Genomic DNA, 111,268 nt, shown 5'->3' on the forward strand with positions numbered 1-111,268 from the left:
CAGGATGCGCGCCTTGTTGTGGGCGCTGTCGGTGAGGATGCGGACCTGGTTGCCGGTGTAGGAGACGGCCGGCACACCGCGCTTGATCAGCGCCATCGCCAGCAGGGCGATGGTCACCTGCTCACCGGTGGACACCATCACGTCCAGCTCACGCGGAACCGGCTTGTTGTCGCTGATCTGCTTGGCCAGATCGATGAGGCGGTTGGTTTCGCCGCTCATGGCGGAAACCACCACGACGATGTCGTCACCGCGCTCGCGGAATTTCTTGACCTTCTCGGCCACCTGCTCGATGCGCTCGATGGTGCCGACCGAGGTCCCCCCAAACTTCTGTACGATCAAAGCCATTTCAAAGCCGCCTAATCCCGTGAAGGGCGCCCATTAAACAATCAACGCAGGACACTGCCAAGGGCCCGCCGGGCGTGGCGCGGAGCTCCTGGCGAAGGGTTCCGGCGGGCGCCCGGTGCGGGTGGCAACCGGGCGCCAACGGCATCAGAGCCCCTGCTCGACGAACGGAACGGCAAGTGCCAGGGCCTGATCCAGGGCTGCGGCGTCGGTACCACCGCCACGCGCCATGTCCGGACGGCCACCGCCCTTGCCACCGACCGCTGCTGCGGCCTGCTTCATCAGATCGCCGGCTTTGAGTTGGCCGGTCAGGTCCTGGGTGACGCCGGCGACCAGTGTCACCTTGCCCTCCAGCGCACCGCCGAGCAGGATCACTGCGCGGCCGAGCTTGTTCTTCAATTGGTCGACCAGCGCCAGCAGCGCGTCGCCGTCCACGTCCAGGCGCGCGGCCAGGACCTTGACACCCTTGACCTCCACTGCCGATGCCGCCAGGTCGTCGCCGGCCGCGCTGGCCGCCTTGGCCTTGAGCTGGTCGACTTCTTTTTCCAGCTGGCGGTTGCGCTCCAGCAGGGCTGCGAGCTTGTCCAGGACGTTGTCACGGCTGCCCTTGACCAGCACGGCCGCTTCCTTCAGTTGCTCCTCGGCACCGTTCAGGTAGGCCAGGGCCGCAGCACCGGTGACTGCCTCGATACGGCGCACGCCGGAGGCAACACCGCCTTCGCTGGTGATCTTGAACAGGCCGATGTCGCCGGTGCGGGAGACGTGGGTACCGCCGCAGAGCTCGACGGAGAAATCACCGCCCATGCTCAGCACACGCACCTGGTCGCCGTACTTCTCGCCAAACAGCGCCATGGCGCCCTTGGCCTTGGCGGTTTCGATGTCGGTCTCTTCGGTCTCGACTGCGGTGTTGCGGCGGATCTCGGTGTTGACGATGTCTTCCAGCGCTTTCAGCTGCTCGGGCTTGATGGCCTCGAAGTGGCTGAAGTCGAAGCGCAGGCGCTGGCTGTCCACCAGGGAGCCTTTCTGCTGCACGTGCTCACCGAGCACGCGGCGCAGGGCTGCGTGCAGCAGGTGGGTCGCGGAGTGGTTCAGCGCCGTGGCACTGCGAACGGTGGAGTCGGCTTCGGCCATGACGCTGGCACCGACCGAGAGGCCGCCCTTGGCCACGATGCCGTGGTGCAGGAAGGCACCGCCGGCCTTGGTGGTGTCGCGGACGTCGAAGCGCACACCGGCGCCTTCCAGGTAACCGCAGTCACCCACCTGGCCGCCGGACTCGGCGTAGAACGGGGTCTGGTCCAGCACCACCACGCCCTCCTCGCCTTCGGCGAGGCTGTCCACGGCAGCACCCGCCTTGAACAGCGCGACGACCTTGCCACTGCCGCTGGTACCGGCGTAGCCGAGGAAGCGGGTGTCACCGTCGACCTTGACCAGGCTGTTGTAGTCCATGCCGAAGGCGCTGGAGGCGCGGGCGCGCTCGCGCTGGGCCTCCATCTCGCGCTCGAAGCCTTCCTCGTCGACGGTCAGCTCGCGTTCGCGGGCGATGTCGGCGGTCAGGTCCACCGGGAATCCGTAGGTGTCGTAGAGCTTGAAAACGATATCGCCCGGGATGACCTGGCCCTGCAGGGATGCGAGGTCCTGCTCGAGGATCTTCAGGCCATGCTCCAGGGTCTTGGCGAACTGCTCTTCCTCGGTCTTCAACACACGCTCGATGTGCGCCTGCTGCTGCTTGAGCTCGGGGAAGGCCTCGCCCATCTCGGCCACCAGGGCAGCGACGATCTTGTGGAAGAAGGTGCCCTTGGCGCCCAGCTTGTTGCCGTGGCGGCAGGCGCGGCGAATGATGCGGCGCAGCACGTAGCCACGGCCTTCGTTGGACGGCAGCACACCGTCCGCCACCAGGAAGGAGCAGGAGCGGATGTGGTCGGCCACGACCTTCAGGGACGGGGCGTCGTCGTTGGCGCAGCCGATGGCCTCGGCGGCGGCCTTGAGCAGGTTCTGGAACAGGTCGATCTCGTAGTTCGAGTGCACGTGCTGCAGCACGGCGCTGATGCGCTCCAGGCCCATGCCGGTGTCCACGCTCGGCGCGGGGAGCGGGTGCATAACGCCATCGGCGGTGCGGTTGAACTGCATGAAGACGTTGTTCCAGATCTCGATGTAGCGATCGCCGTCTTCTTCCGGGGAGCCGGGCGGGCCGCCCCAGATGTCCGGGCCGTGGTCGTAGAAAATCTCGGTACACGGGCCGCACGGGCCGGTATCGCCCATTGCCCAGAAGTTGTCGGACGCATAGGGCGCGCCCTTGTTGTCACCGATGCGGACCATGCGCTCGGCGGGGATGCCGACTTCCTGGGTCCAGATGTCGTAGGCCTCGTCGTCGCTGGCGTAGACGGTGACCCAGAGCTTTTCCTTGGGCAGTTTCAGCCACTTGTCACCGGTGAGGAATTCCCAGGCGTAGTGGATGGCATCGCGCTTGAAGTAATCGCCGAAGCTGAAGTTGCCCAGCATTTCGAAGAAGGTGTGGTGGCGCGCGGTGTAGCCGACGTTGTCCAGATCGTTGTGCTTGCCGCCGGCACGGACGCACTTCTGGCTGGTGGTGGCACGGGTGTAAGCGCGCTTTTCCAGGCCCAGGAAGCAGTCCTTGAACTGGTTCATGCCCGCGTTGGTGAACAGCAGGGTCGGGTCGTTGCCCGGGATCAGGGAGCTGGAGGCGACGCGGGTGTGCCCTTTCTCTTCGAAGAAGCTCAGGAAGGCTTCACGGATTTCTGCGCTTTTCATAGGTTCGTCCACGGAATCTGCGGTCAAGAATCGCCGGCAAAGGGCCGCATTATATCGGCCCTTTGCCGCGCGGATAGTGCCTTGTGCGATAGAAAGGGGCTATCGGGGGGATTTCATCTCGCATGATCGAGAAACGCGGCAAAACCCTCGATCACCCGCTCGATTCCGCCGGCATCGACATCCAGATGGGTGACCATGCGCAGGCGTGCCGCCGCGCTCAATACCACGCCGCGCTCGGCCATGAAGGCCTTGAGGGCCGCGGCCCGCTCGCCGATGTCGACGTAGACCATGTTGGTCTGCACTGGCTCGACGCTGAAGCCCAGTACCGCAAGCCCTTCGCCCAGGCGCGCGGCATTGGCGTGGTCGTCAGCCAGGCGCGCCACCTGGTGTTCCAGGGCGTAGTGCCCGGCGGCGGCCAGCAGGCCGGCCTGGCGCATGCCGCCACCGACCATCTTGCGCAGCCGGCGGGCACGCTGGATGAACTCGGCCCCGCCGCACAGCACCGACCCGACCGGAGCGCCCAGCCCCTTGGACAAGCACACGGAGACGGAGTCGAAATGGCGGGTGATCTCGGCGGCGTCCACCCCCAGCTTCACGGCGGCGTTGTACAGCCGCGCGCCGTCCAGGTGCAGCGCCAGGCCACGGCGGCGGGTCAGTTCGCGGGCCGCCGCCAGGTACGCCAGGGGCAGGACCTTGCCCTGCATGGTGTTCTCCAGCGCCAGCAGGCGGGTGCGGGCGAAGTGGAAGTCGTCCTGCTTGATGGCGGCCTCCACCTTCGCCAGGTCCAGGCTGCCGTCGGCCTCGCCCTCGATGGGCTGTGGCTGGATCGAGCCCAGCACTGCCGCGCCGCCGCCTTCGTACTTATAGGTATGGGCCTGCTGGCCGACGATGTACTCGTCGCCCCGTTGGCAGTGCGCCATCAGGCCCAGCAGGTTGCTCATGGTGCCGGTGGGGACGAAGAGCGCCGCCTCGAACCCCAGGCGCTCGGCCAGCCAGGCCTCAAGGCGGTTGACGGTGGGGTCTTCGCCATAGACGTCATCACCCAGCGGGGCGCGGTTCATCGCCTCGCGCATCCCCGGGGTGGGTTGGGTGACGGTGTCGCTGCGCAGGTCGATGACGGACATCTCGGGCTCCTTGGCTGGGTAAGGGGGTGACCCTAAAGGAGCGCGGCGAGTGGGGCAAGGGGCGCCAGGCGCCCCACGGCGCGGGCTTCAGCCCACGAGGGATAGGCCCACTGGATCAGTCGACGTTGGCGGGCACGATGAGGATGCCGGCGCGCAGGCCGTTCTTCACCTTGGGGTTGGGGAAGATGATGCGCGCGCCCTGCTCTGCCACCACCCAGCGGGTCCCGGCGATGTCCTCGGCCAACAGGTAGCCGGTGGGCAGCTCGCTGAAATTCTCCACGTCATCGGGCAGGTGCAGGCGGAAGGCATCGCTGTGCTTGATCACTTCGCGGGACACGGCGAACAGCTTGAGATCGCCCAGCGCGTCCGCTTCAGGCTCGGAACCCTCAATCAACTGGCGCAGGCGGGTTTCCAGCCGATCGAGGTTCACGCCCTCGTTCTGCCCAAACGGCCGGGCCTTGCCGAGTTCGAGGGTGAAGGCCTCGGCCTCCAGCCGCGCGTAGGTGTAGGAGCTGAAGGTGATGCCGGTCTTGTTCTGCAGCAGCACCGCTTCGATGCCGGCGGCGCCCAGACGGGCCAGTTCGCGACGGGAATGCTCACGCCCTTCTTTGTAGGGGTAGAGGGCGAACTGCTCGACCTTCGAGCCACGGATGGCGGTGTGCAAATCGTAATGCAGGCGGGTGCGGCCCTCACGGGCGAAGAATGCGGCGGCCAGGTGTTCCAGCTCGTTGGCGCGCATGGCCTCGGTGCCGCTGGTCTGCTCGTGGCGGCCGTTGAACAGGCGGTTGATGTCCTGCTCCACATAGCGCTCGCCCCGGCGCATGGCCTCGGGGTTGCCGAGCAGGAAGAGAATGCGTGCGCGGGGCTTCAGTTCACCCCGGGCCACGCCCTGGAGCAGCCGGTCGAGCAGTTCGATCGGTGCCGTCTCGTTGCCGTGGATGCCGGCGGAGAGCAGCAGGTCCAGGCCGTCATCGGCGCCGGCGGGCGGGGTCACCTCCAGGGCACCCTCCGCCAGCCAGTGCAGGCGCGTGCCCTCGGCGGTCAGTTGAATCTTCTCGGTCGGCTCACGGCCGGCCAGGGTCAGTTCAAGCAGCTTGCCAAGGGCCAGCATCCGCGCGTCCTCAGTGGTCGTGGTTGCAGTCCGGCCCGTGTACGTGGCCGTCTTCGTCGTCGGCGTCGGCCGGTTCCATTTCCAGTTGCAGGCTCACCAGGTTGGTGGCCAGCGGGCGCAGCAGCAGGTTGGCGTACTCGGTATCACCCTCCTCCACGTCCACGCCGATCAGCAGTTGGCCGTTGCCAGCGGTCTGGATCCAGACCTCCTTGCCCTGCCAGACCACGGCAAACCGGGTGCAGGACGTTTCCAGCTGGGTGCCGTCGGTGTCTTCGAGGATGAGTTGCAGGGCGTCGGACATGTGTAGAACTCCAGGATCGTAAGGCAGAGAGCGGCGGGCGGGGCGGAGGGTTCCGAGGAACGCCTCACCGCCGGCCGCACACCGCTCAGTTCAGTTGGAACGGATAAACGGCGCCCAGTTTAAGGATCTGGGTGAGTTCATCCAATGCCGTGCGGCATTCGGTGAGCAATTGTGGATCAGCCAGGTCGCTTTCGCTCAGGCGATCGCGGTAATGCTTATCCACCCAGGCGGTCAGGGTGTCGTAGAGCGAGGGGGTGAGGATCACGCCCGGGTTGACCGCCGCCAGCTCGTTGTCCTTCAGGGCCACGCGCAGGCGCAGGCACGCCGGGCCGCCGCCATTCTGCATGCTCTGCTTGAGGTCGAAGACCTTCACCTCGCGGATCGGGCCGTCCTCGGCGGTCAGAGTCTGCAGGTAGTGCCACACCCGCGCGTTGTTGCGGCATTCCTCGGGGACGATCAGCAGCATGCTGCCGTCGGCGCGGCTGAGCAGCTGGCTGTTGAACAGGTAGGAACGCACCGCGTCCTCCACCGTCACCGCTTCGCGGGGCACGCACACGGCCTGTAAGCGGCCACCGACGCGGCCCAGCTTGTCGTGCAGCTCGGCCAGTACCTTGTCGGTCTCCAGGAAGGCGTCCTGGTGATGGAACAGCACCTCGCCATTGCCCACCGCGATCACGTCGTTATGGAACACGCCCTGGTCGATCACCGCCGGGTTCTGCTGGGCGTAGACCACGCCGGCCTCGCTCAGCCCGTGCAGGCGCGCGACGGCCTGGCTGGCCTCCAGGGTCTGCCGCGCCGGGTAGCGCGAGGGCGCCGGGAAGCGGCTGTCGAAGGCGCTGCGACCGAACACGAAGAACTCCACGCCGGCCTCGCCGTAGCCCTTGCAGAAACGGGTGTGGTTGGCCGCGCCTTCGTCACCGAACTGCGCCACCGCCGGCAGCGCGGCGTGGTGGGCGAAGTGGCGCTCGTCGGCGAACATCGCCGCCAGCACGCGGCTGGTGGTGGGGTGCTCGATGCTGCGGTGGAACTTGCAGTTGAGATTGGCAGCGGTGAAGTGCACACGGCCATCGGCGGTGTCGGCGCTGGGGCTGACGGTGCAGGCGTTGGCGGTCCACATGCTGGAGGCCGAGCTGCAGGCGGCCAGCAGCGGCATGGCGTCCTTGGCGACCTTCTCGATCACCTGGGCGTCGGTGCCGGCGAAGCCGAGGCTGCGCAGCGCGGCGACGTTGGGGCGCTCCTGCGGGGCCAGTACGCCCTGCTGGAAGCCCATGTCCATCAGCGCCTTCATCTTCGCCAGGCCCTGCAGAGCGGCTTCCTTGGGGCTGGAGACGGCCTGGCTGTTGCTCTGCGACGCCACGTTGCCGTAGGACAGGCCACCGTAGTTGTGGGTCGGGCCGACCAGACCGTCGAAGTTCACTTCATGGGCGCTCATAGGCTGACTCCAGGCGTCAGGGTTGCAGGCAGGGCGAGGGTTTCGCTTTCCAGCGAGGCGACCGGGTAGGCGCAGTAGTCAGCGGCGTAGTAGGCGCTGGCGCGGTGGTTGCCCGACGCGCCGACGCCCCCGAAGGGCGCACTGCTCGCGGCCCCGGTCAGTTGTTTGTTCCAGTTGACGATGCCGGCTCGGCTCTCGATGAAGAAGCGCTGGTACAGCTCGCGGGAGTCCGAAAGCAGGCCGGCGGCCAGGCCGTACTGGGTGGCGTTGGCCTCGGCCATGGCGGCCTCGAAACCGTCGTAGCGGATCACCTGCAGCAGCGGGCCGAAGAACTCTTCGTCCGGGCGCTCGGCCAAGGCGGTGACGTCGAGGATGCCGGGGGTCAGCAGCGCGGCAGTCTCCAGCGGCTGGGACATGGCCAGCAGCGGCGTGGCGCCCTGGGCGATCAGGTGCTCCTGGGCCTTGAGCAGATGGCGCGCCGCGTCCAGGGAGATCACCGAGCCCATGAAAGGTGCCGGCTGGGCGTCGAAGGCGCCGACCTGAATGCTCGCCGCCACCGCCACCAGGCGTGCCAGCAGCGTGTCGCCCCAGGCGCCGACCGGCACCAGCAGGCGGCGGGCGCAGGTGCAGCGCTGGCCAGCGGAGATGAAGGCGGACTGGATGATGGTGTAGACAGCCGCGTCGACATCGGCCACCTCGTCCACCACCAGCGGGTTGTTGCCGCCCATCTCCAGCGCCAGGATCTTGTCCGGGCGGCCGGCGAACTGCTGGTGCAGCAGGTTGCCGGTGCGGCTGGAGCCGGTGAAGAACAGGCCGTCGATGCCCGGGTTGCCAGCCAGGGCGACGCCGGTTTCGCGGCCGCCCTGCACCAGGTTGAGCACGCCGGCGGGCAGGCCCGCCTCGATCCAGCACTGGACCGTCAGCTCGGCCACCTTGGGGGTCAGCTCGCTGGGCTTGAACACCACGGCATTGCCGGCCAGCAGCGCGGGCACGATGTGGCCGTTGGGCAGGTGGCCGGGGAAGTTATAGGGGCCGAACACGGCGACCACGCCGTGGGGCTTGTGGCGCAGCACGGCGGTGGCGTCGGCCAGCGGGCCGCTCTTCTCGCCGGTACGTTCGCGGTAGCTCTGGATGGAGATGGCGACCTTGTTGACCATGCTGGTCACTTCGGTGGCGGACTCCCACAGCGGCTTGCCGGTCTCCTCGCCGATGCAGCGGGCCAGTTCGTCGGCGCGGGTCTTGAGGGTGGCGGCGAAGCGTTCGAGAACGGCGATGCGCGCCTCCAGGCTCAGGCGGGCCCAGGCCGGGAAGGCCGCACGGGCGGCAGCTACGGCCGCTTCGACCTGTTCGGCGCTGGCGCCCTGCCCGCTCCAGACGGATTCCTGGGTGACCGGGTTCAGCGAGTCGAAGGCCTCGCCCTGCCCGGCCTGCCAGGCGCCTGCGATGTAATGGGTGCTCATTTCACGGACTCCTTGGCCGACAGGGGCACGGCGCGAACCGAGGCGCCCGCCGAGAGTTTCAGGCGCTTGGCGGTGTCGGCATCCACCACCAGGGTGCCGGCGGCCAGGCGCGCCGGGGCGGCGGTGACGCGGCAATCCTCGCGCTTGCGGTTGTGGATCAGGTACGGCGTGGCATCGTCGCCCGGCGTACCGACGGCCAGCACCAGCGCCTGGCTGTCCTGCACGGCGCGGATCTTCGCGGTCTGGCATTCGATGGCCGGGCCGGCGTCGAAGATGTCGACGTAGCCCTGGAAGCTGAAGCCCTCGCTCTTGAGCATCGCCAAGGCCGGCTCGGTGTCGGTGTGCACGCGCCCGATCACGTCCCGCGCCGCCTCGGAGAGGAAGCAGGTGTAGAGCGGGAACTTGGGCATCAGCTCGGCGATGAAGGCCTTGTTGCCGACGCCGGTGAGGTAGTCCGCGCGGGAGAACTCCATCTTGAAGAAGTGCCGGCCCAGGCTCTCCCAGAACGGCGAGACACCGTGCTCGTCGGACATGCCGCGCATCTCGGCGATCACCTTGTCGCCGAACAGCTCGGGGAACTCGGCGATGAACAGGAAGCGCGCCTTGGACAGCAGGCGGCCGTTGAGGCCGGTGCGGTAGCCGGCGTGCAGGAACAGCGAGCACAGCTCGGAGTTGCCGGTCAGGTCGTTGGCCAGGAACAGCGTGGGGATCTGCCGGTGGATGTTCAGCTCCTGGGAGGCGCTGACGGTGAGCCCGACGCGGTAGTTGTACCAGGGCTCGCGCAAGCCCACGGCGCCGGCCACGGCGGAGATGCCGACGACCTTGCCGTCGTCGTCCTCGAGCACGAACAGGTAGTCGGCATCGGCCCGCTCGGCCTCGCCACGGAATGCCTTTTCGGCCCAGCCCACACGGTGGGTCAGGCGCTCCTCGTTGGCGGGCAGCGTGGTCAGGCCGGCGCCGGTGCTGCGCGCCAGGTCGATCAGGGCCGGCAAGTCGGCGCTGCGTACGGGACGAACGATCATAGTCACTCCGTTAGAGCTTCGTGCTGCGAGCGGCAGGTCGGGCGGCACGCCGCCCAGGGCTGGCACTCGGGGTTAAATCGCCACCAGGCGCACGCTGGCGCCCTCACCGACGCCCAGGGCTTCGGCGGCTTCGGCGGTGAGTTCCACCGGTTTGCCCGGGGCCCAGTCCAGCTCGGCCACCACGGCGCGGAAGTCCTGCAACTGGCCGTTGCTCACCAGGTACTGGCGGCCCACCTTGGGCGCGGCACCGATGCGCACCGGCACCACGCGGCTCTGGGCGATGGAGCGGATGCCGGACGTGCGGGCGTGCAGGGTCGGGCCACCGTCGAAGATGTCGATGTAGTTGTCGGTCTCGAAGCCTTCGCGCATGAGGATGTCGAAGGTGATCTGCGCGCGCGGGTGCACCTGCCCCATGGACTCCTGGGCCGCGTCGGGCAGCAGCGGCACGTAGATGGGGTAGTTCGGCATCAGCTCGGCGAGGAAGGTGCGGCTCTTCAGCCCCGACAGGCGCTCGGCCTCGACGTAGTTGAGGTCGAAGAAGTTGCGCCCGACGGCGTTCCAGAACGGCGATTCACCCTGGTCGTCGCTGTAGCCGACGATCTCCACCACCACCGCGTCGGCGAAGCGCTCGGGGTGGCTGGCCATGAACAGCAGGCGGCCACGGGAGTTGAGCTCGGCGAAGGCGGTGTTCACCAGGTCGCGCTCGACGTAGAAGCTGGTCAGCAGGCTGTTGCCGGTGAGGTCGTGACACAGCGAGAGAACGTGAATCTTGTTGTGGATCTTCAACTCCCGGGACGCATGCACGAAGGTCTCGTTGCGGAAGCTGTAGAAGGGCTCGGAGAAACCGGCGGAGGCGACGATGGCGGAACAGCCCACCAGGCAGCCGCGCTCGGTGTCTTCCAGCACGAAGAAGTAGCTTTCCTCGCCGTTGAAGCTCACTTCGGCAGCGAAGGACGCTTCGGAGGCGGTGATCTTCTCGCCCAGGCGACCGGCGTCGTCCGGGAGGGACGTGACACCCACGGGGCTGTCCGCGGCCAGTCGCTGAACATCGGCGAGGTCGGCCATTTGCGCGGGGCGCATCACCAGCATGGGGTCACTCCTTCAGTAAAGGCTCCGGCAGCGCCGTTGGCCGACCGGAGAAAACGGCGGCCAATGGGCCGCCGATCACGCATGAAAAACCTTCATCCCTGGTTGTGCGGCGCGGCACCTCCTGTGCCGCGCCTTCCGGGCCCTCAGGCCTGGGTCAGCTTGGCCACGGCGCGCTCGAAACGGTCCAGGCCTTCGTCGATGTCGGCATCCGGGATCACCAGGCTGGGCGCGAAGCGCACCACGTCCGGACTGGCCTGCAGCACCATCACGGCCTCCTTCTCGGCGGCGTTGAGCACGTCCTTGGCCTTGCCTTTCCAGGCATCGGCCAGCACCGCGCCGATCAGCAGGCCCAGACCGCGCACTTCACTGAACAGGCCGTACTTCTGGCCGATGGCCTCGAGGCGTGCCTTGAAGCGCTCGTGCTTGGCGGTGATGCCGCTGAGCACTTCGGGGGTGTTGATCACGTCCAGCACCGCTTCGGCCACGGCGCAGGCCAGCGGGTTGCCACCGTAGGTGGTGCCGTGGGTGCCCACGGAGAGGTGCTTGGCGATCTCGGTGGTGGTCAGCATGGCGCCGATGGGGAAACCGCCGCCCAGGCTCTTGGCACTGGAGAGGATGTCCGGGGTCACACCGTAGTGCTGGTAGGCGAACAGATGGCCGCTGCGGCCCATGCCGCTCTGCACTTCGTCGAACACCAGCAGGGCGTTGTGCTCGTCGCACAGCTTGCGGGCGCCTTCCAGGTAGGCCTGGTCGGCCGGCAGCACGCCGCCCTCCCCTTGCACGGGCTCGAGGACCACGGCGCAGGTCTTGTCGGAGATGGCGGCCTTCAGGGCTTCCAGGTCGTTGAACGGCACATGGGTGATGCCTTCCATCTTCGGACCGAAGCCGTCGGAGTACTTCGGCTGGCCGCCCACCGTCACGGTGAACAGGGTGCGCCCGTGGAAGCTGTTGGTGGCGGCGATGATCTCGTGCTTCTGCGGGCCATAAACGTCGTGGGCGTAGCGACGGGCCAGCTTGAACGCGGCCTCGTTGGCCTCGGCGCCGGAGTTGGCGAGGAACACGCGCTCGGCGAAGGTGGCGTCCACCAGCTTCCGGGCCAGGCGCAGGGCCGGCTCGTTGGTGAAGACGTTGGAAACGTGCCAGATCTTGTTGGCCTGGTCGGTCAGTGCCTTGACCAGTGCCGGGTGAGCATGCCCCAGGGAGTTCACGGCGATGCCGCCGGCGAAGTCGATCAGTTCACGGCCGCTCTGGTCCCAGACGCGGGAACCCTGGCCTCGCACCGGGATGAACGCGGCGGGGGCATAGTTGGGGACCATCAGCTGATCGAAATCGGCGCGCTCGACCTGCGCATGCTCAACGGACATCAGTTTCTCCTGCCTGAAGCGGCTAGTGGTGAAAGGATTGTAGGGAGTGATCCGGGGTTGGCATTGCCGCCAAGCGACAACTTCTTACAGCGCAAACCCGCGAAAATCCGAGGCTTTCGGAAATGCGACAGAAAGCGTCGGGAAGGCGCAGTTTAAACGCGGATCGCCACAGGACGCACGGGGCACAGCGTATTCGCCACGGGATGACCGGCGGGTATCCGTCATGCACAAGGACACGGGGCAAGACGGCGCATCGAGACGCCATACACCGGCACGCCGCACCCGCGACCGGGGCTGCCAGCACAAGGAAGACAGGAACGAGGCGCCGGGCGCTGCGAGCCGCCCGCCCGGCACCGGTGATCAACCGCGCTCGGACAGTGCCGGCTGGTTGTCGAAGGGGCCGCCGCTGCGCCGCTGGTTGCGGTCTTCGCGGGGGGTGACGCCGAAGAAGTTGCGGTAGGCGCTGGAGAAGTGCGGGCCGGAGGAGAAGCCGCAGGAGAGGCCGATCTGGATGATCGACTTGCTGGTCTGCATCAGCATCTGCCGGGCCTTGTTCAGGCGCAGTTCCAGGTAGTACTGGCTGGGCACGCGGTTGAGGTACTGCTTGAAGATGCGCTCCAGCTGGCGACGCGACACGCACACGTGCTGGGCGATCTCGTCGGTGGTCAGCGGCTCCTCAATGTTGGCCTCCATCAGCAGCACCGCCTGGGTGAGCTTCGGGTGGCTGGAGCCGAGGCGGTTCTGCAGCGGGATGCGCTGGCGCTCGCCGCCTTCGCGGATGCGCTCCACCACCAGCTCCTCGGACACCGCGCCGGCCAGCTCGGCGCCGTGGTCACGGGCCAGCACCGCCAGCAGCAGGTCGAGCACCGCCAGGCCGCCGCAGGCGGTGAGGCGGTCGCGGTCCCAGTCGAACAGGTGGCTGGTGGCGATGACCTTGGGGAAGCGCTCGCTGAAATCGTCCTGCCAGCGCCAGTGCACCGCTGCGCGGTAACCGTCCAGCAGGCCCAGTTGCGCCAGCGGGTAGACCCCAGCGGAGAGCCCGCCCACCACGCAGCCGGTGCGGGCCACCTGCTTCAGTGCCGTGGCCAGCCCGACGGACACCGCCGCCGGTGGTTCGTCGGCCAGCAGGAACAGGCGCGTCAGCCCTTCCAGCCTGCCGGTCCAGGGCTCGCCCGGCAGGCGCCAGCCGCCTTCGGCCGGTGCTTCGGCCTGGAGGAAGTGCAGGTCGTAGACCACTTCCGGGTGCAGGCGCTGGGCGACGCGCAGGGCCTCCTCGGCCAGCGCCAGGGTCATGGCCTTGGTGCCGGGCCAGAGCAGGAAACCGATTCGTTGGGCAGTCATGGCAGGCAGCTTAGCCTCAGTCGGCACGATTTACTTGAGGCTTCCGGAGAGGAACTGCTTGAGCCGCTCGGATTGTGGATTGGCCAACACATCCTTCGGGCAGCCGGTCTCTTCGACCACGCCCTTGTGCAGGAAAATCAACTGGTTGGACACCTCACGGGCGAAGCCCATCTCGTGGGTGACCACCACCATGGTGCGGCCTTCCAGGGCCAGGTCCTTCATCACCTTGAGCACCTCGCCCACCAGTTCGGGGTCGAGGGCGGAAGTGGGCTCGTCGAACAGCATCACCTCCGGCTCCACCGCCAGGGCGCGGGCGATGGCGACGCGCTGCTGCTCACCGCCGGACATGTGCGCCGGGTAGGCGTCCTTGCGGTGGGCCACGCCGACCTTGGCCAGGTAGTGCTCGGCCTTCTCGATGGCTTCCTTCTTCGACACGCCGAGCACGTGCACCGGCGCTTCGATGACGTTCTCCAGGGCGCTCATGTGCGACCACAGGTTGAAGTGCTGGAACACCATGGCCAGGCGCGAGCGCATGCGCTGCAGCTGCTTGGGGTCGGCCGCCTTGAGGCCGCCGTCCTTGTTGGCCACCAGCTTGAGCTCCTCGCCATTGAGCAGGATCTTGCCGCCGTGGGGCTGCTCCAGCAGGTTGATGCAGCGCAGGAAGGTACTTTTGCCCGATCCGCTCGAGCCGATGATGCTGATCACATCGCCCGCCTTGGCGGCCAGGGAGACGCCCTTGAGGACTTCATGGCTGCCGTAGCGCTTGTGCAGGTCTTGGACTTCCAGTTTGTACATGGTCTCGGTCTCGATGCGATTGGATCAGTCGCTCAGCAAGCGTCCCTGACGAATGGGTTCACGGCCGGCCACCTTGGCCAGCCACAGTCCGGGTTGGGCGAAGCGGGTGCGCTCACGGGCGAACAGCACGCCGTCCACCGTGGCGCACACCGTTGAATGGCGGTCGCTCAAGGGGTCGATCACTTCGAACAGCGGCTCGCCCGCCCTGACCCGCGCACCGGCAGGCTGCAGGAAGCTGACCACGCCGGAGTGGGGCGGATAGAGCAGTTCGGTGCCCTCGAAGGGGGTCGGCTCGCACAGTGCCGGCGGCGCGGCCGGCCAGTCACCGTCGATCAGCCCGTGCTCGGCGAGCACCGCAAGGATGGCCTCGGCGCGAGCCTCGGACAGCGGGCGGTCGGTATCGGCCACGCCGCCCAGCTCGACCGTGCTGGCCACGCAGGCCAGCGAAATCGACGCCTGCGGGAAGCGCCGCGCCAGGCGCAGCCAGGGCAGCGAACAGGCCTCGTCGAAGGAGCTGCCGCCGGACTCTTCAGCAGTGAGCACGGCCGCAGCCCCCAGGCGGGCCGAGAGCCCGGCCAGCGACGCGGCGTGCTGCGGCAGGCAGTACAGGTGCACGGCCGCCTCCAGGTCGCAATGCAGGTCCAGCACCAGGTCGGCGTCGCAGGCGTGGGTCAGCAGCAGGCGCTGCAGGCCCTCCAGCTCCGAAGCGGCCGGCGGCAACTGGTGCAAGGCGGCCTGCATGGCCTCGCGGATGGTGGTGCGGTTGGCATCGGCGTCATCACCCAGGCGCCCTTCCAGGCCGGCCTCGACCTGGGTCGCCAGGTCGACGAAGCCACGGTTGAAGTTACGCCCGCTGGTGAACTCGAAGCGGCCCAGGTGAGTGGCCTGCAGCACCTGGCCGAGGCCGATGGGGTTGGCCACCGGCACCAGCTCGATGCAGCCGGTCAGGCGGCCTTCGGCCTCCAGTTCGGCGAGGCGCCGCTTGAGCTCCACCGCCACGCGCATGCCCGGCAGCTCGTCGGCATGCAGGGATGCCTGCAGGTACGCCTTGCGCGTGCCGGTGCCGAAGCGGAAGACGCTCAACTGGCGGCGGGTACCGGGCAGGCCCCAGGGCAGTTCGTGGTCGATGCGCTCCATGGCATCAGGCCTTGCGCGGGGCCAGGTAGGCCAGCCAGCGGCGCTCGGCCAGCTTGAACAGGCGCACCAGGATGAAGGTCAGGCACAGGTAGAACAGGCCGGCGGTGATGAACGCCTCGAACGGCAGGTAGTACTGCGAGTTCACGGTGCGCGCGGCGCCGGTGATGTCCACCAGGGTGACGATGGAGGCCAGGCTGGTGGTGTGCAGCATCATGATCACTTCGTTGCTGTACTGCGGCAGCGCACGGCGCAGGGCCGAGGGCAGCAGGATGCGGCGGTACAGCTTGGCGCGGGACATGCCGATGGCCTTGGCCGCTTCGATCTCGCCATGGGGCGTGGCCTTGAGGCTGCCGGCGAGGATCTCGGCGGTGTAGGCGCTGGTGTTGATGGCGAACGCCAGGCAGGCGCAGAAGGTGGCGTTGGACAGGTAGGGCCAGAGCCAGCTTGCACGCACGGCCTCGAACTGGGCCAGCCCGTAGTAGATGAGGAACAGCTGCACCAGCATCGGGGTGCCGCGGATGACGTAGGTGTAGAGCCAGGCCGGGAAGTTGACCATGGGCTGCTTGGAGACCCGCATCAGCGCCAGGGGCACGGCCACCAGCAGGCCGACAGCCAGGGAAATGGCCAGCAGCTTGAGGGTCACCAGCACGCCGCTGAAGTAGAGCGGCAGGTTCTCGTAGATGACGGTGTAGTCGAAGATCACGGATGCGCCCTCTCGCTCACAGATCGGCGGCCTTGATGCCGACGGAGTAACGTTTTTCCAGGAAGCGCAACGCCAGCAGCGACACGCTGGTCAGCACCAGGTACAGACCCGCCACGGCCAGGAAGAAGGTGAAGGGCTCGCGGGTGGCGTCTGCCGCACTCTTGGCCTTGAACATCATGTCCTGCAGGCCCACCACGGACACCAGCGCGGTGGCCTTGGTCAGCACCAGCCAGTTGTTGGTGAAGCCGGGGATGGCGAAGCGGATCATCTGCGGCACCAGGATGCGGAAGAACACCTGGCGGCCGTTCATGCCGTAGGCGAAGCCGGCCTCGCCCTGCCCTTTCGGAATGGCCATGAAGGCGCCCCGGAAGGTCTCGGACAGGTAGGCACCGAAGATGAAGCCGAGGGTAAAGACCCCGGACCAGAACGGGTCGAGGTCGATGTAATCGTCATAACCGACCATCGGCCCCACCAGGTTCACCACCTGCTGGCCGCCGTAGAAGATCAACAGGATCAGCACCAGGTCGGGAATGCCGCGGACCACGGTGGCGTAGGCATCGCCCATGATGGCCAGCCAGCGCACCGGCGACAGGCGAAAGGCCGCGCCGACCAGGCCGAGCAGGATGGCCATGGACATGGAGGACAACGCCAACTGCAGGGTGAGCCAGGCACCCTCGAGAATGGTCGAGCCGTAGCCGTTGAGCATGTTTCAGGTCCTCTTGCAGCGCCCCAGGTGAAACCGGACAGCACCGCTGCAATGAAAAAGTGGCACAACCTGCAGGTTAACCGCCGACCGTGACGCCCGGTCGCGCGGTGCCGTAGGGCGCCTCTAAAAACGTGGACGAGGCAGTCAGCGCAAGGCAAAAACAGACGAAAAAGCGCAGTTTACGTAGGGTAAATGAGCATTTTGAGGCTGTTTTTAACGCCGCGATGACAACGCAGGTAGTTTTTAGAGGTGCCCCGTGGTCGCGGGGCGGCCTCAACGTCCTGGTTGTGCCACTTCCGGGGAAGGGCGGAGGGGATTACTCGCCGTAGATGTTGAACTGGAAGTACTTGTCCTGGACTTCCTTGTACTTGCCGTTGGCACGAATGGCGGCGATGGCGGCGTTGATCTTGTCCACCAGGGCCTTGTCGCCCTTGCGAACGGCGATGCCGGCGCCTTCACCGAAGTACTTCGGATCGGTGTAGTCCGGGCCTACCAGGGCGAAGCCCTTGCCGGCTTCGGTCTTGAGGAAGCCGTCGTCGATGTTCACGGCATCGGCCAGGGTCGCGTCGAGGCGGCCGGCGGTCATGTCGAGGAACACTTCGTTCTGCGAGCTGTAGCGCACCACTTCGATACCGGCCGGGGCGTAGACCTCGGTGGCGAAGCGGTCGTAGGTGCTGGCGCGCTGAACGCCGACCTTCTTGCCCTTCAGGTCCACCAGCGGGTCGTTGATCACGGTGCCGGCCTTCATCGCCAGCTTGATCGGGGTCAGGTAGTAGCGGTTGGTGAAGTCGACGGACTTCTTGCGGTCTTCGGTGATGGTCATCGAGGACAGCACGGCGTCGAACTTGCGCACCTTGAGGGCGGGGATCAGGCCGTCGAACTCCTGCTCGATCCACTGGCACTTGACCTTCATCTCTTCGCAGAGGGCGTTGCCGATGTCGTAGTCGAAGCCGGTGATCTTGCCGTCCGGGGTCTTGAAGGCGAAGGGCGGGTATGCGGCCTCGATGCCGATACGCAGGGGCTTGGAATCATCGGCAGTGGCTGCCAGCGGCGACAGCAGGGTCAGCGCCAGAGCGCCGAGAAGGGCAATCTTCTTCATGTTTGACTCCTTGGAATAGGGAAGCATCTGCTGGCAGGAGAGATCGTGCCCAGACCATTCAGCGAATTGTAGAAATAGGCGCGGGAATTACCTTGATTGAACTCAGGGAATTGGCCTTGGCCGGGTGAGCGGCATTCTAGCGACAGCCCTAAAGTCGATATTTCTTCAATGCGACAACAAATTACAAAAGGCCAGGACGACCGAGAGGGAGAGGTTGACAGAAACCTTCTTTTATGGCTAGGCAGTTCAATTCAGAACCTTCTGAAAAAGCAATTACCAGACCACTTTCCAACAACCCCAGAAAAAACAGGCCCTCCAGCCGATCACCGGGTTGTCAGACTCACCTCGCGCAGCACCAGCCCGGGGCAATCTGCTCCCTGGCGCCCCAGAATGGCGCGCAAGGTTACACCCCGACTGTTACCGCTCGCTATCCCCCATTGCGGACTGTCATCCGCAGGCACCATCCGATATCAATCGACCAGAAGCAGAACGCCCCGCCGGGCTTGTGGCCGGGCGGGGCGTTCGCTGGAGCGGGAAGTCGCCGGGTCAGGCGGCCTGCATGGTGCGGTGGGTATCGATGAGGTGCTGCACCACGCCAGGATCAGCCAGCGTGGAGATGTCGCCGAGGGTGTCGTACTCGGCCACGGCGATCTTGCGCAGGATGCGCCGCATGATCTTGCCGGAGCGGGTCTTGGGCAGGCCGGGTGCCCACTGGATCACGTCCGGCGTGGCGATGGGGCCGATCTCGCGGCGCACCCACTGCTTCAGCTCCTGACGCAGCGCTTCGGAGGATTCCACGCCCGCGTTGAGGGTGACGTAGACGTAGATGCCCTGCCCCTTGATGTCGTGGGGGATGCCCACCACGGCAGCCTCGGCGACCTTCGGGTGGGCCACCATGGCGCTCTCGATCTCGGCGGTGCCCATGCGGTGGCCGGAGACGTTGAGCACGTCGTCGACGCGGCCGGTGATCCAGTAGTAGCCGTCTTCATCGCGACGGGCACCGTCACCGGTGAAGTACATGCCCTTGAAGGTCTTGAAGTAGGTGTCGACGTAGCGGTCGTGGTCGCCGTACAGGGTACGGGCCTGGCCCGGCCAGGAGTCGATGATCACCAGGTTGCCTTCCGCGGCACCCTCGATCAGGTTGCCCAGGTTGTCCACCAGCGCCGGTTGCACGCCGAAGAAGGGCCGTGCGGCAGAACCCGGCTTGAGGGCGTGAGCCCCCGGCAGCGGGGTCATCAGGCAGGCGCCGGTCTCGGTCTGCCACCAGGTGTCGACGATCGGGCAGCGGGACTTGCCGACGTTTTCGTAGTACCAGTGCCAGGCTTCCGGATTGATCGGCTCGCCCACCGAACCCAGCAGGCGCAAGCTGGAGCCGTCGGCACCGGCCACGGCGGCCTTGCCCTCGGCCATCATCGCGCGGATGGCGGTGGGGGCGGTGTAGAGGATGTTGACCTTGTGCTTGTCGATGATCTTGGCGACGCGGGTGACGTCCGGGTAGTTCGGCACGCCTTCGAACATCAGGGTGGTGGCGCCATTGGAAAGCGGCCCGTAGACCAGGTAGGTGTGGCCGGTGACCCAGCCTATGTCAGCGGTGCACCAGAAGACTTCGCCCGGGCGGTAGTCGAACACGCGCTCATGGGTCAGCGAGGCGTAGACCAGGTAGCCGCCGGTGGTGTGCAGCACGCCCTTGGGCTTACCGGTGGAGCCGGAAGTGTAGAGGATGAACAGCGGGTCCTCGGCGCCCATTTCCTTCGGCAGGCACTGGCTGGAGGCGACCTTCATCAGGTCCTCGTACCAGACGTCGCGGTGCGGGTTCCACTTGATGTCCGAACCGGTGCGCTTGACCACGATCAGCTTCTGCACACTGCTGGTCTCGGGGTTGGTCAGGGCGTCGTCGACATTGGCTTTCAGCGGGGTCTTCTTGCCGCCGCGCAAGCCTTCGTCGGCGGTGATCACCACCTTGGACTTGCAGTCGATGATGCGGCCGGCCAGGGCCTCGGGAGAGAAGCCGCCGAAGACCACGGAGTGAATGGCGCCGATGCGGGTGCAGGCCAGCATGGCCACCACTGCCTCGGGAATCATCGGCATGTAGAGGGTGACCACGTCACCGCGGTGCACATCCTGGCCGCGCAGGGCGTTGGCGAACTTGCACACTTCTTCGTGCAGTTCGCGGTAGGTGATGTTGCGGTGCTCGGACGGGTCGTCGCCTTCCCAGATGATCGCCAGTTGGTCGCCGCGCTCGGCGAGGTGACGGTCCAGGCAGTTGGCGGAGAGGTTGAGGGTGCCGTCGGCGAACCACTTGATGTCGACGTGGTGGTCGTCGAAGGAGGTCTGCTTGACCTTGGTGAAGGGTTTGATCCAGTCGATGCGCTGAGCCTGCTCGCGCCAGAAACCATCGGGGTTGATCACCGACTGCTGGTACATGGCCTTGTAGGTCGCCTCGTTGGTCAGCGACTTTTCAGCCACCTCGGGACGCACCGGATACAGTGAAGCAGCACTCATGTCTCATACCTCGACGGGTAGTTGTTTTTGTATGCCGTCTTTTGTATCCCCCGCCTGTCAGTGGGGCCATTCGACCATGGTCTTACCGGACTTGGACCATGGTCTAAGCCCCGTGGAACGGGCCATCCAGCGCGTTTTCCAGGTGCCTCTGGCAGCGCCTGCCGCTCCAGGGCGCCGAAGCCCCATAACGATCAATAAAGCGAACAGTTTTTTGCCAGCTCCGAAAGCAAGTGCGCTCCAGCCCTTAACAATTGCGGAAATATTTAGCCAAAACCTATCGATTGATACGCATGGATACCTAAAGTTAATATTCCGTTCATTATGTTGAACAGTCACTCCCCTTCCCTGTCCTTCTCCCGTCTGGTGTCCCGCGAGGGCCACTGGACCGGCGACCTGTAGCGCCCCTCCCATTCGGGCCGGACGACTTCGGCCACCTGCGCCCTGCGCACACCCGAATCCGAAACACGGGCCATTCGCCACTGACGGCGAGCCCGCAATGCCCATGGGAGGGCACCATGCGTTCCTGGATCTATCTTCTGACGGCGATCTTCTTCGAGGTCGTCGGCACCACCTCCATGTCCTTTGCCAACGAAAACAACCCAGTGCTGGGGCACCTGCTGATGTACGGCCTGATCGGCCTGTCGTATTTCTTCCTGGCACTGGCCGTCAAGCGCGTCCCGGTCGGGGTTGCCTACGCCCTCTGGGAGGGCATCGGCATTGTGTTGATCACCGCCGTCAGCGTCGCCTGGCTCGGGGAAAGCCTCGGCCTGGCCAAGGCGCTGGGCATCGGCGTGATGATCGCCGGCATCCTGCTGATCAAGTTCGGCACCCACAGCTCGACCGAGCCGACTCGCCAGGAGGTAGCAGCATGAGCACCGTGACCTGGATTCACTTCGCCTGGCTGGGCGTGGCCATCGTCCTGGAAGTCCTGGCCAACGTCCTGCTCAAGTACTCCGACGGCTTCCGCCGGCGCCTGCTCGGCGGCCTGTCCATCCTCTGCATCCTCGCGGCCTTCACCGCGCTGGCCCAGGCGGTGCAGGGCATGGAGCTGTCGATGGCCTACGCCATCTGGGGCGGCTTCGGCATCATCGCCACCGTTGCCCTCGGTTGGGCCCTGTTCGGCCAGCGGTTGGCCTGGCGCGGCTGGCTCGGCCTGAGCTTGCTGGTAGGGGGCATGACCCTGCTGAAACTCGCCTGACATGAAAAAGGCCCCGCAAGGGGCCTTTTTCATTCGTGCCGGCGGTCAGACCAGAGTCAGGGTGACGTCGATGTTGCCGCGGGTGGCGTTGGAGTACGGGCAGACGATGTGGGCCTTGTCCACCAGTTCGCGGGCGTGAGCCTTGTCCATCCCCGGCAGGCTGATCTGCAGCTCCACCTCGATGCCGAAGCCGTTGGGGATGGCGCCGATGCCGACGATCCCTTCGATGGAAGCGTCCGCCGGCATCGGGTACTTGTCCCGTGCCGCGACGAACTTCATCGCGCCGATGAAGCACGCCGAGTAACCGGCCGCGAAGAGTTGCTCAGGGTTGGTGCCCGAGCCGCCGGCACCGCCCAGTTCGCGCGGGGTGGTCAGGGCGACGTCCAGCACGCCATCGGAGGAAACTGCACGGCCATCACGGCCACCGGTGGCTTCTGCGTAGGCGCGGTATACGACGTTTTCGATGCTCATGGTGCGGTCCTCATGATCAGGTTGCGTTGGGGTAGATCCGATTTGATTTGCGCGATTTTATTTAGTGCACAAATTTTCATGGCGATAAATTTATCGCTCGCTTATTTTGTGCGCAAGTTATTTCATTGGATCGTTTCGCTATGACCTCATTCCAGCGAGGCATAAGCCCAGCGCAACGCCTGCTCGCCTAGCGATGAAAGCCCGCTCGGCTGAGCGCCTGGGTCAGTGCGAGGGCGTATTGCCCCTGGCAGTGCAGCCGCCCCTGCCCGTCCGGCAGGCCGAGCCCGAAGCCCTCGTCACCCTCGCCGAAATAGAGGATGCCATTGGGCAGCTCGGCCACCACCAGCACATCTTCCGGCTCGCCGAAGCGCAAGCGGGTGCAGGCATAGAAAGGCACGCGGCAGGCGGCGAACACCACCTGCTGGGCAGGCGAGCAGTCGCACAGGTGCTGGAACACCAGATTCTTGATTTCGACGGTCGAAAACGATTGGCAGGTATCCATGGCGGGGTCCGTCCTGCTTGTTATGGTTGAGCGGGCCTGACGTAGGGATCTTCGAACACCGAGTGCGAAAATCTAGCAGTCGCAGGGCGGCTTTCCACCCCAACCGGTAACAGGATCAGACAAACGCGACAGAGGGGCTCAGGACGAGGAAACGCGAGGCCCGAGCAGGATGATGACAGCACCGATGACGCAGAGCGCCGCCCCCAGCCAGTCGCTGGCCAGTGGGCGAGTGCGCTCGACGAAGGCCAGCCAACAGAGCGAGGCGACGATATAGACCCCGCCGTAGGCCGCGTAGGCCCGCCCGGCGTAGGCCGCCTCGATCCGGGTGAGCAGGAGGGCGAACAGGGTCAGGCTCAACAGCCCCGGGACGATCCACAGAGCACTGCGTCCAAGCCGCAGCCACATCCAGAAGGCGTAGCAGCCGGCGATCTCGAACAGAGCCGCGAGGAAGAACCACAGGTAATTGAGCATGGATGCCTCCAGGGCAAGTGCGACCGTGCCGGCCGCATGGCGTCAGCCGCGCAACGCGCCTTCCCGTTCCCAGGCGCAGCGCACGCGCAGGCCGGCTTCCTGCGGACTGTGGAAGCCCTGCTCGCTTTCCCAGCGGAAGGTGTGGGTGCCGTTGAGCTCCGTCTCCAGGTGCACCACGGCGCTGCCCCAGTAGAGCTGTTCCAGCAACGCTTCGAACTGCTTCACCCAGAGGTTCCACTCGTACTCGATGGCCGGGTAGCTGGCGCCGAAGTGGATCACCTGGGTCTGGTAGAGGCCGAGCCCGGGGCGGCGACTGAAGGAAAACATCTCGCGGCCGAGGAAGGGCCAGATATCGCCGGCAGGCAGGCGCTCGATCACCGCGCGATTGGTCTCGCGGCGATGATCCAGCACCTCGGGATCATCGGACGGCCAATCGCGGATGCAGCCATAGACGATGGATTCAGAGTCCACACAAGCACTCCAGGAAAACTGAGGCAGCCTTCTAACACAGGGCCGGCAGCCAGGAAAGGAACTGCGCGCTATTTCCGCGCTTCAGCCCTGCGTCGCCCCAGGAGCCACGCCAGCACACAGAGCAGCGAAGCCAGCCCGGTGATGACCATGAACGGCACCTGATAGTTGCCCGCCAGGTCACGCCCCAGGCCGGCAAGCACCGGCGTCAGGCTGCCCAGGCTGTAGCCGGCGAACAGCATCATCGCCGTCCATCGGCTCACCGCGAGGGAGCTGTTCACCTCGTAGAGCGGCAGCACCATGGCCAGGGAGAAGGAACCGGAGAGCCCCAGGCCCAGCAACAGCGCCCAGAGCCCGGGCACCTGGGTCGGTGCAAAGGTGATCATGGCCAGGCACAGCGTGGTAATGAAGCCACACCCCAGCAGCAGGTGATAACGGTTGCCGAAACGCTGGGCCAGCCAGGGCAGGATGAACGAGCTGGGCAGCCCCATCAGCATGAACAGGCTGAACAGGCTGTTGCTGCGCAAGCTGCTGAAACCAGCTTCGGTATAGCGAGCCACCAGCCAGGTAGCCAAGGCATAGAACAGCCCGGCCTGGATGGCGAAGAGCGCTGTGATCAGCCAGGCTCTGGGCTCTCGCCAGGGCAGGCCGGCAGCCCCGCCCTCCTCCGCCTTCTCGGCCCGATTGGGCAGGTACAGCCAGAGCAGCATCGCCACGCCAGCCGGAATGGCCCAGGCCGCCAGGCCCAGGTGCCAACCGCCCTGGGCAAGCATCACCACCGGGTCGGTGAGCACGGCACCCGCTGCGCCGCCCACGGTCATGCTCAGGGCATACCAGGCGACGACCCGGCCGACGTGGTCATGGAAATGGCGCTTGATGAAGCCCGACATCAGCGGGCCGGCGATGGCGATGCCAGCGCCCAGCGCGGCAGCACTGCCGATCAGCACCGCGCTGTGGTGGGAACCGAGGCGGGCCGCCAGGGCCAGCCCGATCAATCCCAGGCAGCCGGCAATGACCCGCTCCAGGCCGAAACGCACGGCCAGGCGCGGGGCGAGAGGCGCCAGCAGCCCCATGCACAGGACCGGCAATGCAGTGGTCAGGCTGACCAGCCCCCGGCTCAGGGAAAGCTCGGCAGCAATGCGCTCGATGAGGGGAGCGAGGGAGGTGATGCCGGGGCGAAGGTTGATCGCCCCCAGCACCAGGGCGAGCATCAGGAGGGCTCGGGATACAGGCTTCACGGGGTTTCCAGGTTGATCGGCAGGCAGGCCGGGGAGCGGAACCCTACTACTCCACTCCCCGGCCAGGCAAGGCTGAAAGCCCCATAAACTGACCGGTCGATCAGGACGCCTGGCGGTTCTTGGCGCGCATTTTCTCGGCCATGGTGGCCATTTCGTCGTAGAGGGCCTGAGGGTTCTTCTGCTTGATGGTCCAGGCCATCCGGCCCTGCTCGTGAGGCAGGATCATGAAGGTGCCGGCAGCCACTTCGTCGTAGATATGGCTGGCGATGTCGGCGGCGCTGATCGGCGAACTTTCCAGCAGCTTGCCCACCTGCTGCTTCATGGCCGGGGTCGGGCCACGGAAGGAATCCAGCAGGTTGGTCTGGAAGAAGGATGGGCACACCACATGGACGCCGATGCCCTCCTGGCGCAACTCGATCAGCAGGCTTTCCGACAGGGCCACCACGCCGGCCTTGGCCACGTTGTAGTTGCTCATGGCCGGCCCCTGCATCAGCGCCGCCATGGAGGCGATGTTGACGATGCGGCCACGGCTCTTCTGCAGCAGCGGCAGGAAGGCCTTGCAGCCCTTGACCACGCCCATGAGGTTGATCGCGATCTGCCAGTCCCAATCCTCCAGGGACAGCTCCTCGAAGAAGCCGCCGGAGGCCACGCCGGCGTTGTTGACGATGATGTCGATGCCGCCGAGCTTCTGCTCGCAGGCCTGGGCGAATGCGGTGAGCTGGCTGTAGTCACGCACGTCGCAACGCTGGGTGAAGCCATCGCCGCCGGCTTCGCGAACCAGGGCGAGGGTTTCCGCCAGGCCGGCCTCGTTGACGTCGGACAGGGCGAGCTTGCTGCCTTCGCGGGCCCAGCGCAGGGCGATCTCGCGGCCCAGGCCCGAGCCGGCGCCAGTGATCATGATGCGGTTGTGCATGGTGAGGGTGCCTTCTGCTGTGCTAGATGCCCGCAGTGTAGCGAGGCCCCTGGCGCCGAAGCGCGAAATCAGGACGCTGAATGACCGGTGCAAAACGTTGCTTCACGAGCTTGCACAGCGCCCCGCGAGCGGCATCCCCGACAGCGCCTCAGAATGCTACGCGGCGCCTCAGCACACGCCACAGCACCAGTCCGTAGACCAGCAGGTTGAGGCAGATGACCACGGCGCCCAGCCAGAGTTGGATGGCATCGGTCAGCCCGGCCGGGTAGATCACCGGCAGGATATAGCGCTCGACGAAGCCACCGGGGTAGCCCGACTCACCCGCCGCGTGCCGCAAGCTGTTTTCCAGGTCCGTCAGCGGACAGCGCAGGTGCAGCAGCTCCACGCAGGCGCCCCAGGCCACGGCGGGCAGATGCAGCATCGCCATCCAGTTGCGCACCAGCACAGCCAACCCACCCAGCAGCACGAAAACAATGAAGGCCAGGTGCACCAGCACCACGGCATCCGCCGCTATCCGTTCGATCATCCGCTCGCCATCGGCGCGTCCCACGCCGCCCCTCGATAAAAGTTGGATTGAAAACACCCTGAACACACTGTGCACCGCTGAAGTCGGAGCACATGGGCATGGGTAGAAAAGGCCGCACAGCCTCACCGCCCTGCGCCAGGAAGTCCAGAACCAATCAGAACCAAGGAGTCCACCATGGGCCTGAGCACCATCCTGCTGCTGATCCTGATCCTCCTGCTGGTCGGCGGACTGCCGGTCTTCCCCCACTCCCGCTCCTGGGGCTATGGCCCGTCGGGCATCGTCGGTGCGCTGCTGGTGATCGTCATCGTGCTGATGCTGCTGGGCCGCATCTAGCGCGGCGAACGACCGGCTCGAAAAAGAAGAAGGGCAGCCAGTGGCTGCCCTTCTTCTTGTTGGCCGAGCGATCAGTGGGCGACGGCGCCACTGGCACCCAGGCCGGTCTGGGAGCGGACGAACTGCGGGAAGAAGCGTGCACGCTCTTCATCAGCCGCGGTGGATTTGTCGGTGATGGAGAAGAACCAGATACCGACGAAGGCCACCAGGATGGAGAACAGGGCCGGGTACTCGTAGGGGTAGATGGCTTCGGCGTGGCCGAGAATCTGAACCCAGATGGTCGGGCCGAGGATCATCAACGTGACGGCCGTTACCAGACCCAGCCAGCCGCCGATCATGGCACCACGGGTGGTCAGCTTCTTCCAGTACATGGAAAGGATCAGCACCGGGAAGTTGCAACTGGCGGCGATGGAGAAGGCCAGGCCCACCATGAAGGCGATGTTCTGCTTCTCGAACAGGATGCCCAGGCCGATGGCCAGGACGCCCAGTGCGAGGGTGGTGATCTTCGAGACGCGCAGCTCATCCTTCTCGTTGGCTTTGCCTTTCTTGAACACCGAGGCGTACAGGTCGTGGGACACGGCCGAGGCGCCGGCCAGGGTCAGACCTGCCACGACCGCGAGGATGGTGGCGAAGGCAACCGCGGAGATGAAGCCGAGGAACAGGCTGCCACCCACGGCGTTGGCCAGATGCACCGCAGCCATGTTGTTGCCGCCGACGAGGGCGCCGGTGGCGTCCTTGAAGGCCGGGTTGGTGCTGACCAGCAGGATGGCGCCGAAGCCGATGATGAAGGTCAGGATGTAGAAGTAGCCGATGAAGCCTGTGGCGAAGAACACCGATTTACGGGCTTCCTTGGCATCGCTCACGGTGAAGAAGCGCATCAGGATGTGCGGCAGGCCAGCGGTGCCGAACATCAGCGCCAGGCCCAGGGAGATGGCCGAGATCGGGTCCTTCACCAGACCGCCGGGGCTCATGATGGCCTCGCCTTTCGGGTGGACCTTGATGGCCTCGCTGAACAGGGCTGCGAAGTCGAAGTTGACATGCTTGAGCACCATGATCGCCATGAACGAGGCGCCGGACAGCAGCATCACGGCCTTGATGATCTGCACCCAGGTGGTGGCCAGCATGCCGCCGAACAACACGTAGCAGACCATCAGGATACCCACCAGGACCACGGCGACGTGGTAGTTCAGGCCGAACAACAGCTCGATCAGCTTGCCGGCACCGACCATCTGCGCGATCAGGTAGAAGGCCACCACCACCAGCGAACCGCAGGCGGACAGGGTGCGGATTTCCTTCTGCTTCAGGCGGTAGGAGGCGACGTCGGCGAAGGTGTACTTGCCGAGGTTGCGCAGGCGTTCGGCGATCAGGAACAGGATCACCGGCCAGCCGACGAGGAAGCCGATGGAGTAGATCAGGCCGTCATAGCCCGAGGTGAATACCAGCGCGGAAATGCCCAAGAAGGACGCGGCGGACATGTAGTCGCCGGCAATCGCCAGGCCGTTCTGGAAGCCGGTGATGCTGCCGCCGGCGGTGTAGAAGTCGGCAGTCGACTTGCTGCGCTTGGAGGCCCAGTAGGTGATGCAGAGGGTGAAGCCGACGAAGGCCACGAACATGACGATCGCGGACACGTTCACCGGCTGACGCTGCACATCGCCTTCGATGGCACCGGCTGCCCAGAGTGCCGGCGCGGCGACCATCAGGCCCGCAGCGGCAAGAAGCGAGAGAATACGCGCGCTCATTGCTGCGCCTCCTTGAGAATTTCCTGGTTCAGCCGGTCGAACTCGCCATTGGCGCGGCGTACGTAGATGCCGGTCAGGACGAAGGCGGTGAGGATGATCCCGACGCCGATCGGGATGCCGAGGGTGATGGGCGAGTCAGCACTGAGGCGCGTGCCCAGGACTTGCGGCTCGAAGGCGATCAGCAGGATGAAGGCCAGGTAGAGGCCGAGCATGATGGCAGAGAGCAACCAGGCGAAACGTTCACGCTTGGTCACCAGTTCTTGGAAGCGCGGATTCTCGTGAATCCGTTGGTAAATGCTGTCGTTCATTTTGTTGTTGTCCTCCACAGCACATGGGTGGTGAAAGCAACTCTAGATCGACCATGCACGGGTGACAGACGACCTTAGTCGTAGCGCCGCCGCTTTCTAGACGAAGGTCGTACGCCCTTGATTGATCCGGGCTATCGCCACCATTCCTGCGTTGAATTTCCTTTCGTATCGCAGGGTCACTAGCCTAGCGAACATGAATCATTCGCAACCGGGAGCGCCATCATGCTCAAGACCATGACCTTCACCCTCATGCACTTCGGCATTGCCTTCACCGTGGCTTACCTGCTCACTGGCAGCGTGACGGTCGGCGGCCTGGTGGCCCTGGTGGAACCCCTGGTGAACTCGGTGGGTTTTTACCTGCACGAGAAAGTCTGGAAGCGCTTGGAAGCCCGTGGCATCGGTGGCGAGAACGGCATTGCGAGCTGGGCCCATCGCCACGCCTGACACTGACGGTAACGGCTGGACACCGGCCCGGGCGGACCGCGAGGAAAGGCACATTCCTACGCGGGGTGTGAATCCGCTAAGATTCGGCGCTTTGCCGCCAGTCGCGACACATCCAATGAGCCCAACCAGCCGATTCCCCCTGTTTCCCTACCTGTTCGCATCGCTGATCGCCCTGCTGTCGCTTGCCGGCCTCTGGTACAGCCAGGGCAAGCCGGTAATCCTGCCGGACGCCGCCACGCCAACCCACAAGCTGCAGTGCGCGTCCTACAGCCCCTTCGACAAGGACCAGTCGCCGTTCGACCAGCCGTTCGTCCTGCGGCCCGAACGCATGGATGCCGACCTGGCGCTGCTGGCGACACGCTTCCACTGCGTGCGCACCTATTCGATGACCGGCCTCGAGGCCATACCGGAGCTGGCCCGCAAGCACGGACTGAAGCTGATGCTCGGCGCTTGGGTCAACGGCAACGCGCTGGACACCGGCAAGGAAATCGATGCCCTGGTGAAAGCCGCCAACGCCAACCCGGACGTGGTCGAGTCGGTGATCGTCGGTAACGAGACCCTGCTGCGCAAGGAAGTGACCGGCACCCAGTTGGCCAAGCTGATCACCGAAGTGAAAGCCCGGGTAAAGCAACCGGTGACCTACGCCGATGTGTGGGAGTTCTGGCTGCGCCATCCCGAGGTGGCGCCGACGGTGGACTTCCTCACCATCCACTTGCTGCCCTACTGGGAAGATGATCCGGCGGGCATCGACGAGGCTCTTGCCCATGTCGGCGAGATCCGCGAGGACTTCGGCAAGCGCTTTGCGCCGAAGGACATCCTGATCGGCGAGACCGGCTGGCCCAGCGAGGGACGCCAGCGCGAAACCGCCCTGCCCAGCCGCGTGAACGAGGCCAAGTTCATCCGTGGCTTCGTCCACATGGCCGAGGAGAACGGCTGGCGCTACAACCTGATCGAAGCCTTCGACCAGCCCTGGAAGCGCGTCAGCGAAGGCGCGGTGGGCGGCTACTGGGGCCTGTTCAGCGCTGACCGCACCGAGAAGGGCGTCCTGGCCGGGCCGGTCTCCAACCTCCCCCACTGGCCGAACTGGCTGGGCGCCAGCGCCCTGTTGTTCCTGGTTGCCATGGCCCTGGGTGGCCGCCCTGCCTCGGTACGCGCTGCCTGGCTGATGCCGCTGCTGGCCGCCCTGGGTGCCGGCAGCATCGGCATGTGGGCCGAGCTGACCCGCGTGACCGCACGCTATGCCGGCGAGTGGGCCTGGGCCGCCGCCATCGTGGTGCTAAACCTGGTGGTGCTGGCCCACGGCGTGCTGAGCCTGTCCGCCCGGGGTGCAGCGCGTGAACGCCTGTTCGCCTGGCTGGAAGCCCGTGGCGGCTGGTGGCTGCTCGGTGCCGGCTTCGTCGGCGCGGTACTGATGCTGGGCCTGGTGTTCGATGCGCGCTACCGCAGCTTCCCCAGCGCAGCACTGCTGCTGCCGGCGCTGTTCTATCTCGCTCGCCCGGTCAGCGCCTCGCGCCGCGAGACACTGCTGCTGGCCCTGATGATCGGCCTGGGTATCATTCCCCAGCTCGTCGAGGAAACCCTGGGCAATATCCAGGCCATCGGCTGGGCTGCCACCGCCCTGCTGATGACCCTGGCGATGGTTCGCAGCCTGAAGCTGACACGCTGACACCGGCTGGACCGCTCGAAGAGCCCGCCTTATGGCGGGCTTTTTGTTATCCGGCCGACAGCCCTCGGGACTACAGTGGACCGCAGCTCGAAGCAGGCAAGGACATGCAGACTTCAGGAGACAGGTCGGGATGGTTGCCGCCAGGAATCATGCAGGCATGAAAAAGCCCGCCAGGAGGCGGGCTTTTTCACGACTGGGGCAGCGGGATCAGACCAGCTTTTCCAGCTCGGGTACGGCTTCGAACAGGTCAGCCACCAGGCCGTAGTCAGCCACCTGGAAGATCGGGGCTTCTTCGTCCTTGTTGATGGCGACGATGACCTTGGAGTCCTTCATGCCGGCCAGGTGCTGAATGGCACCGGAGATGCCCACGGCGATGTACAGCTGCGGGGCAACGATCTTGCCGGTCTGGCCGACCTGCATGTCGTTCGGCACGAAGCCGGCGTCGACGGCGGCGCGGGAAGCACCAACGGCAGCGCCCAGCTTGTCGGCCAGGGCGTACAGGTGCTTGAAGTTGTCACCGTTGCCCATGCCACGGCCACCGGATACCACGATCTTGGCTGCGGTCAGTTCGGGACGGTCGGACTTGGCCAGCTCTTCGCCCACGAAGGCGGACTTGCCAGCGTCGTTGGCAGCACCTACGGCTTCGATGGCGGCGGAGCCACCTTCGGCAGCAGCGGCATCGAAACCGGTGGTACGAACGGTGATCACCTTGATGGCAGCAGTGGACTGCACGGTGGCGATGGCGTTACCGGCGTAGATCGGACGCTTGAAGGTATCGGCACTTTCAACGGCGATGATCTCGGAGATCTGGTCGACGTCCAGCAGCGCAGCAGCGCGCGGCAGGAAGTTCTTGCCGTTGGTGGTGGCAGCAGCCAGGACGTGGCTGTAGCCCTTGCCCAGTTCGGCGATCAGAGGCGCGACGTTTTCCGGCAGCTGATGGGCGAAAGCCGCGTTGTCAGCAACCAGTACCTTGGAAACGCCAGCAACCTTGGCAGCCGCTTCGGCAGCACCGCCAACGCCGGAACCGGCAACCAGGACGTGAATGTCGCCGCCGATCTTCTGGGCAGCGGTCACTACGTTCAGGGTAGCGGCGGCTAGGGCGGAGTTAGTGTGTTCAGCGATAACCAGGATAGCCATTTAGATTACCTTCGCCTCGTTCTTCAGTTTCTCGACCAGTTCAGCCACGGACTTGACCTTGATGCCGGCGCTGCGGGCAGCAGGCGCTTCTACTTTCAGGGTCTTGACGGTGGAGGCGGTGGAAACGCCCAGGGCGTCGGGGGTAACCACGTCCAGCGGCTTCTTCTTGGCCTTCATGATGTTCGGCAGCGAAGCGTAGCGCGGCTCGTTCAGGCGCAGGTCGGTGGTGACGATGGCCGGGAGGTTCAGGGCCACGGTCTGCAGGCCGCCGTCGATCTCACGGGTGACGTTGACCTTGTCGCCGGCGACTTCGACCTTGGAGGCGAAAGTGCCCTGAGCGAAACCGGTGAGGGCGCCCAGCATCTGGCCAGTCTGGTTGTTGTCGCTGTCGATGGACTGCTTGCCGAGAATCACGAGCTGGGGTTGCTCCTTGTCCACGACGGCTTTCAGCAGCTTGGCGACGGCCAGGGAGTTCAGTTCATCGGCCGACTCGACCAGAATGGCGCGGTCAGCACCGAGGGCCAGGGCAGTACGCAGCTGCTCTTGAGCGGTGTTCGGGCCAATGGTGACGACGACGATTTCGGTCGCGACGCCTTTTTCCTTCAGACGCACGGCCTCTTCGACAGCGATCTCGCAGAAGGGGTTCATCGACATCTTGACGTTGGCGAGGTCGACGCCGGAGTTGTCCGCCTTGACGCGGACCTTGACGTTGTAGTCGACCACTCGTTTGACAGCTACAAGAACCTTCATGGATTCCTCGTTACTCTCCGGTGAAATAAGAATGTCGCCAAGGCGAACCTGGCGGGTGATGCTCATCGGCCGGAACCGACGGTCAGCCCATACGGCGAGCGCAAAACCGCCCGTATCTTGACCGTAACACCCAAACCGGTCAATACGGAAAAACACCCAGTCATAAGCCGCAGAGCCTTATCCTATCAGGCTTTGACAAAATTCAAACAAACGTTTGTATTGGACCCGCCAAAGGGTGTGGATATAATGCGCCAGCTCTGGTCAGGGATCGAGCCTAGCCCTCCCACATAAAACATCGAAGAGAGCCTTGAGGAGATAGACAGTGGAACGCGAATACATGGAATTCGACGTCGTCATCGTCGGCGCCGGCCCATCTGGCCTGTCCGCAGCATGCCGACTGAAGCAGAAGGCCGCCGAAGCTGGTCAGGAGATCAGCGTGTGCGTGGTCGAGAAAGGTTCCGAAGTCGGCGCCCACATCCTCTCGGGTGCAGTCTTCGAACCCCGCGCGCTCAATGAGCTGTTCCCTGACTGGAAGGAGCTGGGCGCTCCGCTGAACACGCCGGTCAAGCGCGACGACATCTATATGCTCAAGGATGCCGAAGGCGCGATCAAGATCCCCGACCTCTTCGTGCCCAAGACCATGCACAACGAGGGCAACTACATCATCTCCCTGGGCAACCTGTGCCGCTGGCTGGCCCAGCAGGCCGAAGGTCTGGGCGTCGAGATCTACCCGGGCTTCGCCGCCCAGGAAGCGCTGATCGATGAGAACGGCGTGGTTCGCGGCATCGTCACCGGCGACCTCGGCGTCGACCGTGAAGGCAACCCGAAGGAAGGCTACTACACCCCTGGCATGGAACTGCGTGCCAAGTACACCCTGTTCGCCGAAGGCTGCCGTGGCCACATCGGCAAGCAACTGATCAAGAAGTACAACCTCGACTCCGAAGCAGACGCCCAGCACTACGGCATCGGCATCAAGGAAATCTGGGACATCGACCCGTCCAAGCATGAGCAGGGCCTGGTGGTGCACACCGCCGGCTGGCCGATGGAGATCATGGGCACCGAGAACACGGGCGGCTCCTTCCTCTATCACCTGGAGAACAACCAGGTGGTCGTGGGCCTGATCATCGACCTGTCCTACGCCAACCCCTACCTCTCGCCGTTCGACGAGTTCCAGCGCTACAAGCACCACCCGGTGATCAAGCAATACCTGGAAGGCGGCAAGCGCGTCGCCTACGGTGCCCGCGCCATCTGCAAGGGCGGCCTGAATTCCCTGCCGAAGATGGTCTTCCCGGGCGGCGCGCTGATCGGCTGCGATCTGGGCACCCTGAACTTCGCCAAGATCAAGGGCAGCCACACCGCCATGAAGTCCGGCATGCTCGCTGCGGAGGCCATCGCTGCCGCCCTGGCCGCCGGCAAGGAAGGTGGCGACGAGCTGACCGGCTACGTCGATGCCTTCAAGTCCAGCTGGTTGTACGACGAGCTGTTCTGCAGCCGCAACTTCGGCGCTGCCATCCACAAGTACGGCGCCCTGGTCGGCGGTGCATTCAACTACATCGACCAGAACTGGTTCGGCGGCAAGATTCCCTTCACCCTGCGTGACAACAAGCCGGACTACGCCTGCCTGAAGCCCGCCGCCCAGTCCCAGCGCATCGACTATCCGAAGCCGGACGGCAAGATCAGCTTCGACAAGCTGTCCTCGGTATTCCTCTCCAACACCAACCATGAAGAGGAACAACCCTGCCACCTGAAGCTCACCGACCCGAGCATCCCGCTCGAGAAGAACCTGCCGCTGTACGACGAGCCTGCCCAACGCTACTGCCCGGCCGGCGTATACGAGGTGGTGACCCAGGAAGACGGCAACAAGCGCTTCCAGATCAACGCCCAGAACTGCGTCCACTGCAAGACCTGCGACATCAAGGACCCGGCGCAGAACATCACCTGGGTTGCCCCGGAAGGCACAGGCGGCCCGAACTACCCCAACATGTAATCGCCACAAACAAAAAAGGCCCCAAGGGGCCTTTTTTGTTGCTTGCGGGAAGGCCGATCAAGGCTCTTCGCCGATCGGGAAGAACTCCCCGCCCGACCACACGCCCAGCCAGCGACGCCCATCGATCTCGCGCACCACCGCCAACTCGACCAGTTGGTAGAAGACATTGCGGTGTATCAACGCCTCCAGGTTGGCCCGCACATGCACATAGGGCGAAGGCTCCTGGGTGAGCGGATCGATCACCACGCGAATGGGATGCTCGGCGCCGGCCTCCACCTCGTCCTCGACATGCGTGACGAAGCGCAGCACCTGCCGCTCGCCCTCCCCGCCCACCTCGACACTTACTGCAACGAAGGGCGCGTCCTCGACGGTGATGCCCACCTTTTCCACCGGTGTCACCAGGAAGTAGTCGTCACCGTCGCGGCGGATGATGGACGAGAACAGCCGCACCATCGGCCTCCGCCCGATGGGCGAACCGAGGTAGTACCAGGTCCCGTCCCGGGCGATGCGCATGTCGATGTCGCCGCAGAAATCGGGGTTCCACAGGTGCACAGGCGGCAACCCCTTTCCCTTGGGCAGCTGTGCCAGCAGATCACCTGCCTTGCCTGTGTCGCTCATGAAATCCTCCTCAGCGGCTCAGCCCCAACAGGCTGCGCGCATACTCTCTCAGGGGCGGACCGATCAGGTCCTCGGGCTTCTGGTCATAGAAGGTGAACAACCCACCGCGGTTGGTGATCCGTGCGGTATCCACCAGGTAACGGGTGTTGGTCTCGATCAGCATCAGCTGGATCACACCGTTGTCGACGCCGAGTCGGTCTACCGCTTCCTGGTCCTCCCACTCTTCCAGCGTGCCGATCCGGTCATCCGCATCGGCGAAGCGCGTATACAGCAGGTAGTTCGCCCCAACCGCCCGCGCCTCGCTCATCGCCTGCTCCAGGCTCACTGGCTGGCGTGCGCGACGAACCATGGGGAAATACTCGACGAAGCCCCGGAACGTCTCCTCCGCCACCACGTTCGGCCGAGTATGGGTGCCGTTCTCCGGCACGAAGGCGCTCTGGGCGATATAGATGAGGGAGTCCGCCTGCAGGCGCCACGTATTGGCACGGCGAGTCTCGCTGTGGTCCAGCAGGCCCGCATCGCTCATGTGGTCCCGGGCGCCCAGGGCCAGGTCGCTCACCTTCATGCAGCCACCCAACGCCACGATCACCAGCAACACCATCAGCCTATGCATAACGTTCCTCCGTCCAACGACGTAAATCCGGCACTGGCGGTATGAAATGCAGGTTCCGCGCCATCACAACCCGCGCTGCCATTCCTGGCGAAGATTGGCGCGCTCTGGCGCAGCGATGGCCTGGCGCACCTGCTCCAGCAGGCGCGGCTTTTCCGCTCCCAACTGCCCCTTGAGGACCAGGTAGTTGGACGCATGGTCACTGCGAAAGACCGTGTCGTGCAGCTCCAACCCCTCCAGCATCCGCTCGACTTCGCGGAACAGGCCGATCTGATCAAGGGGACGGAAATCCTCGAAACGCGACCGTAGGCGGTCATCCCCCATGGGAAAGCTGACTACCAGCGTGGAGAGAAATTCGGGCTGGGTCTCGTTCATCAACTGCGCTGAATGATCAGCATGCTGGCCACTGAGCACCGTTCCGCCCAGCCCGTTGAGGATCATCACCGAACGGTTGATGCCAGCCTCGCCGAGCTTCAGCAAGGCATCGCGGGTCGAGGCCGCAGTTTCACCCTTGTTGACCCGGGCCAGCACCTCGTCGTCCCCCGACTCGGCACCGACATACACCATCCCCAAGCCTGCATCGGCCAACTCCTTCAGCTCCTCGACCGACTTGCGACGCAAGTTCCTCGGCAGGCAGTAGCTGGAGACGCGCGTCACCTCCGGCAGGTGTTCGGCAATCGCGCGGAGGATCGTCAGCAGGCGGTGAGTCGGCAGCACCAGCGCATCGCCATCGGCCAGGAATACCCGCTGGACGATCAGCTGCTCGCCGCAGCGGCGGATTTCCTCCAGCACTTGCGTTTCGTCACGCGCCCGGAATTTCTTCTGGGGCTGTGTGTACATCTCGCAAAAAGTGCACTGGTTCCACGAACAGCCGTTGGTCACCGGCAGGATCAGGGAGTTCGCCTCGCTGGGCGGTCGGAACACGGGTTCGATATAGGAAACGGGAAAGCTCATGGGCTGTTTCTCGCCGAGGCGGCCATCAGCCGCCAATGATCTTCATGACCGTCACACCACCGGAGAAGGCGACATCCTGCTTGTCTGCCAACGCGCTGACGAGCAGCCGCTGCAGTGCAGGGAGTGCCTGGTGACGGGGTTTGTGCAGCAAGTCCCCCACATAGTGGCGATTGCTGGAGGACAGGCAGCCATGCAGCCAGCCCGTGGATGACAGGCGCAGGCGCGAACAGGTTCGGCAGAAGGGCACGCTCTCATTGGCGATCACCCCGAAGTGGCCGCGTCCCGGGATCTCATAGCGCAACGCCGTCGCGTCCACCGGCGCATCGGCCTGAACATAGGCGTACCGCTCACCAATGGCGGCCAGCAACTCATCCAGGCCGACGAACTGACGCTGGAAGCCGGCGGCGTCGCGGGCCAGATGCCCCATGCGCATCAGCTCGATGAAGCGCAGCTCGAAACCGCGCGCCAGGCAGTACTCCAGCAGGGGCAGCACCTGGTCGAGGTTCTGACCCCGCAGCGGCACCATGTTGACCTTGATCCTGACCCGGGCAGCGGCCGCTTCATCCATTCCACGAAGCACGGACGCCAGGTCCCCTCCCCTGGCGATCCGGCGGAAGGCATCGGCGTCAAGGGTATCCAGGGAGACATTGAGGCGGCGGATGCCACTGGCAAGCAGCGCGGGCAACTTGCGGGAGAGCAACTGGCCGTTGGTGGTCAGGCTGACGTCATCGAGGCCGAGCTGGTCGATGCCATCCAGAAAGGCTTCGAGCTTGGGGCTGACCAGGGGCTCGCCGCCGGTGATGCGTAATCGCTCGATGCCCGCTGCTTCGATCAGGTAAGCCACACCGCGCACCAGCGCATCGGCAGACAACTCGTCATGGGCGGCGACCAAGCGCTTGCCGTCAGGTACGCAGTAGGTGCAGGCGTAGTTGCAAGCGGCAGTGAGGCTGATGCGCAGGTTGCGAAACCGCCTGCCTTGTCGATCGACGATCACGGGACGCTCCAAGGAGGGGGTAGCGCAGTATATCGCCGGGCCCCGAGCTCGTCCCATGGCTCGGCGCCCAGCAGGCGTCCATCACTCAGCCGGACAGCGACTCATTGTCACGCTTGCGCTTGTTGCCCATGCGCACGCCAATGTCCATCAGGAACTGGAAGAAGCCTTCCTGGTCTTCCAGAACGTTGCTCCAGAAGGGCGAGTGGTAGAGCGCAACGGCGCCATGCACTAGCGCCCAAGCCGCGCAATAGTGGAAGTACGGCGGAACATCCTCCAGCTTGCCTTCGGCGATACGTCCCTTGATCAACTGGGTCAGGCGCTCGAAGTTGGACGCACGGATCTTGTGCAACTGCTCCACCATCTCGGGCACCTGGCTGTTCTTCACCACTTTTTCTTCCAAGCGGTCGAACAACCGGTAGCGCTGCGGGTCCCGCATGCGGAACTCGAAATAGGCGCGGGACAGCGCTTCCTTGTCGCGGTCAACGTCCGCCGAGTGGAGCAGCTCGTTCAGGTCGCGCTCGTAGTCCAGCATCAGGCGAAGGTAGATCTCCGCCTTGGACTTGAAGTGCTTGTAGATCGTGCCTTTGCCGATACCCACTGCGTCGGCAATCATCTCGACGGTGACGCTGTCCTCGCCCTGCTCAAGGAACAGTTTGAGCGCGGTATCGAGGATTTCCTGCTCGCGGCGGCGAAACTCACGGACTTTACGGGGTTCTTTCTGCATAAAGGGACTATAGGGTCAAAAATCAAGCCGCGTATTATGCCTAAATGCCGACAAAATGCACGGAACATCCGACTATGAGCGTATTGCCGACACCCAGCCGAGCATATTAGGCGGTAGCCGTCACGCAGCCAGATGGCTGTAAAGCACGACCCAGAAGGCTTCCGCCCCTTCCGAACGAAACGCCATCAAGCCATCCAGACATCAAATCGACCAGATACGATCAGCAATCTATAAGGCGACGCCAGGCAATTAAACGCCCATAGCAAGTCCGATAAAAGGGAAAAAGTCACATTACCCTCACCCTTTCGGGGCTGCGACATGCAAGACGGTAGGCAGGAACAGGGGGGACTCAGCGGGGACGGGGGTATTCCAAATCTGTTTAAAAAACGACCGATCTTCTCTGGACGCTCGGGGATATTGGCCAATACTTCCCTTTACCGGCGTGCGGCATCTCCCCCAAGTGCCCCACCGGCCAAAGTACTGAGGATCGCGTACTTTGTTTACTCCTAATGGTCTTGACCCGGATTCATCCCCCAGAACCCGGGTTTTTTTTGCCCGCGCGTCAGGCAGCCGGCTGCGCCAGCGGGAACAGGCGGTAGAAGTTGGCCGTGGTCTGCTCGGCCAGCACGTCATAGGACACACCCCGCAGCTCTGCCAGGAACTCCGCCACCTCGCGCACATACTGCGGCAGGTTTGCCTTGCCCCGGTGGGGCACCGGTGCCAGGTAGGGGGAATCGGTCTCTACCAGTAGCCGATCGGCTGGAACCTGGCGAGCAACCTCACGCAGCGCCTCGGCATTGCGGAAGGTGACGATCCCCGACAGGGAGATGTAGAAGCCGATGTCGAGTGCAGCGCGGGCCATGTCCCAGTCCTCAGTGAAGCAATGCAACACGCCCGCTTGGGGCAGCGCGGCTTCGCGCAGCAGGGCGAGGGTGTCCGCCCTCGCCTCGCGGGTATGAACGATGACCGGCTTGCCGGTGATCCGCGCAGCCTCAAGGTGCAACTGGAAAGCCTGCTGCTGGAGCTCCGCTGCTTCCGGCTCGTAGTGATAGTCGAGCCCGGTCTCGCCAATGGCCACCACACGCGGGTGGTCAAGCTCCTGCAGCAACCAGTCCAGGGCTGGGGGCTGACCGAGCGCGAGATCCAGCGGGTGTACACCGACCGAGCAGTGCACATCACCGTAGCGGTCGGCCAGGGCCTTGACTGCGCCAGCGTTGTCGGCGCTCACGCCAATGCAGAGGAATTGCCCAACACCTCGGGCGCGAGCCGCGTCGAGTGCTGCGTCAAGCGAGCCGCCATGGGCAGCCAGATCAAGGCGATCAAGATGACAATGAGAGTCGACCAACATGGTGCGGGGTGCCACTGGAGGGATACAGGGAAGCGCCGCCCGTCGGCGGCGCCGGGGATTACATGGTGTGGGTGGGGCGATCAGACTTCAGCGCACCGGCCAGGTAGGTCTCGATCTTGTTGCGGGCAGTGGTGTCGCCATCGTTGAACTGCACACCAATGCCGGCAGCCCGGTTGCCCTGGGCGCCCTTCGGGGTGATCCACACCACCTTGCCCGCCACCGGGATCTTCTCCTGCTCATCCATCAGGTTCAGCAGCATGAACACCTCGTCACCGAGCTTGTAGCTCTTGTTGGTGGGAATGAACAGGCCACCGTTCTTGATGAACGGCATGTAGGCGGCGTAAAGCACGGACTTGTCCTTGATCGTCAGGGACAGGATCCCGTTACGCGGGCCTAGATTGGGTGGGAGACTCATTCGGCGTTCCTGCTGGCTGGCTCAGTGGGCGATTCTAGCCCGGTCCGGGCAAGCTTGCCCACTGCACCAGCAAGGCTTCGAGAAGCAAGACACGGTTGAGATTGGCCTTGCCCAGCACCTTTTGCCGCTGCTGCAGGAGCCACTCCTGCATCGCCAGCACCTTGGCCTGGGAGGATTTGTCTGCCAGGTACTGGACGACCTTGCGCATGTCTGCCAGCCCCAGTCCCGCCTCGTCCTGCGTCAACTGGTAACGCAGCATCAACTGGGCCCAGTCGCAAAACCAGTCGAACAGCAATACCAGCGGCACCGCATTCCAGCCTTCGGCCAGTTGGCTGACACCGACCTGCTGCTTGATCAGTTTCTTAACCCCCTCCACCACCTGGGCACGCTGCTCCAGCACGCCTTGTCCGTGCAGACGCAGTGCGGTCAAGGGCGAGCCGCCGGCCAGAGCCAACAGGTCCGCGCGAGTCGCAGCATCACTGTCGGGCAACGCTCGGGCGAGCCAGGTCAGACTCTCGGCCTCGCCTGGTAACGGGCACGCCTGCTGCACACAGCGGCTCTTGATGGTGGGCAGCAGGCGGCTCGGCTGGTGGCTGATGAGCAACAGCACGGTGTCGCCGGAGGGCTCCTCAAGGCTCTTGAGCAAGGCATTGGCTGCGTTCAGGTTCATGGACTCGGCCGGCTCGAGCAGTACGACCTTGCGTCCACCCAGTTGAGCGGTCTGCACGACGAAATCCACCAGGTCTCGCACCTGATCGACACGGATCGCCTTGTCGATCTCCTCGGGCTCCAGCACGTAGTTGTCAGGGTGAGTACCCGCGGCAAGCAGGAAGCACGATTTGCACTGGCCACAGGCATCGTTTCCCGAAGGTTGCTGGCACAACAACCGAGCCATCAGGCGTTCGGCGAGCGCGCGCTTACCGATGCCTGCCGGCCCATGCAGAAGGTAGGCGTGGGCATGACGCGTGCGTCCGGCCAGGTGCTGCCAAAGCGAATCCTGCCAGGGGTAGGCCTCAGCCATGGCAACGCTCCAGCAGTTCAGGCAAGAGGGTATCCAGGTAACGCTGGACATCAGCAAGGGGCTTCGCCGCGTCGATCACCCGGTAGCGCTCGGGCGCCTGGTCCGCCCGCTCCAGATAGGTCTGTCGGACGGTTTCAAAGAAGCTGCGATCCTCCTGCTCGAAGCGATCCAGCCGACCTCGAGCCGCTGCACGCTGGAGGCCCACTTCCACCGGCAGGTCGAACACCAGAGTCAGGTCCGGACGCAGGCTGCCCTGGACGAAGCGTTCCAGTTCAGCAATACGCGCCATCGACACCCCCCGCCCTCCCCCCTGATAGGCGTAGGTAGCGTCGGTGAACCGGTCACACAGCACCACCTGCCCAGCCTCGAGGGCTGGACGAATGACACGATCCAGGTGCTGGGCGCGTGCGGCGAACATCAGCAGCAGCTCGGTATCCACCGCCATCGACTCGTCACTGGGCGCCAGCAGTAGCTCGCGGATACGCTCGGCCAGCGGCGTACCACCGGGCTCGCGGGTTAGCAGGACTTCAACGCCACGCTCGCGCAGGCGGGCGGCGATGAAGTCGCGATTGGTACTCTTGCCGGCCCCTTCAGGGCCTTCGAGCGTAATGAACAGGCCGTTCATGGGGTGTCCTTCTTGCTGACGGGAGCGGGACTCGAGCGGTAGTCCGCACGGCGGTTGAGCTGGAACTCACGGACCGCCTTGTTGTGCGCTTCGAGGGTCTCCGAAAATACGTGGCTGCCATCGCCACGGGCGACGAAGTAGAGGCTTTTGCCTTCCACCGGATTCAGCGCCGCGTGAATGGCCTCGCGCCCGACCATGGCGATGGGTGTTGGCGGCATTCCGGCAATGACATAGGTGTTGTAAGGAGTGGCCTCTCGCAGGTGGGCACGGGTGATCTTGCCGGTATACCGCTCACCCAGGCCGTAGATCACCGTGGGGTCAGTCTGCAGCAGCATGCCCTGCTGGAGCCGACGGATGAATACGCCAGCGATCTGCCCGCGCTCCTCCGGTACCCCGGTTTCCTTCTCCACCATCGAGGCCATGATCAGCGCCTCATATGCGTTCTTGTAGGGCAAGCCCTGGGCACGGGACTGCCACTCCTCGTCCAGAACCCGTTCCAACCGTTGGTGAGCCTGGCGCAACAGATCGATGTCTCGCATACCGCGGACATAACGGTAGGTATCGGGGAAGAACCGCCCCTCAGGATGCTTGCCTTCCAGGCCGAGGCGCCTCATCACCTCCTCATCGCTGGAACCCGCTAGGGTCTGCTCCAGTCTGGCCTGTTTGGCCAACGCGGCACGCAACTGGCGGAAGTTCCAGCCTTCGACCAAGGTGAGGCTGTACTGGACGACCTCGGCTCGCTGCCAGAGCCCGAGCAACCCTTCGGCAGTCATGCCAGGGGTCATGCGGTACTCACCGCTGTGCAGGGCCTGACCGGAAAGGTTGAAACGCCAATACTGGCGCAACCAGAAGGCACTGTGGATGACACCCCGCTCTTCCAGTCGATTGAGCACACCACCGGGCGTGGCGCCGTTCGGCACGTCGAGCAGACGTTCCTCGCCAAGATTGAGGGTCTGGCTAAGAGCCAAATGCTGTTGCCAACCCGCGAACGCCAGCAAGAGGCCAGCGAGGAACAGGCCACCCTGCAGCAGCATGAGCAATTTGCGTATCACGAATCAGCAATCCAGTTGGGCGAGGGCAAGGGGCTGCAGTTTACGGGTGAGCGGCCCCACCGACCAGACATGCTCGCCGCATGCACGCACCGGCCAGATGCCATAAAGACTGTTGCAGGTGAAGACCTCGTCGGCAAACGCCAGTTCGTCGAAGGCGATGTCGCGGACCTGGACTTTGACACCCTCGGCGACAGCCAAGTCCAGCAACGCCGCGCGCATGACGCCCCGCACGCCACAGCGCTGCAGATCCGGCGTCAGCAACTGCTCATCACGCACCAGGAAGAGGTTGCTGAACACGCCCTCGATCAACCGGCCCGAATGGTCCCGCATGAGCCCCTCCGCATAACGAGGGTCGCTCCACTCGGCGCGCGCGAGCACCTGTTCAAGCCGGTTCAAATGTTTGAGGCCTGCCAGCAAAGGTTGTTCGGCCAGGCGGGTAGAACAGGAAAAGAGCTCAATGCCCTCCTCAGCGCATACCGACGGGTAGGCAGGTAATGGACTGGCCATCAGCAGGCGACGAGCAGGGCCGCTGGAGGGTGCATAGCCGCGCAGGCCATCACCCCGGGTGACGATGAGCTTTGCGACGCCCTCCCCCAATTCGGCGGAGAATGCCAGGAGCTCGTTACGAACGGTCTCCAGATCCAGGGACAGGAAGAGTCGACGCGCGCCTTCAGCCAAGCGCGCCAGATGACGCTCCAACAGGCTTGGAACGCCCCGGCGAACGGCGATGGTCTCGAACAGTCCATCGCCGTAGGCCAGGCCGCGATCCCTGATGGGAAGGGAGGCGGCCGGCCGGCCATCGATCCAGTCGTCCATCAACCCTCGAAGCGACGGAACACCAGGGAACCGTTGGTGCCGCCGAAGCCGAAGGAGTTGGACAGGACGACGTCGATGGGCATAGAGCGCGCCTGGTGAGGCACGAAATCCAGGTCGCAGCCTTCGTCCGGCTCCTCCAGGTTGATGGTCGGTGGAGCCACCTGGTCGCGGATCGCCAGCACGCTGAAGATCGCCTCAACGGCCCCGGCAGCACCCAGGAGGTGACCGGTCATCGACTTGGTCGAGCTCACCGCAACACGGTAGGCGTGATCGCCGAAGACACTCTTAACGGCAGCGGCTTCCGCCAGGTCACCGGCCGGCGTCGAGGTGCCATGGGCATTGATGTACTGCACCTGGTCCGCATTCAGACCGGCATCACGCAGGGCATTGCGCATGCAGCGCGCGGCACCGGCGCCGTCATCCGGCGGAGAGGTCATGTGGAAGGCATCGCCACTCATGCCGAAGCCGACCAGCTCGGCATAGATGGTGGCGCCACGGGCACGGGCGTGCTCCAGTTCTTCAAGCACCAGCGCCCCCGCACCATCCGACAGCACGAAGCCATCGCGCCCCTTGTCCCACGGACGGCTCGCGCGGGTCGGCTCGTCGTTGCGGGTGGACAGCGCACGGGCCGCACCGAAGCCGCCGAGGCCGAGGCCACAGGCCGCCATCTCGGAGCCGCCGGCGATCATCACATCCGCTTCACCATAGGCGATGTTGCGTGCCGCCATGCCAATGCAGTGGGTGCCGGTGGTGCATGCAGTGGCGATGGCATAGTTCGGCCCCTGGATTCCCAGGTGGATCGACAGGAAGCCGGACACCATGTTGATGATCGAGCCTGGAACGAAGAACGGCGAAATGCGCCGCGGCCCCTGCTCGATCAACGAACGGCAGTTGTTCTCGATGTTGGTCAGGCCACCGATGCCCGAGCCCATGGCTACGCCGATGCGCTCGCGGTTGGCATCGGTCACTTCCAGACCAGCGTCGCGCACCGCCTGGAAACTGGCAGCCAAGCCGTATTGGATGAACAGGTCGAGCTTTCGTGCTTCCTTGGCCGACAGGTACTGCTCAACATCGAAGCCCTTGACCGAACCGCCGAAACGGGTGGCATAGGCCGACAGATCCATATGCTCGATGAGGCCGATGCCACTGCGGCCAGCCAGGATGCCTTGCCAACTGTCGGCAACGTTGTTACCCAAGGGCGACAGCATGCCAATACCTGTGATCACGACGCGTCTACGCGACACAGCGCTCTCCTTTTTACATGTTGCTGATCGGCGACAAAAACCGCTTAAAGAAAAGCCGCACGACCTTCAGGGTCGTGCGGCTTTTCCAGGTCGGGGAACCGACGATTACTTATTGCGCGTGAGCGTTGATGTAATCGATGGCTTCCTGAACGGTGGTGATCTTCTCGGCTTGCTCGTCCGGAATCTCGGTCTCGAATTCCTCTTCCAGAGCCATCACCAGCTCAACGGTGTCAAGGGAGTCGGCGCCCAGGTCTTCAACGAAGGAAGCGCTGTTAGTGACTTCGTCTTCTTTGACGCCCAGTTGCTCGGCGACGATCTTCTTGACGCGTTCTTCGATGGTGCTCATACCTTGTTTTCACTCCTATGGAAAAATCCGTGCAGCTTGGGCTGCAGTGTATAGAAAGGGTTTTCTGCTTTTCAAGCAGGACTCCGAACCCCTTCAGGCCCCGTCAGGAGCCGTCCAGAACCCAATTGCACTCAAGTACCGGATTTTAGACAGCTCGTATGACAGTTTCCTGGGGGGATTCGTCACATTCAGCTCATGTACATCCCACCGTTCACCGGAATGGTAGCTCCTGTGACGTAGGAAGCACCATCGGAAGCGAGGAATCCGACCACCTTCGCAATCTCCTCGGCCTGGCCGAGGCGAGCCAGCGGAATCTGGGTCAACAGAGCCTCGCGCTGCGCATCGGGCAGTTCGCGGGTCATGTCGGTATCGATGAAGCCAGGGGCAACGGAGTTGACGGTGATGGCGCGAGAGCCCACTTCACGGGCCAGCGCACGACCGAAGCCCTCTAGACCGGCCTTGGCAGCGGCGTAGTTGGCCTGGCCGGCGTTGCCCATCGCACCGACCACGGAGCCGATGTTGATGATGCGGCCCCAGCGCGCCTTGGTCATGCCCCTCAGAACTGCCTTGCTCAAGCGGAACAGGCTGTTCAGGTTGGTATTGATGACGTCGAACCATTCGTCGTCTTTCATGCGCAGCATCAGGTTGTCGCGGGTGATGCCGGCATTGTTCACCAGGATCAGCGGCTGCCCCAGATGCTGCTGGATGTGCTCCAGCGTGCTGGCGACGGACTCATCACTGCTGACATCCAGAACCAGGCCGGCCCCTTCGATGCCGTGCTCCTTCAGGTACTCGGCAATGCGCTCAGCGCCGCCCGGCGTGGTGGCGGTGCCGATGACGACGGCACCCTGGCGGCCCAGTTCCAGGGCGATGGCCTGGCCGATACCACGGCTCGCGCCGGTAACCAGTGCGACCTTACCTTGCAGACTCATGGTCTTCTCCTTGATCAGGCCAGCGCAGCGCGAGCGGCTGCGAAGGCGTCGGGGGTATCCAGGTTATGGGTGGCGATGCCCTTGACACAGCGCTTGTTCAGGCCGCTCAGGACCTTGCCGGGGCCGCACTCGACGAGATCGGTCACACCCTGCTCGGACAGGCGCACCATCGACTCGACCCAGCGGACCGGGCTGTAGAGCTGAGCAAGGAGGTCGGCCTTGAGCACATCAAGATCGGTCACCACCGAGGCGCTGACGTTCTGCACCAGCGCAATCTCGGGCGCCTTCCAGTTCAGCGCCTGAACGAACTCGGCGAAACGCTCCGCAGCGGGCCTCATCAGGGCACAGTGGGACGGCACGCTAACCGGCAGCGGCATCGCACGTTTGGCACCACGCGCCTTGCAGGCTTCGATGGCACGCTCGACGGCCGCAGCCGAACCCGCGATCACCACCTGGCCTGGGGCGTTGAAATTCACTGCACTGACCACGTCACCCTTTTCAGCCTCGGCGCAAGCGGCCAGCACATCAGCGTCCTCCAGCCCAAGGATGGCTGCCATGCCACCCTGACCAGCCGGGACAGCCTGCTGCATCAACCGCCCACGTTGCTCGACGAGCTTCACGGCGTCAGCGAACTGCAGGCTGCCTGCTGCCACCAGAGCGGAGTACTCGCCCAGGCTGTGACCGGCAACAAAAGCCGGACGCACACCACCCTCCTGCTGCCACAGGCGCCACAGCGCAATGGATGCTGTCAGGATCGCGGGCTGGGTCTTGTCGGTCTGATTGAGATCTTCCTCTGGCCCCTGCTGGGTCAGGGTCCACAGGTCATAGCCGAGGGCTTCAGAGGCCTCGCCGAAAGTATCGACGACCAGACGGCTCGAAGCACCGTGCTCGGCCAGCATGCCAAGGGACTGGGAGCCCTGGCCGGGGAAAACGAATGCGAGGGATGCGGACATTGGAACGGTTCCCGTGTTTGCCTTGTTCGATTCGCGCACCCGGCAGGCCGGGCGCAACGGACTGACAGTTGGATGACAGCCCTCGTCCAACGGTCACATCCTAGAGCAACAGATCCTCAAGCCGCCCATGGAGTCTCTGCGGCAGATTCTCCCGCACCTCGATGACGGCACGACGAATCGCACTCTGGAAGCCATCCGCTCCTGCGGAGCCGTGACTCTTCACCACAATCCCCTGCAGCCCGAGGAAGCTCGCACCGTTGTGGCGGGACGGAGCCAGGTCGCCCTTGAGGCGACTCAACAGCGGCAGCGCCAGCGCACCGACCAGACGGGAGCCAAGATTCTCGGTGAACAGGGACTCGATGCGCGCGGCAATCATCGCCACCAGACCCTCGCTGGACTTGAGCAGGATATTGCCGACGAAGCCATCGCAGACCACCACATCCGCTTCGCCGCGATACAGCGCATCGCCCTCGATGTAGCCGATGTAGTTCAACCCATTGGCCTGCTGAAGCAGGCTTGCCGCGAGCTTGACCTGCTGGTTGCCCTTGATGTCCTCCGTGCCGACGTTCAGCAACGCCACACGAGGGCTGCGCAACCCGAGCGCCTCAGCAGCAACGCTGCCCATCACCGCAAACTGGTAAAGGTGCTCGGCACTGCAATCCACGTTGGCCCCCAGATCCAACAGGTGGCAATGGCCACGCGCCGTAGGGATCGCAGTGACCATGGCAGGCCGATCAATCCCCGGCAGGGTCTTGAGTACGTAGCGGGAAAGCGCCATCAACGCACCGGTATTGCCGGCGCTCACGCAAGCATGGGCACGCCCGGCACGGACGAGGTCCAGAGCGACACGCATGGAGGAATCGGGTTTGCCGCGCAGCGCCTGCGAGGGGCGCTCGTCCATCGCCACCACTTCGGCAGCATGCTCGACGGACAGCCGCCGGCGATCGACTCCGCTTTCGCAGGCGATGAGATCTTCAAGGACGGGAGCCTGGCCGACAAGAACCAGATGCAAGGAGGGGAACTCAGCCAGGCAGGCGATGCTGGCTGGAACAATGCAACGGGGACCGAAGTCCCCGCCCATTGCGTCAATCGCTATAACAGAGACGGACAAGGATTACTCGTTCGAGCCCTTGTCGATCACTTTGCGACCACGGTAGAAGCCGTCCGGGGAGACGTGGTGGCGCAGGTGAACTTCACCGGTGCTCTTCTCGACGGACAGGGCATTGGCCTCGAGGGCGTCGTGGGAGCGACGCATGTCACGGGCAGAGCGGGATTTTTTGTTCTGCTGAACAGCCATAATCAATTAACTCCTAAACGTTTGGGTCACGCTTTAACTGCGCCAGTACGCTGAACGGGTTGGACCGCGGAACCTCGTCCTCGCTCGGTTCGGGCTCATCAAGCCCCGCCGGCTGCTGGCATTCTTCAGGGTCATGGGCCGGAACAATGGGCAAGGCCAGCAGAAGCTCGTCCTCGACCAGAGTCAGAAGATCCAGCGGATCCTCACCCACTTCCAGCACGTCATAGCCCTTGGGCAGTGACTGGCTGTCCGCACCCTCCTTCACCACGGCGTACGTACACTCGCTGTGGATCGGCAGCGCGACCAGCTCCAGGCAACGCTGACATACCATCTTGACCTCGACGTCGAGCTCGCTGTGGATCACCACAGTGCGCTGCTCGTCGCGCTCGAACGAAAGCTTCACGGTGACGCGACCTGCGTCATCGGAGAGGGGATCGCACAAACGCTCGAGACTGGCGAGAGGCAGCTCACCCTGAAGGGTGGCGCTGCGATCGGCCATCTTGCGCGGATCGACGTGAGTTGGAATCGGCCCATTCAACATAGGCGCGGTATTCTAGGGATGCCCCCCTGCCCTGTCAAAACAAATTCCGACCTGTCCGCCGCGCGGCACGCCCGATAGAATCGCGGCACTTTTTCGCGGAGTCGATCATGACCAATCTGGTGCTCGCATCCAGCTCACCCTACCGGCGCGCCCTGCTGGAGCGCCTGGGCCTTCCCTTCACCTGGAGCGCGCCCGCCATCAATGAAACACGTCACCCAGGTGAAAGCGCCGAGCACCTCGTGCGCCGTCTCGCCGAACAGAAGGCCCGAGCCCTGGCGCACATCCATGACCAACACCTGATCATCGGCTCCGACCAGGTCGCCGTACTCGGCCAGCAGGTACTGGGCAAGCCCGGCGACTTCACCCGCGCCAAGCAACAACTCATGGCCGCGAGCGGTGCCAGCGTGAGCTTCCTGACTGGCCTCGCCCTGCTCAATACGCGAACCGACAGCTGCCAGGTGGATTGCATCCCCTTCACCGTGCACTTCCGCAAACTGGACGAAGCCACCATCGAGCGATACCTGCAGGCAGAGCAGCCCTACGACTGCGCCGGCAGCTTCAAGGCGGAAGGGCTCGGCGTCGCACTGTTCCGCACCACAGAGGGAGAGGACGCCACCAGCCTGGTTGGCCTGCCACTGATCCGCCTGGTGGACATGCTGCTCGCCGAAGGCCGGAAGATCCCCTGATACGAAAAAGCCCGGCACAAGCCGGGCTTTTCTGGCAACTACCTGCGAGGTTCAGCGCAGCGAAGGCCCCTGGAACCCCATCCACATTGCCAACTGCTCAGCCATGCTCGCACCCAGGCGCTTGGCAAAGCGATCGAACGGCGTGTCCTGCTTCGTGTAGTCGACGATTTCTTTGGCACCGATGACCTCGCGCGCCACGTAGCTGGTGCTACCGAGCTTATCCACCAGACCCAGCTCAAGAGCCTGCTCACCGGACCAGACCAGACCGCTAAAGAGTTCGGGATGCCCATCGACCTTCAGCCGATCACCTCGCCCCCTCTTCACACTCTCGATGAACTGGCGATGAGTGGTATCCAGCACACCCTGCCAGAAGCGAGTTTCGTCGTCCTTCTGAGGCTGGAACGGATCAAGGAACGCCTTGTGCTCGCCCGAGGTATAGACACGACGCTCGACACCCAGCTTACCCATCAGGTCGACGAAGCCGAAGCTGGCCGCCGTGACACCAATGGACCCCACCAGGCTTGCCTTGTCCGCATAGATCTCATCCGCCGCACTGGCAATGTAGTAGGCACCAGATGCCCCAAGATCAGTGATCACCGCATAGACCTTGGTATCGGGATGCTCACCCCGCAGCCGCCGGATCTCGTCATAGATGTAGCCCGACTGGACGGGGCTGCCGCCCGGGCTGTTGATGCGCAGCACAACACCCTTGGTCTTCGGATCCTCGAAGGCCGCCCTGAGACTGCTCACGATGTTGTCGGCACTCGCAGCCTCGTTGTCCGCAATCATGCCGCGAACCTCGACCAGTGCCGTATGGGTCTCACCACGTGCCGCCGTCTTCTGCAGATCGAACAACGGCGAAAACATCAGCAGCGCGCCGAACAGATAAAGGAAGGTCAGGAGCTTGAAGAAAATACCCCAGCGCCTGGCTCGCCGCTGTTCCTGAACGCCCGCCAGGACTGCCTTTTCAAGCAGCCTCCAACTCTTGTCATCACCACCAGCGGGTGCCGATGCGTTCCATTCATCAGACATGCAGTTCCACCTTGTTCACTGGATTGTTCGCACCACTGGCAAGCCAATGGCGAAGCTCATCAAAATGCTCGATTGCTAGTGTCGGCGACTCCAGCCGCAGGACATCCAGCGACTGTGCGCCGTAACCGACCGCCACGCAGTCCATTCCCGCATTGCGCGCCATGCGCAGATCAAAGGGCGAATCCCCCACCATCAGCGACGCACCGACATCGACACCGCAGTGCGCCATGATCTGGCACAGCATCAGGGGATCAGGCTTACTCGCAGCTTCATCAGCGCAGCGAGTGATATCGAAATAGCGCTCCCAACCTCGCCCCGCCAGAACACGATCAAGCCCGCGCCGCGTCTTGCCCGTTGCCACCGCCAGGCGATAGCCAGCCTCGCGAAACGACTCCAGCGCATCTTCCACACCCGCAAAGAGCGGCGACGGGGCCGCTTCCAGATGACTGTAGTGCGAGGCATAGACCTCTCGATAGCGAGCGATCCGCTGCGGATCAGCCAGGTCCGGGTAAAGCACTGCAATCGCCTCGGGCAAGCCGAGACCGATGATGCCCTTGAGGGCCGAATCGTCCAATTGCGGTAAATCGCAAGCATCAGCCGCCACTCGAAGGGACTCGACGATGCGCGAGATGGAATCCACCAGAGTTCCATCCCAATCGAAGATCAGCAGTTGATAGTCAGGCACCAATCCGCTCCAGGGTCTGCGACCACGCCTCATCCACTGGCGCCTCAAGATTTAGAGGCGTGCCATCGGGCAGCACCAGGGAGAGCGCATAAGCATGCAGGAACAGACGCTTGCCGCCCAGCTCACGGATTTCCCGGGAAAAATCCTCATCCCCATACTTCGGATCGCCAGCAATGGCATGACCGGCATGGCGAGTGTGAACGCGAATCTGATGGGTCCGTCCAGTGATCGGGCTCGCCTCGATCAAAGTGGCGAACTCACCAAAACGCCGCAGCACGCGGAACTCGGTCAAAGCATCCTTACCCTCATCACTTACTTCCACCATCCGCTCGCCGGATCGCAAGGTGTTCTTCAGAAGTGGCGCGCTGACCTTCTTCTTCGACGCCGGCCAACTGCCCCGAACCAAAGCGAGGTAACGCTTGTCCACCCCATCACCGCGCAGTGCCTCGTGGAGATGACGCAACATGCTGCGTTTCTTGGCGATCATCAGCAGACCCGAGGTATCCCGATCCAGGCGATGGACCAACTCAAGCTCACGCGCATCGGGCCGCAACTGACGAAACGCCTCGATCACCCCGTAGCTGAGACCACTGCCACCATGCACAGCGATGCCTGCTGGCTTATTGAGGACGATCAAACCCTTGTCCTCGTAAACAATGGCGGCCTCAAGACGCTCAAGCAGCCCCTGGGCAACCGGTACCTGCTCATCCCGCTCAGCGAGACGCAGCGGCGGCACGCGGACCACATCTCCAGCCTGAAGCTTGTACTCAGGCTTGATGCGCCCCTTGTTCACCCGCACCTCACCCTTGCGCAAGATGCGATAGATCAGAGTCTTGGGGACGCCTTTCAGCTGGGTCCGGAGGAAATTATCGATACGCTGGCCGGCATATTCCGGCGCGACTTCGAGCATTAGCACACCGGAAGTCGGAGAGGAGGGAGTTGTCATGGCGGCGATCATAACAATTTTTTATGGATTTGAAGCACTTAATGATTGCTGCTATAGTCGCGAACGCCGCCAAAAGCGGCCGTGCCCCGGATGCTCGCCAAGACTGCCATCCCAGCCACGTGCAACCCATTCAGGACGTCAGGCCGTCCGTCAGGATTTTCGCTCCAGAACAGCGACTATTCGGAGAAAAAAGCCTTGAGCCATGACGCGTGACCACCCTTGGGCGGTCGCGGTAAATGCAACCCGCTACGGATTCTGCGAGCGGCACCCGATTTTCAAGGGACAAGTGTAGGGTGGAGATGCACAACCGTCGGACTGCGTAGCAGCGTTTCAACCAAGACGTTTTATTCCGTCCGCTGCCGATGGCTGATTCCTCCTCCTGATAAACGTTGCTTCTGTTACGACAACAGCAGCGGGAGACGTCGTCGCGACTCCGGCCAGATGGCCTGATGTCGCTGGACACGGGAGCATTAATCCGCTCCTGACACGCACCTGACACCGACCGCGAGAGTCGTGTGTGCTGATCGCCGTTTCCGGTAGCCCCGGAAACCGACGGTACTACATGAAAAGAATGCTGATTAACGCAACTCAGCCCGAAGAGTTGCGTGTTGCCCTGGTCGACGGCCAACGCCTGTATGACCTGGACATCGAGTCGGGCGCCCGCGAACAGAAAAAGGCCAACATCTATAAAGGCCGCATCACCCGCATCGAACCCAGCCTCGAAGCCGCATTCGTCGACTTCGGTGCCGAACGTCACGGCTTCCTGCCGCTGAAAGAAATCTCCCGCGAATACTTCAAGAAATCCCCCGAGGGCCGCGTCAACATCAAGGACGTGCTCAACGAAGGCCAGGAAGTCATCGTCCAGGTCGAGAAGGAAGAACGCGGTAACAAGGGCGCAGCCCTCACCACCTTCATCAGCCTCGCCGGCCGCTACCTGGTGCTGATGCCGAACAACCCCCGTGCCGGCGGCATCTCCCGTCGCATCGAAGGCGAAGAGCGCAACGAACTGCGCGAAGCCCTGAACGGCCTGAACGCGCCGGCCGACATGGGTCTGATCGTGCGTACCGCCGGCCTCGGCCGCTCCAGCGAGGAACTGCAGTGGGACCTCGACTACCTCCTGCAACTCTGGAGTGCCATCAAGGAAGCCTCCGGTGAGCGCGGCGCCCCCTTCCTGATCTACCAGGAAAGCAACGTCATCATCCGCGCGATCCGCGACTACCTGCGCCAGGACATCGGCGAAGTGCTGATCGACAGCGTCGAGGCCCAGGAAGAAGCCCTGAGTTTCATCCGCCAGGTGATGCCGCAGTACCAGAACAAGATCAAGCTCTACCAGGACAGCGTCCCGCTGTTCAATCGTTTCCAGATCGAGAGCCAGATCGAAACCGCCTTCCAGCGCGAAGTGAAGCTGCCCTCCGGCGGCTCCATCGTCATCGACCCGACCGAAGCCCTGGTGTCCATCGACATCAACTCCGCTCGCGCCACCAAAGGTGGTGACATCGAAGAAACCGCCCTGCAGACCAACCTGGAAGCGGCCGAGGAAATCGCCCGCCAACTGCGTCTGCGCGATATCGGTGGCCTGATCGTCATCGACTTCATCGACATGACCCCGGCCAAGAACCAGCGCGCCGTGGAAGAGAAGGTCCGCGAAGCCCTCGAAGCCGACCGTGCCCGCGTCCAGGTTGGCCGCATCTCCCGCTTCGGCCTGCTGGAAATGTCCCGCCAGCGCCTGCGCCCGTCCCTGGGTGAAACCAGCGGCATCGTCTGCCCCCGTTGCAACGGCCAGGGCATCATCCGCGACGTCGAATCCCTGTCCCTGGCCATCCTCCGTCTGATCGAGGAAGAAGCCCTGAAGGACCGCACCGCCGAAGTCCGTGCCCAAGTGCCGATCCCGGTCGCCGCCTTCCTGCTCAACGAGAAGCGCAACAGCATCACCAAGATCGAGCTGCGCACCCGCGCCCGCATCGTGATCCTGCCGAACGACCACCTGGAAACCCCGCACTTCGAAGTCCAGCGCCTGCGCGACGACAACCCGGAAGTCCTCACTGGCCAGTCCAGCTACGAGATGACCCCGACCGAAGTCGAGGAACACCATCCGGCCACCTCCACCCGCACCCTGGTTCGCCAGGAGGCCGCCGTGAAGACCGTTGCCCCCGAGCGTCCGGCTCCCGCACCGACCGCCCCGGCCCCGATGGCACCGCCCACCGCTGCCGTTGCCGCCGCCGAACCGAGCCTGTTCAAGGGCCTGGTGAAGTCGCTGGTCAGCCTGTTCGCCGGCAAGGACGAGCCGAGCCCTGCGCCTGAGAAGGCCACCACCAGCGAGCGCCCTGCCCGTACCGGCGAGGAGCGTCGTAACGGCCGCCAGCAGAACCGCCGCCGCGAAGGCCGTGAAGGCCGTCGTGACGACGAGCGCAAGCCTCGCGAAGAGCGCCAGCCGCGTGAAGAGCGTCAGCCTCGCGAGGACCGTCAACCGCGTGAAGAGCGCCAGCCCCGCGAAGGCCGTGAGCCGCGCGAAGAGCGCCAACCTCGTGCAGAGCGCGCCCCGCGCGAAGAGCGCCAGCCCCGTGAGGAGCGTCAGCCTCGCGAAGAACGCCAACCGCGTGAAGAGCGCCAGGCCCGTGAGGAACGCCAACCCCGCGAAGAGCGTCAGCCCCGTGAGGAGCGCCAGCCCCGCGAAGCCCGCGAGCCGCGTGAAGGTCAGGAGAACCGCCGCGAGCGTGGTGAGCGTCCGCCCCGTGAAGAGCGCCAACCGCGCCCCGAACAGGCTGCAAATGCCCAGAGCGAAGAAGAACTGCTGAACGACAGCGAAGAGCTGCTGGACGACGGCCAGGAAGGCGCGGACGGCGAACGCCCCCGTCGTCGCTCCCGTGGCCAGCGCCGCCGCAGCAACCGCCGCGAGCGTCAGCGTGAAGTGAATGGCGACGAGTCGCTGGAAGGCAACGAAGAAGCCGAAGGCGATGCCGAGCAGGCCAACGAGCCCTCCGATGCTGCCGTGGTTGCAGCGGTCGCCGCCGGCTCCGTGATCGCCGTCGAAGCCGCCAGCCAAGCAGCAGAGACAGCCGAGGCAGAGCCCCAAGCGAACGCCGACAGCCAGGCCACCGAGCAGCAGGCCAGCCTTGAGCTGCGCCAGCCGCAGTACGCGCCCGAAGCCAGCGAACCGATCACTGCCGTGACCGAGCAGACCGAAAGCGCCGAAGCGGCCAGCGAGCCTCAAGCTCAGCCGGTTGAAGTCGCCGAAGCTGCCGAGCCGGTTGCTGTCGTCGAGCCCCAGGCAGCCGAGCCCCAGCCGGAGCCCGCAGTAGAAGTCGTCGCCGAGCCTGCTCCGAGCGTCGAAGTCGCTCCCGCTGCGCCCACCACCAGCGTGAGCAGCACCGGCCGCGCGCCCAACGATCCTCGCGAGGTTCGTCGTCGCCAGCAGGAGGCCGAGCGCCTGGCCCGTGAAGCCGCTGCCGCCGCTGCCGCGGCCCCGGTCGAAGCCGAGGCTGCCGCACCTGCAGTGGTCGAGGAGCCGCTCGTGGCCGAAGCCCCTGTCGAGGCACAAGCTCAGCTGACCGAAGAGGTCGCACCGGCCGCCGAAGCTGAAGCCGTCCAGGCCGAGGCCCAGGCAGAAGAAGCCGCAACCGTCGAAGCCGAGCAACCTGCTGCAGAACAGCAGGCCAGCGAGGAAGAGAAGGACAAGCCGACCGTCTGAGGCCTGCTTGCTCCATGAAAAAGGGACGCCAATGGCGTCCCTTTTTCATGCCTCGTTCACAGCACTGAGCCCTCTCAGGCTGGGCGGCTCGTTAACCGCCCCCCCCTTCGCCGCTGCGAGCAGGTTCAGGCCGGCTCCAGCAGTACCTGCCTCACCGCTTCCGGCTGCGCCACCCCAGGCTCCAACAAGGCCTCCATGCGCTCACGGGTCAGTTCCATGAGCGTCCCCAGCCGCGCCACATCGTACTGGCTGGCATCGATCGGCTCCCCCACATGCACAGACACCGGCAACCCCAGGTTGAAACGCCAGGTACGCGCCGGCAGTACGCGATGAATGCCGCGAATGGCCACCGGCACGATCACCGCATCGGTATCCAGGGCCAGGTGGAAGCAGCCCTTCTTGAATGGCTGCAACCGGCCATCCGGGGAACGCGTGCCCTCCGGCGCGGCCCACAACACAATGCCGCTTTCCATCATGGCGCGCGCCTTGGCAAGATCCTCCAGCGCCTGGCGCCGGTTGTGCCGGTCAATGAACGGGAACTCCGCCGCCTTCATCGCCGCCCCCAGGAAAGGCACCCGGGACAGCTCCTGCTTGGCCAACATGCGGATGGAGCCCGGCAGCGCCACAAAAGACGCCGGAATGTCGTAGTGACTGGAGTGATTGCAGAGGATCAGGTAGCGCCGACCATCATTGAAATCCGGCCAACGCCCATGGACCGACAAGCGAACCCGTACAAGGCGCAACAGCCCCCGCGACCAGGCCCGCGTGAAGCCGTCCACACGCTTGCGGTCCAGACGCCGCCAGAGCGCCAACCACAGGACAAGGCAGCAGAAATACAGCGTCCACAGCACCGAACCGACCACCACGCCGACTCGGCGTGCCAGGGTAGCGCTCTGGGCGAATGAATGCAGGTTTGGCATCGTGGCCCTCCCATCTCGTGTTCATCCGCGCGACGCAACGCGCGATCGTTCCTTATGATGCGCAACGTCATCGATTCGACACAGGAGACCGTCATGTCACTCGCGCAACTGATCAGCCCCGATGAACTGGCGCACCGTCTGGGGCAACCCGGCCTGGTGATCCTCGACTGCCGCTTCGCCCTGGACGACACGAGCTACGGCCAGCGCAGCCACGCCGAAGGGCATATCCCGGGTGCCCATTTCGCCGATCTCGAGCGCGATCTCTCAGCCCCCGTACAACCGGGCATCACCGGACGCCACCCGCTGCCGGAGCCGGATAGGCTGGTCGCCACCCTGCGCCGCTGGGGCGTGGACAACACCAGCACCATCGTGCTGCATGACGACGGCCCCGGCCCCGGCGCCTTCGCCGCCCGCGCCTGGTGGCTGCTCGCCTGGCTGGGCAAGCGCGATGGCGTCTACCTGCTCGACGGCGGCCTGAAGGCCTGGCGCGATGCCGGCCTGCCCCTGGATGCGGAACACCCCACCGAGCGCAACGGCAGCTTCACCGGTACAGCCGACCCCAGCCTGGTGCTGGATGCCCGTCAGCTCCAGGCCCGCCTCGATGCCCACGCACTCACCCTGCTGGACGCCCGTGCCCTGCCGCGCTTCAAGGGCGAGGTGGAACCCATCGACCCCATCGCCGGGCACATCCCCGGCGCCCAATGCGCAGTGTTCACCGACAACCTCGACGCCGACGGCCGCTTCCTGCCCGCCCCGGCCCTGCGCCAGCGGTTCCAGGCTTTCCTCGCCGACCGCCCCACGGACAGCCTCGTGGTCTACTGCGGCTCCGGCGTCACCGCTTGCCACAACCTGTTCGCCCTGAGCCTCGCCGGCTACCCGCTCGCACCGCTCTATGCAGGCTCCTGGAGCGAATGGATCACCGACCCCAGCCGCCCCGTAGCCACTGGCCTGTGATCCAGGCCGCCCGTCACTGGGCGGCCTACTCCGCAAGCTGTTAATGACTGTCTGGCATATGGCGCCTTGCGCAAGACGCCAAACAGTTTAAAAACAGGCCTTTACAGCATCTTTATCCCACTACACTTCAAATCGAGCGGCTAACCCCGCTCCCGGCGGGGTCCTTTCCCAGAACGAGAAGCTGCCACACGCCCCCGACCCCGCCGGCACCTTTCGCGAGGGCATCATGGGCATCGCCGCACACGACCTCTGCCAACACGTCATCCGCCCCACCCTGGCCTACCTGCAACGTCCCTCCCCCACGGCCGAAGTGCTCCTGCTCGGCGCCGCTGCGTGCCAGTCCGACCTTGGCACGGCCCTCGGGGATCGCGCCGGCTACGGCCTCTACCACATCAGCGAAGCGCACCATCGCCAACTCTGGGACCAGCACCTGGCACGTGATCCGGACCTGGCCAGCCTGGTACGGGGCCTTGCCAGCCAGCACGCCTTCCTCGGCGCTCCCCACCTGGAACTCGCGGTGAACCTGCGCTACGCCACCGCCATCGCCTGGCTGCTGGTGGAAAGCGAAGTCCTCGTGATGCCCTCGGCGGATGACTGGCCTGGCATGGCCGACGTCTGGCGGCGCGTATTCAACCCGCAGGGAAATCCCAGCGATTACCTTGAGGCGTGGAACCGATGCGTAGGACAACCCCAACAAGCCGCCTAAGAAACATCGATCACTGACCAACCAGTCAGGAACGATCGTCCAAGACCTTTTTGCACGAAGCATGAAATTAGCGGCAATTTGCCACACGGAAGCCTCTAGAATGCGGATTTGACGGGAACTCACGTGGCTGGAAAGGGTCTGGAAATCCTGCTAGTTTCCGCCCCCGCCTTACCAGACCCAGGAGTCAACCGTGATCACAAGAGTCATAAAGACCAGCCTCGCTCTCGCCGTTGCCGGCGCCTCTACCTACAGCCTCGCCGGCGGTTTCGCCATCAACGAACAGAGCGTTAGCGGTATGGGTACTGCCTTCGCCGGTCGCTCTTCCTCGGCCGAGGACGCCTCCACCGTATTCGGCAACCCTGCCGGCATGTCGCGCCTCAAGCGCGAGCAGGTCAGCGGCGGTTTCGCCCTGCTGGACGCCAAGACCGACATCGACCATGGCCGTGGCTCTTTCTCGGGCAGCAACGACGGCGACATGGTCCCGTTCATCGGCGTGCCCATGGGCTACTACGTCAAGCCCATCGATGACAAATGGACCTTCGGCCTCGGCATGTACGTGCCCTTCGGCCTGGTGACCGACTATGAGAAGGGCTTCCAGGGCCGCTACTACGGCACCCGCAGCGAAGTCCGCGTGGTCACCCTGCAGCCCACCGTCAGCTACAAGATCAATGACCAGCTCTCCGTCGGCTTCGGCCCCACCATCAACCGCATCGACGGCGAGCTGACCTCGGCCCTGCCCAACCCGGTTCCGGGCGCTGCGGACGGCAAGGTCAAGGTCAAGGGCGACGACACCGCTCTGGGCTTCAACGCCGGCGTCCTGTTCGAGGTCGATCCCAGCACCCGTCTGGGCCTGACCTACCACTCCAAGGTCAAGTACAAGCTGCGTGGCGACACCACCGTCTCCACCAGCGGCGTGCTGGCGGGCTCGGCCGGCAAGTACGACGCCTCCCTGGACCTGGAAACGCCCGAGTCGGTCGACTTCTCCATCACCCACGACCTGAACGCCGACTGGACCCTCTACGCCGGCACCACCTGGACCCGCTGGAGCCGCCTGGAGGAAATCAAGGTGGAGAACGACGGTGTACGCGGCCCGTTGGCCGGGGCACTCGGCACCATCACCGAAGAACAGCACTGGCGCGACACCTGGTCCTACGCCGTCGGCGCGGCCTACAAGCTGAACCGCGAGTGGACCCTGCGTGCCGGCCTGGCCTACGACCAGAGCCCGACCCGCAACGAGTACCGCTCCCCGCGCATCCCCACCGACGACCGCAAGATCCTCAGCCTCGGTGCCGCCTGGAGCCCCAGCGACGACTGGACCGTGGACCTCGCCTACTCCTACCTCAAGGAAGACGAAGCCACCGTCAACCAGAGCAGCAGCAGCAAGGGCAACTACTCCTCCACCTACAAGAACAGCGCCCACGGCCTGGGTGCCCAGGTCACCTACCGCTTCTGACCTGGACCCCGGCGGCGCCGCTGCCGGGGTACATCACAAACGAAAACGCCGCGATCCCCTCTCGGGTATCGCGGCGTTTTCATGTGTGCCCGGGTTGACGCATCACCCCGGACAGCAGCAACCGTCAGGACTTGGGCGGCTCCTCGCGGTTCAGGTCCATCACCGTTGCGGCGGGTTCGACCGGCTGGCTCGGCTGCACCACCGGCGCCGCCTCCGGCTGGGCCGGCTCGGCAGCCTGGGCGGCCTCCTTCCTCTTCCCACGGACACGGGCAATGACCCAGCCACCGATGGCGATCGGCACCCAGAAGAACTTCTTCAACAGCACCAGCAGGATGGCCAGCAGGCCCGTCTTGGCTGCCACCTTGCCAGCAATCAGCGCGCCCAGGCCGTAGGCCGCGACCTTGTCCAGTTCCGGGTTGAAGTCGGCGTAGCGGTTGCCCGGGTTGAACTCGGTCATCGCCAACACCGCCGGCAGGTTCTGCTCGATGGTCGGCAACTGATCCATGTTGGCGATGAAGTTCAGCACCAGCACGCCCTTACGGCCCAGCACGCGGATGTTGTAGTTCAGGGTGTGGGTTTCGGCATCGCCGAACTTCAGCTCCTTGGCCCAGTGCAGCTTGCGCCCGTTGGCGTCATAGCGCGGCTGGGAGGCCCAGCCGATCAACTGCACCGGCTCGTAGCCGTTCTCGGCGCGCCAGGTGTTGTCTTCCTCGGTGTCATCCTTCATGCCCTGCAGCATCTCGTTGTAGTCGATGTCGCTGGCATCCTCGTCGGACACGTAGCCGCTTTCCTCGTATTCGATGGTCACGGCCCAGGATTCATCGGCCAGCGGAGAGATGCCCTTGGGCAGGATCATGCCCAGCGGCTCCTCGGCATCCGGCGGGTTGCCCCAGGCCTCCACCAGCACGCGCTCGGCGTCCTTGCCATCCAGGTAGACGAACTGTTCGGGCACATCCAGGGTGGCCAGGTTGTCGCCGATCACCACCTTGCCCTGCTTGAAGCTCAGGCTGTTGAGGAACTCCTCCTCGCTCATGCTCTGCTCTTCATAGGCACCCACGTCCTCGTCCGCGACCTGTTCGGCCTGGGCAGTGCTCTCTTCAACAGGGGCAGCCGGCTTGGCAGCGAAGGCAGTGGGAATGGCGGTGGCCAGCAGTCCGGCCAGGATCAGGTCCTTGATCGACATGGGTGTCTCCAGGAGAGGGGGTGGCAAACAGGCCGCGAACCCTAGCACGGGAACGCCAAGCAAACCGGAACCAGCCGAAAGATTCTGAAACAAACTCCCGGCTGATCAGCCTTTTCGCCCCCTCGCCGGGTCAGGGCTTGCTGTCCAGCGCCTGGCGGATGGCCTTCTGCAGGTCCTCGTCATCCGGGCTGGTGAGGCTGGAAAAATGCGCCACCACCTGGCCCTGGCGATCCACCACGTACTTGTAGAAGTTCCAGCGCGGCGCCTGGCCGGACTGCTCGATCAGTTCGCGGTAGAGCGGCGTCGCATCGTCACCGGTCACGTGCTGCGGCTCGGTCATGGTGAAGGTCACGCCGTAGTTCACGTAGCAGACCTTCGCGGTCTCCTCCGCATTGGCCGCCTCCTGCTTGAAGTCATCCGAAGGCACGCCCAGCACCTCGAAGCCCTCGGCCCTGTAGCGCTGGTACAACGCTTCCAGCCCCTTGAACTGCGGGGTGAAGCCGCAGTGGCTGGCGGTGTTGACGATCAGCAGCGGCTTGCCGGCAAAGCGCTCGCACAGGTCCACCGTCGCCTTGGCCCGCAACTGCGGCAGGCTGTGCTGCAACAGCGGTGGGCACTCCGCCGCCACGACGGGCAGGGCGAACAGGGCGAGCAGGGGCACGGCGAACAGGCGTTTCATGGCAGGCATCCTCGGGCACGCGGCGGGTCAAGCGGTGGAGCAAGGCTAGCGCCGGGCCCGTCAGCCGGCAATCAGCACAGGCTCATGTTCAATTGCAGCAGCGCCAGGCCGCCGCGCTGCCACCCCCACCAGGCCAGCGCGGTCAGGCCCAGCATCAGCGCAGCCCCGGCGGCCAGCGCCAGGCGCGCCTTCACAGCGCCACCTGCAGGCGCGCCACCGGCTGCTCGCGGATCGGCCAGTTCAGCGCGGCCGCCATAAGGCTGAGCAGGATGGAGATCTGCCACACCACCTCGTAGCTGCCGGTGTGGTCGTACAGGTAGCCACCCAGCCAGCCACCGAGGAAGGCCCCGAGCTGGTGAAAGAGGAACACGATGCCGCCCAGCATCGACAGGTTGCGCACCCCGAACAGGGTCGCCACCGTGCCGTTGGTCAGCGGCACCGTAGACAGCCACAACAGCCCCATCGCCATGCCGAAGGCATAGGCGCTCCACACCGACAGCGGCATATAGAGGAAGGTCAGGATCACCACCGCCCGCAGCAGGTACAGCACGGTCAGCAGCCGAGGCTTGGCCAGGCGCCCGCCCAGCCAGCCGGCGATGTAGGTGCCGAACACATTGAACAGCCCCACCAGCGCCAGCACCGTCGTGCCCACGGTCGCCGGCAGGTGCTGGTCCACCAGGTAGGCCGGCAAGTGAACGCCGATGAACACCACCTGGAACCCGCAGACGAAGAAGCCCAGCGACAACAGCCAGAACCCGCGATGCACCGCCGCCTCGCGCAGCGCCTCAGCCAGACTCTGCTCCGGCCCCTTGCAGGGCAACGGACGGTCCTTGAGCATCCCCGCCAGCGGCACGATCAACGCCACCAGCAGCCCCAGCGCCAGCAGCGCCGACGACCAGCCCAGCCAACTGATCAACCCCTGGGAGCCCGGCAGCATGGCGAACTGGCCGAACGAACCGGCTGCCGCCGCAATGCCCATGGCCATGCTGCGCTGCTCCACCGGCACCGCCCGCCCGACCACCCCGAGGATCACCGAGAACGACGTCCCCGACAGCCCGATGCCGATCAGCAGCCCCGCACTGGCCGAGAGCTGCAGCGGCGAATGGGACAGGCTCATCAGCACCAGCCCCAGCGCATAGAGCACACCGCCCACCAGCACCGCCCGCGTCGCACCGAAGCGGTCGGCCAGGGCCCCGGTGAAGGGTTGCGACAGGCCCCAGATCAGGTTCTGCAGCGCGATGGCAAAGGCAAACACCTCCCGCCCCCAGCCGAACTCCCCGCTCATCGGGGCCAGGAACAGGCCGAAGCCGTGGCGGATGCCCAGTGACAGCGCCAGGATCAACGACGCCCCCAGCAACACCCAGCCACTCGTGCGCCACATCGAACTCATAGCGTGCATCCTCACTTTCCGGCCCGGCGGCGACATGCCGCGCCTACAGCCGCCGCCAACCGGGGCGCCCGACAGCGAACGGACAAGGGAGAGCTGTATAGGGCTCGTCTCGGGCCCGGTCAATGGCCGTATCGCCCGCCCGTGCACCGGGCGATTGTCCCAAGTGCCAGACGCCCCCGTTCCCGCTGCCAAGGCCGCCGTGACCGGTGCGCCGTATAACTCGGCGCGACTGCCACCTGCCTGCCGAGGTCCCGATGCCCAGCTACAAGGCGCCCCTGCGCGACACCCGTTTCCTGCTCAACGAAGTCTTCGACTTCCCTGCCCACTACCGCAGCCTCGCCAACGGCCAGGACGCCACCCCCGACATGGTCGACGCCATCCTCGGCGAGTGCGCGAAGCTCTGCGAGGAAGTCATCGCCCCGCTCTACCACAGCGGCGACGAGGAAGGCTGCCACCTGGAGAACGGCGAAGTGCGCACGCCCAAGGGCTACAAGGAGGCCTACGACGCCTACGTCGCCGGCGGCTGGCAAGGCCTCTCCCACCCCGTCGAGTACGGCGGCCAGGGCCTGCCCATGAGCCTCGGCGCCCTCAAGCAGGAGATGCTCGGCACCGCCAACTGGCCCTTCTCCATGTACCCCGGCCTCTCCCTCGGCGCCATGAACACCCTCATGCAGCACGGCACCGAGGAGCAGAAACGCACCTACCTCACCCCGCTCACCGAAGGCCGCTGGGCCGGCACCATGTGCCTCACCGAGCCCCAGTGCGGCACCGACCTGGGCCAGGTGAAGACCCGCGCCGACGCCAACGCCGACGGCAGCTACGCCCTCACCGGCACCAAGATCTTCATCTCCTCCGGGGACCACGACCTCACCGAGAACATCATCCACATCGTCCTCGCCCGCCTGCCCAACGCCCCCAAGGGCACCCGTGGCATCTCCCTGTTCATCGTGCCCAAGTTCCTCCCCGGCGCCGACGGCGGCCTCGGCCCGCGCAACGGCGTCAACTGCGGCGCGCTGGAGAAGAAGATGGGCATCAAGGCCTCGGCCACCTGCGTGATGAACTTCGACGGCGCCACCGGCTACCTCATCGGCCCACCGAACAAGGGCCTGGAATGCATGTTCACCTTCATGAACAGCGCCCGCATCGGCACCGCCATCCAGGGCGTCGCCACCGCCGAGCTGGCCTACCAGGGCGCCCTCGCCTACGCCCGCGAACGCCGCTCCATGCGCGCCCTCTCCGGCACCAAGGAACCGGGCGAGGTGGCCGACGTGCTGATGCACCACGGTGACGTGCGGCGCATGCTGCTGACCCAGAAGGCCATCGCCGAAGGCGGTCGCGCGCTGGTCTACCTCGCCACCCAGTACGCCGACCGCATGATCGAAGGCATCCTGCAGAACGACACCGGCCAGTACGAACACTGGGACGACAAACTCGGCTTCCTCACCCCCATCCTCAAGGGCTGCCTCACCGAACTGGGCCTGGAGAGCGCCAACCTCGGCATGCAGGTGTTCGGCGGCCACGGCTACATCCGCGAGCACGGCATGGAGCAGATCGTCCGCGACGCCCGCATCGCCACCCTCTACGAAGGCACCACCGGCATCCAGGCCCTCGACCTGCTCGGCCGCAAGGTGCTGCTGATGACCCAGGGCAAGGCCGTGCGCGACTTCACCGGGCAGATGGCCCGCTTCGCCGTGGACCTGATCAGGCAGGAGCCCGCCATGCGCGGCCGCGCCCTGACCCTGCTCAAGCTCGCCGGGCAGTGGAACGTCCTGACCCTGCGCATCGCCCTGCGCGCCCGCAAGGACCGCGACCTGGTGGGCACCGCCAGCCACGACTTCCTCATGTACGCCGGCTACGCCGCCCTCGCCTACGCCTGGGCCCTGCAGGAGGCCGCCGCCCGCCGCCACCTGCGTGAAGGCGGCAGCGAGTCCGAGGACTTCTACCGCGCCAAGCTGGCCACCAGCGACTTCTACTTCGACCGCCTGCTGCCCCGCGCCAAGGGCCACGCCGCCGCCATGACCAGGCCCACCGCCTCGGTCATGGGCCTGCCGGGGGAGCACTTCGTCTTCGACTGAGCCCCATCCCGGGCCTCCCAGGGAGGCCCGGGACTGGCACGCCCAGGGCTAAAGCAGACCCATGGAAATGTCGCCGTCATAGACCTGATGTTTCCTACAGCCGAACCCCTGGATGGGGGCGCCGCCGCTCTGCCCACCAGTGGTAGCGTCGCGCCGCCCTGAACCCTCCCCAACACGGACACACCGATGACCAGCTCCCGAATCACCTGGGCGATGCTCGCCCTGCTCGCCACCCCGGCCCTTGCCACACCCGATCTGCGGCCCGACGCCTACAACCTGCTCACCCACAACGCCTTCTTCCTCACGCCGCTGCCGTTCAAGTTCAGCTGGAGCAACCAGGAGCGCGCCCGGCTGATGACCCGCGCCGACTACCTGGAAGGCCGCGACCTGGTGATCTTCAACGAACTGTTCGACAACGCCGCCTCCGACATCCTGCTGAGCGGCCTCAAGGACCGCTACCCGCACCAGACGCCCGTACTCGGCCGGTCCACTGCCGGCTGGGACGCCACCACCGGCAACCCCGCCGCCAGCCTCGACGACGGCGGCGTCGCCATCGTCAGCCGCTGGCCCATCGTGCGCAGGGTCCAATACCTCTACAGCGATGCCTGTGGCGCCGACAGGCTGGCCAACAAGGGCTTCGTCTACGTCAAGGTGCAGCGTGGCGAGCGCCCCTTCCACGTCATCGCCACCCACACCCAGGCTGCCGACAGCGTCTGCCCGGACGGCGGCCGTGCCGTGCGGGAGAGCCAGTTCAGGGAAATGCGCGCCTTCATCGACCGCGAGAACATCCCCGCCAGCGAAGTGCTGTTCATCGGTGGCGACCTCAACGTCATCCGCGGCAGCGACGAATACCCGCACATGCTGGCCCAACTGGACCTGCGCGAACCCGACAGCTACGCCGGCGCCTCCGCCACCTTCGACACCCGGCGCAATGGCGTCACCGGCTACCAGTACCCCTACAAGGACAACGGCCCCGGCCAGGCGCCCGGCAACCCGCCGGAGTACCTCGACTACATCCTGGTTTCCAACCGCCATGGCCAGGTGTCCTACTGGCACAACCAGGCGCTGGACATCCCCTCCCCGCGCTGGAGCGCCAGCGACGGCGTCAACACCTGGTACTACCAGGACTACTCCGACCACTACCCGGTGGCCGCCTTCACCTACGCCGACCCGCAGCGCACACCGCAGCAGGCCTACAAGCCCACCGACAACCGCTACGCCCGCGTGGTGCTGCGCAGCCTGGACAACGGCAACGCCCTGCGCACCGGAGCAAAGGCCACCCACTGGGTCACCGTCACCGGCAACGGCCGCGACGACGCCAGCACCTTCAGCCTCAATGCCTGGGACCACTTCGCCAGCTTCTGCGTGCGCAACGGCGACTACGTCACCCTGGAGTCCCGCGCCTACCCCGGCCACTTCCTCACCTGGTACGCCCACGGTGCCGGCAAGTGGGGCTACTACCCCGCTGCTGGCAAGCCCTCGCGGCACCTGCGTGTGCAGATCGACAATGACCAGGGCCAATGCCTGAAGGACGGCGACCAGGTGGCCTTCATCGACTACAGCGGGCAACGCCCCCTGCCCGGCCACGACTACTACCTGAAGATCTGGCCCGACGGCGCCTGGAAGGACCACCTGTTCCTCTGGGGCAACGCCCAGGACGGCAGCCGCTTCCGTGTGGAAGTAGCCCCCACCGCCGTCCACGAGGACTGGCGCAGCAAGTTGCGCTTCTGAACCGGGACGCACCGGGGCCGCGCGGCCCCGGTGCTCAACCCAGCAGCGCTACCGCCACCAGCACCCCCACCTCCACCAGCTCCACCAGCGCTCCGGCGGTGTCACCGGTGGTGCCGCCCAACCGACGCATCAGGCCGCGCCGCCACCCGGCGAACACCGCCAGGGCCGCCAGCAGCGACACCAGCGCCACCCAGCCGAACACCAGCCCCAGCAGCGCATGAGCGCCCAGCACCCAGGGCAGCGCCTGGCGCGGCAGGTGCTCGGCCAGGGCCTGGCCCAGGCCGCCCGGGCGCACATAGGGCGTGGTCATGAACAGCAACGGCAGCAGGCCGCGCGCCAGCCAGGGCGCCAGCAGCAGCGCAGCGATGGGGCCCTGCTCCAGCAGCGCCACCAGCGCGGCGAACTTCAGCAGCAACACCAGCACCAGCACCACCACCGCGATGGGGCCGCTGCGTGGGTCCTTCATGATCGCCAGGGTGCGCTCGCGGTCGCCGTAGCCGCCGACCCAGGCATCCGCCGTATCGGCCAGGCCATCCAGGTGCAGGCCACCGCTCAGGGCCACCCAGGCGGCCAACAGCAGCGCCGCCTTGAGCAGCAGCGCGGTATCCCCCAGCAGCCACTCCAGGCCCAGCAGCAACAGGCCGAGCAGCACGCCCACCAGCGGGTAGAACAGCAGCGAACGACCGATCTGCTGCGGCTCGGGCATGCCCGGCAGGCGCACCGGCAGGCGGGTGAGGAACTGCAAGGCGATCAGCAACGGCGTCATGGCAGCACGATCCGTTGCAGCGAGGCGTGGGGCACCTCGACGCTCATCAGTTGCTGCCGGGGCAGGCCCCGGGCCTGCGCCAGCAACAGGCGGATCACCCCGCCATGGCTGACCACCAACACCGGCCCATCGCCGCCCTCCAGCAGCCGCTGGCGGGCCGCCAGCACCCGCGCCTCGAAAGCCTCCAGTGGCTCGCCGTTGGGCGGGGTGAAGGCATAGGGGTCATTCCAGAAGGCACCGAGCCCATCGGCGTCGGTCTCCATCAGCTCGGCCGCGCTGCGCCCTTCCCAGTCGCCGAAGTGCAATTCGCGCAGGTCCTCGTCGAAGGCCAGGGGCAGCGCCAGCCGCTCCGCCAGCTCGCGGGCGAAGACGGCGCAACGCTGCAACGGCGAGCTGACGATCCGCCCCCAGGGCCCGGCGCCTTCCACGGCGGCGCGCATCTGTGCCCAGCCGGTGGCGGTCAGGGCATCGTCGAGGCTGCCGCGAAAACCGCCACCGCGCTCGGTCTCGCCATGGCGCAGCAGGTCGATGACCCGGCTCATGCCGGGCGGTCCGATACCGCCGCCTCGGCGAAGGTGGCCATGCCGCCGTGCAGCTCGCAGGCCAGGCGCAGCAGCGGCAAAGCCACCGCCGCACCACTGCCCTCGCCCAGACGCAGGCCCAGGTCCAGCAGCGGCTCGGCGCCCAGGGCCTCCAGCACCGCCCGATGGCCGGGCTCGGCGGAGCGGTGGGCAAACAACAGCCAGGGACGGCACGTGGGGTTGAGGCGCACGGCACAGAGCGCGGCAACGCTGCAGATGAAGCCATCCACCAGCACCGGGATGCCACGCTGGGCACAGGCCAGGTAGGCGCCCGCCAGGGCCGCCAGTTCGAAGCCGCCCAGGCGCCGCAGGGCCTCCAGGGTGCCCAGAAGCGGGGCCTCGCAGTGAGCCCGGTGCAGCGCCAGGGCCTGGTCGATCACCTGGGCCTTGCGCTGCACGCCCACCGCGTCCAGGCCGGTGCCCGGGCCCGCCAGGGTGGTGGCGGAGGTGCCGGTCAGGGCGGCAGCCAGGGCGCTGGCGGTGGTGGTGTTGCCGATGCCCATCTCGCCGCCCAGGTACAGGTCGGCGCCTTCGGCACGGGCACGCTCGGCGCTGTCGCGGCCGGCTGCCAGGGCGGCGTGGCACTGCGCTTCGGTCATCGCCGGGCCCTGGGCGAAGTTTGCCGTACCCGGCCCGAGGTTCAGGTGCAGCACACCGGGCAGCGGCTCGATGGGCACGGCGGTGCCCAGGTCCACCAGCTCCAGCGGTGCGCCCTGGGTGCGCGCCAGCACGCTGATGGCGGCACCGCCGCGCACGAAGTTGCGCAGCATCTCGCCGGTCACCGCCTGGGGATAGGCCGACACGCCCTCGGCCACCACGCCGTGGTCACCGGCGAACACGGTGAACCAGGGCCGCTCGATGCGCGGACGCTCGCGGCCCTGCAGGGCAGCCAGGGTCACGGCCACGTCCTCCAGGCGGCCCAGGGCGCCACGGGGCTTGGTCAACTGGCCCTGCCGGGTGAGGGCCAGGTCGCGGGCGGAGGCGTCTTCGGGTTGGCAGGCGGCCAGCCACCAAGCGTCGGTGTTCATCAGGAAGCTCCCTTCAACAGCATGGGCAGGCCGGCGACGGTAAAAGTCACGCGGGTGCAGCGTTCGGCCAGGGCCTGGTGCAGCCAGCCCGCCTCGTCCACGTAGCGCCGGGTCAATTCACCCAGGGGCACCACCCCCAGGCCGGTTTCATTACTCACCAGCAGCACGCGGCCGGGCAGCTCGGCGATGCAGGCCAGCAGCGCATCGCGCTCGGCAGCCAGGCGCGCATCGTCCTCCAGCATCAGCAGGTTGGTGAGCCAGAGGGTCAGGCAGTCCACCAGCAGGCAGGTGTCGGCACCGGCACGCTCGCGCAGCACGCGGGCCAGCTCCACGGGCTCCTCTACCAGACTCCAGTGGTCGGGCCGGCGGGCACGGTGATGGGCGACGCGGGCGCTCATCTCGCCATCCAGCGGCTGGCTGGTGGCGATGTACACCACCGCCAGACCGGAGTCGGCCGCCTGTCGTTCGGCCAGGCGGCTCTTGCCCGAGCGGGCGCCGCCGAGGATCAGTTCAGCCATGGGCAGGCTCCAGGCCGCAGAGGCGGCGCAGCAGGTCGGTGTCCAGGTGGCGCTCGACCTGATCGGCCAGGCGCTCGATGTCGCGCTCGCGCAGCGCCGGGTAGTCCACCGCCTGCACCTGCTCCAGGCCGGCCCAGCGCAGCAGCGCCTCGCGGGCCTCGGCGCCCTCGAACAGGCCGTGCAGGTAGGTGCCGAGCACCTGGCCGTCCGGGCTCAGGGCCCCATCGCAGCGGCCATCGTCCAACTGAACGACGGGGCGCTCCAGGGCCGAGCCCTGGCTGACCCCGGCGTGGATCTCGTAGCCGCTCACCGGCACGTCGCCCAGGCTCAGGCGGCCGCGCACGTTACGCAGTTGCTTCTCCGGCTCCAGCACGGTGTCCAGTTCCAGCAGGCCGAGGCCCTCGCTCTCCCCCGCCGGGCCTTCCAGGGCATGGGGATCGGCGATGCGCCGGCCGAGCATCTGGTAGCCGCCGCAGATGCCCAGCACCTTGCCGCCGTAGCGCAGGTGACGGGCCAGGGCGCGGTCCCAGCCATGTTCGCGCAGCCGCGCCAGGTCGGCGCGCACGCTCTTGGAGCCGGGGAGGATGACCAGGTCAGCCGGTGGCAGCGGCTGCCCCGGCGCAACGAAGGTGAGCTGCACCTGCGGGTGCAGGCGCAGGGGATCGAAATCGGTGTGGTTGCTGATGCGCGGCAGCACCGGCACCGCCACCCGCAGCACCTCGCCGGTCTTGTCGGCCTGGCGGCGGTCGATGGCATCCTCGGCCTCCAGGTGGAAGTCGGTGAGGTACGGCAGCACCCCCAGCACTGGCTTGCCGGTGCGCTGCTCCAGCCAGTCGAGGCCGGGTTGCAGCAGGGCGATGTCGCCCCGGAAGCGGTTGATGACGAAGCCCTTCACCCGTGCCTGCTCGCTGTCCGAGAGCAGTTCCAGGGTGCCCACCAGGTGGGCGAAGACGCCGCCCCGGTCGATGTCGGCGATGAGGATCACCGGGCAGTCCACCGCCTCGGCGAAGCCCATGTTGGCGATGTCGTTGGCGCGCAGGTTGATCTCCGCCGGGGAGCCGGCGCCCTCCACCATCACCACCTGGTAGCCCGCCTGCAGGCGCTGGTGGGAGGCCAGCACCGCCTGCAGGGCGACCTTCTTGTAGTCGTGGTAGGCCACAGCATTCATCGAGGTGACGGCGCGGCCGTGGATAATCACCTGGGCGCCGGTGTCGCTGTTGGGCTTGAGCAGCACCGGGTTCATGTCGGTGTGCGGCGCCAGCCCGCAGGCCTGGGCCTGCACCGCCTGGGCGCGGCCGATCTCGCCGCCATCGGCGGTCACCGCGCTGTTCAGCGCCATGTTCTGCGGCTTGAACGGCACCACGGCCACGCCCTGGCGCTTGAGCCAGCGGCACAGCGCGGTCACCAGGGTGCTCTTGCCGGCGTCGGAGGTGGTGCCCTGCACCATGAGGGTGGTCATGCGAACTCCTGGTTGAAGCCGGCCAGCGCCTCGTCGAGGCGGCGCCAGCCGGCCGCGTCAGGCGGCAGGCCGAAGCGCAGGCTGGGCGGTGCGGTGAACAGCCGGGTGAGGATGCCCCGCGCCGCCAGGTACTCGTGCAGCACCTTGGCGTGGGGCATGGCCACCCACTGGAACAGCGCGCAGCCGCCGGTGGGCACCAGATCGTGGCCGGCCAGCAGGGCCTCCAGGCGCTGCCCGTCGGCCTGCAGGCGCTCGCGCTGCCGGGCCTGGCCGGCGCGGTCTTCCAGCAGGCTCCGGGCCAGGGCGCGGGCCGGGCCGCTGACGGTCCAGGGGCCGAGCAGTTCGTCCAGTTCGCCCAGCAGCCGCCCCTCGGCCAGCACGAAGCCCAGGCGCAGGCCGGCCAAGCCGAAGAACTTGCCGAAGGAGCGCAGCACGATCAGCCCCGGCAGGTGGCTGGCATTGGCCAGGCTCTGCTCCGGGGTGACGTCCATGAACGCCTCGTCCACCACCAGCCAGCCACCGCGCTCGGCCAGGCGGCCGTGCCAGTCCAGCAGCAGGTCCGGGGTGAAACGCTGCCCGGTGGGGTTGTTGGGGTTGACCACCAGCAGCACGTCGAGGCGATCCACGGCGCGGCGGGCGCCGGCTTCGCTGATCTCTTCGAGGCGGTGGCCTTCACGGCGCCAGGCGGCGGCGTGCTCGGCGTAGCACGGCGAGATGATGCCCACCTGGCTGCGCTTGCGCAGACGCGGCAGGGCCTGGATCGCGGCCTGGGAGCCGGCCACCGGCAGCAGCCCACAGGCGCCGTAGTAGTCGCGGGCGGCGTCTTCCAGGCCGTCGTCCCGCTCCGGCAGGCGGGCCCAGGCCTGGGCGGGGATCGGCGGCAGGGTCAGGCCGTAGGGGGCGATGCCGGTGGAGAGGTCCAGCCAGTCGCCTTCGGGAATGCGATAGCGCTGCGCGGCCAGGCGCAGCCGTCCGCCATGTTCAAGCAAGGAGCCACCCTCCGACGATCAGTACGGCGACCCAGAGCATCACGCCCTGGCGCACCAGGTCCATGCCGCGCTGGATGTCGACGGCGCAGGCGGGCTCGCCCTCCCCCAGGCGCGGCCGCTCGTGCAGCTCGCCGTGGTAGATCGCCGGCCCGCCCAGTTGCACGCCCAGCGCGCCGGCGCCGGCGGCCATCACCGGGCCGGCGTTGGGGCTGTCCCACAGCGGCGCCTGCTTGCGCCAGCACTGCAGGGCCAGCGCTGTCTTGCCGAGCACGGCGTAGGTCAGCGCCACCAGACGCGCGGGGATGTAGTTGAGGACGTCGTCGATGCGCGCCGCCGCCCAGCCGAAGCGTTCGAAGCGCGCGTTGCGGTAGCCCCACATGGCGTCGAGGGTGTTGGCCAGGCGGTAGAGCACCACCCCCGGCGCGCCGGCCACGGCGAACCAGAACAGCGCGGCGAACACCGCGTCGCTGCCGTTCTCCAGCACCGATTCGGTGGCGGCGCGGGCCACGGCGCTGTCGTCCAGCTCGCGGGTGTCGCGGCTGACCATGTAGCCGACCCGTTCCCGCGCGCGGGCCAGGTCGCCCTGCTCCAGCGCCTGGGCCACCGGCTCGGCGTGTTCGTTGAGGCTGCGCAGGCCGACGGCGGCATACAGCGCCAGCACGCTGACCACCCAGCCCAGCCCGGGGATATCGGCCAGCAGCCAGACCACCGCCGTCGGCGGCAGCACCGCCAGCAGCCAGGCGCTGACGCCGTGGCTGCGCCAGCCGCGTCCGCCCGGATTGAAACGACGCTCCAGGCGCTCGGCCCAGCGGCCGAACAGCACCAGCGGGTGGCCGCGACGGGGCTCGCCGAACAGGGCGTCCAGCAGCAGTGCGACCAGTGTGGTCAGGCCCAGGCTCATTGCGTGTGTCCCCAATGGTTCTCGAACAGCAGATCACTCAGCGGGCGCGGTTGCGCCCAGCCTTCCAGCGCCAGCATCGGCGCCGGGTAGAAGGCTTCCACCGGGCCCAGGCAGAGCACCGCCAGGGGCTTGCTGCCGGGCGGCATGCCCAGCAGGTCGGCCAGGGCCTGGGGCTCGAACAGCGAGACCCAGCCCATGCCCAGCCCTTCGGCGCGGGCGGCGAGCCAGAGATTCTGAATGGCGCAGGCCAGCGAAGCCATATCCATTTCCGGCAGGGTGCGTCGCCCGAAGACATGGGCTTCGCGCCCGTCCATCAGACCGGCCACCAGCAGCTCGGCGCAGTCGAGGATGCCTTCCACCTTCAGCCGCATGAATTCGTCGGAACGCTCGCCCAGGGCCTCGGCGGTGCGCACCCGCTCCGCCTCCACCAGGCCGTGGATGGCCTCGCGCAGCGCCCGGTCGCGGATGCGGATGAAGCGCCAAGGCTGCATCAGCCCGACGCTGGGCGCCTGATGGGCAGCCTGCAGCAGCCGCGCCAGCAGCTCGGGCGCCACCTCACCGCCGACGAAGTGACGCATGTCGCGGCGCTCGGCGATGACCCGGTAGATCGCCTCGCGGTCCTCGGGGCGGTAGGCGTGGTCGCTCATGGGCGCAGCAGCTCCGCGGCCGCCCGGGGGTTGGACGGCAGGTAGAAGTGGATGTACGAGGCAGTCAGCCGGCCGATGCGGTACACCGCCTCGGCCACCGGCTTGTCGTTGGGACACAGGCCGCGCACCAGCGGTGCCTCGGGGGACTCCAGCAGCGAGTGGTGGAAGGTGTGCCCGCGCAGGGTGCCTTCCGGCAGCGCGGCTTCCTGCAGGGCCAGGGCGGCCAGGCGCTTCTGCATCACCGCGCGGCCGGGCAGCAGGCCCAGCAGCTCGGCGGACTGGCCGGCGGCATCGGTGAGCGCCTCCAGCAGGTAGAGCATGCCGCCGCACTCGGCGAGGATCGGCTTGCCGGCCTGGTGGTGGGCGCGGATGGCGGCGGCCATGGCCGGGTTGCCGGCCAGTTGCGGCAGGTGCAGCTCCGGGTAGCCACCGGGCAGGTAGAGGCTGTCCACCGTCGGCAGTTCGGCGTCCGTCAGGGGCGAAAAGTACACCAGCTCGGCGCCCAGGCGCTGCAGCAGGTCGAGGTTGCCCTGGTAGAGGAAGGCGAAGGAGGTGTCACGGGCGACGCCGATGCGCACGCCCTCGAGCCAGGGTTCGAGGGGTTCGTCTGCCGGCGCGGCGAAGGCCACGGCGGGCGGCAACGCCACTTCGGCGCTGGCGGCCAGGGCATCGGCGGCGGCATCCAGGCGGGCGTCCAGGTCGGCCAGCTCCTCGGCCTGCACCAGCCCCAGGTGGCGGCTGGGCAGCTCCACCTCGGCGCTGCGCGGCAGGGCACCGTACCAGCGGATCCAGTCCGGCAGGCTGTCACGGATCAGGTCGCTGTGGCGCTGGCTGCCAACGCGGTTGCCGAGGACGCCGGCGAACGGCAGGTCCGGTTGGTAGGTGGCCAGGCCCACGGCCAGGGCGCCGAAGGTCTGGGCCATGGCGGCGCCGTTGATCACCCCCAGCACCGGCACGCCGAAGTGCCGCGCCAGGTCGGCGGCGGACGGCGAGCCGTCGAACAGCCCCATGACGCCCTCGATGAGGATCAGGTCCGCCTCCCCCGCCGCTTCCCACAGCAGGCGCCGGCTTTCGGCCTCGCCGATCATCCACAGGTCCAACTGGTAGACCGGGTGGCCCGAGGCGCGGGCGAGGATCATCGGGTCGAGGAAGTCCGGCCCGCACTTGAACACCCGCACGCGCCGGCCCTGGCGGGCGTGCAGGCGCGCCAGGGCGGCGGTGACGGTGGTCTTGCCCTGGCCGGAGGCGGGGGCGGCGATGAGCAGTGCGGGGCAGGTGCGGGTCATCAGAACTCCACGCCCTTCTGGGCCTTCACCCCGGCCTTGAAGGCGTGCTTGACCAGGCTCATCTCGGTGACGGTGTCCGCCGCCTCGATCAGCGCCTCGGGCGCGCCCCGGCCGGTGGCGACCACGTGCTGGTGCTCGGGGCGGGACTCGATGTCGCGCAGCACCTCGTCCAGCGCCAGGTAGCCGTGCTTGAGGGCGATGTTCAGCTCGTCGAGCACCACCAGGCCCACCTCGGGGTCGTCCAGCAACTCACGGGCCACGGCCCAGGCGGCGCGGGCCTTGTCGATGTCGCGCTGGCGGTCCTGGGTGTCCCAGGTGTAGCCCTCGCCCATGACGTGGAAGCTGACCTCTTCGGGGAAGCGGCGGAAGAAGGCTTCCTCGCCGGTGGACATGCCGCCCTTGATGAACTGCACCACGCCCACCTTGAAGCCGTGGCCGAGGGCGCGGGCGACCATGCCGAAGGCGGAGCTGCTCTTGCCCTTGCCGTTGCCGGTGTGCACCAGCAGCAGGCCGTACTCGTCCTGGGCCTGGGCGATCTTCTCGTCGATCAGGGCTTTCTTGCGCTGCATGCGCGCCTTGTGGCGCTGGTCGCGTTCGGGGGATTCGCTCATGGGAGTCCTCGGTTCGGGGCCGACACGGGCGCCGGCGGAAGATGCGCAGTTTACGCCGGGGGCGGGCTGTTTCGCCGCCCTCGGCCACGATGCTCAGGGGTTACAGGGCCTGGTAGCGAACGCTGAAGTAGACGGCCTGGCCAGGCTGGTTGAAGTCCTTGGCGGTCTCGTAGTCGGCAGCGAAGAGGTTGCTGACCTTGGCTTGCAGGCGCCACTCCTCGCTCAGCCAGTACTCGCCCCGCAGGTCGAGGGTGGCAAAGCCGGCCAGGCGGTCGTCGTTGGCGACGTCGTCGAAACGCCGGCCTTCGGCATGCAGGGTGGCGCCCAGGCCGATGGCGCCGATGCGCCGGTCCAGGTCCAGGTTGAACACCTGCTGGGCACGACGCGGCAACTGATTGCCGTGGTTGCCGTCGTGGGCGCGGTTGACGCTGTCGAGCAGGGTCAGGTTGGCGTTCCAGTCCCAACCGAGCCAGCGGCTGCCGAGGCTCAGCTCGGCGCCGTCGATGCGCGCCTTGCCGATGTTGTTGGGGCCGCCGAAGGGGCCGGTGCCGGCCTGGGCGTCGTGGACGATGAGGTCGTCGACGTGGGTGCGGAACAGGTTGGCCGACCAGTGCCCCCAGTCGTGCTCGCCGCGCAGCGCCGCCTCGAAGCTTTCAGAGGTCTCGGCCTTGAGCCTGGGGTTGCCGTAGCCGGGGTAGTACAGCTCGTTGAAAGTGGGGGCCTTGAAGGCGGTGCCATAGCTGAGGCTGAAGCGCAGCGCATCGCTGAGCGCATAACCCCAGGCGGCGCTGCCGGTGTCGTGGCGGCCGAACTGCTGGTTGTTGTCGCGGCGCAGGGCGAGTTGCCAGTCCTGTCGGCCGGCCTCCCCCAGGTACTGGGCGAAGGTGCCGCGGTTGAGGCGCGAGTCGCGGTCGAAGTGGGTGGAGCTGTCCACCTCGTCCTGCTGCCAGTCATGGCCGAGGCTGAGGGTGTGGCCCTCGGTCAGGGTGAGCTCGTTGAGCCAGGAGGCGGTGTTGCGCTGGCTGTCGAAGCGCGAGTCGAACTGCCCGCCGGCCTCGGTGCGCGACAGGTCTTCGCTGCGGCCGGCCTGGAGGGTGATGCCCCAGGGCTCCACCGGGCTGAAACGGGCGCGCCCGCCGATGACACGCTGCTCGTTGTCGGCGTTGGCATTGCGGCCGCCGCCGGGGCTGAACGGGGACACCAGGTCCAGGTCGGTGTGGGCCTTGGCCCGCAGGAGGGTGCCGTCCAGTTCCAGGCCGTTGTCGAAGCGGTAGCCGGCGCGCAGGGTGCCGGAGAGGTTGCGGTAGCCGTCGGCGTCGCCCTCGTGGTAGCTGCTACGCGGGCTGATGGCGTCGATGCCATCGCTGTCCTGGCTGCTGATGCCCAGGCTGTACCAGCCCTGCTCGCCACCGCCGCTGACGCCGGCGCTGCCCTGGTAGCTGTCGTGGGTGCCGTAGCCGGCGGAGAACCAGGGCTTGGCAGTGCCGTCGCCGCTGCCCTGACGGGTGAAGATCTGGATCACCCCGCCGATGGCTTCGGAGCCGTAGAGGCTGGAGCGCGGGCCGCGGACCACTTCGATGCGCTCGATCAGCTCCACCGGCAGGTCCTGGAAGGCGGCCAAGCCGTTGCTGGCCGCACCGATCTTCACCCCGTCCACCAGCACCAGCACGTGATCGGACTCGGCGCCACGCATGAACAGCGTGGTGTTCTTGCCGGGGCCGCCGTTGTTGCTGAGGGTGACGCCGGGCACCTGGCGCAGCAGCTCGGGCACCGAGCGGGCCTGGCTGCGCTCGATGGCGTCACGGTCGATGACGGTGGTGGCGGCCAGACTGGCGCGCACAGGCTGCGAGGTGCGCGTGGCGGTGACGCTCTGCGGCGTCAGTTCGAGGGGCTCGCCATGGGCGGGGAATACGGCGCCAAGGCCGAGCAGCATCCATGTGGCGGATGCCCGGGATACGGGGGACTGCATGTGGGTCTCCGTCGCGCCACCCGCGCGACTCCAGGGATGGACGCATGGCCGTGGCCATGCCCGCTCGCACCGGGCCGGTCTCCGGGCTTGCGAGCGGAACCTGGGGTTCCCTGACCGCGCCTTCCCATGCCTGGGCACAGTGGCTGGATGCGGTGGTTGACTCGCCTACCGTTGCGGGGGCAGCGCCGGATTCTTGATGGAATGGACCGGCTTCCCTGTTTCACCCCGCCGGCCAAAAACCGTGGGGCACCTGGTGCAGGCGCGCAGCTTAGTGGCGTGTCTGAGCAGGGTCAATCAGCCGGAGCCCGCGCCGGTCGGGCGGGGTGAGCCAGGGTTCATTGAAGCGGCAGGCGGATGCGGAACTCGGCGCCGCCCAGGGGCGAGTCACCCAGGGCCAGTTCGCCCTCGAAGCTCTCGACGATGTCCAGCACCACGGCGGTGCCGATGCCCTGCCCCGGGTGCTGGGCGTCGGCCCGCTCTCCGCGCTGGAGGATGCGCGCGCGCTGGTCCGCCGGTACGCCGGGGCCGTCGTCCTCGACCACCAGCTCGCAACTGGCCCCGTTCTCCCGGGCGCTGACCCGCACGGTGCCGAGGCACAACCGGTAGGCGTTCTCCAGCAGGTTGCCGAGCATCTCCAGCAGGGCGCCCTGCTCCACGGGCACCTGCAGGGCCGGGTCGAAGTCCCGCAGGACCTTGACCCGCTTGTCGCGGTAGACCTTGTCGAGGGCGTCACAGAGGGTGTCCAGCAACGGGGCGAGCTGCACCCGGTGGCGCACCAGGCCGCTCTTGCGCAGGGTGGCCCGTTGCAACTGGTAGCCGATCTGCTGGCTCATGCGTTCGATCTGGTTGCGCAGCACCCGCGCCGGTTCGGTGTCGCCGGGGCGGGCGGCGATGGTTTCGCTGACGCCCTGCAGCACCGAGAGCGGTGTCTTGAGGCTGTGGGCCAGATCGTCGAGGGAATGGCGGTAGCGCTCGCGCTGGCGGCGTTCGCTGTCCAGCAGGCGGTTGAGGGACTTGGTCAGGCGCAGCAGTTCGCGGGGGTGGGCGTCGCTCAGGGCGTCACGGGTACCGGACTCCACCTGGTCCAGCTCTTCGCTGAGGCGGCGCAGGCTGCGAAAACCCCAGGTGAGGCCGAACCAGAGCATCACCAGCAGCGCCAGCAGGGCCGTGCCGAGCCAGAAGTAGAGCTGTTGGAGGAAGCCGTCGTGCATCACCTGGTAGTCGCTCATCGGTTGCATGGTGACGATGCTGAAGGCAGCGGCCTGGCCGCGCAGCAGGTCGATCTCGACGTCGTAGACGAAGAAGCGTCGGCTGCGATCGTCGTGGATCTGGGTGAACTCGTGGCCACGCCCGTCGTAGCGCGGCAGGTAGTGGACGCTCTCGTCCTGGGAGGAGCGTGACTGCCAGATCAGCCGGCCTTCACTGTCGTAGATGAAGCCGAGCTGGTGGGCGTCGAGGTTGTCGAACTCCTCGTCGGGGAGCTTGTCGGGCATGTCGAGCTTGCCGTCGACGATGCGGGCGGCGGCGATCAGCGCGCTGGCATCGGCCGCGAGGCGCTTCTCGATGGCCTGCTCCATGGCGGTGTCGAACGCTTTGCTGAGCACCGGCAGCAACGCCAGCATGAACAGCACCGCCAGGCCGGCAGCGCCGAGCATCAACCGCAGACGCAGGGAGAACCCCGCCAGGGGGTGTCGCCTCATCGGCAGCGCTCGGTGAACAGGTAGCCCTGGCCGCGCACCGTGTCGATGGGGCGGAAGCCGTTGTCACCCTCGAGCTTGCGCCGCAATCGGCCGACCAGCACTTCGATGACATTGGGGTCGCGCTCGTCGTCGTCCGGGTAGAGCTGCTCCATCAGCCGCTCCTTGGCGACCACCTGCTGATGGTGGCGCATGAGGTATTCGAGGATGCGGTATTCGAAGGCGGTGAGCCCCAGGGACTCGCCATTCATCAGCGCCTGCTTGCGGTTCAGGTCGAGCACCAGCGGGCCGGCCTCGATGGTGGACTGGACGAAGCCGGACGAACGCCGCAGCAGGGCATTGAGGCGAGCCTCCAGCTCTTCGAACTGGAACGGCTTGACCACGTAGTCGTCGGCGCCGGCGGCCAGGCCCTCCACTTTGTCCTGCCAGTTGCCGCGGGCGGTCAGGATGAGGATGGGGAAGGTCTTGTCGCGGCTGCGCAGTTGGCGGATCAGGTCGAGCCCGCTCATGCCGGGCAGTCCCAGGTCCACCACCGCCAGGTCGTGGTGGTACTCCTCGGCGCGGTAGAGCGCCTCCTCGGCATCGGCGACTGCGTCCACCACGTGGCCCTGCTCGCCCAGGCGGGTATAGAGGTGGTGGCGCAGCAGCGCCTCATCTTCCACGACCAGCAGTTTCATCGTCTTCTCCATAAGGAGGGCCGGGCAATCGCCCGGCCCTGATGCAGCACGAGGTTAGAACTTGTAGCTGGCGCCGATGTAGGCCTGGGAGCTGCTGTGCAGGTCCAGGGAGCCCAGCTTGGGGCCACCATGGGGCGCGACTTCGGTGCTGGCGTTGGTGCGCAGGTAACGATAGCCGGCCTCGATGGAGGTGTTCTTGTTCAGCTCCTGGAGGATACCGGCCTGCAGGCCGGCGGCGTAGCCGATGTCGCTGTCGCGACGCAGGCCGGAGCCGTCCTGCTCGAGCTTGACCAGGCCCAGGGTGGCACCGCCGAACAGCTTGGTGTTGTTGTCACCCAGGGGGAGGAACAGGTCGTAGCTGCCGAGCAGGTTCTGCTGGCGCAGCTTGTTGCCGCTGTAGGTGTCGGAGAAGTTTTCGTAGGTCGCGTAGTAGCGGCCCTTGTCATCGGCCTGGCCGGCGCGAATGCCCCAGGTGCCGGTCTTGTGGATGACCTTGTCCAGGCTCGGGTGATCCATGTTGGCGTTCAGCGCCGAGGAGTTCTGGATGTTGTTGTTGGTCTGACCCCAGGTCAGGCCCACGAAGGGCTCGGCGGCGTGGGCGGACAGTGCGGTGAAGCCCAGGGTGGTGGCCAGCGCGAGGGGGGTGATGATCTTTTTCATGAGGGGTATCTCCCTTGTTGACGTGTGTAGGTGTCGAACTCGGGAGCCATGATGCAGGCGGTCCACTGAACCGCCCCTGAACCCTCGCTGAACCTCGGCTGAACAGCCGGACGCTCAGGAAATCAGGCCCGGGGCGGGGGTGAGGCCTTTTGCGACGACTCAGTCCAGCGGAGGGACGCGCCAGTCGATGGGGGCCAGCCCGTGCTGCTCGAGGAACTTGTTGCAACGGCTGAAGTGCCCGTTGCCAAGAAAGCCCCGGTGAGCCGACAGCGGCGAGGGATGCGGCGAGCGCAGGGCCAGGTGCTTCTGGGTGTCGATCAGCCGCTGCTTGCTCTGGGCGTGGGCGCCCCAGAGCAGGAACACCAGGTGCGGCTGGTGCTGGCTGACCACTTCGATCACCCGGTCGGTGAACGGCTGCCAGCCCTGGTTGGCATGGGAGCCGGCCTGGCCGCGCTCGACGGTGAGGGAGGTGTTGAGCAGCAACACGCCCTGCTCGGCCCAGCTCTGCAGGTAGCCGTGGCTGGGCATGTCGAGGTTCAGGTCGCGCTTGAGCTCCTTGTAGATGTTCAGCAACGACGGAGGGATGGCCACCCCCGGCTGCACCGAGAAGCACAGGCCGTGGGCCTGGCCCGGACCGTGGTAAGGGTCCTGACCGATGATCACCACCTTCACCTGGTCCAGCGGCGTGGAGTTGAGGGCGTTGAAGATCATCGGCCCCGGCGGGTAGATCTCTTTTCCGGCAGCCTTCTCAGTGCGCAGGAAATTTCCCAGCGCGTTCATGTAAGGTTTGTCGAATTCGTCGCGCAGGGCTTCTTTCCAGCCTGCCTCGAGCTTGATCCGATCGCTTTCAGTCATGGTGCATCCCGTCTGCGGCGCCCGTGGCGCATGAGCACGGCCGGCCGGCCGTCCAGTGGTCGGGCACCCTAAGAAATGCCCTCTACTCTTGTCAATCGAGGAGGGAGGAAGGACACAACCCATGGACAACCGCTACGACCGCCTCAAGTTCTCGCTGCTCAGCCACTTCATGAAGGGCGAGGCCAAGGTCCCGCAGATGCCGGAGACCTCGATGCAGTTGCGCAAGCTGCTCTCATCCGAGCACGCCTCCCTGGAGCAGGTGACGCGCCTGCTGCACAGCAACCCGCCGCTGGCGGCGTACCTGATGCAGTTCGCCGCCACCCCGCTGCTGCGCAACCTGCGGCCGGGGGTGAACCTGCAGGAGGTGATCGCCCGCCTTGGCATGCAGCGCCTGAACAACCTGGTGCTCAGCTTCACCCTGCAGAACCTGCTGACCACCAAGGACCCGGTGCTGCAGAAGGTCTTCCGCCATCGCTGGAACACCGCCCTGCTCTGCGCCGCCTACTGCGCCTGCCTGGCCCAGGACTACACTCGCCTTTCTCTGGAAGACGCCATGCTCGCTGGCCTGGTGCAGGACATTGGCAGCCTGCCGCTGCTGGACGAGGCCGACCAGTGGCCGGAAATACCCCGCGAGGAAGTCGTGCTGGAGCAACTGTGCGATCAGCTCTCGGCGGACATCGGCGTGGTGGTGCTGACCGCCTGGAAGCTGCCGCCGGTGCTGGTGGACTGCGCGCGCCACCGCACCCACTGGGATCGCCAGCATGGTGAGCGGGCCGACCTGGCCGACCTGGTACAAGTGGCCAGCCGCCTCTGCGCCAGCGAACCGGACGACGCCAGCCTGCCGCAACTGCCAGCCTGGCGGCGGGTGCTCAAGGAGCGGGCGGACCAACTGGATGCCGCCACCCTGCGCACCGAACTGGCCAATGGCGTGGCGTTCTGGTTCAAGCTGATGGGCGGCAAGGGCCACGCCTGAGCGGCATCATCCGGCCCGCTGGCGGCGGGCTTTCCAACTGCGCACCAGTGACGGTGCCAGGGCAGTCAGCGCCGAGCCCAGCACCACCAGCACGGCACCGCCGTAGGCCAGCCCGTTGATCTGCTCGGGGTGGACGTGGTCGGGCCACAAGCTCGCAGCGACCGCCACCGAGGCAAAGGTCACCAGCGGGGTGATGGCCAGCGTGGCGCTGACCCGGGACGCCTCCCAATGGGCCAGGGCCTCGGCGAAGGCGCCGTAAGCCACCAGGGTGTTCAGGCAGCAGGCCAGCAGCAGCCAGCCCTGCAAGTGGCTCAGTTGCAGCGCCTCCAGCGGTGAGACCCACGGGGTCAGCAGCAAGGCGCAACCGAGGTAGATCACCATCATCACCTGCATGGAATTCCACACCGTCAGCAGTTGCTTCTGCGCCAGCCCGTAGAAGGTCCAGACGAAGGCCGCGCCAAGGACGATCAGCACGCCGGTGGTGTAGCTGCCCAGGGAGGTGAACAGCTCCTCCAGGCGCTGGTTGAAGAAAAGCCCGAAGCCGCTCACCAGCACCAGCAGGCCCAGGGCCTGGCCGAGGCTGAAGCGCTCCTTGAAGACGAACAGGCTGCCCAGCAACAGCAGGATCGGCGCCACCTGGATCACCAACTGCGTGGTGCCCGGCGTCAACATGCGCAGGCCCATCAGGTAGAGCACGTAGTTGCCCAGCAGCCCGGCGATGGCCAGTGCCACCAGCCAGCCCCCCTTGCGCCCCAGCGGTCGGAACGTCGGCAGGCGGCGCGTGGCCGCCAGGTAGAGGAACAACAGGGAGCCGGAAACCATCAGGCGATACCAGGTCACGGTGACCGGGTCCATCACCTTCAGCACTTCCTTCAGCTTGATGGGCAGGATGCCCCAGAGCACCGCAGTGACGAGGGCGAGAACCAGGCCGAAAAACCAGCGGCCGGATGAGACATGCATGGGAAACCTCAGGGCAGGGCCCGCAGGACGGCGGGTGCGCCATTCTAGGGCGGGCCGACACGAGGAAACAGCTACACCCACCGGCCAGACGACTGGCCAACTGTACCGGTCGGCCAGCCACACCTGTGATCACAACCGTCCATCGCCAGCCCGTGCAGCGCAGCGGCGACGCATTAGACTCCAGGCATCTATACGCCGCTTTCGGAGACCCCGCATGTACGGCCAACGCTCTGAAGACGCCGGCCCCAGCACCCATTACCGCAGCGACCGGATCAGTTCGGTGAACGGCCAGTACTTCTTCGCCACCCGTGAAGGCACCCTGGAAGGCCCCTACTTCACCCGGGCCGATGCCGAGCGGGAGATCACCTCCTACATTCGCCGCATGGTCCAGGCCAAGGAGATGATCGCAAGCCGCGCCTGACGGACCTGCCGCCCTTGAATGGCAAAACCCGCTGAAGTCCCCTCCAGCGGGTTTCGCACATATGGGCCGCTGGAACTCAGCGGACCGCTTCGAACAACCCGGTGGCGCCCATGCCGCCGCCCACGCACATGGTGACGATGCCGTAGCGCTTGCCGCGACGCTGCAGCTCGCGCACCAGGTGGCCGACCTGACGCGAGCCGGTCATGCCGAAGGGGTGGCCGATGGAGATGGAGCCGCCGTTGACGTTGTACTTCTCGTTGTCGATGCCCAGGCGATCGCGGGCATGGACGCACTGGGAGGCGAAGGCCTCGTTCAGCTCCCACAGGTCGATGTCATCGATGCTCAGGCCACGGGCCTTGAGCAGCTTGGGCACCGAGAACACCGGGCCGATGCCCATTTCGTCCGGCTCGCAGCCGGCCACAGTGAAGCCACGGAAGAAGGCACGGGGCTTGAGGCCCAGCTCGATGGCCTTGTCCAGGCTCATCAGCAGGGTCATGGAGGCGCCGTCGGAGAGTTGGGAGGAGTTGCCGGCGGTGACGCTGCCGTCTTCGGCGAACACCGGCTTGAGGCTGTTCAGGCCCTCCAGGGTGGTGTCGGCGCGGTTGCAGTCGTCCCGGTCCACCACGCCGTCGAGAATCTGCTTCTCGCCGCTGGCCTTGTCCTCCACCGCGTACTTGACGTTCATCGGCACGATCTCGTCGGCGAACAGGCCGTCGGCCTGGGCCCGGGCGGTGCGTTGCTGACTCTGCAGGGCGTAGAGGTCCTGGACCTCGCGGCTGACGTTGTAGCGGCGCGCGACGATCTCGGCGGTCTGGCCCATGGGGTAGTAGATGCCGGGGTGTTCCAGCTTAAGGCGCGGGTTGACGAAGTTGTCCTGGTTGATGCTTTTCAGCGTCAGGGTGATGGACTCCACGCCGCCGGCCACCATCACGTCGCTGCAGCCGGAGGCGATCTGGTTGGCGGCGATGGCGATGGCCTGCAGGCCGGAGGAGCAGTAGCGGTTAAGGGTCATGCCGGCAACGCCGATGCCCAGGCCCGACAGCACGGCCACGTTACGGCCGATGTTGTGGCCCTGCGCGCCTTCGTTGGAGCCGGCGCCGACCACGCAGTCGTCCACCAGCGCCGGGTCCAGGTCGTTGCGTGCCAGCAGCGCGTTCACGCAGTGAGCGGCCATGTCATCGGGCCGGGTCATGTTGAACTTGCCACGGAAGGACTTGGCCAGGCCGGTCCGGACGCTGTCGACTATCACCACTTCACGCATGACGCACCTCTTTCTTGTCGATTGGAGGACGGGGTCCATTGACGATGAGGGCGAGGATAGATGCCGACTATCCTCGCCCGCGACGATCATTCACCCGGCGTATGCGCGCCCATGGTTCAGGACGTGCGGAAAGCGGCCTCCAGGGCGTCATTGATGGTGCGCAGCACTTTCACCCGGGCAAAGCGCTTGTCGTTGGCCTCCACCAGCGTCCAGGGCGCGATCTCGGTGCTGGTGCGGTCCACCATGTCGCCCACCGCGCTGACGTACTGGTCCCACTTGTCGCGGTTGCGCCAGTCTTCCTCGGTGATCTTGTAGCGCTTGAACGGGGTCTGCTCGCGCTCCTTGAAGCGCTTCATCTGCTCGTCCTTGTCGATGGCCAGCCAGAACTTCACCACCACGATGCCGTGGTTGTGCAGTTGCTCCTCGAAGTCGTTGATCTCGCTGTAGGCCCGCAGCCAGTCGGCCTGGCTGCAGAACCCCTCGACCCGCTCCACCAGCACCCGGCCGTACCAGGAGCGGTCGAAGATGGTGAACTGCCGACGCGGCGGCACATGCCGCCAGAAACGCCACAGGTAGGGCTGCGCGCGCTCCTCCTCGGTGGGTGCGGCGATGGGTACGGTACGGTACTGGCGCGGGTCGAGGGCGCCGGTGACACGGCGGATCGCCCCGCCCTTGCCGGCGGCGTCGTTGCCCTCGAACACCGCCATCAAAGCATGGCTGCGGAAGCGCTTGTCCCACATCAGCTTGGCCAGGCGTGCCTGCTCCAGCGCCAACTGTTCGTGGTACTCGCCCTTGTCCAGGGACAGGCCGAGGTCAAGGGCGTCCAACAGGCTGCGGTTGTCCAGGCTGGCGATCAGCGGTGCGGCATGGGGTTGTGGCTGGGGACGGTCCTTGCGCTTGAGCGCTGCCTGCAGGCCCTCCAGCAGGATGCGGCCGACGCTGAGGCTGCGGTATTGCTCGTCCACTCCTTCGATCACGTACCAGGGCGCGTAGTCGCGGCTGGTGCGACGCAGCATGCGCTCACCGAAGCGCACGAAGCGCTCGTAGGTCTCGCTCTGCTTCCAGTCCAGCGGGTTGAGCTGCCAACTGCGCTGGGGGTCGCTTTCCAGGGTCGCGAGGCGCTGCTTGAGCTGCTTCTTGGAGAGGTGGAACCAGAACTTGAAGATCAGCGCGCCCTCGTCGCAGAGCATCCGCTCGAAGCGTTCGGCACCGTCGATGGCCTGGTCGAAGCGGGCATCCTTGATGTCGCCCTCCACCCGGGCGTGGAGCATCTGGCTGTACCAGTTGCCGAAGAAGATGCCGATCTGTCCCTTGGGCGGCAGCTTGCGCCAGAAGCGCCACTGCGGCGGCCGCGCCAGCTCCTCATCGGTGGGGGTGAGGAAGCTCTCGACATGGATCAGGCGCGGGTCCATCCACTCGTTGAGCAGCTTGACCGTCTCACCCTTGCCGGCCCCCTCGATGCCGTTGATCAGGATGACCACCGGGAAGCGTGCCTGCTGCTTCAGCTCGAACTGCGCCTCCAGCAGTGCCTCGCGAAGCTCCAGCACACCTTTCTCGTAGGTGTCCTTGTCGATGGAATGGCCGATTTCCGCAGATTCGAACATGCGTCTCTCCCTGGTTGATCGGGAAAAAATAGCGGAACCGGCGTGAGCGCGTACAGAACGGCGTCAATAAAAAGGGATGCCTCGGCATCCCTTTCCAGTGACATGGGCCATCAGGCCGTGGCTGGCGTTCCCAGCGGACGGCGCACCAGCCGCAGGGCTGCGATCACCACGGCGAACACGCCGATGCTGGCGCTGTACAGCACCATGGCCGGCAGGGCCAGCAGCATGCCCAGCACACCCAGGCGCCAGCCGGCGCGGCCGGGCAGGAAGAAGGCCACCAGCGCCAGGGCCAGGGCACCCAGGGCGATCACCCGGTGGTGGATCAGCAGGCCCAGGCCGGCACGCAACTGGCACTCCCAGCGCTGGGCATCTTCCACGCAGAGCCCGACCCACTGGGCATCCTCCATCAGCGCATAGCGCAACCCGTAGCTGCCGGCCAACCAGAGGGCGAACAGCACCAGCAGGGCAATGAAGGGGAAACGGCGGGACATGGTTCTCTCCGGTGGATGAAAAGCGGCGCCAAGGATAAACCGCCGCAAGCCTTATGCAAGGTGCTTCGCACAATTGTGACGAGGGGCAGGGCGACGGGTCCCGCCTCGCTACCAAGGCGCTGATTCGCCACTACACTGCGCCCCATGAACCTGTCCCGCTTCGTCTACTTCTGCGCGGCGCTGGGCGTGGCCTGGATGCTCTACAGCATGGTCCGCCCCACCCCGCACGCACCACCGGCCAATATCGTCGCCGGGGAACTGCGTGTGGGCCAGGACCGCATCACCCCGCTGCAGCCCTTCCAACTGGAGGCGCGCATCCTCGGTCGCGAGGACTACCGCTTCGACACCGGTGCCCGCCTCTCCCCCACCGACCTGGCCCTGGGCTGGGGGCCGATGGCCGACCCGGCGGTGCTGGCACAGATCCGCATTACCCAGGGCAACCGCTGGTACCGCTGGTCCACCGAGCGCTTCCCCATACCCCGGCGGGAGATCGAGATTCACAGCGCCAACATGCACATGATTCCGGCCACGGCGCAGGTCGCCCGCGACCTGGCGGACGTGGCACCCGGCCAGCGCATCCGCATCAGCGGGCAACTGGTGCGGGTGGACGGCGACGACGGCTTCACCTGGGTCAGCTCGCTGACCCGCGAGGACACCGGCAACGGCGCCTGCGAACTGGTCTGGCTGGAGCGCATCGAGCGCCTGGACTGAGCCACCCACGGCTGGGTTCTTGCCAGCCTGGGTCAGGGCAGGCAGATTGCCACTCGCTGCGGCACTTTGCTGCGGTTGCGCTTGTCATAGCCTGCGTACTTCACTCGGCCCCCACGCTTCAGCCACGAGAACGACCCACATGGCCCTGAACCGCCGTATCGCCGCCCTGCTTGGCGGCCTGCTTTTCTGTGCCCCGCTGTGGGCGGCCGACATCGACGCGGCCAGCTACGGCTACCCGCTGACCAATCCGTTCGAGGCGACCATCGCCACCACGCCGCCCGAGCTGCGCCCCAAGCTGCCGGACAACGAGGACATCGACCAGGCCGACTACTCGCTGAGGCTGCGCCCCGAGCGGGAGTTCCAGTTGCCGGACAACTTCTGGCCGGTGCGCACCCTGGGCTATCGCCTGGCCAAGCAGGACCACGCGGCGCCGCTGGTGTTCATCATCGCCGGCACCGGTGCGCACTACTCCAGCACCCTGGTCGAGTACCTGAAAAAGCTGTTCTACGGCGCCGGCTTCCACGTGGTGCAACTGTCCTCGCCGAGCAGCTACGACTTCATGGCTGCCGCCTCGCGCTTCGCCACCCCCGGCCTTTCCACCGAGGACGCCGACGACCTGTACCAGGTGATGCAGGCCGTGCGCGCGCAGCACCCACGCTTGCCGGTCACCGACTTCTACCTCACCGGCTACAGCTTGGGCGCCCTGGAGGCGGCCTTCGTCAGCCACCTGGACGAGACCCGGCGCAGCTTCAACTTCAAGCGCGTGCTGCTGCTCAACCCGCCGGTGAACCTCTACACCTCCATCACCAACCTGGACCGCCTGGTGCAGACCCGGGTGAAGGGCATCGACACCAACACCAACTTCTATGAAGTGGTGCTGGGCAAGCTGACCCGCTATTTCCAGCAACGCGGCTATATCGACATCAACGACGCGATGCTCTACGACTTCCAGCAGTCCAAGCAGAAGCTCTCCAACGAACAGATGGCGATGCTGATCGGCACCTCGTTCCGCTTCTCCGCCTCGGACATCGCCTTCACCTCGGACCTGATCAACCGTCGCGGGCTGATCACCCCGGTGAAGATGCCCATCACCGAAAGCACGAGCCTGACGCCTTACTTCAAGGGCGCGCTGCTGTGCGACTTCGACTGCTACATCACCGAACAACTGATCCCCTTCTGGCGTGCGCGCTTCGACGGCGGCAGCCTGACCCAACTGATCGACCAGGTGAGCCTCTACGCCCTGGAGGACTACCTCAAGGGCAGCAGCAAGATCGCGGTGATGCACAACGCCGACGACGTGATCCTCGGCACCGGTGACCTGGGTTTCCTGCGTCGCACCTTCGGCGACCGTCTGACCGTCTACCCCCTTGGCGGGCACTGCGGCAACCTCAACTACCGCGTCAACAGCGACGCCATGCTGGAGTTCTTCCGTGGCTAAGTACGCACTCCTGCCCGCCCTGCTGCTGGCCAGCCTGCCGGCATTCGCCGCCCCCCCGGCCGAGCCCGTTGCCGACCCGGACGGCTTCACCCAGCCATTGCGCCAGCTCCGCTTCAACCCCGGCCTGGACCAGCGCGAGTTCGAGCGCTCGACCTTCGACGCCCTGGAGGTCTACGACCCGCTGGAGTCCTGGAACCGCCGCGTCTACCACTTCAACTACCGCTTCGATCAGTGGGTGTTCCTGCCCGTGGTGCGTGGCTACACCTACGTCACGCCGCGCTTCGTGCGCAGCGGCGTGAGCAACTTCTTCAGCAACCTCGGCGACGTGCCCAACCTGGTCAACAGCCTGCTGCAGTTCAAGGGCCAGCGCTCCATGGAGATCACCGGGCGGCTGCTGCTCAACACCACCGTCGGCGTAGTCGGCCTGTGGGACCCGGCCACGATGATGGGCCTGCCCAAGCAGAGCGAGGACTTCGGCCAGACCCTGGGCTTCTACGGTGTCGGCGCCGGCCCCTACCTGATGCTGCCGCTGCTGGGGCCGTCGAACCTGCGTGACACTACCGGCCTGGTGGTGGACTTCGCGGCGGAGAACCAGATCAATTTCCTCAACGTGGCGCAGGTGAGCAGCGACCACCCGGAAATCACCGCCCTGCGCATCGTCGACAAGCGCTACACCACCCGCTTCCGCTACGGCCAGCTCAACTCGCCGTTCGAGTACGAGAAGATCCGCTACGTCTATACCGAGTCGCGCAAGCTGCAGATCGCCGAATGACGGGGTCGGCCCCGCCCGGCAACCGGGCGGGGAGTACATCGGCTGCTCATCCGCTGTTTCGATTGCAACCACGCAAAGTCACGCACCCACCATCCAATTCGCTGAATTAGCATCGCCCGATCCGTTATCCAGGGAGGCTCCCATGAGTGCCTGTCGCCAGCTTCTTGCGCAACGCTCCGGCCAGCTAGGCCGGTTCGGGCAGCGTGGCGTCCTCGGCCAGGCCGAGGAATGCCTGCAATTCCAGCTTCTGCGCCATCGCGTCCTGGTAGCCCAGCTCGATCAGCTCATTGCAGTAGCCGGCCTCGAACAGCAGGTAGCTGATCACGCCGGCGCCACTGGCCTTGGTAGCGCCCGGTCCGCGTAGGAAGGTGCGGATGGCGCGGGGCAGCTCGCGTCGATGGCGGGCGGCAATTTCATCCAGCGGCCGACTGGGCGACACCACCAGCACCTCCACCGGCTTCATCCCCAGGCTGCGCCGATGGGCCTCGTCGGGGATCAGGCGGCTGAGCTGGTTGATGCGTTCCAGCAGCTCGATGTCGCTTTCCAGGTTGTCGATGAAGGTGCTGTTGAGCATGTGTCCACCGATCTGCGCAAGGCTCGGCGGGTTGCCGGTGCCGAGACGGGCCATGCCGTTGTCGCGGGCATCCTCCCTGGGATTGCCGCTCACCCCCACCACCAACACCCGGCTGGCCCCCAGGTGCAACGCCGGGCTGATGGGCGCCGACTGGCGCACCGCACCGTCGCCGTAGTACTCGCGATAGAGCTTGACCGGCGGGAAGATCAGCGGGATCGCGGCGCTGGCCATCAGGTGCTCGACGCTCAGCCGGGTCGGCACACCGCCACGGCGGTGGCGGAACCAGGGGTCGATGGTGGCGCGGCCTTGATAGAAGGTCACGGCCTGGCCGGTCTCGTAGCCGAAGGCGGTCACCGCCACGGCTCGCAGTTGGCGCATGCGGATGGCCGCAGCGATGCCGGAGAAATCCAGCTCACGCTCCAGCAGGGTGCGCAACGGGGCGTTGTCCAGCAGCGCCACCGGCGAGTGGCGGTTCATGCCCAGCAGGCTGTGGCCGAGGAAGCGCAGGCTCTGGCGCATCACCCCGGGCCAGTCGCTGCGATACACCTGGTGCGTCTCGAAGCCCTGCCAGACGGCGGTCAGGCGACGGATCGCCTCGCTGAAATGCAGGGCACCGCAGGCCAGGCCCACGGCATTGATGGCGCCAGCGGAAGTGCCGACGATCACCGGGAAGGGGTTGCACGCCGCATTCGGCAGCAGGTCGGCGATGGCAGCCAGCACCCCCACCTGGTAGGCCGCCCGGGCGCCGCCCCCGGAAAGGATCAGGCCTGTGACGGGTGTGGCGGCGGGGGTCGAGGTCATGGCGGGGTCCGCTGTTTTTCTCGCAAGTGTAGGCCAGCGCTAGTAGAGCTTGGGCTCGCCCTCGGGCCGGCTCTTGAAGCGCCGGTGCGCCCACAGGTACTGCTCGGGCAGGCGGCTGACCTCCTGCTCGATCCACTGGTTGATGCGGATGCAGTCGGCCTCTTCGCTCTCACCAGGGAAGTCCGCCAGCGGCGGGTGCACCACCAGGCGATAGCCCGAGCCATCGGCCAGCCGCTCCTGGGTGAAGGGCAGCACCTTGGCACGGCCCAGGCGGGCGAACTTGGTGGTGGCGGTGACGGTGGCGGCGGTGATACCGAACAGCGGCACGAACAGGCTCTGCTTGGCGCCGTAGTCCTGGTCCGGCGCGTACCAGATGGCACGACCGGCACGCAGCACCTTGAGCATGGCGCGCACGTCCTCGCGCTCGATGGCGGTGGCGTCCAGGTTGTGGCGCTCGCGGCCCCGGCGCTGGATGTAGTCGAACAGCGGGTTCTTGTGCTCGCGGTACATGCCGTCAATGGTGTGCACCTGGCCGAGCAGCGCCGCGCCGATCTCCAGGGTGGTGAAGTGCAGGGCCATGAGGATCACGCCCTGCCCTTGCGCCTGGGCCTGCTGCAGGTGCTCCAGGCCTTCGATGTGGGCCAGGCGACGCAGGCGCGCGGCCGGCCACCACCAGCTCATGGCCATCTCGAAGAAGGCGATGCCGGTGGAGGCGAAGTTCTCCCGCAGCAAGCGCTCGCGAGCCTCCGCCGTCATGGCCGGGAAGCACAGCTCCAGGTTGCGCCGGACAATGCGCCGACGCGAGCCGGCCAGCCGCCCCATCCAGCCCCCGAGAATACGCCCGAGGCGCACCAGCACCGGATAAGGCAGTTGGGTGAGCAGCCAGAGCAGCCCAAGGCCCAGCCACAGCGGCCAGAAACGCGGGTGCAGGAAGGCGGCACGGAAACGGGGACGTTCCATCGGGATTCCGAAGCAGATCGACAAGGGCCGGCATTCTACAGAATTGCCCGCCGCTCGGCCTCCCCGGCACGGAATCCGGGTTGCGACGGCGGGTCGATATCGCTATAAGTCCTGCCCACCGAACCCCGCAGAACGACCATGAGCCAAGCTGACCTCCTCGACCAAGACCCCGTGTTCCAACTCAAGGGCAGCATGCTCGCCATCACCGTGATGGAACTGGCACACAACGACCTCGAACGGCTGGATCGCCAGCTCGCGGACAAGGTCGCCCAGGCCCCCAACTTCTTCCAGAACACGCCGCTGGTCATGGCCCTGGACAAGCTGCCCGAGGGCGAAGGCGAGCTGGACCTGCCAGCGCTGATGGAGATCTGCCGCCGCCACGGCCTGCGCACCCTGGCCATCCGTGCCAGCCGCGAGCAGGACGTCGAGGCCGCCAATGCCCTGGACCTGCCGGTGCTGCCGCCCTCCGGCGCCCGCGAGCGCCCCATCGACCCGGTTGAGCCCGGCGCCGTGAAAAAGGAAGAGAAGGCCCCCGAGAAGCCGCCGGAGCCGGTGGTCCGCCCCACCAAGCTGGTGACCACGCCGGTGCGCGGCGGCCAGCAGGTCTACGCTCCCGGTGGCGATCTGGTGGTGCTCGCCCCGGTGAGCCCGGGTGCGGAACTTCTGGCCGACGGCAACATCCATGTGTACGGCCCGATGCGAGGCCGCGCCCTGGCCGGCATCAAGGGCAACACCCAGGCGCGGATCTTCTGCCAGCAACTGGCCGCCGAACTGGTTTCGGTGGCCGGCCAGTACAAGGTCGCGGAGGACCTGCGCCGCGATCCGTCATGGGGCCATTCCGTGCAGGTCAGCCTGTCGGGGGATGTGTTGAACATCACCCGCCTTTAACGGATACTGCCGCGATTTTAAGGGACCTGAACGGGCGCCAGGACGGCCGATCCCGGGCCTGCAGGCTACCCGCCATTACTACTTCTTTGGGGTGAATCACCTTGGCCAAGATCCTCGTTGTCACGTCCGGCAAGGGTGGCGTCGGCAAAACCACCACCAGCGCCGCCATCGGCACCGGCCTCGCACTGCGTGGCCACAAAACCGTCATCGTCGACTTCGACGTCGGCCTGCGTAACCTGGACCTGATCATGGGTTGCGAGCGCCGCGTGGTGTACGACTTCGTCAACGTCATCAACGGCGAAGCGTCCCTCACCCAGGCCCTGATCAAGGACAAGCGCCTCGACAACCTCTACGTGCTGGCCGCCAGCCAGACCCGTGACAAGGACGCCCTGACCATCGAAGGCGTCGGCAAGGTCATCGAAGAGCTGGCACAGAACTTCGAATACGTGGTCTGCGACTCCCCCGCCGGTATCGAGAAGGGCGCCCACCTGGCCATGTACTACGCCGACGAAGCCATCGTGGTGACCAACCCCGAAGTCTCCTCGGTACGCGACTCCGATCGCATGCTCGGCCTGCTGGCCAGCAAGTCCCGCCGCGCCGAGAAGGGCGAGGAGCCGATCAAGGAGCGTCTGCTGCTCACCCGTTACGACCCCGAACGCGTCACCAAGGGCGAAATGCTGGGCGTGGAGGACGTCGAGGAAATCCTCGCCATCCGCCTGCTGGGCGTCATCCCGGAATCCCAGGCGGTGCTCAAGGCATCCAACCAGGGCATTCCGGTCATCCTCGACGATCAGAGCGACGCCGGTCAGGCGTACAGCGATGCCGTCGACCGCCTGCTCGGAAAGGAACTGCCTCACCGCTTCCTCGATGTGCAGAAGAAAGGATTCCTGCAACGCCTTTTTGGAGGCCGTGAATGAACATTCTTGACTTCTTTCGCGAGCGGAAGAAGCAGAACAGCGCTTCGATCGCTAAAGAACGACTTCAGATCATCGTGGCCCACGAGCGTGGCCAACGCAGCCAGCCGGACTACCTGCCGGCCCTGCAGAAGGAGCTCGTGGAGGTGATCCGCAAATACGTCAACATCGACCAGGACCAGGTCCAGGTCATGCTGGAGGACCAGGGCAACTGCTCCATCCTCGAGCTGAACATCACCCTCCCCGATCGTTGATCGGCGGGTGAGCAAGGACGGCGGCCTCGGCCGCCGTCGTCATTTCCGGTACCCCAGATGCCCCTCTCGCAGATCCAGATACTCCACCAGGACCCGGCCTTCCTGGTCATCAACAAACCGACGCTGCTTCTGTCCGTCCCCGGCCGTGCCGAGGACAACAAGGACTGCCTGATCACCCGCCTGCAGCAGAACGGCTACCCGGAGGCGCTGATCGTGCACCGGCTGGACTGGGAGACCTCGGGCATCATCCTGTTGGCCCGCGACCCGGACAGCCACCGCGAGCTGTCCCGCCAGTTCCACGACCGCGAGACCGAGAAAGCCTACACCGCCCTGTGCTGGGGCCAGCCGGAGCAGGACAGCGGGCGCATCGAACTGCCCCTGCGCTACGACCCGCCGACCAAACCACGCCATGTGGTGGACCACGAACAGGGCCGCCACGCCCTGACCTTCTGGCGCGTGCTGGAGCGCTGCGGCAACCACTGCCGCGTCGAACTGACCCCGGTGACCGGCCGCTCCCACCAATTGCGTGTGCACATGCTCGCCATCGGTCATCCGCTGCTGGGCGACCGCCTGTACGCCCACGACGAAGCCCTGGCCGCCCACGAACGACTGTGCCTGCACGCCAGCATGCTCGCCTTCACCCACCCGGTGAGCGGCGAACGCCTGCGCTTCGAGTGCCCCGCGCCGTTTTGAGCCGAGCGACACCGCCTACAGGGCGTTGCGCTCCGGCATGGCTCCGCCCCCACCCGGTCGTGGCACCATAGCGCCCCCTGTCAGTGCATCGCCGACACAGGAGCTGTGACCTTGCCCAAGACCACCTACTACAACGCCACCCAGGGCGCCCCGCCCTGGCCGGCGCTGCTGATGGCCATCGAAGCCCTCGGCCACCCTGGCACCCGTGGCATCGACCTCGGCTGCGGGGTCGGCCGCGACACCCTGGAAATGCTCCGCCGTGGCTGGGAGGTGGTGGCCATCGACCATGAACCCGAAGCCATTGAACGACTGCTCAGCCAGGTACCGCCCGAGCAACTGCCACGCCTGCAGGCACACTGCGCCCGCTTCGAGGACAGCGAGCTGCCAGCCGCCGACATCGTCAACAGCGCCTTCGCCCTGCCCTTCTGCCCCCCGGCGGACTTCCCGGCCCTGTGGCAACGCATCGACGATGCCCTGGCAGGCGGCGGCATCTTCTGCGGCAACCTGTTCGGCGAGCGTGACGACTGGGCCGGCCCCGACTTGACTATCCTCAGCGAAAAGGAAGTGCTCGCCCTGTTCGCCGGCTGGGACATGCTGCACTTCGAGGTGATCGACCGTGAAGGCACCACCGCCCGCGGCATCACCAAGCGCTGGCACCTGTTCTCGGTGGTCGCCCGGCATCCCTGAGTACGCCCAGGCAGTTGCCGGGCCGGCACTATCGCCGCATTAGTGAGAATTCACTGGTCTGCGCCTCCTAATCATCGAGCCCGATGGGATAAACTCCGGCCCACTGCCGCCTGGAGTGTTTTATGCGCGAAGAGTTGAACCAGGGCCTGATCGATTTCCTCAAGGCCTCGCCTACCCCTTTCCATGCCACCCGCAGCCTGGCCAAGCGCCTGGAAGCCGCCGGCTACGTGCATCTGGATGAGCGCGAAGCCTGGCGTGCCGAAGCCGGTGGTCGCTACTACGTCACCCGCAACGACTCCTCGCTGATCGCCGTACGCCTCGGCAAGCGCGCGCCCCTCGAAGGCGGCCTGCGCCTGGTCGGTGCCCACACCGACAGCCCGTGCCTGCGCATCAAGCCCAATCCCGAACTGCACCGCCAGGGCTTCTGGCAACTGGGCGTGGAAGTCTACGGCGGCGCCCTGCTGGCGCCGTGGTTCGACCGCGACCTGTCCATCGCCGGCCGTGTCACCTACCGCTCCGCCGGGCGCGTGGAAAGCCAGTTGGTGGACTTCCAGGCCCCCATCGCCGTCATCCCCAACCTGGCCATCCACCTCAACCGCGAGGCCAACCAGGGCTGGGCGATCAACCCACAGACCGAGCTGCCGCCGATCCTGGCCCAGTTGGCCACCGGCGAGACCCGCGAATTCCGCGACCTGCTGGCCGAGCAATTGACCCTGGAACACGGCGTCACCGCCGACGCCGTCCTCGACTACGAGCTGAGCTTCTACGACACCCAGGACGCCGCCGTGATCGGCCTGGGCGGTGACTTCATCGCCGGCGCCCGCCTGGACAACCTGCTCTCCTGCTACGCCGGCCTGCAGGCACTGCTGGCCGCCGAGGGCGACGAAAGTTGCGTGCTGGTCTGCACCGACCACGAGGAAGTGGGCTCCTGCTCCGCCTGCGGCGCCGACGGCCCCTTCCTGGAGCAGGTGCTGCGCCGCCTGCTGCCCGAAGGCGACACCTTCGCCCGGGTGATCCAGCGCTCGCTGCTGGTTTCTGCCGACAACGCCCACGGCGTGCACCCCAACTACGCCGACAAGCACGACGGCAACCACGGGCCCAAGCTCAACGCCGGCCCGGTGATCAAGATCAACAGCAACCAGCGCTACGCCACCAACAGCGAGACCGCCGGGTTCTTCCGCCACCTGTGCCTGGAGAACGAAGTGCCGGTGCAGAGCTTCGTCACCCGCAGCGACATGGGCTGCGGCTCCACCATCGGCCCGATCACCGCCAGCCAGTTGGGCGTGCGCACCGTGGACATCGGCCTGCCCACCTTCGCCATGCACTCCATCCGCGAACTGGCCGGCAGCCATGACCTGGCACACCTGGTGAAGGTGCTGTCCGCGTTCTACTCCAGCCACGATCTGCCTTGAAGGGAGTCACCATGCTGAGCCACATCCGCAACAGCCTGGAGGAAGCCAGGCGCGCCCTGGACGCCTTCATCGACAACGAAGCGACCCTGCGCAACATCGAACGGGCTGCCGACCTGCTGGTCGCCAGCTTCGAGAACAAGGGCAAGGCGTTCTCCTGCGGCAACGGCGGTTCGATGTGCGACGCCATGCACTTCGCCGAGGAGCTGACCGGGCGCTACCGCAAGAACCGCCCGGGGATCGCCGCCATCTCCATCAGCGACGCCAGCCACATCAGCTGCGTCGCCAATGACTTCGGCTACGACCACATCTTCTCCCGCTACATCGAGTCCCACGGCCGCGAAGGCGACGTGCTGCTGGCCTTCAGCACCAGCGGCCGCAGCCCGAACGTGATCAAGGCCGCCGAAGCCGCCAAGGCACTGGGCGTGAAGGTCATCGCCCTGACCGGCAAGCCCGGCTCGCAACTGGAAGCCCTGGCGGACGTGTGCGTCTGCGCGCCGGGCGGCGACTTCGCCGACCGCGTGCAGGAGCTGCACATCAAGGTGGTGCACATCCTCATCGAGCTGGTCGAACGCAAACTGGCTCCGCAGAACTACACCTGACCCTCTCGCGCCGTTGCGGCATCGGCCGCAGCGGTGCGCCCTTCCCTATTCCAGCCGATCGAGGCTCGCCAGCAAGGCCGGCAGCACCTCGCCCGCCGGGCCGTGCAGGCACAGGTCGGCGTGGGCGCTGAGCGGCGTCGGCTGCAGGTTGATCTCCACCAGGTAGGCACCCTGGTGCCGGGCCAGGTAGGGCAGCTCCGCTGCCGGGTAGACCAGGCTGGAGGTGCCGATGCTGAGGAACAGGTCGGCCGCCTCGCTGGCCTGCGCCGCCCTGGCCAGCACGGGCGCCGGCAGGTTCTCGCCGAACCACACCACGGACGGGCGCAACAGCCCGCCGCACGCGCAATGCGGCACAGGCCCCACCTCCTCCGGCCATTCGCCGCCCTTGGCTCCACAGCGGAAGCAGTGCAACTGGTGGATGTTGCCGTGCAGCTCCAGCAATTCCGCGCTGCCGGCCCGGTCATGCAAGCCATCGACATTCTGAGTGATCAGCACCGTGCCTGGCAGGCGCAACTGCAGAGCGGCGATGGCCCGGTGAGCGGGGTTGGGCTGCGCCTCCAGGCAGCGCTCCCGGCGCCAGGCGTACCAGTCCCAGACCCGTTGCGGGTCCGCGCGGAAGCCATCAGGGCTGGCCAGTTGCTCGGGGTTGTAGCGCGCCCAGAGACCGGTCTGAGCCTCACGGAAGGTAGGTATCCCGCTCTCGGCAGACACCCCGGCTCCGGTGAAGATCACCAGGCGCTGGCTGCGGGCAAGGCGTTGGGTCAGTTCGGCGGGGATCGGCTGCATTCCGCGCACCTCGCTCAAAAGCGCCATTGTGCCCGCTTCGGTCAGACCAAAAAACGGCGTCAGTGACGCGGCGAGAACCCCGGAGGCTTGGTGGCCAGCCAATCGACGAAGGTGCGCAGGTCCGCATGGGTCATCAGTGCCTCGCGGGTGTTGTAGGTGAGCGCCAGCTCCTTCTCGGTGAACAGCCGGTGAATCTGGTTGTGGCAGGGCCGGCAGACCCAGAGGGTCGCGGTGATGCGCTCGCTGCGGTCGAAGCGCTTGCGCACGTAGGGCTTGTCGTGCAGGGCCTTGGGAATGAGGTGGTGGCGGGTCAGCAGCGTGGCACGCCGGCAGAGTTCACAGGCGTCGGGCTGGGGCGGCAGGCGGATGACCTCGGCCATGGCTCAGCACTTGCGGCACAGGGTCAGGCCGTCGCCCAGAGGCAGCAGGCTGATCTCCACCCGCGGGTCGTCCCGCAGGGCGCGGTTGAGCGCCTGGATGCCACGGGTGTCATCACTGTCAGGCTCGGCCTGCAGCACCCGGCCGCTCCACAGCACGTTGTCGAACAGCACCAGCCCGCCGCGGCGCACCAGGCGCAGGGCGTGCTCCAGGTAGCGCGGGTAGTTGGCCTTGTCGGCGTCGATGAAGACCAGGTCGAACGCCTCACCCCCTTCCTGTTCGAGTGCCTCCAGGCAGGTCAGGGCTTCGCCGGTGCGTAGCTGGATGCGCGCGTCGACACCGGCCTCGCGCCAGTAGCGCCGGGCAATGGTGTGGTAATTCCCCGCCCGGTCCAGGCAGACCACAAGACCGTCCTCGGGCAGCGCCTCAGCCATGACCAGCGCGCTGTAGCCGGTGTAGGTGCCGACCTCGAGAACACGCCGCGCGCCCAAGAGCCGCACCAGCAACGCCATGAACTGCCCCTGCTCGGGGGCGATCTGCCAGTTGGCCGTCGGCAGGGCAGCCGTTTCGGCACGCAGGCGCTCCAGCAGGGGCGACTCGCGCAGACTGACATCGAGGAGGTAACGGTGGAGGGCGTCGTCGAGGGTCAGGGTTCGGTTGGTCATGGCGGGACCGCAGTTAGCCGTCAGAGAGTGCGCGCCAGCCTCGGCTCCGCCAGCACACGCTTGGCATTGAGGTAACTCTTCTGCCAGTAGCGGTTGGACAGGCTGTCCAGGCGCACCGTTCCGCCGCTCGACGGCGCGTGGACGAAGCGCCCTTCGCCGACGTAGATGCCGGCATGGCTGACCTGGCCACCGCCGTTGGTGGCGAAGAACACCAGGTCACCGCTCTGCAACGCATCCTGCCCCACGTTGGGCGCCCGCATGGCGATCAGTTCACGGGTCGAACGCGGCAACTGGATGCCAGCGGCATCGCGGTACACGTAACCGATCAGGCCGCTGCAATCGAAACCGCTGTCAGGGGTGTTACCGCCGTAGCGGTAGGGCGTGCCCACCAGGCCCAGCGCGCGGAACAGCACGTCCTCGGCTTCGGGCGAAACCTGGGCATTGCTGAAGACGGGCGGAGTGTAGACGGGCTCGGGAGTCGGGGCGTGGCCGGAACAGGCAGCGAGGGTGGCAGCCAGGGCGATGAGGGAAAAACGGAGGAAGGCGCGCATGGCAAGTCAGTCCTGACTTGAGGTTTGCACGCTAATGTGCTGATCCAGTTCAAATAATGCAAGCAAAAAGCCATCGTTCAGCGCAACCCCAGCGACGACCGGCACCAGAACGCCCCAAACGAAACGGCCCGGACAATGTCCGGGCCGTCAGGGTGAAGCAGATCGATCAGCGGTGCAGCGGGTGGGTCGGCTGCGGAGAAGCCTGGGCGAGTACGCGCTTGGCTTCCATGTAGCTGGCGCTCCAGTAGCGATCATCCAGGCTGTCCACACGCACACCGCCGCTGCGGTGACTGGAGGAATGGATGAACTGGTCGTCGCCGATGTAGATGCCGGTATGGCTGACGCGGCCACGGCCACGGTTGTTGAAGAAGACGATATCGCCAGGCTTCAGCTCGTTGCGGGAAACCAGCGGGGCGTCGAGGTTGATCATTTCGCGGGTGGAGCGCGGCAGTTGAATGCCCGCCTCTTCCTTGAACAGGAAGCCGACGAAGCCGCTGCAATCGAAACCGGTCTTCTCGGAGCGGCCACCGAAACGGTAGGGCGTACCGATCAGTTCGAAGCCACGTTCCAGCAGGCCATCGGCCAGCGACGGCAGCTCGTAGGGCTCATCGTCAGTGAAATCTGCCAGTTCCTGGGCGGTCGGTTCTTCGACCTGGGGCTCCTGGATGGCGACCGATTGCGGCTTGGGCGAAACACCGGCGCAGGCGGTCAGCAATACAGCGAATGCGAGGGGCACGAGGGGTGCGAAGCGCTTGAGCATGGGCACGACCGTGTCGATTTTTGAAGAAGGCGCGACTATGCCCTCTATCAATCTGATTTGCAAATTTAATCGATCGAAATGTGACTCAGGAGTTCTTCAAGGACATCTAATGCGCGACCCTTGAGATGCACCTGCACAACGGGGGAGAGATCGGTGACGGCGGGGTTGATCTCCGCCGTGAAGCCGCCTTGCTGGCGAGTGCGCAGGACGGGCTCGGAAATGTACGGAAAGCCAGCCGTGGTGCCGACTGCAAGCACCGCATCGAAGCCCTGGCGCAGTTGCGCGTAGAGGGTGTCGACCGCCTGTTCCGGCAGCATTTCGCCGAACAGCACGACAGGGGGGCGGAGGATACCACCGCACCCGTCGCAACGGGGAGGCAATTCCCGTTCCAGGTACTGCGACACATGGTCACTCTCCCGGCCGCAGGACTGGCAGAACAGCGGCGCCATCTCCCCATGGATCTCGATCAGCCGCTCCGCCGGTGACCCCGCCTGGCGGTGATAACCATCGATGTTCTGGGTCAGCACCCAGCATTGGCGCTTGAGCGCCTGCAAGCGGGCGATGGCCCGGTGCCCTCCATTGGGGCGGGCCGCCAGGCAGGCGCGCCCCAGCAGGGCGAGGTACTTCCAGCACAGCGCCGGGTCGCGCTGCAGCATCGGCCCGGAGATGGCCTCCTCGATCGGAATGCCCTCCTCCGTCACGCCGTTGTAGAGCCCGCCCAGCCCGCGGTAGGTCGGCAGGCCGGAGTCGGCCGAAAGGCCCGCCCCCGTGATCACCAGGATGCGCTCGGCCCGCGACAGAGCCTCGGCGACGCGGCGGATTCGGCTGCTCAGGTCCATCGGCTGCACTCCCTGGCCTTGCGGCCTCGATCAATGGTTGACGGTATGCGCCAGCATCACCGAGAGCTGGCACAGCGGCCGGCCGCTCTCCTCGTGCCAGCGGTTGAACGCTGCCTGCACCAGGGCCAGGTCTTTCTGGCTGGTGGGGGCCTTGTCGATCACACCCTGGGCCTTCAGCGCCGCCACCATGTCGTCGGTGGGGATGAAGGTGTCCTTGCCGGCCATCCGCAGGAAGCGCGGCGCCGACAACCCGCCGAGCTGATTGCCGTGCTTGGCCAGGTACTTCCACAGGCCGACCACATCGGTCACCGGCCAGTCGGCGATCAGCGCCCCGAAGCTGCCCTTCTCCCGCACCACGTCCAGCACGAACTGGGCATTGCGCGGCACGCTCTTGAGCTTGCCCAGGTGGCGGATCAGCCGGGTGTCCTGCATCAACCGCTCCAGGTGCTCGGCGCTCATCAGCACCACCTTCTGCGGATCGAAGCCGAAGAACACCTCTTCGAACGCCGGCCACTTGGCATCCACCAGGCTGTGCTTGAGCCCGGCACGGAACACCCGCAGAGCCAGCAGCGACAGGTAGCGGTCATCGGGGATCGAGCGCAGCTCCGCGTCGGAGCGGGGCTGCGGCAGGCGCGCCTCCAGCGCTTCGGCCGAGCCGAAGCGGTTCAGGCAGTACGCGTGCAGCCAGCGATAGTCACGCATGCAGGCGCTCCGCTCAGAGGTTCACCAGGTCGAGGGTACGGGGCGTGGCGGTCTCGTCGATGCGCAGGTTGACGAAATCGAACAGGTTGCGGTCCGCCAGTTGCGACGGCACCACGTTCTGCAGGGCGCGGAACATGATCTCGGTACGCCCCGGCGACTTGCGCTCCCACTCGTTGAGCATCTCCTTCACCACCTGGCGCTGCAGGTTCTCCTGGGAGCCGCACAGGTTGCACGGGATGATCGGGAACGCCTTCAGCCGCGAGTAGGCCTCGATGTCCGCCTCGTTGCAGTAGGCCAGCGGGCGGATCACCACGTTGCGTCCGTCGTCGGCCAGCAGCTTCGGCGGCATCGCCTTCAGGGTGCCGCCATAGAACATGTTGAGGAAGAAGGTCTCCAGGATGTCGTCGCGGTGGTGCCCCAGCGCCATCTTGGTCGCCCCGATCTCATCGGCGTACGTATAAAGAGTGCCCCGGCGCAGGCGCGAGCACAGCGAGCAGGTGGTCTTGCCCTCCGGGATCTTCTCCTTCACCACCGAGTAGGTGTCCTTCTCGATGATGTGGTACGGCACGCCGATGGACTCCAGGTACTGCGGCAGCACGTGCTCGGGAAAGCCCGGCTGCTTCTGGTCCATGTTCACGGCGACGATCTCGAACTTGATCGGCGCGACCTTCTGCAGGTACAGCAGCACGTCCAGCATGGTGTAGCTGTCCTTGCCGCCGGACAGGCAGACCATCACCTTGTCGCCGTCCTCGATCATGTTGAAGTCGGCGATGGCCTCGCCGGCCTGGCGGCGGATGCGTTTCTGCAGCTTGTTCTGGTTGACCGAAAGGGTGCCCATGGTGCTCTGGAGTCCGGGTGCGATGCGAAAAGCTGGCCATTTTACGCACAAAGCACGCGCCGCCCCAGCCCCTCCAGAGCCCGGGCGACCACTTGCGGCCCCCATCGCATTCCGAGTGCAGTGCAACCTGCTAGGCTCGCCCGATGAATCACGACCTCGACCCCAACCAGGACCTCGCCGACCAGGTGCTCGACCTGCTGCGTGCCGCCCCCGACGGCCTCGGCGAATTCGAGCTGATCAAGCGGCTCAAGGCCGGCCACAGCACCCACATCCCCCAGCTCGGCCTGAACGACCACCTGGTGCTGTTCCGCACCCACTTCCTGCTGTTCAACGCCCTCTACCGCCTGCGCGACCGCCTGCTGGCCGAACGCAGCGGCTGGCTGGCCATAGGCGCCCTGCACATCCAGCTGCTGCCCTACCAGGCCGGCGAAGCCGCCCTGGAGGCGTCCGACCCGCTGCGCGCCTACTACCTGGACATGAACCAGTTGCGCGACACCACCGAGCGCGACGTCGACCGCCTGCTGGCCAGCTTCTGGACGCGCATGCAGGGCGGCGAAGAGAAGCGCGCCGCCCTGGAGCTGTTCGAGCTGGACACCGAGGCCCCGCTGGACCTCGCCGTGATCCGCCGCCGCTACCGGCAACTGGTCAGCCTGCACCACCCCGACCGGGGTGGCAGCACCAGCCGCCTGCAGTCGATCAACAAAGCGATGGAAATATTGCAACGCTATTACCACTGAGGGTTAAGCGCGATTTGCTCTAAAGCCCCGAGCAGCGGGGCCTCCAGCCTGCCCTATACTGCGACACAAGGTCGCAGGCCCAGCCCACTGGCAGGCCCGCACCCCGCGCCCCGAACAGGGGGCGGTCTCATAAAAAGAGAGGAGGTGTTCAGCATGATCCATCACGTCTGGGGGCTCTTCACCCATCCCGATCAGGAATGGCAGGACATTCGTGGCGAAGAAGAAAGCATCAGTCACATGTACCTCACCCACATCCTGATCCTCGCCGCCATCCCTGCAGTCTCCGCCTACATCGGCACCACCCAGGTCGGCTGGGCGATCGGCGACGGCGACCCTGTACTGCTCACACCCGCCAGCGCCCTGCAGATGACGGTGCTGTCCTACCTGGCCATGCTCGTCGGCGTCGCCGTCATGGGCGCCTTCATCCACTGGATGGCGCGCACCTACGACGCCTCGCCCACCCTCACCGAGTGCATCGTGTTCGCCGCCTACACCGCCACCCCGTTGTTCATCGGTGGCCTGGCCGCGCTCTACCCACACCTGTGGCTGGGCATGGTCATCGGCACTGCTGCCATCTGCTACACGGTGTACCTGCTGTACGTGGGCATACCGACCTTCATGAACATCCCCAAGGACGAAGGCTTCCTCTTCTCCAGCTCCGTGCTGGCGGTAGGCCTGGTGGTGCTGGTGGCCATGATTGCTGCCTCTGTCATCTTCTGGGGCATGGGCGTCGGCCCGGTCTACATTCGCTGACCCGTCCACCCCGACCAGGGCCACCGCAAGGTGGCCCTTCTGTTTTCGCCTCCCGGCACACCCGCCACTCGGCAGGAGAACGCAGCAGGCGTCCACCGCTTTGGGCATAATCGCCGCACTCTGGAGTGCCCCTTATGCCCGAGCAGTTACACGCCCGCGTCGAAGCCTGCTACCAGCAGGCAGAAGCCTTCTTCCAACGCCCGTTCCCCCGCCCCGAGGTCAGCTTCAAGCTGCGCGGCCAGAAGGCCGGTGTTGCCCACCTGACCGAAAACCGCCTGCGCTTCAACCTGCAGCTGTACCGGGAGAACCGCGAAGACTTCCTGCGCCAGACCGTCGCCCACGAAGTCGCCCATCTGGTCGCCCATCAATTGTTCGGCCCGCGCATCCAGCCCCATGGCGAGGAATGGCAACTGATCATGCGTGGCGTCTACGAACTGCCGCCCAACCGCTGCCACAGCTACGACGTGCAGCGCCGCACGGTGAACCGCTTCATCTACCTGTGCGCCTGCCCCGACGGCGAATTCCCCTTCTCGCCCCAGCGCCACGCCCTGGTCGGCAGAGGGCGCCGCTACTTCTGCCGGCGCTGCCGGGCCACCCTGCGCTTCAGCGGGGAGCAGCGGCAGGAATAGACCGCTGCCCTCAATACGGCAACGCCCCATCATCCGGCACCAGCCCCGACAGCCCCTCCACCTGCGCCCGGGTACTGGCCCGGTGCTGCAGCTTGTTGCGCGCGGCCTCGGGCAGATCGGTGAAACGCATCACCCCACGGTCCACCAGCACGTTCACCAGGTCCTCGATGACCCGTACAAGCTCCAGGTCCGAATGCTGCAGTGACAGCAGATGCTCGTGCAGCGAGCGGCTCGCCAGCCAACTGCGCACCTCCGGGTCGGCTTCCGGCACCCGGTGGGTCATCCCCGGGAAGGCCTCGTGCTCCACCCGCAGCACCCGGCCCCGTTCGTCTCGTTGTACGTAGACCATCGACTTCACCCTCAGGTCATGGAAGTGATATCCGCCGCCATGCGGCATTGCGACCTCGGACGTTGCAGGGGCATCCAATACCGAATCACTGATGTGTTCAGGGCCAAGCTGATTACCGAGTTCTGCGGGTATTTTTCGTTTCGCCCTCCCGGGCGAGTCCCTTTTCCAATCGCTGGATCGCCAGCCCGGTGAAAAGGAACCAAAAAACTTGCCCCTGCATACGAACTAGGCGTCCCCACCCGACTGCGTCGGGTTCCCTCGCTACATCGTCGCTCCAGGGGTACGGCGGGGTGCCGCCCACTCGACGGGCCATCCTTGGCCCGACAGCGCTCTCGCGACATCCATGTCGCTCACCCCCTTGACTCGCTTCGCTCGCCCTTCGGGCCAGCCTTCGGCTCTTACTCCGCTTCGCTGCGTTTCACGACGATTCCGCTCGGCCTCCTGAAGGGGCAGTGTCCCTGCCCCACTTTCACGGCCCCCAAAAGAGTCCAGTGTGCGCTTCGGGGAACGACTCCCTTTCTCAACGGAAAGCGGCAGGCTGATAGGGTGTAAGCGCGCGTCGGACTTGGCATCACGGCACGCGCCATTTGGCACTGCTGTAGGGTGAGGCGTAGGCGAGTTTATTGCGCGACGATTGGCACTTATCTAGTGCATGGACAATGGCGCTTGCCCTATCGCACTCAATCGCTCACGAGCCACCTTGTGATAATGAGCTGTCAGTTCGCAGCCGACCCACTGATAGCCTTCCAAAGCAGCCGCTACAAGCGTTGTTCCTGAGCCCGCGAAGGGGTCCAAGATTCGGCCGCCTGGCTCGCATATCTTGACGACCTGCCTCATTAGCTCAGTTGGCTTACCGGTCATGTGGTGTTTGTCAGCCTTCCTGACTGACTCTCTAATAACCCCCGGAAGAACGGGGGCCTTGCGATCAAGCGGCATTCCCCCCTTGCTTCCCCATACGATGTACTCAGCCTGAGCGCGGAATCTGCCGAGTTGAGGGCGCACACCTTCCGTTTTGTCCCACACGGCGATACCGCGCCACGAGAATCCTGCCGCTTGAAGCGCGTCAGTGGTGATTGGAAGCTGGCGCCAGTCGGAGAACAGGCAAACCGGCGCACCGTCTTTGAGCAGCCGCCAGCACTCCGATAGCCAGAGCGTCATCCAAAGCATGTGGGAACGCTGGTCTCGGTGGTCTCCTAAAAACTCCCTGTGCAGTGACTGGGAGCATCCTTGCTGATACTTCGATGACGGGACTTGCTGCCTTGCCCCGATGTGAAGACCACCGCTGGAGTAAGGAGGGTCTGTTACCAGCGCATCAAATGTTTCAGATGCCATACCTGACAGGACTTTTAGGGAGTCGCCCAGGATCAGGTCATTCGTTTGTACTTTCATTTCTCAGCCTTGCTTTAGCCGCTCTGGGCGGTCGGCTGGGAGGCTCTCGGCCTTCTGGTGGTTGAGTGTCCGGCAACGCGGACACTTGATCTGTAGGGTGTAGCTGCCGCTCGCGCGGGCTAGAAGGCGGCCGCAGCCGCCACAACGTATGTCAAACATCCTGCAAAAATGCCTTGTTTCGGGTAGGCTCCCCGGCGCTCGCGCGAGCGGGAGGGCCTAGGCTGGCTTGCAGGCTATCTCTGCGGGTTGGCGTCGGCCGTAGGTGTTCGCATCACCTGCGGCCGTCGCCCTCTCTTGGTTCTCTAAATGCTGTTAGCTCCAGTTCCCGCTGGCGTACCAGACACCCGTCCGGGGGTCGCAGCGGAATCGGGCGTGATGGCCGGGGGCACTCAGTTCGATGGGCCCGGCGGGGTACAGCGAGGCGCCGGCAGCGGGCTCGAAACGCCAGGTCCTGGCGTTGCCGGCCGTGACGGTCACCTCGACGAACAGGTCGGGATAGCCGCCCAGCTGGTTGATGCCGTTGTCGCTGTAAGCCGTGCGGACGGTGTCGTTGAAGCCTGCCGGCAGCTGGACGACCAGGGTGTCCGCCGTGGTGTCGTTCAGGTAGTGGTGCTGCTGGATCACCCGCTCGCTGATGGCAAACCCGCCGCCCGCGTAGCCGCACTCCATTTCATGCCAGGTCGCCCACCAGCCGCCCCACACGTCTGGAACCACCGTTCGGGACCGGGCCGTCATCGCGTCCACCCAGGGCGTGCCCAGCGGGTCGACTGCGCGGCGCCAGGCGTAGCCGGTAGCGGTTCGCTCCAGCACGTAGCGGCCACGCCCGGATGGCGGGGCCGGCGAGGCCTTGAGCGCACGCAGGGCAAAGGGGGCGGCGAGGCTGCCCATCAGTTGCAGCTCCACGCCACCCGGTCGCAGCAGGTCGGCGGCGCTGATGGTGCTACCGCTGCCACTCTCCCCGCCACTCTCCCCGCCGCCGGCCAGGTCGATGAGGATGGGCTGCGGGTGGAGGGTGACGGTCCCCTGGTCCTGCCCCGAGGTCAGGTAGCCCACCACCAGAATGGTGGCGACGCGCAGGTCCTCGGCCGTGGCGGGTGCCTCGCCGTCGGGGCCGCGCCCGTTCAGGTAGGCCGCGCCCACGGTGACCGCGAATGACTGCTCGCCGCCGCCCAGCAGGCAGACCGGGGCGCCGACCCAATCGTCCAGCGTCCCGGCCGGCAATGCGGCGGTGTTGGCCTTGAGGTCCGCCAGGGTGCAGGTGCCGCCCACCAGCACCTGGACAGGGGCGCCGCCGGCCGCGCCGGCTGTGAGCACCCGCCCGACCAGGTAGCCGGGCAACAGGCCCATGCTGCTGCCGATGTCTTCCTCCAGGAGGTACGCATAGCGGTCGGTCTGGCCGGGGGTGTTGGTGTCGCCGCCGACCGGGTACAGCCCCACCAGTTCGCCGCCTGCGGTGGTCTCGCTGCCGCCCCACAGGGCGGTGATGGTGTAGGCGCTGGATGATCCGCCGCCTCCGGCTGCGGCCGCGTCCAGGAGGGCCTGAGCGGTGCCGGCGGTCCAGCGTGCATAGACACGGGTGCCCGCTGGCCAGGCCCTGGCGGTGGTGCCTTCCTGGCCGCGTTGCAGGGTGATGGCGCTACCGGCAACGGCCACCGCCTTGACGATCTCGCCGCTGTCGTCGTCGCTGGCGTCTTCTTGGCACAGCGTCAGTACGTAGTAGCCGCCGGCCAGGCTGCCCAGGGCGGCGGCCTTGGCCGGCTCCACGGTCATGCTCTCGGCGCTGGCGTCCAGCTCAGCCACCAGCTTGGTGGCCCAATTGTTGATGAACTTCGGTTTCATGCGGGATGACTCCTAGATGTAGACGACGGGCTCCAGCTCGCCGAGGACGTAGTGGCCGGTGAACGGATCAATGGCCCCGTACAGCGATGGGGGTCTGCCCTCGGTGGGATTGGGATACGGGAGATCCCGGCGCACCTGGTCGACGCCGCCGGGGTAGGCGGTGAAGTTGTAACGGTGGCGCTCGCGCGTCGTGTTGATGACTCCAAACGCCTCCAGCAGGCATACCAGGTGGTTACTCCACCAGTGCGCCCAGCACTGCCAGCTGTAGGTTTTGGAGGGCGCGCGCATGGGCAGGGTGAAGACCCGGCGGGCGGCATCGAGCAGCCATTTTTCCGGGTTGCCTTCACCGAAGCGGCCTTGCTCGTCGATGGACAGGTTGTCGCCGCTCGGCCCGTAGTAGCCGCCCAGCTCCAAGCCCAGCCCGCCGACGACGTCCTCGGCCTGGTCGATGGTCTCGCCGTCGATGCTCAGCGCCCAGCGCTGCCGCAACTCGGCTACCTGGGGGCCGGGGCGGCCGTAGCCGCCGGGCAGGAAGCCCACCGCTCCGGTGGCGTCCATGGTCAGCTCGTTGTCGTAGGTGAAACGTAACGTCCGGCGGTCGCGCTCGACGCCGCCGACCCGCAGCACGTAGACCAGCTCCTCGACCATGCTAGACGCGACCCGGCCGTTAAACTGGAACGTGCCGTGCTCGATGGTGTACTGCCCCGTAAACCCGCAGCTGCCCGTTTCCTGGGACAGGGCCTGTTCGCGCAGCTCCACAAACGGGGTCAGCGCCGTGGCGGTGCCGTTCATGTCGAACCCCGCCACCTGGCGATACTCCAGGTCGAGGGTCACGGGTTGGAGGGCGCCGTTTTCGTACCAGTAGCCCAGGGCGTACCCGTGGACCGTGGCGCTGCGGCTGCCCTGCATAATGGTGACGCCCGGAGTGTTGAGCGATGGGATGCCGTTGGCGTCGAGGAACATATCGCCGCCCTCGCAGCGCAGTTCCCATGAATCACACGGCCCACCGGACGGCACCCAGCGCGTGGTCTTGGGGAACCGCCAACCCCATACGCCACTGAACACCGTCATGTTGTCGATGGTTTCAGTCCGGGCGGCCTGCTCGTAGCCACTGAGCCGGCGCAGGCTGGCGCGGAATGGCCTGGCCTGGCCATCGCCCTCGATGAGCAGTTCGGCAAAGGGGCCTCGGGGCTGCATGAAAAGAAATCGCTCGGAGCCCTGCGACCAGCCCAGCACGGCGCGCGAGCCGTCTTCGGTGATGTCCCACACCGTCATGCCGCTAAAGGGCTTGTCGGCGGTGTAGCCCTCCAGGGTCACCGGCACGTCGTGGGCGGGCTCGTCGTCCTCGCCGAAGCGCCCGAACGGGGCCAGGTTGAGGGGGCCGTTCAGGGTTTGGCCGTCATCACTGCCGGTATCCCCCAAGGCGGCCAGCCAGGTGCGCCCGACGCCACGGGTGTACAGCAGGCTCCCCCGCATGCCCTTCCAACCCCAGATCCTCAGCAAACGGCCGCCCTCGGCACCCAGGACCAGCGCCGCCGCGTTGCGCCACTGGTAGCCCAGGGCCGTATCCGAGGCGGCCTCGTCGGGGGTACGGGTCACCTCGGGCACGCCGGGCACCCGGACCAGCACGCTGCCGATGGCGCCATCGGCGAAGAACCGGTTCTTGATGGTCCGGCCGTTCGGCAAGGTCAGTTGCCAGCCCCGTACCAAGCCGTGGTAAGGGCAGCCCCAGACGGGCGCGGTCATGGCGTCACCGCCGAGATGTCCGCCAGTTGGACCTCGACTCGCTCGCCGTTGGCGTCCTTCAACACCAGGGTCTTGATGGCGGGCAGGACGAGCAGGGCATCGGTGCTGGCGTACCCGTTGGGCCACCAGGCACGCTGCTTGGCGTCGGGCTCCACCAGCGGGCCGGCGATGCCGCCGCCACCGG

General features: G+C 66.0%; 117 protein-coding genes and 1 riboswitch (2 of these 118 cut by a window edge). Of the genes, 28 read left to right on the forward strand and 89 right to left on the reverse strand.

From position 1 onward, the window contains the following. The 17 genes from A9G05_RS03505 to acs form a co-directional block, all read right to left on the reverse strand. Positions 1-345: the beginning of an aspartate kinase gene (locus A9G05_RS03505; RefSeq protein WP_069559652.1), read on the reverse strand. 894 nt of this gene lie to the left of the window's left edge; the window shows 345 of its 1,239 coding nt (coding positions 1-345); it begins with the start codon at positions 343-345; its stop codon lies beyond the left edge, outside the window. A 144-nt stretch (positions 346-489) separates the two neighbouring features. Further along, entirely contained in the window at positions 490-3,111 is a 2,622-nt protein-coding gene (alaS, locus tag A9G05_RS03510) for an alanine--tRNA ligase (RefSeq protein WP_069559653.1), read from the reverse strand. Positions 3,112-3,224: 113 nt separating this feature from the next. Then, the gene (gene ltaE / locus A9G05_RS03515) at positions 3,225-4,235 is read right to left on the reverse strand and encodes a low-specificity L-threonine aldolase (protein WP_069559654.1); all 1,011 of its coding nucleotides are present in this window, start codon (positions 4,233-4,235) and stop codon (positions 3,225-3,227) included. Between the two features lie 115 nt (positions 4,236-4,350). Then, entirely contained in the window at positions 4,351-5,346 is a 996-nt protein-coding gene (gene astE / locus A9G05_RS03520; protein WP_069559655.1) for a succinylglutamate desuccinylase, read from the reverse strand. A gap of 10 nt (positions 5,347-5,356) precedes the next feature. Continuing rightward, entirely contained in the window at positions 5,357-5,647 is a 291-nt protein-coding gene (locus A9G05_RS03525) for a hypothetical protein (RefSeq protein ID WP_044412286.1), read from the reverse strand. 85 nt (positions 5,648-5,732) lie between these two features. Then, a complete protein-coding gene (astB, locus tag A9G05_RS03530) occupies positions 5,733-7,079 on the reverse strand; it encodes an N-succinylarginine dihydrolase (RefSeq protein WP_069559656.1) in 1,347 nt (448 codons plus the stop codon). Then, complete coding sequence (astD, locus tag A9G05_RS03535) at positions 7,076-8,539, reverse strand: succinylglutamate-semialdehyde dehydrogenase (protein ID WP_069559657.1); 1,464 nt, start codon at positions 8,537-8,539, stop codon at positions 7,076-7,078. The genes astB and astD overlap by 4 nt, the downstream gene beginning before the upstream one ends. Further along, the gene (gene astA / locus A9G05_RS03540) at positions 8,536-9,561 is read right to left on the reverse strand and encodes an arginine N-succinyltransferase (protein WP_069559658.1); all 1,026 of its coding nucleotides are present in this window, start codon (positions 9,559-9,561) and stop codon (positions 8,536-8,538) included. Before astA ends, astD begins: the two co-directional genes overlap by 4 nt. A gap of 72 nt (positions 9,562-9,633) precedes the next feature. Next, complete coding sequence (aruF, locus tag A9G05_RS03545) at positions 9,634-10,650, reverse strand: arginine/ornithine succinyltransferase subunit alpha (protein ID WP_069559659.1); 1,017 nt, start codon at positions 10,648-10,650, stop codon at positions 9,634-9,636. 143 nt (positions 10,651-10,793) lie between these two features. Continuing rightward, complete coding sequence (locus tag A9G05_RS03550; RefSeq protein ID WP_069559660.1) at positions 10,794-12,014, reverse strand: aspartate aminotransferase family protein; 1,221 nt, start codon at positions 12,012-12,014, stop codon at positions 10,794-10,796. Between the two features lie 360 nt (positions 12,015-12,374). After that, complete coding sequence (argR, locus tag A9G05_RS03555; protein WP_069559661.1) at positions 12,375-13,355, reverse strand: transcriptional regulator ArgR; 981 nt, start codon at positions 13,353-13,355, stop codon at positions 12,375-12,377. A gap of 30 nt (positions 13,356-13,385) precedes the next feature. After that, on the reverse strand, positions 13,386-14,150 hold the full coding sequence (gene aotP, locus A9G05_RS03560; RefSeq protein ID WP_044412306.1) for an arginine/ornithine transport ATP-binding protein AotP: 765 nt from the start codon (positions 14,148-14,150) through the stop codon (positions 13,386-13,388). A gap of 24 nt (positions 14,151-14,174) precedes the next feature. After that, on the reverse strand, positions 14,175-15,287 hold the full coding sequence (locus tag A9G05_RS03565; RefSeq protein WP_069559662.1) for a succinylglutamate desuccinylase/aspartoacylase family protein: 1,113 nt from the start codon (positions 15,285-15,287) through the stop codon (positions 14,175-14,177). A 4-nt stretch (positions 15,288-15,291) separates the two neighbouring features. Continuing rightward, positions 15,292-15,990 carry an ABC transporter permease gene (locus A9G05_RS03570; RefSeq protein WP_044412311.1) on the reverse strand — a complete coding sequence of 233 codons (699 nt, stop codon included), beginning with the start codon at positions 15,988-15,990 and terminating at the stop codon, positions 15,292-15,294. Between the two features lie 16 nt (positions 15,991-16,006). Further along, positions 16,007-16,696, reverse strand: coding sequence for an ABC transporter permease (locus A9G05_RS03575; protein WP_069559663.1), 690 nt, complete (start codon positions 16,694-16,696; stop codon positions 16,007-16,009). A 316-nt stretch (positions 16,697-17,012) separates the two neighbouring features. Further along, positions 17,013-17,795: an ABC transporter substrate-binding protein gene (locus A9G05_RS03580; protein WP_069559664.1), complete on the reverse strand. Its 783-nt coding sequence runs from the start codon at positions 17,793-17,795 to the stop codon at positions 17,013-17,015. A gap of 546 nt (positions 17,796-18,341) precedes the next feature. Next, positions 18,342-20,297 carry an acetate--CoA ligase gene (gene acs / locus A9G05_RS03585; RefSeq protein ID WP_069559665.1) on the reverse strand — a complete coding sequence of 652 codons (1,956 nt, stop codon included), beginning with the start codon at positions 20,295-20,297 and terminating at the stop codon, positions 18,342-18,344. A 515-nt stretch (positions 20,298-20,812) separates the two neighbouring features. On the opposite strand from acs, the gene A9G05_RS03590 reads away from it, so the two are divergent. After that, complete coding sequence (locus tag A9G05_RS03590) at positions 20,813-21,169, forward strand: SMR family transporter (protein ID WP_044412322.1); 357 nt, start codon at positions 20,813-20,815, stop codon at positions 21,167-21,169. Then, complete coding sequence (gene mdtI / locus A9G05_RS03595) at positions 21,166-21,495, forward strand: multidrug/spermidine efflux SMR transporter subunit MdtI (RefSeq protein ID WP_069559666.1); 330 nt, start codon at positions 21,166-21,168, stop codon at positions 21,493-21,495. Before A9G05_RS03590 ends, mdtI begins: the two co-directional genes overlap by 4 nt. Positions 21,496-21,540: 45 nt before the next feature. Here the strand turns inward: mdtI and A9G05_RS03600 are convergent, their stop codons facing one another. From A9G05_RS03600 to A9G05_RS03630, 7 genes are all read right to left on the reverse strand, one after another. Beyond that, the gene (locus A9G05_RS03600; RefSeq protein ID WP_069559667.1) at positions 21,541-21,966 is read right to left on the reverse strand and encodes an organic hydroperoxide resistance protein; all 426 of its coding nucleotides are present in this window, start codon (positions 21,964-21,966) and stop codon (positions 21,541-21,543) included. A gap of 187 nt (positions 21,967-22,153) precedes the next feature. After that, the gene (locus A9G05_RS03605) at positions 22,154-22,468 is read right to left on the reverse strand and encodes a hypothetical protein (RefSeq protein WP_069559668.1); all 315 of its coding nucleotides are present in this window, start codon (positions 22,466-22,468) and stop codon (positions 22,154-22,156) included. Between the two features lie 138 nt (positions 22,469-22,606). Next, on the reverse strand, positions 22,607-22,939 hold the full coding sequence (locus tag A9G05_RS03610; RefSeq protein WP_069559669.1) for a YnfA family protein: 333 nt from the start codon (positions 22,937-22,939) through the stop codon (positions 22,607-22,609). Between the two features lie 42 nt (positions 22,940-22,981). Then, positions 22,982-23,410, reverse strand: a complete 429-nt coding sequence (locus A9G05_RS03615; RefSeq protein WP_044412337.1) for a hypothetical protein — start codon at positions 23,408-23,410, stop codon at positions 22,982-22,984. A gap of 68 nt (positions 23,411-23,478) precedes the next feature. Then, positions 23,479-24,645 (reverse strand): CynX/NimT family MFS transporter, encoded by a 1,167-nt coding sequence (locus A9G05_RS03620; protein WP_069559670.1) that lies wholly within the window; start codon positions 24,643-24,645, stop codon positions 23,479-23,481. A 100-nt stretch (positions 24,646-24,745) separates the two neighbouring features. Then, positions 24,746-25,558: an SDR family oxidoreductase gene (locus A9G05_RS03625; protein WP_069559671.1), complete on the reverse strand. Its 813-nt coding sequence runs from the start codon at positions 25,556-25,558 to the stop codon at positions 24,746-24,748. A 148-nt stretch (positions 25,559-25,706) separates the two neighbouring features. Next, positions 25,707-26,084 carry a DUF2784 domain-containing protein gene (locus tag A9G05_RS03630; RefSeq protein ID WP_069559672.1) on the reverse strand — a complete coding sequence of 126 codons (378 nt, stop codon included), beginning with the start codon at positions 26,082-26,084 and terminating at the stop codon, positions 25,707-25,709. 174 nt (positions 26,085-26,258) lie between these two features. On the opposite strand from A9G05_RS03630, the gene A9G05_RS03635 reads away from it, so the two are divergent. Beyond that, on the forward strand, positions 26,259-26,417 hold the full coding sequence (locus A9G05_RS03635) for a DUF3309 family protein (protein WP_069559673.1): 159 nt from the start codon (positions 26,259-26,261) through the stop codon (positions 26,415-26,417). A 71-nt stretch (positions 26,418-26,488) separates the two neighbouring features. Here the strand turns inward: A9G05_RS03635 and A9G05_RS03640 are convergent, their stop codons facing one another. Together A9G05_RS03640 and A9G05_RS03645 are read right to left on the reverse strand one after the other, a co-directional pair. Beyond that, positions 26,489-28,156, reverse strand: a complete 1,668-nt coding sequence (locus tag A9G05_RS03640) for a cation acetate symporter (RefSeq protein WP_069559674.1) — start codon at positions 28,154-28,156, stop codon at positions 26,489-26,491. Then, the gene (locus A9G05_RS03645) at positions 28,153-28,464 is read right to left on the reverse strand and encodes a DUF485 domain-containing protein (RefSeq protein ID WP_069559675.1); all 312 of its coding nucleotides are present in this window, start codon (positions 28,462-28,464) and stop codon (positions 28,153-28,155) included. Before A9G05_RS03645 ends, A9G05_RS03640 begins: the two co-directional genes overlap by 4 nt. A 222-nt stretch (positions 28,465-28,686) precedes the next feature. On the opposite strand from A9G05_RS03645, the gene A9G05_RS03650 reads away from it, so the two are divergent. After that, entirely contained in the window at positions 28,687-28,908 is a 222-nt protein-coding gene (locus A9G05_RS03650; protein WP_069559676.1) for a DUF2061 domain-containing protein, read from the forward strand. A gap of 115 nt (positions 28,909-29,023) precedes the next feature. Continuing rightward, a complete protein-coding gene (locus A9G05_RS03655; RefSeq protein WP_069559677.1) occupies positions 29,024-30,574 on the forward strand; it encodes a beta (1-6) glucans synthase in 1,551 nt (516 codons plus the stop codon). Between the two features lie 207 nt (positions 30,575-30,781). On the opposite strand, the gene A9G05_RS03660 is transcribed toward A9G05_RS03655, so the two are convergent. Beyond that, positions 30,782-31,711, reverse strand: coding sequence for an electron transfer flavoprotein subunit alpha/FixB family protein (locus A9G05_RS03660; protein ID WP_069559678.1), 930 nt, complete (start codon positions 31,709-31,711; stop codon positions 30,782-30,784). After that, complete coding sequence (locus tag A9G05_RS03665; RefSeq protein WP_069559679.1) at positions 31,712-32,461, reverse strand: electron transfer flavoprotein subunit beta/FixA family protein; 750 nt, start codon at positions 32,459-32,461, stop codon at positions 31,712-31,714. Positions 32,462-32,783: 322 nt separating this feature from the next. Between A9G05_RS03665 and A9G05_RS03670 the strand changes: the two genes are divergently transcribed. Continuing rightward, positions 32,784-34,448, forward strand: a complete 1,665-nt coding sequence (locus A9G05_RS03670; RefSeq protein WP_069559680.1) for an electron transfer flavoprotein-ubiquinone oxidoreductase — start codon at positions 32,784-32,786, stop codon at positions 34,446-34,448. A 57-nt stretch (positions 34,449-34,505) separates the two neighbouring features. Here the strand turns inward: A9G05_RS03670 and A9G05_RS03675 are convergent, their stop codons facing one another. The 18 genes from A9G05_RS03675 to A9G05_RS03760 form a co-directional block, all read right to left on the reverse strand. Continuing rightward, complete coding sequence (locus A9G05_RS03675; RefSeq protein WP_069559681.1) at positions 34,506-35,066, reverse strand: DUF1285 domain-containing protein; 561 nt, start codon at positions 35,064-35,066, stop codon at positions 34,506-34,508. 10 nt (positions 35,067-35,076) lie between these two features. Further along, complete coding sequence (locus A9G05_RS03680; RefSeq protein WP_069559682.1) at positions 35,077-35,679, reverse strand: DUF4823 domain-containing protein; 603 nt, start codon at positions 35,677-35,679, stop codon at positions 35,077-35,079. A gap of 63 nt (positions 35,680-35,742) precedes the next feature. Next, positions 35,743-36,630 carry a radical SAM protein gene (locus A9G05_RS03685; protein WP_069559790.1) on the reverse strand — a complete coding sequence of 296 codons (888 nt, stop codon included), beginning with the start codon at positions 36,628-36,630 and terminating at the stop codon, positions 35,743-35,745. A 25-nt stretch (positions 36,631-36,655) separates the two neighbouring features. Next, a complete protein-coding gene (locus A9G05_RS03690; protein ID WP_069559683.1) occupies positions 36,656-37,624 on the reverse strand; it encodes a GTP 3',8-cyclase MoaA in 969 nt (322 codons plus the stop codon). 85 nt (positions 37,625-37,709) lie between these two features. Beyond that, entirely contained in the window at positions 37,710-38,348 is a 639-nt protein-coding gene (locus A9G05_RS03695) for a TetR/AcrR family transcriptional regulator (protein ID WP_069559684.1), read from the reverse strand. 562 nt (positions 38,349-38,910) lie between these two features. Continuing rightward, positions 38,911-39,696 (reverse strand): TatD family hydrolase, encoded by a 786-nt coding sequence (locus A9G05_RS03700; protein WP_069559685.1) that lies wholly within the window; start codon positions 39,694-39,696, stop codon positions 38,911-38,913. A gap of 58 nt (positions 39,697-39,754) precedes the next feature. Beyond that, positions 39,755-40,111, reverse strand: a complete 357-nt coding sequence (locus A9G05_RS03705) for a PilZ domain-containing protein (RefSeq protein ID WP_044412389.1) — start codon at positions 40,109-40,111, stop codon at positions 39,755-39,757. 34 nt (positions 40,112-40,145) lie between these two features. Further along, positions 40,146-41,132, reverse strand: coding sequence for a DNA polymerase III subunit delta' (locus tag A9G05_RS03710; RefSeq protein ID WP_069559686.1), 987 nt, complete (start codon positions 41,130-41,132; stop codon positions 40,146-40,148). Beyond that, entirely contained in the window at positions 41,125-41,757 is a 633-nt protein-coding gene (tmk, locus tag A9G05_RS03715) for a dTMP kinase (protein WP_069559687.1), read from the reverse strand. Before tmk ends, A9G05_RS03710 begins: the two co-directional genes overlap by 8 nt. Next, positions 41,754-42,791 (reverse strand): endolytic transglycosylase MltG, encoded by a 1,038-nt coding sequence (gene mltG / locus A9G05_RS03720; protein WP_240923254.1) that lies wholly within the window; start codon positions 42,789-42,791, stop codon positions 41,754-41,756. The genes tmk and mltG overlap by 4 nt, the downstream gene beginning before the upstream one ends. Positions 42,792-42,812: 21 nt before the next feature. Continuing rightward, positions 42,813-43,625, reverse strand: coding sequence for an aminodeoxychorismate lyase (gene pabC, locus A9G05_RS03725; RefSeq protein ID WP_069559689.1), 813 nt, complete (start codon positions 43,623-43,625; stop codon positions 42,813-42,815). Further along, positions 43,625-44,869 (reverse strand): beta-ketoacyl-ACP synthase II, encoded by a 1,245-nt coding sequence (fabF, locus tag A9G05_RS03730; RefSeq protein ID WP_069559690.1) that lies wholly within the window; start codon positions 44,867-44,869, stop codon positions 43,625-43,627. Before fabF ends, pabC begins: the two co-directional genes overlap by 1 nt. Positions 44,870-44,978: 109 nt before the next feature. Next, positions 44,979-45,215, reverse strand: coding sequence for an acyl carrier protein (acpP, locus tag A9G05_RS03735; RefSeq protein WP_016493661.1), 237 nt, complete (start codon positions 45,213-45,215; stop codon positions 44,979-44,981). Positions 45,216-45,403: 188 nt separating this feature from the next. Further along, positions 45,404-46,147, reverse strand: coding sequence for a 3-oxoacyl-ACP reductase FabG (fabG, locus tag A9G05_RS03740; RefSeq protein ID WP_044412409.1), 744 nt, complete (start codon positions 46,145-46,147; stop codon positions 45,404-45,406). 14 nt (positions 46,148-46,161) lie between these two features. Then, positions 46,162-47,100, reverse strand: a complete 939-nt coding sequence (gene fabD / locus A9G05_RS03745) for an ACP S-malonyltransferase (RefSeq protein ID WP_069559691.1) — start codon at positions 47,098-47,100, stop codon at positions 46,162-46,164. A 100-nt stretch (positions 47,101-47,200) separates the two neighbouring features. Then, on the reverse strand, positions 47,201-48,211 hold the full coding sequence (gene plsX, locus A9G05_RS03750) for a phosphate acyltransferase PlsX (protein WP_083265515.1): 1,011 nt from the start codon (positions 48,209-48,211) through the stop codon (positions 47,201-47,203). Between the two features lie 3 nt (positions 48,212-48,214). Beyond that, a complete protein-coding gene (rpmF, locus tag A9G05_RS03755; protein ID WP_069559692.1) occupies positions 48,215-48,397 on the reverse strand; it encodes a 50S ribosomal protein L32 in 183 nt (60 codons plus the stop codon). Between the two features lie 13 nt (positions 48,398-48,410). After that, positions 48,411-48,938, reverse strand: coding sequence for a YceD family protein (locus A9G05_RS03760; protein ID WP_069559693.1), 528 nt, complete (start codon positions 48,936-48,938; stop codon positions 48,411-48,413). 107 nt (positions 48,939-49,045) lie between these two features. Between A9G05_RS03760 and A9G05_RS03765 the strand changes: the two genes are divergently transcribed. Beyond that, positions 49,046-49,624 carry a nucleoside triphosphate pyrophosphatase gene (locus A9G05_RS03765; protein ID WP_069559694.1) on the forward strand — a complete coding sequence of 193 codons (579 nt, stop codon included), beginning with the start codon at positions 49,046-49,048 and terminating at the stop codon, positions 49,622-49,624. A 51-nt stretch (positions 49,625-49,675) separates the two neighbouring features. Here the strand turns inward: A9G05_RS03765 and sppA are convergent, their stop codons facing one another. The 3 genes from sppA to rluC are packed head-to-tail and all read right to left on the reverse strand — an operon-like array spanning position 49,676 to position 52,287. Next, complete coding sequence (gene sppA, locus A9G05_RS03770; RefSeq protein WP_069559695.1) at positions 49,676-50,656, reverse strand: signal peptide peptidase SppA; 981 nt, start codon at positions 50,654-50,656, stop codon at positions 49,676-49,678. After that, positions 50,649-51,341 carry an HAD-IA family hydrolase gene (locus A9G05_RS03775; RefSeq protein WP_069559696.1) on the reverse strand — a complete coding sequence of 231 codons (693 nt, stop codon included), beginning with the start codon at positions 51,339-51,341 and terminating at the stop codon, positions 50,649-50,651. Before A9G05_RS03775 ends, sppA begins: the two co-directional genes overlap by 8 nt. Continuing rightward, a complete protein-coding gene (gene rluC, locus A9G05_RS03780; RefSeq protein ID WP_069559792.1) occupies positions 51,334-52,287 on the reverse strand; it encodes a 23S rRNA pseudouridine(955/2504/2580) synthase RluC in 954 nt (317 codons plus the stop codon). Before rluC ends, A9G05_RS03775 begins: the two co-directional genes overlap by 8 nt. A 562-nt stretch (positions 52,288-52,849) precedes the next feature. Between rluC and rne the strand changes: the two genes are divergently transcribed. Continuing rightward, positions 52,850-55,975: a ribonuclease E gene (gene rne / locus A9G05_RS03785; RefSeq protein ID WP_083272486.1), complete on the forward strand. Its 3,126-nt coding sequence runs from the start codon at positions 52,850-52,852 to the stop codon at positions 55,973-55,975. Between the two features lie 125 nt (positions 55,976-56,100). Here the strand turns inward: rne and A9G05_RS03790 are convergent, their stop codons facing one another. Beyond that, entirely contained in the window at positions 56,101-56,895 is a 795-nt protein-coding gene (locus A9G05_RS03790) for a 1-acyl-sn-glycerol-3-phosphate acyltransferase (RefSeq protein WP_069559698.1), read from the reverse strand. Positions 56,896-56,988: 93 nt separating this feature from the next. Between A9G05_RS03790 and A9G05_RS03795 the strand changes: the two genes are divergently transcribed. The 3 genes from A9G05_RS03795 (at position 56,989) to A9G05_RS03805 (ending at position 60,008) form a co-directional block, all read left to right on the forward strand. After that, on the forward strand, positions 56,989-57,849 hold the full coding sequence (locus A9G05_RS03795; RefSeq protein WP_069559699.1) for a sulfurtransferase: 861 nt from the start codon (positions 56,989-56,991) through the stop codon (positions 57,847-57,849). 226 nt (positions 57,850-58,075) lie between these two features. Continuing rightward, on the forward strand, positions 58,076-58,555 hold the full coding sequence (locus tag A9G05_RS03800) for a hypothetical protein (RefSeq protein ID WP_069559700.1): 480 nt from the start codon (positions 58,076-58,078) through the stop codon (positions 58,553-58,555). A 190-nt stretch (positions 58,556-58,745) separates the two neighbouring features. Continuing rightward, positions 58,746-60,008 carry an OmpP1/FadL family transporter gene (locus A9G05_RS03805; RefSeq protein ID WP_069559701.1) on the forward strand — a complete coding sequence of 421 codons (1,263 nt, stop codon included), beginning with the start codon at positions 58,746-58,748 and terminating at the stop codon, positions 60,006-60,008. A gap of 124 nt (positions 60,009-60,132) precedes the next feature. Here A9G05_RS03805 and A9G05_RS03810 read toward each other — a convergent pair whose 3' ends face one another. The 4 genes from A9G05_RS03810 to A9G05_RS03820 all read right to left on the reverse strand — a co-directional run bounded on the left by A9G05_RS03810 (position 60,133) and on the right by A9G05_RS03820 (position 63,251). Next, positions 60,133-61,191, reverse strand: coding sequence for a DUF2167 domain-containing protein (locus A9G05_RS03810; protein WP_069559702.1), 1,059 nt, complete (start codon positions 61,189-61,191; stop codon positions 60,133-60,135). Between the two features lie 130 nt (positions 61,192-61,321). After that, positions 61,322-61,870 (reverse strand): glutathione peroxidase, encoded by a 549-nt coding sequence (locus A9G05_RS03815; protein WP_069559703.1) that lies wholly within the window; start codon positions 61,868-61,870, stop codon positions 61,322-61,324. Between the two features lie 71 nt (positions 61,871-61,941). Further along, positions 61,942-62,064, reverse strand: a complete 123-nt coding sequence (locus tag A9G05_RS27980; protein ID WP_256548247.1) for a hypothetical protein — start codon at positions 62,062-62,064, stop codon at positions 61,942-61,944. Continuing rightward, positions 62,061-63,251: an MFS transporter gene (locus A9G05_RS03820; protein ID WP_139131072.1), complete on the reverse strand. Its 1,191-nt coding sequence runs from the start codon at positions 63,249-63,251 to the stop codon at positions 62,061-62,063. Before A9G05_RS03820 ends, A9G05_RS27980 begins: the two co-directional genes overlap by 4 nt. 263 nt (positions 63,252-63,514) lie before the next feature. Between A9G05_RS03820 and A9G05_RS03825 the strand changes: the two genes are divergently transcribed. Both A9G05_RS03825 and sph read left to right on the forward strand, forming a co-directional pair. Beyond that, positions 63,515-65,335, forward strand: coding sequence for an acyl-CoA dehydrogenase C-terminal domain-containing protein (locus tag A9G05_RS03825; protein ID WP_069559705.1), 1,821 nt, complete (start codon positions 63,515-63,517; stop codon positions 65,333-65,335). A gap of 186 nt (positions 65,336-65,521) precedes the next feature. Further along, the gene (gene sph, locus A9G05_RS03830; protein WP_069559706.1) at positions 65,522-67,066 is read left to right on the forward strand and encodes a sphingomyelin phosphodiesterase; all 1,545 of its coding nucleotides are present in this window, start codon (positions 65,522-65,524) and stop codon (positions 67,064-67,066) included. Between the two features lie 34 nt (positions 67,067-67,100). Here the strand turns inward: sph and A9G05_RS03835 are convergent, their stop codons facing one another. The 15 genes from A9G05_RS03835 to ung all read right to left on the reverse strand — a co-directional run bounded on the left by A9G05_RS03835 (position 67,101) and on the right by ung (position 81,710). Further along, the gene (locus A9G05_RS03835) at positions 67,101-67,832 is read right to left on the reverse strand and encodes an adenosylcobinamide-GDP ribazoletransferase (RefSeq protein WP_069559707.1); all 732 of its coding nucleotides are present in this window, start codon (positions 67,830-67,832) and stop codon (positions 67,101-67,103) included. Then, positions 67,829-68,374 (reverse strand): alpha-ribazole phosphatase family protein, encoded by a 546-nt coding sequence (cobC, locus tag A9G05_RS03840; protein WP_069559708.1) that lies wholly within the window; start codon positions 68,372-68,374, stop codon positions 67,829-67,831. The genes A9G05_RS03835 and cobC overlap by 4 nt, the downstream gene beginning before the upstream one ends. Further along, the gene (cobT, locus tag A9G05_RS03845) at positions 68,371-69,441 is read right to left on the reverse strand and encodes a nicotinate-nucleotide--dimethylbenzimidazole phosphoribosyltransferase (RefSeq protein WP_069559709.1); all 1,071 of its coding nucleotides are present in this window, start codon (positions 69,439-69,441) and stop codon (positions 68,371-68,373) included. Before cobT ends, cobC begins: the two co-directional genes overlap by 4 nt. Continuing rightward, entirely contained in the window at positions 69,441-69,959 is a 519-nt protein-coding gene (gene cobU, locus A9G05_RS03850) for a bifunctional adenosylcobinamide kinase/adenosylcobinamide-phosphate guanylyltransferase (protein WP_069559710.1), read from the reverse strand. The genes cobT and cobU overlap by 1 nt, the downstream gene beginning before the upstream one ends. After that, positions 69,952-71,418 carry a cobyric acid synthase gene (locus A9G05_RS03855; RefSeq protein ID WP_069559711.1) on the reverse strand — a complete coding sequence of 489 codons (1,467 nt, stop codon included), beginning with the start codon at positions 71,416-71,418 and terminating at the stop codon, positions 69,952-69,954. The genes cobU and A9G05_RS03855 overlap by 8 nt, the downstream gene beginning before the upstream one ends. After that, the gene (cobD, locus tag A9G05_RS03860; protein ID WP_069559712.1) at positions 71,415-72,407 is read right to left on the reverse strand and encodes a threonine-phosphate decarboxylase CobD; all 993 of its coding nucleotides are present in this window, start codon (positions 72,405-72,407) and stop codon (positions 71,415-71,417) included. The genes A9G05_RS03855 and cobD overlap by 4 nt, the downstream gene beginning before the upstream one ends. Next, a complete protein-coding gene (gene cbiB, locus A9G05_RS03865; protein ID WP_069559713.1) occupies positions 72,400-73,308 on the reverse strand; it encodes an adenosylcobinamide-phosphate synthase CbiB in 909 nt (302 codons plus the stop codon). Before cbiB ends, cobD begins: the two co-directional genes overlap by 8 nt. Continuing rightward, positions 73,305-73,955 (reverse strand): 5,6-dimethylbenzimidazole synthase, encoded by a 651-nt coding sequence (gene bluB, locus A9G05_RS03870; protein WP_069559714.1) that lies wholly within the window; start codon positions 73,953-73,955, stop codon positions 73,305-73,307. The genes cbiB and bluB overlap by 4 nt, the downstream gene beginning before the upstream one ends. Then, the gene (locus A9G05_RS03875; protein ID WP_165675140.1) at positions 73,952-75,241 is read right to left on the reverse strand and encodes a cobyrinate a,c-diamide synthase; all 1,290 of its coding nucleotides are present in this window, start codon (positions 75,239-75,241) and stop codon (positions 73,952-73,954) included. The genes bluB and A9G05_RS03875 overlap by 4 nt, the downstream gene beginning before the upstream one ends. Then, entirely contained in the window at positions 75,241-75,852 is a 612-nt protein-coding gene (cobO, locus tag A9G05_RS03880) for a cob(I)yrinic acid a,c-diamide adenosyltransferase (protein WP_069559716.1), read from the reverse strand. The genes A9G05_RS03875 and cobO overlap by 1 nt, the downstream gene beginning before the upstream one ends. Positions 75,853-75,952: 100 nt before the next feature. Beyond that, complete coding sequence (gene btuB, locus A9G05_RS03885) at positions 75,953-77,785, reverse strand: TonB-dependent vitamin B12 receptor (RefSeq protein ID WP_139131073.1); 1,833 nt, start codon at positions 77,783-77,785, stop codon at positions 75,953-75,955. 90 nt (positions 77,786-77,875) lie between these two features. After that, positions 77,876-78,090: riboswitch (cobalamin riboswitch) on the reverse strand. A gap of 66 nt (positions 78,091-78,156) precedes the next feature. Continuing rightward, positions 78,157-79,521 carry an ATP-binding protein gene (locus A9G05_RS03890; protein ID WP_069559718.1) on the reverse strand — a complete coding sequence of 455 codons (1,365 nt, stop codon included), beginning with the start codon at positions 79,519-79,521 and terminating at the stop codon, positions 78,157-78,159. After that, positions 79,518-80,195, reverse strand: coding sequence for a response regulator (locus tag A9G05_RS03895; protein ID WP_069559719.1), 678 nt, complete (start codon positions 80,193-80,195; stop codon positions 79,518-79,520). Before A9G05_RS03895 ends, A9G05_RS03890 begins: the two co-directional genes overlap by 4 nt. A gap of 54 nt (positions 80,196-80,249) precedes the next feature. Then, complete coding sequence (locus tag A9G05_RS03900; protein ID WP_069559720.1) at positions 80,250-80,855, reverse strand: outer membrane protein; 606 nt, start codon at positions 80,853-80,855, stop codon at positions 80,250-80,252. Positions 80,856-81,014: 159 nt separating this feature from the next. Next, positions 81,015-81,710 (reverse strand): uracil-DNA glycosylase, encoded by a 696-nt coding sequence (gene ung, locus A9G05_RS03905; protein WP_069559721.1) that lies wholly within the window; start codon positions 81,708-81,710, stop codon positions 81,015-81,017. A gap of 121 nt (positions 81,711-81,831) precedes the next feature. Here ung and A9G05_RS03910 point away from each other — a divergent pair, with 121 nt between their 5' ends. Continuing rightward, on the forward strand, positions 81,832-82,683 hold the full coding sequence (locus A9G05_RS03910; RefSeq protein ID WP_069559722.1) for an HDOD domain-containing protein: 852 nt from the start codon (positions 81,832-81,834) through the stop codon (positions 82,681-82,683). Between the two features lie 6 nt (positions 82,684-82,689). On the opposite strand, the gene A9G05_RS03915 is transcribed toward A9G05_RS03910, so the two are convergent. After that, on the reverse strand, positions 82,690-83,643 hold the full coding sequence (locus A9G05_RS03915) for a DMT family transporter (protein ID WP_069559723.1): 954 nt from the start codon (positions 83,641-83,643) through the stop codon (positions 82,690-82,692). A 214-nt stretch (positions 83,644-83,857) separates the two neighbouring features. On the opposite strand from A9G05_RS03915, the gene A9G05_RS03920 reads away from it, so the two are divergent. Next, positions 83,858-84,064 (forward strand): DUF6316 family protein, encoded by a 207-nt coding sequence (locus A9G05_RS03920; protein WP_069559724.1) that lies wholly within the window; start codon positions 83,858-83,860, stop codon positions 84,062-84,064. Between the two features lie 76 nt (positions 84,065-84,140). Here A9G05_RS03920 and A9G05_RS03925 read toward each other — a convergent pair whose 3' ends face one another. The 3 genes from A9G05_RS03925 to A9G05_RS03935 all read right to left on the reverse strand — a co-directional run bounded on the left by A9G05_RS03925 (position 84,141) and on the right by A9G05_RS03935 (position 87,420). Then, complete coding sequence (locus A9G05_RS03925; protein ID WP_069559725.1) at positions 84,141-85,325, reverse strand: thiolase family protein; 1,185 nt, start codon at positions 85,323-85,325, stop codon at positions 84,141-84,143. A gap of 116 nt (positions 85,326-85,441) precedes the next feature. Beyond that, positions 85,442-86,929 (reverse strand): polyphosphate:AMP phosphotransferase, encoded by a 1,488-nt coding sequence (gene pap, locus A9G05_RS03930; RefSeq protein WP_069559726.1) that lies wholly within the window; start codon positions 86,927-86,929, stop codon positions 85,442-85,444. 110 nt (positions 86,930-87,039) lie between these two features. After that, a complete protein-coding gene (locus A9G05_RS03935; protein WP_069559727.1) occupies positions 87,040-87,420 on the reverse strand; it encodes a hypothetical protein in 381 nt (126 codons plus the stop codon). Between the two features lie 144 nt (positions 87,421-87,564). Here A9G05_RS03935 and A9G05_RS03940 point away from each other — a divergent pair, with 144 nt between their 5' ends. The 3 genes from A9G05_RS03940 (at position 87,565) to A9G05_RS03950 (ending at position 90,341) form a co-directional block, all read left to right on the forward strand. Further along, positions 87,565-88,131, forward strand: coding sequence for a hypothetical protein (locus A9G05_RS03940; RefSeq protein ID WP_177343734.1), 567 nt, complete (start codon positions 87,565-87,567; stop codon positions 88,129-88,131). Positions 88,132-88,270: 139 nt separating this feature from the next. Then, positions 88,271-89,569, forward strand: coding sequence for a serine/threonine protein kinase (locus tag A9G05_RS03945; protein WP_069559729.1), 1,299 nt, complete (start codon positions 88,271-88,273; stop codon positions 89,567-89,569). After that, on the forward strand, positions 89,562-90,341 hold the full coding sequence (locus A9G05_RS03950) for a VacJ family lipoprotein (RefSeq protein WP_069559730.1): 780 nt from the start codon (positions 89,562-89,564) through the stop codon (positions 90,339-90,341). Before A9G05_RS03945 ends, A9G05_RS03950 begins: the two co-directional genes overlap by 8 nt. A 184-nt stretch (positions 90,342-90,525) precedes the next feature. Here the strand turns inward: A9G05_RS03950 and A9G05_RS03955 are convergent, their stop codons facing one another. Continuing rightward, on the reverse strand, positions 90,526-91,716 hold the full coding sequence (locus A9G05_RS03955; protein WP_069559731.1) for a patatin-like phospholipase family protein: 1,191 nt from the start codon (positions 91,714-91,716) through the stop codon (positions 90,526-90,528). Between the two features lie 39 nt (positions 91,717-91,755). After that, positions 91,756-92,676: a lipid A biosynthesis lauroyl acyltransferase gene (locus A9G05_RS03960; RefSeq protein ID WP_069559732.1), complete on the reverse strand. Its 921-nt coding sequence runs from the start codon at positions 92,674-92,676 to the stop codon at positions 91,756-91,758. Between the two features lie 138 nt (positions 92,677-92,814). On the opposite strand from A9G05_RS03960, the gene minC reads away from it, so the two are divergent. From minC to lpcA, 7 genes are all read left to right on the forward strand, one after another. Then, positions 92,815-93,564 carry a septum site-determining protein MinC gene (gene minC, locus A9G05_RS03965; protein WP_069559733.1) on the forward strand — a complete coding sequence of 250 codons (750 nt, stop codon included), beginning with the start codon at positions 92,815-92,817 and terminating at the stop codon, positions 93,562-93,564. 101 nt (positions 93,565-93,665) lie between these two features. Beyond that, positions 93,666-94,481 carry a septum site-determining protein MinD gene (gene minD, locus A9G05_RS03970; RefSeq protein ID WP_069559734.1) on the forward strand — a complete coding sequence of 272 codons (816 nt, stop codon included), beginning with the start codon at positions 93,666-93,668 and terminating at the stop codon, positions 94,479-94,481. Then, positions 94,478-94,732 (forward strand): cell division topological specificity factor MinE, encoded by a 255-nt coding sequence (gene minE / locus A9G05_RS03975; RefSeq protein ID WP_069559735.1) that lies wholly within the window; start codon positions 94,478-94,480, stop codon positions 94,730-94,732. Before minD ends, minE begins: the two co-directional genes overlap by 4 nt. A 57-nt stretch (positions 94,733-94,789) precedes the next feature. Beyond that, positions 94,790-95,425 carry an RluA family pseudouridine synthase gene (locus tag A9G05_RS03980; RefSeq protein WP_044412544.1) on the forward strand — a complete coding sequence of 212 codons (636 nt, stop codon included), beginning with the start codon at positions 94,790-94,792 and terminating at the stop codon, positions 95,423-95,425. Between the two features lie 105 nt (positions 95,426-95,530). Beyond that, positions 95,531-96,112, forward strand: coding sequence for a trans-aconitate 2-methyltransferase (locus A9G05_RS03985; RefSeq protein WP_069559736.1), 582 nt, complete (start codon positions 95,531-95,533; stop codon positions 96,110-96,112). Between the two features lie 122 nt (positions 96,113-96,234). Then, on the forward strand, positions 96,235-97,524 hold the full coding sequence (locus A9G05_RS03990; protein WP_069559737.1) for a M18 family aminopeptidase: 1,290 nt from the start codon (positions 96,235-96,237) through the stop codon (positions 97,522-97,524). A gap of 11 nt (positions 97,525-97,535) precedes the next feature. Then, positions 97,536-98,123, forward strand: a complete 588-nt coding sequence (gene lpcA, locus A9G05_RS03995; protein ID WP_069559738.1) for a D-sedoheptulose 7-phosphate isomerase — start codon at positions 97,536-97,538, stop codon at positions 98,121-98,123. Between the two features lie 45 nt (positions 98,124-98,168). On the opposite strand, the gene A9G05_RS04000 is transcribed toward lpcA, so the two are convergent. The 8 genes from A9G05_RS04000 to ttcA form a co-directional block, all read right to left on the reverse strand. After that, a complete protein-coding gene (locus tag A9G05_RS04000) occupies positions 98,169-98,909 on the reverse strand; it encodes an NAD-dependent deacylase (protein ID WP_069559739.1) in 741 nt (246 codons plus the stop codon). A 59-nt stretch (positions 98,910-98,968) separates the two neighbouring features. After that, entirely contained in the window at positions 98,969-99,289 is a 321-nt protein-coding gene (locus A9G05_RS04005; protein WP_069559740.1) for a hypothetical protein, read from the reverse strand. Positions 99,290-99,292: 3 nt separating this feature from the next. Next, entirely contained in the window at positions 99,293-99,952 is a 660-nt protein-coding gene (locus tag A9G05_RS04010) for an O-methyltransferase (protein WP_069559741.1), read from the reverse strand. A 20-nt stretch (positions 99,953-99,972) separates the two neighbouring features. Next, positions 99,973-100,503, reverse strand: a complete 531-nt coding sequence (locus A9G05_RS04015) for a C40 family peptidase (RefSeq protein ID WP_069559742.1) — start codon at positions 100,501-100,503, stop codon at positions 99,973-99,975. A gap of 166 nt (positions 100,504-100,669) precedes the next feature. Beyond that, the gene (locus tag A9G05_RS04020; RefSeq protein WP_069559743.1) at positions 100,670-101,263 is read right to left on the reverse strand and encodes a C40 family peptidase; all 594 of its coding nucleotides are present in this window, start codon (positions 101,261-101,263) and stop codon (positions 100,670-100,672) included. Positions 101,264-101,328: 65 nt separating this feature from the next. After that, positions 101,329-102,102, reverse strand: coding sequence for an NAD-dependent deacylase (locus A9G05_RS04025; RefSeq protein WP_069559744.1), 774 nt, complete (start codon positions 102,100-102,102; stop codon positions 101,329-101,331). Between the two features lie 30 nt (positions 102,103-102,132). Beyond that, positions 102,133-102,804, reverse strand: coding sequence for a DNA-3-methyladenine glycosylase I (locus A9G05_RS04030; protein ID WP_069559745.1), 672 nt, complete (start codon positions 102,802-102,804; stop codon positions 102,133-102,135). A 13-nt stretch (positions 102,805-102,817) separates the two neighbouring features. Then, positions 102,818-103,642: a tRNA 2-thiocytidine(32) synthetase TtcA gene (gene ttcA / locus A9G05_RS04035; protein WP_069559746.1), complete on the reverse strand. Its 825-nt coding sequence runs from the start codon at positions 103,640-103,642 to the stop codon at positions 102,818-102,820. A gap of 143 nt (positions 103,643-103,785) precedes the next feature. Here ttcA and A9G05_RS04040 point away from each other — a divergent pair, with 143 nt between their 5' ends. The 3 genes from A9G05_RS04040 (at position 103,786) to A9G05_RS04050 (ending at position 105,761) form a co-directional block, all read left to right on the forward strand. Next, complete coding sequence (locus A9G05_RS04040; protein WP_069559747.1) at positions 103,786-104,379, forward strand: DNA-J related domain-containing protein; 594 nt, start codon at positions 103,786-103,788, stop codon at positions 104,377-104,379. A 153-nt stretch (positions 104,380-104,532) separates the two neighbouring features. After that, a complete protein-coding gene (locus tag A9G05_RS04045; RefSeq protein WP_069559793.1) occupies positions 104,533-105,132 on the forward strand; it encodes a Yip1 family protein in 600 nt (199 codons plus the stop codon). A gap of 134 nt (positions 105,133-105,266) precedes the next feature. Continuing rightward, positions 105,267-105,761: a SprT family zinc-dependent metalloprotease gene (locus tag A9G05_RS04050; protein WP_069559748.1), complete on the forward strand. Its 495-nt coding sequence runs from the start codon at positions 105,267-105,269 to the stop codon at positions 105,759-105,761. Positions 105,762-105,771: 10 nt separating this feature from the next. On the opposite strand, the gene A9G05_RS04055 is transcribed toward A9G05_RS04050, so the two are convergent. From A9G05_RS04055 to A9G05_RS04075, 6 genes are all read right to left on the reverse strand, one after another. Further along, positions 105,772-106,110 (reverse strand): tryptophan synthase subunit beta, encoded by a 339-nt coding sequence (locus tag A9G05_RS04055; protein WP_069559749.1) that lies wholly within the window; start codon positions 106,108-106,110, stop codon positions 105,772-105,774. Positions 106,111-106,755: 645 nt separating this feature from the next. After that, positions 106,756-107,499 (reverse strand): site-specific DNA-methyltransferase, encoded by a 744-nt coding sequence (locus A9G05_RS04060; protein ID WP_069559750.1) that lies wholly within the window; start codon positions 107,497-107,499, stop codon positions 106,756-106,758. 3 nt (positions 107,500-107,502) lie between these two features. After that, entirely contained in the window at positions 107,503-107,658 is a 156-nt protein-coding gene (locus A9G05_RS26365) for a Com family DNA-binding transcriptional regulator (RefSeq protein ID WP_083272487.1), read from the reverse strand. Between the two features lie 153 nt (positions 107,659-107,811). Continuing rightward, positions 107,812-109,338, reverse strand: a complete 1,527-nt coding sequence (locus A9G05_RS04065) for a hypothetical protein (protein ID WP_069559751.1) — start codon at positions 109,336-109,338, stop codon at positions 107,812-107,814. Positions 109,339-109,350: 12 nt separating this feature from the next. Beyond that, positions 109,351-111,084: a hypothetical protein gene (locus A9G05_RS04070; protein ID WP_069559752.1), complete on the reverse strand. Its 1,734-nt coding sequence runs from the start codon at positions 111,082-111,084 to the stop codon at positions 109,351-109,353. After that, on the reverse strand, positions 111,081-111,268 hold the 3' portion of the coding sequence (locus A9G05_RS04075) for a hypothetical protein (protein ID WP_069559753.1). It continues 133 nt past the right edge of the window; only the last 188 of its 321 coding nucleotides appear in the window; its start codon lies off the right edge, out of view; it ends in the stop codon at positions 111,081-111,083. Before A9G05_RS04075 ends, A9G05_RS04070 begins: the two co-directional genes overlap by 4 nt.

Origin of the sequence: Pseudomonas sp. ENNP23 (assembly GCF_001728945.1) — a bacterium.
Classification (GTDB): domain Bacteria; phylum Pseudomonadota; class Gammaproteobacteria; order Pseudomonadales; family Pseudomonadaceae; genus Metapseudomonas; species Metapseudomonas otitidis.

Coding starts and splice junctions, on each gene's coding strand:
- rluC (WP_069559792.1), bottom strand. CDS start 52,287: ATGACAACTCCCTCCTCTCCGACTTCCGGTGTGCTAATGCTCGAAGTC.
- A9G05_RS03980 (WP_044412544.1), top strand. CDS start 94,790: ATGCCCCTCTCGCAGATCCAGATACTCCACCAGGACCCGGCCTTCCTG.
- minE (WP_069559735.1), top strand. CDS start 94,478: ATGAACATTCTTGACTTCTTTCGCGAGCGGAAGAAGCAGAACAGCGCT.
- A9G05_RS03625 (WP_069559671.1), bottom strand. CDS start 25,558: ATGCACAACCGCATCATGATCACTGGCGCCGGCTCGGGCCTGGGCCGC.
- A9G05_RS03915 (WP_069559723.1), bottom strand. CDS start 83,643: ATGCATGTCTCATCCGGCCGCTGGTTTTTCGGCCTGGTTCTCGCCCTC.
- A9G05_RS04000 (WP_069559739.1), bottom strand. CDS start 98,909: ATGCAGCCGATCCCCGCCGAACTGACCCAACGCCTTGCCCGCAGCCAG.
- A9G05_RS03790 (WP_069559698.1), bottom strand. CDS start 56,895: ATGCCAAACCTGCATTCATTCGCCCAGAGCGCTACCCTGGCACGCCGA.
- A9G05_RS03575 (WP_069559663.1), bottom strand. CDS start 16,696: ATGCTCAACGGCTACGGCTCGACCATTCTCGAGGGTGCCTGGCTCACC.
- A9G05_RS03610 (WP_069559669.1), bottom strand. CDS start 22,939: ATGCTCAATTACCTGTGGTTCTTCCTCGCGGCTCTGTTCGAGATCGCC.
- tmk (WP_069559687.1), bottom strand. CDS start 41,757: ATGAACGGCCTGTTCATTACGCTCGAAGGCCCTGAAGGGGCCGGCAAG.
- sph (WP_069559706.1), top strand. CDS start 65,522: ATGACCAGCTCCCGAATCACCTGGGCGATGCTCGCCCTGCTCGCCACC.
- A9G05_RS03650 (WP_069559676.1), top strand. CDS start 28,687: ATGCTCAAGACCATGACCTTCACCCTCATGCACTTCGGCATTGCCTTC.
- A9G05_RS03680 (WP_069559682.1), bottom strand. CDS start 35,679: ATGCATAGGCTGATGGTGTTGCTGGTGATCGTGGCGTTGGGTGGCTGC.
- A9G05_RS04065 (WP_069559751.1), bottom strand. CDS start 109,338: ATGAAACCGAAGTTCATCAACAATTGGGCCACCAAGCTGGTGGCTGAG.
- aotP (WP_044412306.1), bottom strand. CDS start 14,150: ATGTACAAACTGGAAGTCCAAGACCTGCACAAGCGCTACGGCAGCCAT.
- A9G05_RS03675 (WP_069559681.1), bottom strand. CDS start 35,066: ATGAGCGACACAGGCAAGGCAGGTGATCTGCTGGCACAGCTGCCCAAG.
- ung (WP_069559721.1), bottom strand. CDS start 81,710: ATGACTGAAAGCGATCGGATCAAGCTCGAGGCAGGCTGGAAAGAAGCC.
- A9G05_RS03990 (WP_069559737.1), top strand. CDS start 96,235: ATGCGCGAAGAGTTGAACCAGGGCCTGATCGATTTCCTCAAGGCCTCG.
- cbiB (WP_069559713.1), bottom strand. CDS start 73,308: ATGAGCCTGGGCCTGACCACACTGGTCGCACTGCTGCTGGACGCCCTG.
- lpcA (WP_069559738.1), top strand. CDS start 97,536: ATGCTGAGCCACATCCGCAACAGCCTGGAGGAAGCCAGGCGCGCCCTG.
- A9G05_RS03825 (WP_069559705.1), top strand. CDS start 63,515: ATGCCCAGCTACAAGGCGCCCCTGCGCGACACCCGTTTCCTGCTCAAC.
- A9G05_RS04020 (WP_069559743.1), bottom strand. CDS start 101,263: ATGCTCAAGCGCTTCGCACCCCTCGTGCCCCTCGCATTCGCTGTATTG.
- mltG (WP_240923254.1), bottom strand. CDS start 42,791: ATGCTGCTGCAGGGTGGCCTGTTCCTCGCTGGCCTCTTGCTGGCGTTC.
- pap (WP_069559726.1), bottom strand. CDS start 86,929: ATGTTCGAATCTGCGGAAATCGGCCATTCCATCGACAAGGACACCTAC.
- A9G05_RS03565 (WP_069559662.1), bottom strand. CDS start 15,287: ATGGAGCGCATCGACCACGAACTGCCCTGGGGCCTGCCCGGTACCCGC.
- A9G05_RS04005 (WP_069559740.1), bottom strand. CDS start 99,289: ATGGCCGAGGTCATCCGCCTGCCGCCCCAGCCCGACGCCTGTGAACTC.
- A9G05_RS03590 (WP_044412322.1), top strand. CDS start 20,813: ATGCGTTCCTGGATCTATCTTCTGACGGCGATCTTCTTCGAGGTCGTC.
- mdtI (WP_069559666.1), top strand. CDS start 21,166: ATGAGCACCGTGACCTGGATTCACTTCGCCTGGCTGGGCGTGGCCATC.
- A9G05_RS03895 (WP_069559719.1), bottom strand. CDS start 80,195: ATGAAACTGCTGGTCGTGGAAGATGAGGCGCTGCTGCGCCACCACCTC.
- acpP (WP_016493661.1), bottom strand. CDS start 45,215: ATGAGCACCATCGAAGAACGCGTCAAGAAGATCGTCGCCGAGCAACTG.
- A9G05_RS03640 (WP_069559674.1), bottom strand. CDS start 28,156: ATGAGCGCGCGTATTCTCTCGCTTCTTGCCGCTGCGGGCCTGATGGTC.
- A9G05_RS04030 (WP_069559745.1), bottom strand. CDS start 102,804: ATGCGTGACTATCGCTGGCTGCACGCGTACTGCCTGAACCGCTTCGGC.
- ttcA (WP_069559746.1), bottom strand. CDS start 103,642: ATGGGCACCCTTTCGGTCAACCAGAACAAGCTGCAGAAACGCATCCGC.
- acs (WP_069559665.1), bottom strand. CDS start 20,297: ATGAGTGCTGCTTCACTGTATCCGGTGCGTCCCGAGGTGGCTGAAAAG.
- A9G05_RS03700 (WP_069559685.1), bottom strand. CDS start 39,696: ATGTTGGTCGACTCTCATTGTCATCTTGATCGCCTTGATCTGGCTGCC.
- A9G05_RS03665 (WP_069559679.1), bottom strand. CDS start 32,461: ATGAAGGTTCTTGTAGCTGTCAAACGAGTGGTCGACTACAACGTCAAG.
- A9G05_RS03820 (WP_139131072.1), bottom strand. CDS start 63,251: ATGTGGCGCACGAGTGGCTGGGTGTTGCTGGGGGCGTCGTTGATCCTG.
- ltaE (WP_069559654.1), bottom strand. CDS start 4,235: ATGTCCGTCATCGACCTGCGCAGCGACACCGTCACCCAACCCACCCCG.
- A9G05_RS03875 (WP_165675140.1), bottom strand. CDS start 75,241: ATGACCCGCACCTGCCCCGCACTGCTCATCGCCGCCCCCGCCTCCGGC.
- A9G05_RS03935 (WP_069559727.1), bottom strand. CDS start 87,420: ATGTCCCGCCGTTTCCCCTTCATTGCCCTGCTGGTGCTGTTCGCCCTC.
- bluB (WP_069559714.1), bottom strand. CDS start 73,955: ATGAGCGACCACGCCTACCGCCCCGAGGACCGCGAGGCGATCTACCGG.
- cobC (WP_069559708.1), bottom strand. CDS start 68,374: ATGAGCCGGGTCATCGACCTGCTGCGCCATGGCGAGACCGAGCGCGGT.
- cobO (WP_069559716.1), bottom strand. CDS start 75,852: ATGAGCGAATCCCCCGAACGCGACCAGCGCCACAAGGCGCGCATGCAG.
- A9G05_RS03710 (WP_069559686.1), bottom strand. CDS start 41,132: ATGGCTGAGGCCTACCCCTGGCAGGATTCGCTTTGGCAGCACCTGGCC.
- A9G05_RS03655 (WP_069559677.1), top strand. CDS start 29,024: ATGAGCCCAACCAGCCGATTCCCCCTGTTTCCCTACCTGTTCGCATCG.
- A9G05_RS03810 (WP_069559702.1), bottom strand. CDS start 61,191: ATGTCGATCAAGGACCTGATCCTGGCCGGACTGCTGGCCACCGCCATT.
- A9G05_RS03920 (WP_069559724.1), top strand. CDS start 83,858: ATGTACGGCCAACGCTCTGAAGACGCCGGCCCCAGCACCCATTACCGC.
- A9G05_RS03890 (WP_069559718.1), bottom strand. CDS start 79,521: ATGAGGCGACACCCCCTGGCGGGGTTCTCCCTGCGTCTGCGGTTGATG.
- A9G05_RS03630 (WP_069559672.1), bottom strand. CDS start 26,084: ATGATCGAACGGATAGCGGCGGATGCCGTGGTGCTGGTGCACCTGGCC.
- btuB (WP_139131073.1), bottom strand. CDS start 77,785: ATGCTGCTCGGCCTTGGCGCCGTATTCCCCGCCCATGGCGAGCCCCTC.
- A9G05_RS03815 (WP_069559703.1), bottom strand. CDS start 61,870: ATGAAACGCCTGTTCGCCGTGCCCCTGCTCGCCCTGTTCGCCCTGCCC.
- argR (WP_069559661.1), bottom strand. CDS start 13,355: ATGACTGCCCAACGAATCGGTTTCCTGCTCTGGCCCGGCACCAAGGCC.
- pabC (WP_069559689.1), bottom strand. CDS start 43,625: ATGGACGACTGGATCGATGGCCGGCCGGCCGCCTCCCTTCCCATCAGG.
- A9G05_RS03960 (WP_069559732.1), bottom strand. CDS start 92,676: ATGGAACGTCCCCGTTTCCGTGCCGCCTTCCTGCACCCGCGTTTCTGG.
- A9G05_RS04045 (WP_069559793.1), top strand. CDS start 104,533: ATGATCCATCACGTCTGGGGGCTCTTCACCCATCCCGATCAGGAATGG.
- A9G05_RS03600 (WP_069559667.1), bottom strand. CDS start 21,966: ATGAGCATCGAAAACGTCGTATACCGCGCCTACGCAGAAGCCACCGGT.
- A9G05_RS03645 (WP_069559675.1), bottom strand. CDS start 28,464: ATGAACGACAGCATTTACCAACGGATTCACGAGAATCCGCGCTTCCAA.
- A9G05_RS04015 (WP_069559742.1), bottom strand. CDS start 100,503: ATGCGCGCCTTCCTCCGTTTTTCCCTCATCGCCCTGGCTGCCACCCTC.
- A9G05_RS03525 (WP_044412286.1), bottom strand. CDS start 5,647: ATGTCCGACGCCCTGCAACTCATCCTCGAAGACACCGACGGCACCCAG.
- cobT (WP_069559709.1), bottom strand. CDS start 69,441: ATGAACACCGACGCTTGGTGGCTGGCCGCCTGCCAACCCGAAGACGCC.
- A9G05_RS03685 (WP_069559790.1), bottom strand. CDS start 36,630: ATGAGCTTTCCCGTTTCCTATATCGAACCCGTGTTCCGACCGCCCAGC.
- A9G05_RS04040 (WP_069559747.1), top strand. CDS start 103,786: ATGAATCACGACCTCGACCCCAACCAGGACCTCGCCGACCAGGTGCTC.
- A9G05_RS03695 (WP_069559684.1), bottom strand. CDS start 38,348: ATGCAGAAAGAACCCCGTAAAGTCCGTGAGTTTCGCCGCCGCGAGCAG.
- minC (WP_069559733.1), top strand. CDS start 92,815: ATGAGCCAAGCTGACCTCCTCGACCAAGACCCCGTGTTCCAACTCAAG.
- A9G05_RS03765 (WP_069559694.1), top strand. CDS start 49,046: ATGACCAATCTGGTGCTCGCATCCAGCTCACCCTACCGGCGCGCCCTG.
- A9G05_RS03925 (WP_069559725.1), bottom strand. CDS start 85,325: ATGCGTGAAGTGGTGATAGTCGACAGCGTCCGGACCGGCCTGGCCAAG.
- astA (WP_069559658.1), bottom strand. CDS start 9,561: ATGATCGTTCGTCCCGTACGCAGCGCCGACTTGCCGGCCCTGATCGAC.
- rne (WP_083272486.1), top strand. CDS start 52,850: ATGAAAAGAATGCTGATTAACGCAACTCAGCCCGAAGAGTTGCGTGTT.
- astE (WP_069559655.1), bottom strand. CDS start 5,346: ATGCTGGCCCTTGGCAAGCTGCTTGAACTGACCCTGGCCGGCCGTGAG.
- A9G05_RS03605 (WP_069559668.1), bottom strand. CDS start 22,468: ATGGATACCTGCCAATCGTTTTCGACCGTCGAAATCAAGAATCTGGTG.
- cobU (WP_069559710.1), bottom strand. CDS start 69,959: ATGGCTGAACTGATCCTCGGCGGCGCCCGCTCGGGCAAGAGCCGCCTG.
- A9G05_RS03855 (WP_069559711.1), bottom strand. CDS start 71,418: ATGACCACCCTCATGGTGCAGGGCACCACCTCCGACGCCGGCAAGAGC.
- A9G05_RS03705 (WP_044412389.1), bottom strand. CDS start 40,111: ATGAGTCTCCCACCCAATCTAGGCCCGCGTAACGGGATCCTGTCCCTG.
- fabD (WP_069559691.1), bottom strand. CDS start 47,100: ATGTCCGCATCCCTCGCATTCGTTTTCCCCGGCCAGGGCTCCCAGTCC.
- A9G05_RS04070 (WP_069559752.1), bottom strand. CDS start 111,084: ATGACCGCGCCCGTCTGGGGCTGCCCTTACCACGGCTTGGTACGGGGC.
- A9G05_RS03955 (WP_069559731.1), bottom strand. CDS start 91,716: ATGACCTCGACCCCCGCCGCCACACCCGTCACAGGCCTGATCCTTTCC.
- alaS (WP_069559653.1), bottom strand. CDS start 3,111: ATGAAAAGCGCAGAAATCCGTGAAGCCTTCCTGAGCTTCTTCGAAGAG.
- A9G05_RS26365 (WP_083272487.1), bottom strand. CDS start 107,658: ATGTTTGACATACGTTGTGGCGGCTGCGGCCGCCTTCTAGCCCGCGCG.
- A9G05_RS03945 (WP_069559729.1), top strand. CDS start 88,271: ATGGCCCTGAACCGCCGTATCGCCGCCCTGCTTGGCGGCCTGCTTTTC.
- A9G05_RS03800 (WP_069559700.1), top strand. CDS start 58,076: ATGGGCATCGCCGCACACGACCTCTGCCAACACGTCATCCGCCCCACC.
- A9G05_RS04060 (WP_069559750.1), bottom strand. CDS start 107,499: ATGAAAGTACAAACGAATGACCTGATCCTGGGCGACTCCCTAAAAGTC.
- aruF (WP_069559659.1), bottom strand. CDS start 10,650: ATGCTGGTGATGCGCCCCGCGCAAATGGCCGACCTCGCCGATGTTCAG.
- A9G05_RS04010 (WP_069559741.1), bottom strand. CDS start 99,952: ATGACCAACCGAACCCTGACCCTCGACGACGCCCTCCACCGTTACCTC.
- A9G05_RS03760 (WP_069559693.1), bottom strand. CDS start 48,938: ATGTTGAATGGGCCGATTCCAACTCACGTCGATCCGCGCAAGATGGCC.
- sppA (WP_069559695.1), bottom strand. CDS start 50,656: ATGTCTGATGAATGGAACGCATCGGCACCCGCTGGTGGTGATGACAAG.
- A9G05_RS03835 (WP_069559707.1), bottom strand. CDS start 67,832: ATGACGCCGTTGCTGATCGCCTTGCAGTTCCTCACCCGCCTGCCGGTG.
- A9G05_RS03910 (WP_069559722.1), top strand. CDS start 81,832: ATGGACAACCGCTACGACCGCCTCAAGTTCTCGCTGCTCAGCCACTTC.
- A9G05_RS03550 (WP_069559660.1), bottom strand. CDS start 12,014: ATGTCCGTTGAGCATGCGCAGGTCGAGCGCGCCGATTTCGATCAGCTG.
- A9G05_RS04025 (WP_069559744.1), bottom strand. CDS start 102,102: ATGGACCTGAGCAGCCGAATCCGCCGCGTCGCCGAGGCTCTGTCGCGG.
- astB (WP_069559656.1), bottom strand. CDS start 7,079: ATGAGCGCCCATGAAGTGAACTTCGACGGTCTGGTCGGCCCGACCCAC.
- A9G05_RS03660 (WP_069559678.1), bottom strand. CDS start 31,711: ATGGCTATCCTGGTTATCGCTGAACACACTAACTCCGCCCTAGCCGCC.
- A9G05_RS04055 (WP_069559749.1), bottom strand. CDS start 106,110: ATGGTCTACGTACAACGAGACGAACGGGGCCGGGTGCTGCGGGTGGAG.
- A9G05_RS03795 (WP_069559699.1), top strand. CDS start 56,989: ATGTCACTCGCGCAACTGATCAGCCCCGATGAACTGGCGCACCGTCTG.
- fabG (WP_044412409.1), bottom strand. CDS start 46,147: ATGAGTCTGCAAGGTAAGGTCGCACTGGTTACCGGCGCGAGCCGTGGT.
- A9G05_RS03580 (WP_069559664.1), bottom strand. CDS start 17,795: ATGAAGAAGATTGCCCTTCTCGGCGCTCTGGCGCTGACCCTGCTGTCG.
- A9G05_RS03940 (WP_177343734.1), top strand. CDS start 87,565: ATGAACCTGTCCCGCTTCGTCTACTTCTGCGCGGCGCTGGGCGTGGCC.
- A9G05_RS03900 (WP_069559720.1), bottom strand. CDS start 80,855: ATGAAAAAGATCATCACCCCCCTCGCGCTGGCCACCACCCTGGGCTTC.
- A9G05_RS03635 (WP_069559673.1), top strand. CDS start 26,259: ATGGGCCTGAGCACCATCCTGCTGCTGATCCTGATCCTCCTGCTGGTC.
- rpmF (WP_069559692.1), bottom strand. CDS start 48,397: ATGGCTGTTCAGCAGAACAAAAAATCCCGCTCTGCCCGTGACATGCGT.
- A9G05_RS04050 (WP_069559748.1), top strand. CDS start 105,267: ATGCCCGAGCAGTTACACGCCCGCGTCGAAGCCTGCTACCAGCAGGCA.
- astD (WP_069559657.1), bottom strand. CDS start 8,539: ATGAGCACCCATTACATCGCAGGCGCCTGGCAGGCCGGGCAGGGCGAG.